107 protein-coding genes, 5 tRNA genes, 2 other RNA genes, 1 pseudogene and 1 riboswitch (1 of these 116 only partly in view) are annotated in these 115,099 nt (G+C 57.1%); of the genes and pseudogenes, 43 read left to right on the top strand and 72 right to left on the bottom strand.

The window, feature by feature from the left end:
• Positions 1–256 precede the first annotated feature (256 nt).
• Entirely contained in the window at positions 257–517 is a 261-nt protein-coding gene (ybiJ, locus tag ACMYSN_RS07165) for a DUF1471 family protein YbiJ (protein WP_123756062.1), read from the top strand.
• 122 nt (positions 518–639) lie between these two features.
• On the opposite strand, the gene ybiB is transcribed toward ybiJ, so the two are convergent.
• The 3 genes from ybiB to rhlE form a co-directional block, all read right to left on the bottom strand.
• Positions 640–1,608, bottom strand: a complete 969-nt coding sequence (gene ybiB / locus ACMYSN_RS07170) for a DNA-binding protein YbiB (protein ID WP_462497528.1) — start codon at positions 1,606–1,608, stop codon at positions 640–642.
• Between the two features lie 42 nt (positions 1,609–1,650).
• The gene (gene dinG, locus ACMYSN_RS07175; RefSeq protein WP_462497529.1) at positions 1,651–3,795 is read right to left on the bottom strand and encodes an ATP-dependent DNA helicase DinG; all 2,145 of its coding nucleotides are present in this window, start codon (positions 3,793–3,795) and stop codon (positions 1,651–1,653) included.
• Between the two features lie 225 nt (positions 3,796–4,020).
• On the bottom strand, positions 4,021–5,421 hold the full coding sequence (rhlE, locus tag ACMYSN_RS07180) for an ATP-dependent RNA helicase RhlE (protein WP_462497530.1): 1,401 nt from the start codon (positions 5,419–5,421) through the stop codon (positions 4,021–4,023).
• A 285-nt stretch (positions 5,422–5,706) separates the two neighbouring features.
• On the opposite strand from rhlE, the gene cecR reads away from it, so the two are divergent.
• Genes cecR through ACMYSN_RS07205 form a run of 5 tightly spaced genes read left to right on the top strand, consistent with a single transcriptional unit; the run spans position 5,707 to position 11,386 of the window.
• Positions 5,707–6,384: a transcriptional regulator CecR gene (gene cecR, locus ACMYSN_RS07185; RefSeq protein WP_123756058.1), complete on the top strand. Its 678-nt coding sequence runs from the start codon at positions 5,707–5,709 to the stop codon at positions 6,382–6,384.
• Positions 6,381–7,376, top strand: coding sequence for an HlyD family secretion protein (gene hlyD, locus ACMYSN_RS07190; RefSeq protein WP_462497531.1), 996 nt, complete (start codon positions 6,381–6,383; stop codon positions 7,374–7,376). Before cecR ends, hlyD begins: the two co-directional genes overlap by 4 nt.
• Positions 7,369–9,108 (top strand): ATP-binding cassette domain-containing protein, encoded by a 1,740-nt coding sequence (locus tag ACMYSN_RS07195; RefSeq protein ID WP_462497532.1) that lies wholly within the window; start codon positions 7,369–7,371, stop codon positions 9,106–9,108. Before hlyD ends, ACMYSN_RS07195 begins: the two co-directional genes overlap by 8 nt.
• Positions 9,098–10,231 carry an ABC transporter permease gene (locus ACMYSN_RS07200; protein WP_462497533.1) on the top strand — a complete coding sequence of 378 codons (1,134 nt, stop codon included), beginning with the start codon at positions 9,098–9,100 and terminating at the stop codon, positions 10,229–10,231. Before ACMYSN_RS07195 ends, ACMYSN_RS07200 begins: the two co-directional genes overlap by 11 nt.
• A gap of 48 nt (positions 10,232–10,279) precedes the next feature.
• Positions 10,280–11,386, top strand: a complete 1,107-nt coding sequence (locus ACMYSN_RS07205; protein WP_462497534.1) for an ABC transporter permease — start codon at positions 10,280–10,282, stop codon at positions 11,384–11,386.
• A gap of 49 nt (positions 11,387–11,435) precedes the next feature.
• On the opposite strand, the gene ACMYSN_RS07210 is transcribed toward ACMYSN_RS07205, so the two are convergent.
• Positions 11,436–11,873: a YbhQ family protein gene (locus ACMYSN_RS07210; RefSeq protein ID WP_123756053.1), complete on the bottom strand. Its 438-nt coding sequence runs from the start codon at positions 11,871–11,873 to the stop codon at positions 11,436–11,438.
• Between the two features lie 131 nt (positions 11,874–12,004).
• Between ACMYSN_RS07210 and ACMYSN_RS07215 the strand changes: the two genes are divergently transcribed.
• The gene (locus ACMYSN_RS07215) at positions 12,005–12,766 is read left to right on the top strand and encodes an endonuclease/exonuclease/phosphatase family protein (protein ID WP_462497535.1); all 762 of its coding nucleotides are present in this window, start codon (positions 12,005–12,007) and stop codon (positions 12,764–12,766) included.
• Entirely contained in the window at positions 12,763–14,001 is a 1,239-nt protein-coding gene (gene clsB / locus ACMYSN_RS07220; RefSeq protein ID WP_462497536.1) for a cardiolipin synthase B, read from the top strand. Before ACMYSN_RS07215 ends, clsB begins: the two co-directional genes overlap by 4 nt.
• A 77-nt stretch (positions 14,002–14,078) precedes the next feature.
• On the opposite strand, the gene ACMYSN_RS07225 is transcribed toward clsB, so the two are convergent.
• The 6 genes from ACMYSN_RS07225 to moaA all read right to left on the bottom strand — a co-directional run bounded on the left by ACMYSN_RS07225 (position 14,079) and on the right by moaA (position 17,540).
• Positions 14,079–14,783, bottom strand: coding sequence for a Bax inhibitor-1/YccA family protein (locus tag ACMYSN_RS07225; RefSeq protein WP_123756050.1), 705 nt, complete (start codon positions 14,781–14,783; stop codon positions 14,079–14,081).
• Positions 14,784–14,828: 45 nt separating this feature from the next.
• Complete coding sequence (gene moaE, locus ACMYSN_RS07230; RefSeq protein ID WP_123756049.1) at positions 14,829–15,281, bottom strand: molybdopterin synthase catalytic subunit MoaE; 453 nt, start codon at positions 15,279–15,281, stop codon at positions 14,829–14,831.
• A gap of 1 nt (position 15,282) precedes the next feature.
• Positions 15,283–15,531 carry a ubiquitin family protein gene (moaD, locus tag ACMYSN_RS07235; protein ID WP_462497537.1) on the bottom strand — a complete coding sequence of 83 codons (249 nt, stop codon included), beginning with the start codon at positions 15,529–15,531 and terminating at the stop codon, positions 15,283–15,285.
• Positions 15,524–16,012: a cyclic pyranopterin monophosphate synthase MoaC gene (gene moaC, locus ACMYSN_RS07240; RefSeq protein WP_123756047.1), complete on the bottom strand. Its 489-nt coding sequence runs from the start codon at positions 16,010–16,012 to the stop codon at positions 15,524–15,526. Before moaC ends, moaD begins: the two co-directional genes overlap by 8 nt.
• 3 nt (positions 16,013–16,015) lie before the next feature.
• Positions 16,016–16,528 (bottom strand): molybdenum cofactor biosynthesis protein B, encoded by a 513-nt coding sequence (gene moaB / locus ACMYSN_RS07245; RefSeq protein WP_462497538.1) that lies wholly within the window; start codon positions 16,526–16,528, stop codon positions 16,016–16,018.
• Positions 16,529–16,550: 22 nt separating this feature from the next.
• On the bottom strand, positions 16,551–17,540 hold the full coding sequence (moaA, locus tag ACMYSN_RS07250; protein WP_462497539.1) for a GTP 3',8-cyclase MoaA: 990 nt from the start codon (positions 17,538–17,540) through the stop codon (positions 16,551–16,553).
• Positions 17,528–17,666, bottom strand: a riboswitch (molybdenum cofactor riboswitch). It overlaps the preceding gene by 13 nt.
• Before the next feature lie 210 nt (positions 17,667–17,876).
• On the opposite strand from moaA, the gene yvcK reads away from it, so the two are divergent.
• The 4 genes from yvcK (at position 17,877) to pmrB (ending at position 22,324) form a co-directional block, all read left to right on the top strand.
• On the top strand, positions 17,877–18,782 hold the full coding sequence (yvcK, locus tag ACMYSN_RS07255; RefSeq protein WP_462497540.1) for a CofD/YvcK family protein: 906 nt from the start codon (positions 17,877–17,879) through the stop codon (positions 18,780–18,782).
• Positions 18,783–18,895: 113 nt separating this feature from the next.
• On the top strand, positions 18,896–20,539 hold the full coding sequence (gene eptA, locus ACMYSN_RS07260; protein ID WP_462497541.1) for a lipid A phosphoethanolamine transferase: 1,644 nt from the start codon (positions 18,896–18,898) through the stop codon (positions 20,537–20,539).
• Entirely contained in the window at positions 20,539–21,210 is a 672-nt protein-coding gene (gene pmrA, locus ACMYSN_RS07265; RefSeq protein WP_174508433.1) for a two-component system response regulator PmrA, read from the top strand. The genes eptA and pmrA overlap by 1 nt, the downstream gene beginning before the upstream one ends.
• 4 nt (positions 21,211–21,214) lie before the next feature.
• Positions 21,215–22,324, top strand: coding sequence for a sensor histidine kinase (gene pmrB, locus ACMYSN_RS07270; RefSeq protein WP_462497542.1), 1,110 nt, complete (start codon positions 21,215–21,217; stop codon positions 22,322–22,324).
• A gap of 219 nt (positions 22,325–22,543) precedes the next feature.
• On the opposite strand, the gene uvrB is transcribed toward pmrB, so the two are convergent.
• On the bottom strand, positions 22,544–24,565 hold the full coding sequence (uvrB, locus tag ACMYSN_RS07275) for an excinuclease ABC subunit UvrB (RefSeq protein WP_123756040.1): 2,022 nt from the start codon (positions 24,563–24,565) through the stop codon (positions 22,544–22,546).
• 736 nt (positions 24,566–25,301) lie between these two features.
• On the opposite strand from uvrB, the gene ACMYSN_RS07280 reads away from it, so the two are divergent.
• Positions 25,302–26,024, top strand: coding sequence for an ABC transporter ATP-binding protein (locus ACMYSN_RS07280; RefSeq protein ID WP_123756039.1), 723 nt, complete (start codon positions 25,302–25,304; stop codon positions 26,022–26,024).
• Here the strand turns inward: ACMYSN_RS07280 and bioD are convergent.
• The 4 genes from bioD to bioB are packed head-to-tail and all read right to left on the bottom strand — an operon-like array spanning position 25,966 to position 29,614.
• On the bottom strand, positions 25,966–26,688 hold the full coding sequence (gene bioD / locus ACMYSN_RS07285) for an ATP-dependent dethiobiotin synthetase BioD (RefSeq protein WP_462497543.1): 723 nt from the start codon (positions 26,686–26,688) through the stop codon (positions 25,966–25,968). The genes ACMYSN_RS07280 and bioD overlap by 59 nt on opposite strands.
• Complete coding sequence (gene bioC, locus ACMYSN_RS07290) at positions 26,681–27,436, bottom strand: SAM-dependent methyltransferase (protein ID WP_462497544.1); 756 nt, start codon at positions 27,434–27,436, stop codon at positions 26,681–26,683. The genes bioD and bioC overlap by 8 nt, the downstream gene beginning before the upstream one ends.
• Positions 27,420–28,577 (bottom strand): 8-amino-7-oxononanoate synthase, encoded by a 1,158-nt coding sequence (bioF, locus tag ACMYSN_RS07295; protein WP_462497545.1) that lies wholly within the window; start codon positions 28,575–28,577, stop codon positions 27,420–27,422. The genes bioC and bioF overlap by 17 nt, the downstream gene beginning before the upstream one ends.
• Positions 28,574–29,614 carry a biotin synthase BioB gene (gene bioB, locus ACMYSN_RS07300; protein ID WP_123756035.1) on the bottom strand — a complete coding sequence of 347 codons (1,041 nt, stop codon included), beginning with the start codon at positions 29,612–29,614 and terminating at the stop codon, positions 28,574–28,576. The genes bioF and bioB overlap by 4 nt, the downstream gene beginning before the upstream one ends.
• Positions 29,615–29,699: 85 nt before the next feature.
• Here bioB and bioA point away from each other — a divergent pair, with 85 nt between their 5' ends.
• On the top strand, positions 29,700–30,989 hold the full coding sequence (gene bioA / locus ACMYSN_RS07305) for an adenosylmethionine--8-amino-7-oxononanoate transaminase (protein ID WP_462497546.1): 1,290 nt from the start codon (positions 29,700–29,702) through the stop codon (positions 30,987–30,989).
• Positions 30,990–31,059: 70 nt separating this feature from the next.
• The gene (locus ACMYSN_RS07310) at positions 31,060–31,536 is read left to right on the top strand and encodes a YbhB/YbcL family Raf kinase inhibitor-like protein (protein ID WP_462497547.1); all 477 of its coding nucleotides are present in this window, start codon (positions 31,060–31,062) and stop codon (positions 31,534–31,536) included.
• A 57-nt stretch (positions 31,537–31,593) separates the two neighbouring features.
• Here the strand turns inward: ACMYSN_RS07310 and ACMYSN_RS07315 are convergent, their stop codons facing one another.
• The 6 genes from ACMYSN_RS07315 to hutI form a co-directional block, all read right to left on the bottom strand.
• Positions 31,594–33,003: an amino acid permease gene (locus tag ACMYSN_RS07315; protein ID WP_462497548.1), complete on the bottom strand. Its 1,410-nt coding sequence runs from the start codon at positions 33,001–33,003 to the stop codon at positions 31,594–31,596.
• 98 nt (positions 33,004–33,101) lie between these two features.
• Positions 33,102–34,634: a histidine ammonia-lyase gene (gene hutH / locus ACMYSN_RS07320; protein ID WP_123756032.1), complete on the bottom strand. Its 1,533-nt coding sequence runs from the start codon at positions 34,632–34,634 to the stop codon at positions 33,102–33,104.
• A gap of 1 nt (position 34,635) precedes the next feature.
• Positions 34,636–36,321, bottom strand: coding sequence for a urocanate hydratase (gene hutU, locus ACMYSN_RS07325; RefSeq protein WP_462497549.1), 1,686 nt, complete (start codon positions 36,319–36,321; stop codon positions 34,636–34,638).
• Positions 36,322–36,463: 142 nt separating this feature from the next.
• Positions 36,464–37,189, bottom strand: coding sequence for a histidine utilization repressor (locus tag ACMYSN_RS07330; RefSeq protein ID WP_462497550.1), 726 nt, complete (start codon positions 37,187–37,189; stop codon positions 36,464–36,466).
• Positions 37,190–37,245: 56 nt separating this feature from the next.
• On the bottom strand, positions 37,246–38,202 hold the full coding sequence (gene hutG / locus ACMYSN_RS07335) for a formimidoylglutamase (RefSeq protein ID WP_462497551.1): 957 nt from the start codon (positions 38,200–38,202) through the stop codon (positions 37,246–37,248).
• Positions 38,199–39,458 (bottom strand): imidazolonepropionase, encoded by a 1,260-nt coding sequence (gene hutI / locus ACMYSN_RS07340; protein WP_462497552.1) that lies wholly within the window; start codon positions 39,456–39,458, stop codon positions 38,199–38,201. Before hutI ends, hutG begins: the two co-directional genes overlap by 4 nt.
• A gap of 344 nt (positions 39,459–39,802) precedes the next feature.
• On the opposite strand from hutI, the gene ACMYSN_RS07345 reads away from it, so the two are divergent.
• The 5 genes from ACMYSN_RS07345 to ACMYSN_RS07365 all read left to right on the top strand — a co-directional run bounded on the left by ACMYSN_RS07345 (position 39,803) and on the right by ACMYSN_RS07365 (position 44,282).
• The gene (locus tag ACMYSN_RS07345) at positions 39,803–41,086 is read left to right on the top strand and encodes a pectinesterase family protein (RefSeq protein WP_462497553.1); all 1,284 of its coding nucleotides are present in this window, start codon (positions 39,803–39,805) and stop codon (positions 41,084–41,086) included.
• 185 nt (positions 41,087–41,271) lie between these two features.
• Positions 41,272–41,844, top strand: a complete 573-nt coding sequence (locus ACMYSN_RS07350) for a peroxiredoxin (protein ID WP_462497554.1) — start codon at positions 41,272–41,274, stop codon at positions 41,842–41,844.
• Between the two features lie 15 nt (positions 41,845–41,859).
• Positions 41,860–43,092, top strand: a complete 1,233-nt coding sequence (locus tag ACMYSN_RS07355) for a protein-disulfide reductase DsbD family protein (RefSeq protein ID WP_462497555.1) — start codon at positions 41,860–41,862, stop codon at positions 43,090–43,092.
• Between the two features lie 16 nt (positions 43,093–43,108).
• On the top strand, positions 43,109–43,666 hold the full coding sequence (locus ACMYSN_RS07360) for a sigma-70 family RNA polymerase sigma factor (protein ID WP_462497556.1): 558 nt from the start codon (positions 43,109–43,111) through the stop codon (positions 43,664–43,666).
• The gene (locus tag ACMYSN_RS07365) at positions 43,653–44,282 is read left to right on the top strand and encodes an NrsF family protein (RefSeq protein ID WP_462497557.1); all 630 of its coding nucleotides are present in this window, start codon (positions 43,653–43,655) and stop codon (positions 44,280–44,282) included. Before ACMYSN_RS07360 ends, ACMYSN_RS07365 begins: the two co-directional genes overlap by 14 nt.
• 220 nt (positions 44,283–44,502) lie before the next feature.
• On the opposite strand, the gene pgl is transcribed toward ACMYSN_RS07365, so the two are convergent.
• Positions 44,503–45,498, bottom strand: coding sequence for a 6-phosphogluconolactonase (gene pgl / locus ACMYSN_RS07370; protein WP_462497558.1), 996 nt, complete (start codon positions 45,496–45,498; stop codon positions 44,503–44,505).
• 184 nt (positions 45,499–45,682) lie between these two features.
• Here pgl and ACMYSN_RS07375 point away from each other — a divergent pair, with 184 nt between their 5' ends.
• Complete coding sequence (locus tag ACMYSN_RS07375) at positions 45,683–46,501, top strand: HAD family hydrolase (protein ID WP_462497559.1); 819 nt, start codon at positions 45,683–45,685, stop codon at positions 46,499–46,501.
• On the opposite strand, the gene modC is transcribed toward ACMYSN_RS07375, so the two are convergent.
• From modC to ACMYSN_RS07395, 4 genes are all read right to left on the bottom strand, one after another.
• Positions 46,502–47,560: a molybdenum ABC transporter ATP-binding protein gene (gene modC, locus ACMYSN_RS07380; protein ID WP_462497560.1), complete on the bottom strand. Its 1,059-nt coding sequence runs from the start codon at positions 47,558–47,560 to the stop codon at positions 46,502–46,504.
• Positions 47,561–47,562: 2 nt separating this feature from the next.
• Entirely contained in the window at positions 47,563–48,252 is a 690-nt protein-coding gene (gene modB / locus ACMYSN_RS07385) for a molybdate ABC transporter permease subunit (protein ID WP_123756021.1), read from the bottom strand.
• Entirely contained in the window at positions 48,252–49,025 is a 774-nt protein-coding gene (gene modA / locus ACMYSN_RS07390; RefSeq protein WP_174508417.1) for a molybdate ABC transporter substrate-binding protein, read from the bottom strand. The genes modB and modA overlap by 1 nt, the downstream gene beginning before the upstream one ends.
• Positions 49,026–49,169: 144 nt before the next feature.
• Complete coding sequence (locus ACMYSN_RS07395) at positions 49,170–49,319, bottom strand: AcrZ family multidrug efflux pump-associated protein (protein WP_123756019.1); 150 nt, start codon at positions 49,317–49,319, stop codon at positions 49,170–49,172.
• Between the two features lie 153 nt (positions 49,320–49,472).
• Here ACMYSN_RS07395 and modE point away from each other — a divergent pair, with 153 nt between their 5' ends.
• The 7 genes from modE (at position 49,473) to gpmA (ending at position 57,281) form a co-directional block, all read left to right on the top strand.
• On the top strand, positions 49,473–50,261 hold the full coding sequence (gene modE, locus ACMYSN_RS07400; RefSeq protein ID WP_462497561.1) for a molybdenum-dependent transcriptional regulator: 789 nt from the start codon (positions 49,473–49,475) through the stop codon (positions 50,259–50,261).
• 67 nt (positions 50,262–50,328) lie between these two features.
• Positions 50,329–51,804: a molybdate ABC transporter ATP-binding protein ModF gene (gene modF, locus ACMYSN_RS07405; protein ID WP_462497562.1), complete on the top strand. Its 1,476-nt coding sequence runs from the start codon at positions 50,329–50,331 to the stop codon at positions 51,802–51,804.
• 206 nt (positions 51,805–52,010) lie between these two features.
• Positions 52,011–53,027, top strand: a complete 1,017-nt coding sequence (gene galE, locus ACMYSN_RS07410) for a UDP-glucose 4-epimerase (RefSeq protein WP_462497563.1) — start codon at positions 52,011–52,013, stop codon at positions 53,025–53,027.
• 9 nt (positions 53,028–53,036) lie between these two features.
• Positions 53,037–54,083 carry a galactose-1-phosphate uridylyltransferase gene (gene galT, locus ACMYSN_RS07415; RefSeq protein WP_123756015.1) on the top strand — a complete coding sequence of 349 codons (1,047 nt, stop codon included), beginning with the start codon at positions 53,037–53,039 and terminating at the stop codon, positions 54,081–54,083.
• Positions 54,084–54,085: 2 nt separating this feature from the next.
• Positions 54,086–55,234: a galactokinase gene (gene galK, locus ACMYSN_RS07420; protein ID WP_462497564.1), complete on the top strand. Its 1,149-nt coding sequence runs from the start codon at positions 54,086–54,088 to the stop codon at positions 55,232–55,234.
• Positions 55,228–56,271, top strand: a complete 1,044-nt coding sequence (gene galM / locus ACMYSN_RS07425; RefSeq protein WP_462497565.1) for a galactose mutarotase — start codon at positions 55,228–55,230, stop codon at positions 56,269–56,271. Before galK ends, galM begins: the two co-directional genes overlap by 7 nt.
• 257 nt (positions 56,272–56,528) lie before the next feature.
• Positions 56,529–57,281, top strand: coding sequence for a 2,3-diphosphoglycerate-dependent phosphoglycerate mutase (gpmA, locus tag ACMYSN_RS07430; protein ID WP_123756012.1), 753 nt, complete (start codon positions 56,529–56,531; stop codon positions 57,279–57,281).
• A gap of 88 nt (positions 57,282–57,369) precedes the next feature.
• On the opposite strand, the gene aroG is transcribed toward gpmA, so the two are convergent.
• Positions 57,370–58,422, bottom strand: coding sequence for a 3-deoxy-7-phosphoheptulonate synthase (gene aroG, locus ACMYSN_RS07435; RefSeq protein ID WP_462497566.1), 1,053 nt, complete (start codon positions 58,420–58,422; stop codon positions 57,370–57,372).
• A 437-nt stretch (positions 58,423–58,859) separates the two neighbouring features.
• On the opposite strand from aroG, the gene zitB reads away from it, so the two are divergent.
• The gene (gene zitB, locus ACMYSN_RS07440; protein WP_462497567.1) at positions 58,860–59,798 is read left to right on the top strand and encodes a zinc transporter ZitB; all 939 of its coding nucleotides are present in this window, start codon (positions 58,860–58,862) and stop codon (positions 59,796–59,798) included.
• Here zitB and pnuC read toward each other — a convergent pair.
• The 28 genes from pnuC to sdhC all read right to left on the bottom strand — a co-directional run bounded on the left by pnuC (position 59,795) and on the right by sdhC (position 82,765).
• Positions 59,795–60,514 (bottom strand): nicotinamide riboside transporter PnuC, encoded by a 720-nt coding sequence (gene pnuC, locus ACMYSN_RS07445; RefSeq protein WP_462497568.1) that lies wholly within the window; start codon positions 60,512–60,514, stop codon positions 59,795–59,797. The two genes, zitB and pnuC, sit on opposite strands and share 4 nt — an antisense overlap.
• A gap of 36 nt (positions 60,515–60,550) precedes the next feature.
• The gene (nadA, locus tag ACMYSN_RS07450; RefSeq protein WP_462497569.1) at positions 60,551–61,594 is read right to left on the bottom strand and encodes a quinolinate synthase; all 1,044 of its coding nucleotides are present in this window, start codon (positions 61,592–61,594) and stop codon (positions 60,551–60,553) included.
• Positions 61,595–61,815: 221 nt separating this feature from the next.
• Positions 61,816–61,950: non-coding RNA, RtT sRNA (locus tag ACMYSN_RS07455), on the bottom strand.
• A gap of 22 nt (positions 61,951–61,972) precedes the next feature.
• A non-coding RNA gene (locus ACMYSN_RS07460) (RtT sRNA) lies at positions 61,973–62,107 on the bottom strand.
• Positions 62,108–62,129: 22 nt separating this feature from the next.
• Positions 62,130–62,205 (bottom strand) — tRNA-Lys (locus ACMYSN_RS07465).
• Between the two features lie 129 nt (positions 62,206–62,334).
• A tRNA-Lys gene (locus ACMYSN_RS07470) sits at positions 62,335–62,410 on the bottom strand.
• A 144-nt stretch (positions 62,411–62,554) separates the two neighbouring features.
• Positions 62,555–62,630: transfer RNA gene (locus ACMYSN_RS07475), tRNA-Lys, on the bottom strand.
• A 3-nt stretch (positions 62,631–62,633) separates the two neighbouring features.
• Positions 62,634–62,709 (bottom strand) — tRNA-Val (locus tag ACMYSN_RS07480).
• Between the two features lie 127 nt (positions 62,710–62,836).
• Positions 62,837–62,912, bottom strand: a tRNA-Lys gene (locus ACMYSN_RS07485).
• Positions 62,913–63,074: 162 nt separating this feature from the next.
• Positions 63,075–63,866, bottom strand: coding sequence for a tetratricopeptide repeat protein (gene cpoB / locus ACMYSN_RS07490; protein ID WP_462497570.1), 792 nt, complete (start codon positions 63,864–63,866; stop codon positions 63,075–63,077).
• 9 nt (positions 63,867–63,875) lie between these two features.
• Positions 63,876–64,400 (bottom strand): peptidoglycan-associated lipoprotein Pal, encoded by a 525-nt coding sequence (gene pal / locus ACMYSN_RS07495; RefSeq protein ID WP_004859700.1) that lies wholly within the window; start codon positions 64,398–64,400, stop codon positions 63,876–63,878.
• A gap of 34 nt (positions 64,401–64,434) precedes the next feature.
• A complete protein-coding gene (gene tolB / locus ACMYSN_RS07500; RefSeq protein ID WP_123756006.1) occupies positions 64,435–65,727 on the bottom strand; it encodes a Tol-Pal system beta propeller repeat protein TolB in 1,293 nt (430 codons plus the stop codon).
• A 129-nt stretch (positions 65,728–65,856) separates the two neighbouring features.
• On the bottom strand, positions 65,857–67,176 hold the full coding sequence (tolA, locus tag ACMYSN_RS07505) for a cell envelope integrity protein TolA (protein WP_462497571.1): 1,320 nt from the start codon (positions 67,174–67,176) through the stop codon (positions 65,857–65,859).
• 103 nt (positions 67,177–67,279) lie between these two features.
• Positions 67,280–67,708 carry a colicin uptake protein TolR gene (gene tolR, locus ACMYSN_RS07510; protein WP_123756004.1) on the bottom strand — a complete coding sequence of 143 codons (429 nt, stop codon included), beginning with the start codon at positions 67,706–67,708 and terminating at the stop codon, positions 67,280–67,282.
• A 3-nt stretch (positions 67,709–67,711) separates the two neighbouring features.
• A complete protein-coding gene (gene tolQ, locus ACMYSN_RS07515) occupies positions 67,712–68,404 on the bottom strand; it encodes a Tol-Pal system protein TolQ (RefSeq protein WP_123756003.1) in 693 nt (230 codons plus the stop codon).
• On the bottom strand, positions 68,401–68,805 hold the full coding sequence (gene ybgC / locus ACMYSN_RS07520) for a tol-pal system-associated acyl-CoA thioesterase (RefSeq protein ID WP_004859689.1): 405 nt from the start codon (positions 68,803–68,805) through the stop codon (positions 68,401–68,403). The genes tolQ and ybgC overlap by 4 nt, the downstream gene beginning before the upstream one ends.
• A gap of 160 nt (positions 68,806–68,965) precedes the next feature.
• Positions 68,966–69,259 (bottom strand): cyd operon protein YbgE, encoded by a 294-nt coding sequence (gene ybgE, locus ACMYSN_RS07525; protein ID WP_462497572.1) that lies wholly within the window; start codon positions 69,257–69,259, stop codon positions 68,966–68,968.
• Positions 69,259–69,372 (bottom strand): cytochrome bd-I oxidase subunit CydX, encoded by a 114-nt coding sequence (cydX, locus tag ACMYSN_RS07530; RefSeq protein ID WP_004100325.1) that lies wholly within the window; start codon positions 69,370–69,372, stop codon positions 69,259–69,261. The genes ybgE and cydX overlap by 1 nt, the downstream gene beginning before the upstream one ends.
• 15 nt (positions 69,373–69,387) lie before the next feature.
• Positions 69,388–70,527, bottom strand: a complete 1,140-nt coding sequence (gene cydB, locus ACMYSN_RS07535; protein ID WP_462497573.1) for a cytochrome d ubiquinol oxidase subunit II — start codon at positions 70,525–70,527, stop codon at positions 69,388–69,390.
• Between the two features lie 15 nt (positions 70,528–70,542).
• A complete protein-coding gene (cydA, locus tag ACMYSN_RS07540) occupies positions 70,543–72,111 on the bottom strand; it encodes a cytochrome bd-I ubiquinol oxidase subunit I (protein ID WP_462498219.1) in 1,569 nt (522 codons plus the stop codon).
• Positions 72,112–72,949: 838 nt separating this feature from the next.
• On the bottom strand, positions 72,950–73,819 hold the full coding sequence (gene sucD, locus ACMYSN_RS07545) for a succinate--CoA ligase subunit alpha (protein WP_123755999.1): 870 nt from the start codon (positions 73,817–73,819) through the stop codon (positions 72,950–72,952).
• On the bottom strand, positions 73,819–74,985 hold the full coding sequence (sucC, locus tag ACMYSN_RS07550) for an ADP-forming succinate--CoA ligase subunit beta (RefSeq protein ID WP_123755998.1): 1,167 nt from the start codon (positions 74,983–74,985) through the stop codon (positions 73,819–73,821). The genes sucD and sucC overlap by 1 nt, the downstream gene beginning before the upstream one ends.
• A gap of 116 nt (positions 74,986–75,101) precedes the next feature.
• The gene (gene odhB, locus ACMYSN_RS07555) at positions 75,102–76,325 is read right to left on the bottom strand and encodes a 2-oxoglutarate dehydrogenase complex dihydrolipoyllysine-residue succinyltransferase (protein ID WP_123755997.1); all 1,224 of its coding nucleotides are present in this window, start codon (positions 76,323–76,325) and stop codon (positions 75,102–75,104) included.
• Between the two features lie 14 nt (positions 76,326–76,339).
• Positions 76,340–79,147, bottom strand: coding sequence for a 2-oxoglutarate dehydrogenase family protein (gene sucA / locus ACMYSN_RS07560; RefSeq protein ID WP_462497574.1), 2,808 nt, complete (start codon positions 79,145–79,147; stop codon positions 76,340–76,342).
• A 374-nt stretch (positions 79,148–79,521) separates the two neighbouring features.
• Positions 79,522–80,238, bottom strand: coding sequence for a succinate dehydrogenase iron-sulfur subunit SdhB (gene sdhB, locus ACMYSN_RS07565; protein WP_123755995.1), 717 nt, complete (start codon positions 80,236–80,238; stop codon positions 79,522–79,524).
• A 15-nt stretch (positions 80,239–80,253) separates the two neighbouring features.
• Positions 80,254–82,020 carry a succinate dehydrogenase flavoprotein subunit gene (sdhA, locus tag ACMYSN_RS07570; protein ID WP_462497575.1) on the bottom strand — a complete coding sequence of 589 codons (1,767 nt, stop codon included), beginning with the start codon at positions 82,018–82,020 and terminating at the stop codon, positions 80,254–80,256.
• Positions 82,020–82,367 (bottom strand): succinate dehydrogenase membrane anchor subunit, encoded by a 348-nt coding sequence (gene sdhD, locus ACMYSN_RS07575; protein ID WP_123755993.1) that lies wholly within the window; start codon positions 82,365–82,367, stop codon positions 82,020–82,022. The genes sdhA and sdhD overlap by 1 nt, the downstream gene beginning before the upstream one ends.
• A complete protein-coding gene (gene sdhC, locus ACMYSN_RS07580; protein WP_165905667.1) occupies positions 82,361–82,765 on the bottom strand; it encodes a succinate dehydrogenase cytochrome b556 subunit in 405 nt (134 codons plus the stop codon). Before sdhC ends, sdhD begins: the two co-directional genes overlap by 7 nt.
• A gap of 324 nt (positions 82,766–83,089) precedes the next feature.
• On the opposite strand from sdhC, the gene ACMYSN_RS07585 reads away from it, so the two are divergent.
• Both ACMYSN_RS07585 and ACMYSN_RS07590 read left to right on the top strand, forming a co-directional pair.
• On the top strand, positions 83,090–83,221 hold the full coding sequence (locus ACMYSN_RS07585) for a hypothetical protein (protein WP_419144718.1): 132 nt from the start codon (positions 83,090–83,092) through the stop codon (positions 83,219–83,221).
• A gap of 181 nt (positions 83,222–83,402) precedes the next feature.
• Positions 83,403–84,689 carry a type II citrate synthase gene (locus ACMYSN_RS07590; RefSeq protein WP_462497576.1) on the top strand — a complete coding sequence of 429 codons (1,287 nt, stop codon included), beginning with the start codon at positions 83,403–83,405 and terminating at the stop codon, positions 84,687–84,689.
• A 59-nt stretch (positions 84,690–84,748) separates the two neighbouring features.
• Here the strand turns inward: ACMYSN_RS07590 and nei are convergent, their stop codons facing one another.
• From nei to ACMYSN_RS07630, 8 genes are read right to left on the bottom strand one after another with little or no spacing between them, the layout of a single operon-like run.
• Positions 84,749–85,540 (bottom strand): endonuclease VIII, encoded by a 792-nt coding sequence (gene nei / locus ACMYSN_RS07595; protein ID WP_462498220.1) that lies wholly within the window; start codon positions 85,538–85,540, stop codon positions 84,749–84,751.
• A gap of 24 nt (positions 85,541–85,564) precedes the next feature.
• Positions 85,565–86,209, bottom strand: a complete 645-nt coding sequence (gene pcp / locus ACMYSN_RS07600; RefSeq protein WP_462497577.1) for a pyroglutamyl-peptidase I — start codon at positions 86,207–86,209, stop codon at positions 85,565–85,567.
• Between the two features lie 9 nt (positions 86,210–86,218).
• On the bottom strand, positions 86,219–87,214 hold the full coding sequence (locus ACMYSN_RS07605; protein WP_462497578.1) for a DUF979 domain-containing protein: 996 nt from the start codon (positions 87,212–87,214) through the stop codon (positions 86,219–86,221).
• The gene (locus ACMYSN_RS07610) at positions 87,211–87,936 is read right to left on the bottom strand and encodes a DUF969 domain-containing protein (protein ID WP_123755985.1); all 726 of its coding nucleotides are present in this window, start codon (positions 87,934–87,936) and stop codon (positions 87,211–87,213) included. Before ACMYSN_RS07610 ends, ACMYSN_RS07605 begins: the two co-directional genes overlap by 4 nt.
• A gap of 59 nt (positions 87,937–87,995) precedes the next feature.
• Positions 87,996–88,742, bottom strand: coding sequence for a 5-oxoprolinase subunit PxpA (pxpA, locus tag ACMYSN_RS07615; RefSeq protein WP_462497579.1), 747 nt, complete (start codon positions 88,740–88,742; stop codon positions 87,996–87,998).
• Positions 88,732–89,664, bottom strand: a complete 933-nt coding sequence (gene pxpC / locus ACMYSN_RS07620; RefSeq protein ID WP_462497580.1) for a 5-oxoprolinase subunit C family protein — start codon at positions 89,662–89,664, stop codon at positions 88,732–88,734. Before pxpC ends, pxpA begins: the two co-directional genes overlap by 11 nt.
• Positions 89,658–90,314: a 5-oxoprolinase subunit B family protein gene (gene pxpB / locus ACMYSN_RS07625; RefSeq protein ID WP_462498221.1), complete on the bottom strand. Its 657-nt coding sequence runs from the start codon at positions 90,312–90,314 to the stop codon at positions 89,658–89,660. The genes pxpC and pxpB overlap by 7 nt, the downstream gene beginning before the upstream one ends.
• 14 nt (positions 90,315–90,328) lie before the next feature.
• On the bottom strand, positions 90,329–91,072 hold the full coding sequence (locus tag ACMYSN_RS07630; protein WP_123755982.1) for a type 2 GTP cyclohydrolase I: 744 nt from the start codon (positions 91,070–91,072) through the stop codon (positions 90,329–90,331).
• Positions 91,073–91,343: 271 nt separating this feature from the next.
• On the opposite strand from ACMYSN_RS07630, the gene dtpD reads away from it, so the two are divergent.
• Positions 91,344–92,822 (top strand): MFS transporter, encoded by a 1,479-nt coding sequence (gene dtpD / locus ACMYSN_RS07635; RefSeq protein ID WP_462497581.1) that lies wholly within the window; start codon positions 91,344–91,346, stop codon positions 92,820–92,822.
• Here the strand turns inward: dtpD and phrB are convergent.
• The 3 genes and pseudogenes from phrB to ACMYSN_RS07650 form a co-directional block, all read right to left on the bottom strand.
• Positions 92,794–94,236 (bottom strand): deoxyribodipyrimidine photo-lyase, encoded by a 1,443-nt coding sequence (phrB, locus tag ACMYSN_RS07640; protein WP_462497582.1) that lies wholly within the window; start codon positions 94,234–94,236, stop codon positions 92,794–92,796. The genes dtpD and phrB overlap by 29 nt on opposite strands.
• A gap of 27 nt (positions 94,237–94,263) precedes the next feature.
• A pseudogene (locus tag ACMYSN_RS07645) lies at positions 94,264–94,716 on the bottom strand (DUF1722 domain-containing protein); the annotation flags it as partial.
• Between the two features lie 130 nt (positions 94,717–94,846).
• Entirely contained in the window at positions 94,847–95,053 is a 207-nt protein-coding gene (locus ACMYSN_RS07650) for a DUF2517 family protein (RefSeq protein WP_123755978.1), read from the bottom strand.
• A 309-nt stretch (positions 95,054–95,362) separates the two neighbouring features.
• Between ACMYSN_RS07650 and kdpF the strand changes: the two genes are divergently transcribed.
• The 6 genes from kdpF to kdpE all read left to right on the top strand — a co-directional run bounded on the left by kdpF (position 95,363) and on the right by kdpE (position 103,245).
• Positions 95,363–95,452, top strand: a complete 90-nt coding sequence (kdpF, locus tag ACMYSN_RS07655) for a K(+)-transporting ATPase subunit F (RefSeq protein ID WP_123755977.1) — start codon at positions 95,363–95,365, stop codon at positions 95,450–95,452.
• Positions 95,452–97,131: a potassium-transporting ATPase subunit KdpA gene (gene kdpA / locus ACMYSN_RS07660; protein ID WP_462497583.1), complete on the top strand. Its 1,680-nt coding sequence runs from the start codon at positions 95,452–95,454 to the stop codon at positions 97,129–97,131. The genes kdpF and kdpA overlap by 1 nt, the downstream gene beginning before the upstream one ends.
• A gap of 20 nt (positions 97,132–97,151) precedes the next feature.
• Complete coding sequence (gene kdpB / locus ACMYSN_RS07665) at positions 97,152–99,200, top strand: potassium-transporting ATPase subunit KdpB (protein WP_123755975.1); 2,049 nt, start codon at positions 97,152–97,154, stop codon at positions 99,198–99,200.
• Positions 99,201–99,210: 10 nt separating this feature from the next.
• On the top strand, positions 99,211–99,786 hold the full coding sequence (kdpC, locus tag ACMYSN_RS07670) for a potassium-transporting ATPase subunit C (RefSeq protein ID WP_462497584.1): 576 nt from the start codon (positions 99,211–99,213) through the stop codon (positions 99,784–99,786).
• A gap of 1 nt (position 99,787) precedes the next feature.
• The gene (gene kdpD, locus ACMYSN_RS07675) at positions 99,788–102,475 is read left to right on the top strand and encodes a sensor histidine kinase (RefSeq protein ID WP_462497585.1); all 2,688 of its coding nucleotides are present in this window, start codon (positions 99,788–99,790) and stop codon (positions 102,473–102,475) included.
• Between the two features lie 92 nt (positions 102,476–102,567).
• Positions 102,568–103,245, top strand: coding sequence for a response regulator transcription factor KdpE (gene kdpE, locus ACMYSN_RS07680; protein ID WP_462497586.1), 678 nt, complete (start codon positions 102,568–102,570; stop codon positions 103,243–103,245).
• A gap of 90 nt (positions 103,246–103,335) precedes the next feature.
• Here the strand turns inward: kdpE and pgm are convergent, their stop codons facing one another.
• Positions 103,336–104,976, bottom strand: a complete 1,641-nt coding sequence (gene pgm / locus ACMYSN_RS07685; RefSeq protein WP_434585899.1) for a phosphoglucomutase (alpha-D-glucose-1,6-bisphosphate-dependent) — start codon at positions 104,974–104,976, stop codon at positions 103,336–103,338.
• Between the two features lie 32 nt (positions 104,977–105,008).
• Positions 105,009–105,557, bottom strand: a complete 549-nt coding sequence (gene seqA, locus ACMYSN_RS07690) for a replication initiation negative regulator SeqA (protein WP_123755971.1) — start codon at positions 105,555–105,557, stop codon at positions 105,009–105,011.
• Between the two features lie 183 nt (positions 105,558–105,740).
• Here seqA and ybfF point away from each other — a divergent pair, with 183 nt between their 5' ends.
• The 4 genes from ybfF (at position 105,741) to fur (ending at position 108,366) form a co-directional block, all read left to right on the top strand.
• Complete coding sequence (ybfF, locus tag ACMYSN_RS07695; protein WP_462497587.1) at positions 105,741–106,514, top strand: esterase; 774 nt, start codon at positions 105,741–105,743, stop codon at positions 106,512–106,514.
• Positions 106,515–106,647: 133 nt separating this feature from the next.
• The gene (gene ybfE / locus ACMYSN_RS07700) at positions 106,648–106,941 is read left to right on the top strand and encodes a LexA regulated protein (protein ID WP_174508396.1); all 294 of its coding nucleotides are present in this window, start codon (positions 106,648–106,650) and stop codon (positions 106,939–106,941) included.
• Positions 106,942–107,090: 149 nt separating this feature from the next.
• Positions 107,091–107,621 carry a flavodoxin gene (gene fldA, locus ACMYSN_RS07705; protein WP_462497588.1) on the top strand — a complete coding sequence of 177 codons (531 nt, stop codon included), beginning with the start codon at positions 107,091–107,093 and terminating at the stop codon, positions 107,619–107,621.
• Between the two features lie 292 nt (positions 107,622–107,913).
• Positions 107,914–108,366 (top strand): ferric iron uptake transcriptional regulator, encoded by a 453-nt coding sequence (fur, locus tag ACMYSN_RS07710; RefSeq protein ID WP_123755968.1) that lies wholly within the window; start codon positions 107,914–107,916, stop codon positions 108,364–108,366.
• A 73-nt stretch (positions 108,367–108,439) separates the two neighbouring features.
• Here fur and ACMYSN_RS07715 read toward each other — a convergent pair whose 3' ends face one another.
• Positions 108,440–108,772: a ChiQ/YbfN family lipoprotein gene (locus ACMYSN_RS07715; protein ID WP_123755967.1), complete on the bottom strand. Its 333-nt coding sequence runs from the start codon at positions 108,770–108,772 to the stop codon at positions 108,440–108,442.
• A gap of 47 nt (positions 108,773–108,819) precedes the next feature.
• The gene (chiP, locus tag ACMYSN_RS07720; protein ID WP_462497589.1) at positions 108,820–110,223 is read right to left on the bottom strand and encodes a chitoporin ChiP; all 1,404 of its coding nucleotides are present in this window, start codon (positions 110,221–110,223) and stop codon (positions 108,820–108,822) included.
• Between the two features lie 477 nt (positions 110,224–110,700).
• On the opposite strand from chiP, the gene ACMYSN_RS07725 reads away from it, so the two are divergent.
• A complete protein-coding gene (locus tag ACMYSN_RS07725) occupies positions 110,701–111,360 on the top strand; it encodes a DUF1345 domain-containing protein (protein WP_462497590.1) in 660 nt (219 codons plus the stop codon).
• Positions 111,361–111,489: 129 nt separating this feature from the next.
• Here the strand turns inward: ACMYSN_RS07725 and glnS are convergent, their stop codons facing one another.
• On the bottom strand, positions 111,490–113,157 hold the full coding sequence (glnS, locus tag ACMYSN_RS07730; RefSeq protein ID WP_462497591.1) for a glutamine--tRNA ligase: 1,668 nt from the start codon (positions 113,155–113,157) through the stop codon (positions 111,490–111,492).
• 178 nt (positions 113,158–113,335) lie between these two features.
• A protein-coding gene (nagE, locus tag ACMYSN_RS07735; RefSeq protein ID WP_462497592.1) for an N-acetylglucosamine-specific PTS transporter subunit IIBC crosses the window boundary here: on the bottom strand, positions 113,336–115,099 show its 3' portion. It continues 258 nt past the right edge of the window; 1,764 of the gene's 2,022 nt are visible here — the last part of the coding sequence; its start codon lies off the right edge, out of view; it ends in the stop codon at positions 113,336–113,338.

Here is a 115,099-nt window from a genome sequence, read left to right on the forward strand (position 1 = left end):
GCGTTATCTTTTCGCGCACGTTTTTTGGCGAATAAAGTAGCAATCTGTGCCCTTCAAACTTTCTCCACGCCGCTATCGCCCTTGCGGTGACTTCGGCGACAAATAATTTATTAATATTCAATAAATTAATAATGATTCAAAAAAATTGATGGAGACTGTTAATTTCCTTCGATTTTATATCTCGCAAAAAAACGTGATACTTATCACATCGACGGAACATCGTCCCCTTAACAAAATAACCTGCGAGAGATTGACTATGAAAACCATTAAATATGCTGCCGCTGCTATTGCCCTGTCTGCCCTGTCCTTTGGTGCTTTTGCCGCTCAGCCGGTAACGTCGGCTCAGGCTGAAAGCATGAACAAAATTGGTGTGGTTTCTGCGGAAGGCGCAACGACGCTGGACGGTCTGGAAGCAAAACTGGCTGAGAAAGCAAGTGCTGCTGGCGCAACCGGCTACAGCATCACTTCTGCGAACACCAACAACAAATTGAGCGGTACCGCGGTTATCTATAAATAAGCGCGAGCCACTGTATTACCCCCTGAAAAAACCCTTGAAATACCCTTGTTTGCCCGTCCGCGCCACCGGACGGGCTTTTTTTTTGCGTGCTAGCCACAAGCGACCAACAAGCGACCCGCGAGCTACCAGTGCTCTGCGACCTTCGCCAGTCCCTGCTCAAACGTGGCCGCTTCGCCAGTCGCAACCAGGCAACATGCCAGTTGAATACGCAGCGACGACGGCAGCGGTTCGCTCCCCGTCATACAGCGCTCAATCCAGCGAGCGGTCACCTGCGGATCTTTTGATTCCGGGAGGACCACAGGCGCCTCCGCAACCTCGGTTTGCCGTTCATACAAGACCTGCGCTTGCGCCCCCGCGATCAGGCTAATCTGCGGACAACGCTGCGGGTTGGCATACACCTCACCCTCCGTGCCGTGCATCAATAACGCCCGGCCGCCGGTCTCGGCAAAAAAGGCGGCTACCCGGCCGACATACTCCGGATGCGAGACGCTCGACAGACGCAGCGCCGCATCTTCGGCAAACGGCGTCGCCAGTTTCGCCAGAGTATGCGCACTGTTACGTACCCCCATCCGCCAGCGCAGGGCCAGCTGCTTCTCCAGCGGTGGGCAGAATGCGCCGACCGGAATATAGACCGGCTCGTGACTGTCCAGCCGGGCCTGCGCCTGGCCGGCATGTATCGTTGCCGGAATGCCCATCAGCTCAAAAATCGTCTCGCTCAGTACCCGGGTTGGATCGTGGCTGACGCCATGGACCACCACCGGGAAGCCGAGCTTATGCATCAGCACCGCCAGCAGCGGCGTCAGGTTGGCCTGTTTACGCGCGCCGTTGTAGCTGGGGATCACGATCGGCATCGGCCTGGCGACGGGCGGCGTCAGACGCAAGGTCTTCTGCTGCATGGCTTCGTAGAAGCCTTTCATTTCCGCTTCGCCTTCGCCTTTAATGCGCAAGGCGATTAAAATTCCGCCCAGCTCCAGTTCGGCCACGTCGCCGTCGAGCATTCGCGAGTAAAGCGTACGGGCAGTATCCACATCCAGGTCACGCGCGTGATTTTTCCCGCGCCCGACTTCTTTAATGATCTTGCTGTAGTCCATCGAAGACTCCTGTTAGCTGCTCACATCGCCGACATCGCATTATTATCGCCGTTTACGGCGGGTCTGTTTGGCTTTCGTTTTGACGGTAACCTCAGGGACGGCAGGCTGTTCTATTGGAAAAACGGGCAATGCGTTCAGTAGACGCTTACCATAATTTTTGGTCAACAAACGCTTGTCATAAATCACCACTTCGCCCCAACAGCTATGGCTGCGGATAAGGCGCCCGACCTGCTGAATCAGATTGAAAGAGGCGCTGGGCAAGCTTTGCACCTCGAACGGGTAGCGATTCAGGCTCTTGAGCCATTCCCCTTCGGTAATCACCACCGGGCTGTCGATCGGCGGAAAAGCGATTTTATGAATATGCACCTGGCTGAGCAACTCACCTTTGAGATCAAGTCCTTCGGCAAAGGACTGAAGCCCCACCAGCACACTGCGCTCGCCACCTTCAACCCGCTTGCGGTGCAGTTCCACCAGCCGGTAACGCGGTTTGTCACCCTGTACCAACAGTAGCAAACGCAGGTCGGTGACGTGTTCCAGAAAACGTTGCATCGCCCGGCCGCTGGCAAACAGCACCAGCATCCCGAGGTGTTTTTTACTCTCGACCTGCTCGCGGAAATAGGCCGCCATTTCGGCGATATGCTGCTCTTCGGTATCGATCAGCGGCTCGTAGTGCATCTGCGGGATAATGATTTTGCCCTGCTCGACGTGGTTAAAGGGGGAGTCCAGCGCCACAAAGCGGTCGCCCGCTTTCTCCTTCAGCCCGCTCATCTCCTGCAGACGTGAAAAACTGTTCAACGAGCGCAGCGTCGCGGAGGTGACGACAATATGCGGCACGCTGCGCCACAGCAATCTTTCGAGCTGGTCGCTGACGCGAATGCCAACGCAGTGGAACCAGATATGCGCCTGCCCGTCACGCATATCGCGCGTGACCCATTTAGTCACCGGCGCGCCGGAAGACTGGGCCAGCGACGCCAGTCGCCACAGCTTGCTCTGGCTTTCAAACATCCCCAGCGCGCGGTTCATCTGCAACAGTACCCGGTGCAGACGGACCACATCGTGGCTGCCGGTTTTCTCGCCGAGATCGTTGAGGAACAGCTCCGCCAGCCCGCGCAGCATTTCGGTGAGTTTTGCCAGCCGCTGGCAAATGTCCATCACTTCCTGCGGCAGTTCGCCCATCGGGAAGCGATGCTCGGCTTCCTGACCGGCGGGCAGATACAGCGAAAGAATGTTGTTCAGCGAGGCGATCAGCTCATACAGCTCTTCGCAGTGGCTGGTCAGACGCTCAGGGTTCGCCAGCGGCGGCGTGGTTTTAGGGCGGAACTGCTCCATGCAGGTTGCCACCAGCTTGCTGAACAGGTCCAGCTGCAGCCGGTACCACGGGGCGGTCATCTCGGCGCTCATCTCCAGCGCATCGCGGGCGACGTCCGGGAGATGATGGCCTTCATCGAGCACCAGCAGCAGGTTTTTCGGCTCCGGCAGTACCGCTTCGCTCTCCATCGCCGCCATGACCAGCGCATGGTTCGCCACCACCACTTCCGCTTCCTGGATTTCACGCCGGGCGACGAAAAACGGACATTCACGATAGTAGTGACAGTTGCGGTTCAGGCAACTGGCCTTATCGGTGCTCAGACGGCTCCACAGCGCATCGTCGACGGGTTTATCGGTATGATCACGCAGGCCGTCCCAACGGTAGTTATCGAGATCGCTTTTCAGCGTTGCGCACAGCACCTGCTCAGCCTGATTCTTCGGCGTCAGGTCGTCATCCAGAAATGCCAGCAGGTCCTGCTGGGTGGGTTCGGTGCTGGCCAGCGCCGTCAGGTTTCGCGGACACACGTAACGCCCGCGCCCAAAGGCGGCGGTAAAACGCAGGTCGGGGATGATTTTGCGCAGTAGCGGCAGATCTTTGCTGTAGATCTGATCCTGCAGCGCCACGTTGGCGGTACTGACCACCAGCGTTTTCTGCTCCTCACGGGCGATAGCAATCCCGGGGATCAGATAGGACAGGGTTTTCCCGACGCCGGTGGGGGCTTCAATTGCCAGGTGTCGTCCTTCTTCCCCGGTGAGCGTTTTCGCCACATCAGCAATCATCTGCCGCTGCGGTGGACGGGGAATAAAGTCCGGAATCTGTTCCTGAAGCGCCTTATACCAGGCGGCGATTTGCGTTTTTAGCGCAGTGGTCAAAGCCATGAGAAAACCTGAATACTGTATAAACAGCCACTATTGTGACACTTTTTGCCGGTCGGGAGGAATTTCTTTCTGCGTAATGTGGAATGAGGCTCGGGATTTGATAACGCCCGGGCGCGAACCGCAGGGCAAGCAAGAAAACGCCCCGAATGACGGCGTGATTGCCACCATCCGGGGGAAGTTATATCACCAGACTACAACCCGGTGACATAACTGCGGGAAATAGCGTTATTCAGCCGCCGCGGGTTTACGCGGACGACGACGACGCTGCTGCTCGCCGGTCGGCTTGGCATCACCGATACGACGAGAAGGCCTGGCTCCGGCTTTCGGCGCATCGCCTTCCTGACGACGTGGATCAGACTGCAGGCTGCGGCCCTGACCCTGAGCGCTACGCCCCTGACCCTGACCACCGCGCCCCTGGCTCTGACCACGACCACCGCCGCCGCCACGTTGCTGGCGACCGTTTTGAATCGGCTCAGCTTTGATCGACGGATCCGGCGCATAACCTGCAACCGCGATACGTGGGATCTCTTTTTTCAGCAGACGTTCGATGTCGTGCAGCAGTTTATGCTCGTCGACGCAGACCAGCGACAGCGCTACGCCGGTGGCGGCAGCACGACCGGTACGACCGATGCGGTGAACATAATCTTCCGGTACGTTCGGCAGCTCGTAGTTCACTACGTGCGGCAGCTCTTCGATATCCAGACCGCGCGCGGCGATATCGGTGGCCACCAGCACGCGAATGCTGCCGGATTTAAAGTCGGCTAAGGCACGAGTACGGGCGCCCTGGCTTTTATTACCATGAATTGCCGCGCTGCGAATGCCGTCTTTGTTCAGCTGCTCTGCCAGATGGTTGGCGCCGTGCTTGGTACGGGTAAAGACCAGTACCTGCTGCCAGTTACCTTCGCCGATCATCTGTGACAGCAGTTCCCGTTTGCGCTTCTTATCAACGAAATGCACGTGCTGCGTCACCTGCTCGGAAGCGGTGTTGCGGCGAGCGACTTCGATCTCCAGCGGGTTATGCAGCAGCTTTTCCGCCAGGGCTTTAATGTCGTCAGAGAAGGTCGCGGAGAACAGCAGGTTCTGTCGTTTAGCCGGCAGCTTCGCCAGCACGCGACGGATATCGTGGATAAAGCCCATGTCCAGCATGCGGTCTGCTTCGTCCAGTACCAGCACCTCAACCTTATCAAGGCTGACAGCATTCTGGTGCTCAAGATCCAGCAGGCGCCCAGGGGTCGCCACCAGTACATCCACGCCGCTGCGCAGTTTCATCATCTGCGGGTTAATGCTCACGCCGCCGAAGACCACCAGCGAACGGATATTCAGGTACTTGCTGTAATCGCGAACGTTTTCGCCGATCTGGGCAGCCAGCTCACGGGTTGGCGTGAGGATCAGTGCACGCACCGGGCGACGACCTTTGGCATGCGGCTCTTTCTGGATCAGATGCTGCAGCAGCGGCAGCGTAAAGCCCGCCGTTTTGCCGGTGCCGGTCTGGGCGCTGGCCATCAGATCGCGACCCTGCAACACCGCAGGGATCGCCTGCTGCTGAATTGGGGTTGGCTCAAGGTAACCTTGTTCAGCGACAGCGCGCAGGATATCAGGGTTCAGGCCAAGGGAATCAAAAGACATAACAACTCCAAACCGCCCCGGCCCATGACAGGCGTAGTTTTCGGGGAGATTATTGCAATAAGAGATGGCAAAAACCACAATGCCATGAAGGGGCGCAGTCTAGCAGGTTTTGTGACGTAGCGCATAAAATATCCCTTCGGGGTTTTTCCGCCGGATAATCCTCGTTCCCCCTGCCCGGCAACGTCGGATATCACAGAACGTCACAGAGAGTATTCACCATTCTGGACAGTTCTGCGAACCGGATATATTCTTAATCAATCGATTGATTAATTCTTTGACGCCGCGATGAATACGACACCTGCAACCACCAAAGGCGAACAAGCCAAAAGCCAGTTGATTGCCGCCGCGATTGCCCAGTTTGGTGAATACGGCCAGCATGCAACCACCCGCGATATTGCCGCGCAGGCCGGGCAAAATATCGCCGCGATCCCCTACTATTTCGGCTCGAAAGATGACCTGTATCTCGCCTGCGCGCAGTGGATTGCCGATTTCATCAGCCATAATTTTCACCCTCATGCCGACGCGGCAGAAGCGCTGCTGAATACCCCGTCACCGGATAAGGCCGCCATTCGCGGGCTGATCCTGCGCGCCTGCCAGAACATGATTTTACTGCTGACCCAGGACGACACGGTGAATCTCAGCAAATTCATCTCTCGCGAGCAGCTCTCGCCGACCCCGGCCTATCAGTTGATCCACAGCCAGGTGATCGCCCCGCTTCACCGCTACCTGACCCGTTTAATCGCCGCGTTTACCGGTCTGGACGCCGATGACACCCAAATGATTCTGCACACCCACGCGCTGCTGGGGGAGATTCTCGCGTTCCGTCTCGGGCGGGAAACCATTTTGCTGCGCACCGGATGGGCGCAGTTCGACGAAGAAAAAACTGAGCAAATTTACCAGGTTGTCGCCTGCCACATTGATTTTGTTCTGCAAGGGTTATCGCAAAGGAGTCTGGGATCATGAAAAAACCCGTCGTTATCGTGTTGTTAGTTTTACTGCTGATCGCCGCATGCGGCGGCGGCTGGTGGTGGTATCAAAGCAGTCAGCATCGGGAGCTGACCCTGTATGGCAACGTCGATATTCGGACCGTCAACATGAGCTTCCGCGTCGGCGGACGGCTGGCGTCGCTGGACGTTGATGAGGGCGATAAGATTCAGGCCGGGCAGACGCTGGGCCAGCTGGATCGCGCCCCCTATGAAAACGCCTTGCAGCAGGCGCAGGCCAATGTCTCCACCGCCCAGGCGCAATATGACTTGATGATGGCGGGCTACCGGGCGGAAGAGATTGCCCAGGCCGCCGCCGCCGTTAAACAGGCGCAGGCCGCCTATGACTACGCGCAGAACTTCTATCAGCGCCAGCTGGGGTTGCGCCAGAGCAGCGCTATCTCGGTGAACGATCTTGAAAACGCCCGCTCCTCCCGCGACCAGGCGCAGGCGACGCTGAAGTCCGCTCAGGACAAACTGCGTCAGTATCGCGCCGGTAACCGCCCGCAGGAAATTGCCCAGGCCAAAGCCAGCCTTGAGCAGGCGCAGGCGGCCTTGGCGCAGGCGAAGCTCGATCTGCACGATACAACGCTAGTCGCCCCGTCCGATGGCATGCTGATGACCCGCGCCGTCGAGCCGGGCAGCATGCTCAGCGCCGGCGGGACGGTCATGACGCTGTCGTTAACCCATCCGGTGTGGGTTCGCGCCTACATCGATGAAAAAAATCTCGGCCAGGCGACGCCCGGACGTGAAGTGCTGCTGTACACCGATAGCCGTCCGAACCAGCCCTGGCACGGCAAAATTGGCTTCGTCTCACCGACGGCTGAATTTACGCCGAAGACCGTAGAGACGCCGGATTTACGTACCGATCTCGTCTATCGTCTGCGTATTATCGTGACCGATGCCGATAATTCGCTGCGCCAGGGGATGCCGGTCACCATCACCTTCAGCAACGGGAACGGACATGAATGAGGATGTTATCACCCTCAGCGGGCTGACCCGTCGCTTTGCCGGCATGGACCGCCCCGCCGTGGCGCCGCTTAACTGCACCATTCACGCCGGCTACGTGACCGGGCTGGTAGGCCCTGACGGTGCGGGGAAAACCACCCTGATGCGCATGCTGGCTGGCCTGCTGAAGGCCGACGACGGCAGCGCCAGGGTGCTCGGTTTCGATCCGATTGCCGACGACAGCGCACTGCACGCGATACTCGGCTACATGCCGCAGAAATTCGGCCTGTATGAAGACCTGACGGTGATGGAAAACCTCACGCTGTATGCCGATCTGCGCAGCGTCACCGGCGAGGCGCGTAAACAGACCTTCGCCCGGCTGCTGGAGTTTACCTCCCTCGGCCCCTTTACCGACCGGCTGGCGGGGAAACTGTCCGGCGGCATGAAGCAGAAACTGGGCCTCGCCTGTACCCTGGTGGGCGAGCCGAAGGTGCTGCTGCTCGATGAACCCGGCGTCGGCGTTGACCCGATCTCTCGCCGCGAGCTGTGGCAAATGGTGCACGAACTGGCGGGGGACGGGATGCTGATCCTCTGGAGCACCTCCTACCTTGATGAAGCGGAGCAGTGTCGCGACGTGCTGCTGATGAACGAAGGCCAGTTACTGTACCAGGGCGAGCCGAAAGCCTTGACCCAGACCATGGCCGGACGCAGCTTCCTGGTCTCCAGTCGCGAAGAGAACAACCGTCGCCTGCTGCAGCGCGCGCTGAAGCTGCCGCAGATCAGCGATGGCGTTATTCAGGGGAAATCGGTACGGCTGATCCTCAAAAAAGAGGCCACCATTGACGAAGTGCAGCACAACAGCCAGATGCCTGCGCTGGAAATAACCGAAACTATCCCGCGCTTTGAAGATGCCTTTATCGATCTGCTGGGCGGCGCCGCCACCGCCGAATCGCCGCTGGGGGAGATAATCCACCGCGTCGAGGGCAACCATGATGAGACGGTCATCGAAGCCCAAAGCCTGACCAAAAAATTTGGCGACTTTGCCGCCACCGACCACGTCGATTTCAGCGTCAAGCGCGGGGAAATTTTTGGCCTGCTCGGCCCCAACGGCGCCGGAAAATCAACCACCTTCAAGATGATGTGCGGCCTGCTGGTTCCGACCTCCGGCAAGGCGCTGGTGCTGGGTATGGATCTGAAAGTCGGGTCCGGCAAGGCGCGCCAGCACCTGGGCTATATGGCGCAGAAGTTTTCGCTGTACGGCAACCTGACCGTGGAGCAAAACCTGCGTTTCTTCTCCGGCGTGTACGGCCTGCGAGGCCGGGCGCAGAACGAGAAAATCGCCCGCATGAGCGACGCCTTTGGGCTGCAAAGCATCGCCAGCCATGCCGCCGATGAGCTGCCGCTCGGTTATAAGCAGCGTCTGGCGCTGGCCTGCTCGCTGATGCATGAGCCGGATATTCTGTTTCTCGATGAGCCGACATCCGGCGTTGACCCTATCACCCGCCGTGAATTCTGGCTGCATATTAATAGCATGGTGGATAAGGGGGTCACGGTGATGGTCACCACCCACTTTATGGACGAGGCCGAGTATTGCGATCGCATTGGCCTGGTGTACCACGGCAAACTGATCGCCAGCGGCACGCCGGATGCCCTGAAAGCGCTGGCGGCGAACGATGAACAGCCCGATCCCACGATGGAACAGGCGTTTATCACCCTGATTCACGACTGGGATAAGGAGCATGCCCGTGAGCGCTAAGATCCTGTCATGGCGACGCGTCCGCGCCCTGTGTGTCAAAGAGACGCGACAGATTATTCGCGACCCCAGCAGTTGGCTCATTGCGGTGGTCATCCCCCTGCTGCTGCTGTTTATTTTTGGCTACGGTATTAACCTCGACTCCAGCAAGCTGAAAGTCGGCGTTCTGCTGGAGCAGCGCAGCGAAGAGGCGCTGGATTTCGTGCATACCATGACCGGCTCGCCCTATATTGACGCCACGGTCAGCGACAATCGTCAGCAGCTCATTCAGCTGATGCAGGCGGGGAAAATTCGCGGCCTGGTGGTTATCCCGGTCGATTTCGACCAGAAGATGGCGCGCCCCGGCGACGATGCTCCGATTCAGCTGATTACCGACGGCAGCGAGCCCAATACCGCCAACTTTGCCCAGGGCTACATCGAGGGCATCTGGCAAATCTGGCAGCAGCAGCGGGCAGAGGATCGCGGTGAAACCTTCGAACCGCTGATTGATGTCCAGATGCGCTACTGGTTCAACCCGGCCGCCATCAGCCAGCACTTTATTATTCCCGGGGCGATTACCATCATTATGACGGTGGTCGGCGCGATTCTGACCTCGCTGGTGGTGGCTCGCGAATGGGAGCGCGGCACCATGGAGGCGCTGCTGTCGACCGAGATCACCCGCGCCGAACTGCTGTTATGTAAGCTGATCCCCTACTATTTCCTTGGCATGCTGGCGATGCTGCTGTGCATGCTGGTGGCGGTCTTTATTCTCGGCGTGCCGTTTCGCGGTTCGCTGCTGCTCCTGTTTTTGATAACCAGCCTGTTTTTACTCAGCACGTTGGGAATGGGGCTGTTGATTTCGACCATCACCCGCAACCAGTTTAACGCCGCGCAAGTAGCGCTCAACGCCGCCTTTCTGCCGTCGATTATGCTCTCCGGGTTTATTTTCCAGATCGACAGTATGCCGGCGGTGATCCGCGCGGTGACCTACGTGATCCCGGCGCGCTATTTTGTCAGCACCCTGCAGAGCCTGTTTCTGGCGGGCAATATTCCGGTGGTGCTGCTGGTGAACACGCTGTTTTTAATTGCTTCGGCGGTAATGTTTATCGGCCTGACGTGGCTGAAGACCAAACGACGCCTGGATTAACATGACGCGCCAACCTGAAATAACAGGTCGTTTACAGGGAGACTGACTATGTTCCATCGCCTATGGACATTAATCCGCAAAGAACTGCAGTCGCTACTGCGCGAACCGCAGACGCGGGCGATTTTGATTATGCCGGTCCTGATTCAGGTGCTGCTGTTTCCCTTCGCCGCCACCCTGGAAGTCACCAACGCCACCATTGCCATATACAACGAAGACAATGGTCGTCATGCGGTGGAGCTGACCCAGCGCTTCGCCCGGGCCAAGGCATTCACCCACGTGTTGCTGCTGAAAAGCCCGCAGGAAATCCGCCCGACCATCGAGGAGCAAAAAGCGTTATTACTGATCCGCTTCCCGGCAGATTTCTCACGCGACCTCGACACCAACCAGACCGCACCGCTCCAGCTGCTGCTCGACGGGCGCAACTCGAACAGCGCGCAGATCGCCGCTAACTATCTGCAGCAGATCGTCAAAAACTATCAGCAGGAGTTGCTGGAAGGGAAAGCGAAACCAAACAACAGCGAGCTGATCGTCCGCAACTGGTACAACCCGAACCTTGACTACAAGTGGTTCGTGGTGCCGTCGCTGATCGCCATGATCACCACCATCGGGGTGATGATCGTCACGTCGCTGTCGGTCGCCCGCGAACGCGAGCAAGGCACCCTCGATCAGTTGCTGGTGTCACCGCTGGCCACCTGGCAAATTTTCGTCGGCAAAGCAGTGCCGGCGCTGATCGTCGCCACGCTGCAGGCCACCATCGTGCTGGCGATCGGCATCTGGGCCTATCAAATCCCCTTCGCCGGATCGCTGATGCTGTTCTACTTTACGATGGTGGTTTACGGGCTGTCGCTGGTGGGCTTCGGGCTGCTGATTTCATCCCTGTGCTCAACGCAGCAGCAGGCCTTTATCGGCGTCTTCGTCTTTATGATGCCGGCGATTTTGCTCTCCGGTTACGTTTCGCCGGTGGAGAATATGCCGCAGTGGCTGCAGGATGTGACCTGGATAAACCCGATTCGTCACTTTACCGATATTACCAAGCAGATTTATTTGAAGGATGCGAGTCTGGATATTGTGTGGGGAAGTTTGTGGCCGTTGCTGGTGATTGCCGCCACCACCGGATCGGCGGCGTATGCGATGTTTCGTCGGAAGATAGCCTGAACGCTTGAGGGGCTCCCCCCGCCATCGTTCAGGCTGTCTCAGTCACAGGTTATCTGTGTTTATGCGGATTCACGGCGTTGCTACCCTGATGCAGTCCGAAGGCTTTAGGGTAACGGCTTTTATCTTTCGCCAGCAGGGATACCACCGCCGGACCTGCCAGAATCGCCAGGCCAGCTACGGCCAGCAGCAGATTGTTATGCAGCACACGGGACAGCAGCCACAGCACGATCACCGCCACGCCAAAGTACCAGGTGGTGGTGAGCTCCTCAAGGAAGTCACCGACGTCACGCCAGCGTGAATCATGGTGACGCTGTAAAAACAGCATCGACAGTAACGTGACGCCATACAGCACGCACAGCCCTAATCCGACGTGCACCAGCACGCCACTCATCCAACCCATCACCAGTACTGCCACGACCAGTAGATGCAACATAATCTGCCAGCAACTGAGTCCAGTTGCGACGCGTACACGTTGTTGCCACTTCATGGCTTCTCTCCTGAAGGATCTTTATCTATAGCTCAGAGTACCGCACTTTACGGAAAATTCCGTAACACCGCATCTTTTTGTGACACCTACTACACTATTTCATTCAGGAAAGTGACATTGGCTGGAGAAATATGGTCGAGAAATCGCACGGATGGTCGTTCAATGTACTGACCCTTAACATTCATAAAGGGTTCACGACGTTTAACCGACGCTTCATGCTGCCGGAGCTGCGTGACGCCGTCAGAAGCGTCAGCGCCGACATCGTGTGTCTGCAGGAAGTTACCGGGGAGCATACCGTTCACCCGCAGAATGTCGATAACTGGCCGGACGATCCCCATTATGAATTCCTGGCCGATTCGCTGTGGAGCGACTACGCCTACGGGCGCAATGCGGTCTACCCGCAAGGGCACCACGGCAACGCCGTCCTCTCCCGCTTTCCCATCGAATATCATGAAAATATCGATATTTCTGTGGGCGACAGCGAAAAGCGCGGCCTGCTGTACTGTCGGATCGTGGTACCGGAAAGCACCGTGGCGCTGCACCTGCTGTGCGTGCACCTGGGCCTGAGCGCCCGGCAGCGCCGCGCCCAGCTGGCGATGCTCGCCGGGCGGGTTAATCGCCTGCCCGCCGCAGAACCGGTCGTGGTTGCCGGGGATTTTAACGACTGGCGCCAGCAGGCTAACCACCCGCTGAAGGCCCAGGCCGGCCTGGAGGAGATCTTTACTCGCGCCCGCGGTCGCCCGGCGAGAACCTTCCCGGCCGGTTTTCCGCTGCTGCGCCTGGATCGGATCTACGTGAAAAATACCCGCGCCAGCCACCCTACCGCCCTGGCGCGTCATCCCTGGCGTCGCCTGTCGGATCATGCTCCGCTGAGCGTGGAGATTCAGCTATGAAATGCCGTTGGCAGGAAGGAAACCGCATCCGTTTACTGGAGAATGGCGACAACTACTATCCGGCCCTGTTCGCCGCCATTGCCCGCGCGCAGCGCAAAGTGATCCTCGAAACCTTTATCTGGTTTGAAGATGATGTCGGCTGGCAGCTCCACGCGGCGCTGCTGCAGGCCGCCCGGCGCGGGATCCAGGTGGAAGTGCTGCTCGACGGCTACGGCTCGCCCGACCTTAGCGCCAGTTTCGTCGATGAACTGAGCGCCGCCGGTGTGATATTCCGCTACTACGATCCGCGCCCGCGGCTGCTCGGCATGCGCACCAATCTGTTTCGCCGCATGCATCGCAAAATCGTGGTGATTGATGAAACGACGGCCTTTATCGGGGGTATTAACTATTCCGCCGAACACATGACCGATTATGGCCCGGAAGCAAAACAGGATTACGCCGTGCAGGTTGAAGGGCCGGTGGTTCTGGATATTCTGCAGTTTGAGCTGGAAAACCTGCCTGACAACGCCTCAACCCGCCGCCGCTGGCTGCGTCGTCGACACCCACCGGAAGTTAACCGCAGCCCCGGGGAGGCCCAGGCGCTGTTTGTCTGGCGGGATAATCATGAACATCGTGATGATATTGAACGACATTATCTGAAGATGCTGACCAGCGCCCGCCGGGAAGTGATCATCGCCAATGCCTACTTTTTCCCCGGCTACCGGCTGCTGCATGCGATGCGCAATGCCGCCCGCCGCGGCGTGCGGGTGAAGCTGATTGTGCAGGGCGAGCCGGATATTCCCATTGTCAAAGTCGGCGCCCGCCTGTTGTATCGCTATCTGGTCAAAGGGGGCGTGCAGATATTTGAGTACCGCCGCCGCCCGCTGCACGGTAAAGTGGCCCTCGCGGACGATCACTGGGCCACCGTCGGCTCCAGCAATCTCGACCCGCTGAGCCTGTCGTTAAATCTCGAAGCGAACCTGATTATCCACGATCGCGAGTTCAATCAGACCCTGCGCGACAACCTTAACGGACTTATCGCCCTGGACTGCAAGCAGGTGGATAAATCGATGCTGCCCACCCGCAGCTGGTGGAATCTGGGTCAGAGCGTGATTGCCTTCCACTTTTTACGTCACTTCCCGGCCTGGGTCGGCTGGCTGCCAGCCCATACGCCGCAGCTGGCGCGGGCCAACCCGCCGGTTCAGCCGGAAATTGAAACTCAGGATCGGCTGGACACACAAAACCAGGAAGTGTGATAGCAGGCAACGGCATGCAGGAGATATCGCCCCGGTAACGCGATGCGTCCCGGGGCTGATAACGGTGATGGGGTTGCTTAACGGCGGTTGCCGAAAATACGCAGCAGCATCAGGAACAGGTTGATAAAGTCCAGATACAGCGTCAGGGCGCCGAGTATGGCGTATTTGCGCAGCGTTGAACCGTCGCGGGTATCGATCTGCTCGCCGATGTTTTTCAGCTTCTGGGTGTCATAGGCGGTCAGGCCGACAAAGACAATCACCCCGATATAGGTAATCACCCACATCAAGGCTTCACTCTTCAGCCAGAAGTTAACCAGCGACGCCAGAACAATACCAATCAAGCCCATAAACAGCATGTTGCCGAAGCCGCTGAGATCGCGTTTGGTGGTATAGCCGTACAGGCTCATGATGCCAAACATCCCGCCGCTGATCACAAAGGTGCTGGCAATCGACGAGTAGGTGTAGACCAGAAAAATGCTGGATAGCGTCAGCCCGGTCAACGCCGAATAGAGCATAAACAGCGTGGTCATCACCCCTGCACTCAGCCGCTGTACCATCCCGGAGAGCACGAAGACCAGCGCCAACTGGGCAATAACCAACCCGATAATGACCAGTTGGCTGGAGAAAATAAACATTCTCACCGCCGGGGTATTGGCGGCAAACCAGGCAATAAAGGCGGTCAGCAGCAGGCCGACCGTCATCCAGCCGTAAACCTGAGCCATATAGGTTTGCAGGCCGCTTCGCACCTGAACGATGGAATCTGAACGTGGGAATCTGTCCATGACTATCTCCTGATTAACACGGTATCTCTGATTAAGCGTATCACACTACCAGCGCTCTGCCGCCTGACGATCGCTATCGCGGGCATCCACCCAACGTTCGCCTTCCGGCGTCGCTTCACGCTTCCAGAACGGCGCCCGGGTTTTCAGGTAGTCCATAATGAACTCCCCGGCCTCAAAGGCGCTGCTGCGGTGCGCGCTGGTCACGCCGACAAACACAATTTCTTCGCCCGGCCACATTTCGCCGATGCGGTGAATCACCGTCACCCGGCCCAGCGACCAGCGCTCCCGCGCCAGTTCGACGATTTCCGCCAGCGACTTTTCCGTCATCCCCGGATAGTGCTCGAGGGTCAGCGCCTTCACGCTATCGCCAAGATTGTGGTTACGCACTTTGCCGGTAAAGGTCACCACCGCGCCGTCTTCATCGCGCTCGGCCAGCCACGGGTATTCGTCGCCCACGCAAAAACGTGCAGGGCTGACGACAATTCGGGTCTGCGTCATCTTAACCCCCCGTGACCGGTGGGAAAAATGCCACTTCGTCACCGGGAGCCACCGGATGGTCAAAGCTGGTCAGCGTTTGATTGACCGCCGCCAGCAGCTTGCCCGCTTCCAGCGCCAGCGCCCAGCGATCGCCACGGCTGACGAGCTGTTGGCGAATAGCCTCCACCGTCAGCGGCGCGTCCGCCTCAAGCGTCAGCGCATCGGTACCGACCAGTTCGCGCACCTGAGCAAAAAACAGAACCTTAATCATGGGTCTCGTCCGCCTTGAAATCACCGGATTTGCCGCCGCTTTTCGCCAGCAGGCGTACCGGGCCAATGACCATATCTTTTTGCACCGCTTTGCACATATCGTAAATCGTCAGCGCCGCAACGGAGGCCGCGGTCAGCGCCTCCATCTCAACCCCGGTTTTCCCGGTCAGGCGGCACAGCGTCTCGATGCGCACCCGGTTCTGTTCCGGCAGCGCCTGCAGGTTGACTTCAACCTTGCTCAACATCAGCGGATGGCACAGCGGGATCAGCTCCCAGGTCCGTTTGGCGGCCTGAATGCCGGCAATACGGGCGGTGGCGAAAACATCGCCTTTGTGGTGGCTGCCGTCGATAATCATCGCCAGCGTCGCCGGCTGCATTTCGACCCAGGCTTCGGCCCGGGCTTCACGTACGGTTTCCGCTTTGGCGGAGACGTCCACCATGTGCGCTTCGCCAGCGGCGTTAATATGCGTCAGTTGTGACATAGCTTATTTCTTAAGATGAGAGATAAAGTTGCACGGGCGCGTACGCGCATCCAGCTGCGGGGCAATGATGTTGTCCCACGCGGTACGACAGGCTTTGGTTGAACCCGGCATAGCAAAAATCAGGGTCCGGTTCGCCACCCCGGCAATGGCCCGGGATTGCAGGGTCGAGGTGCCAATCTCCTCAAAGGAGAGCATGCGGAATACTTCGCCAAACCCTTCGACTTCGCGATCGAACAGCGGCCGGAGCGCTTCCGGCGCCTGATCGCCATCGGTAAAACCGGTCCCGCCGTTAATCAGCACCACCTGGACGTCATCGCTGGCGATCCACGCCGACACCTGGGCGCGAATGGCGTAGCGGTTCTCTTTCACGATGGCCTTATCGGCGATGTGATGGCCCGCCTCCTGCGCCGCGTCACGCAGCCAGTGGCCAGAGGTGTCGTCCTCTTCGCCACGGCGGCTGGATACGGTGAGAATAGCAATGCGGGTCGGGGTAAACTCAGCGCTGGCCTGACTCATCTGTTCGCTCCTTTAGAATCAATTATCCGCCAATATACGACAGGTTTTGCGTAATACCGGTGTTGCCCTGATGCAGGAAATGGGTTTGTTTTTTATGGGTTAAGGCTTCAGAAATGCGTGCTTCCAGCGCCGACTGCTGCTGGTCTTCGGCAAGCAGATCGCGTAAATCCACGCCACCGTCGCCAAACAGACACAGATGCAGTTTACCCACCGAAGAGACGCGAAGCCGGTTGCAGGTGGCGCAGAAATCTTTCTCGTACGGCATGATAAGGCCAATTTCACCGGCGTAGTCCGGGTGGCAAAAGACCTGCGCCGGGCCGTCGCTGCGCTGGCTAATCTGGTGGATCCAGCCGCGGCGCAGCAGCTCATCGCGCAGGACCATGCCGGAGATATGGTGACGGCGAAACAGGTCGCTGCCCTCGCCAGTCTCCATCAGTTCAATAAAGCGCAGCTGGATGCGGCGCGGTTGGATCCACGCCAGGAAGGTGTCGAGCTGATGATGGTTCACATCGCGCATCAGCACGGTATTGACCTTCACTTTTTCGAAACCGGCGGCGAAGGCGGCGTCGATACCATCCATCACCTGCTGAAATTTATCCTGCCCGGTAATGGCGTGAAACTGACGCGCATCGAGGCTATCGACGCTGACGTTAATCGCCGTCAGCCCGGCATCACGCCACTGCTGCACGTCACGGGCCAGGCGGTAGCCGTTGGTGGTGACCGCAATCTGGCGAATGGCGCTGTTTTCTCGCACAGCGGCAATAATGTCGGCGAAATCACGACGTAACGACGGTTCGCCGCCGGTCAGGCGCACCTTCTCGGTGCCGAGAGCCGAAAAGGCACGCGTCACGCGACGCACTTCGTCTACGCTGAGAAAGCCTTTGTTAGTGACCGCGCCGGGCTTGTAGCCATCCGGCAGGCAGTAGGTGCAACGAAAGTTACACACATCGGTAATTGACAGGCGCAAGTAATAAAACTTACGCGCAAACGCGTCGGTAAGCTGAGAAGCCATATACACCTTTCCAAATACGGGAGACGCGGTCATTTCTTTCCACGCCCTGGTGACAGGCGGAGCCGTCACGGCCAAAGCACCATATCTTGCGACACAGGTACAAGGGCTAGAGTGTTAACAGGTTAATGCCGATAGTAGCGCGGATACGACGGTTTCGCCATTTTCCATTTCGTTATATAATTATGTATATATCGATACGATCGTGCATTTTCGTTACAGAATAGCCAAAAACCAGGCTTTTGCATTGATATCGGTCAGTTTGTCAGGATCCGCCCATCGTCTTTTAGGGGTAGATCGGTTACTGTGAGCCCGTTTAATCGCTATTAAGGAATCTCTATGCGTACTCGTACGTTCGCCGATCTCGATCGCGTGGTGGCACTGGGCGGCGGGCACGGTCTGGGCCGGGTGATGTCGTCGCTCTCCTCGCTCGGTTCACGCCTGACCGGTATTGTCACGACCACCGATAACGGCGGTTCGACGGGTCGTATTCGTCGCTCCGAGGGCGGTATTGCCTGGGGGGATATGCGCAACTGCATTAACCAGTTGATCGCCGAACCCAGCATCGCGTCGGCGATGTTTGAGTATCGTTTTGCCGGTAATGGTGAACTTTCTGGTCATAACCTCGGAAATCTGATGTTAAAGGCGCTCGACCACCTGAGCGTGCGGCCTTTAGAGGCCATCAACTTGATCAGAAATCTGCTGAAAGTGGACGCCTTTTTGATCCCGATGTCGGAACAACCGGTGGATTTGATGGCCATTGACCATGAAGGGCATGAAGTTTACGGCGAGGTCAATATTGACCAGTTGCCCTGCGTCCCGCGAGAGCTGATGCTCTCCCCGCCGGTGCCCGCCACTCGTGAAGCGGTGCAGGCCATTGCGCAAGCCGATTTAATCCTGATTGGGCCGGGCAGTTTCTACACCAGCCTGCTGCCTATTCTTCTGCTGGATGAGATGGCCCAGGCCCTGCGCCGCACCCCCGCGGCGATGGTGTTTATCGACAATCTTGGCAAAGAGCACAGTCCGGCCGCCAGTTTGACCCTGGCGGACCGCGTCGGGATTATGGAGCACTATATCGGCAAGCAGGTGATTGATGCGCTGATCGTCGGGCAGAACACCGATATCAGCGGTCTTGAAAACCGCACCATCGTGCAGACGCGACTGGACGCGGTTGATGTCCCCTATCGCCATGACCGGGCGCGCCTGCGCAGCGCACTGGAGGAGGCCATTCAGGCCATCGGCTAAGGCATGACGAAGTAACGGTGACGGCAGAACCGCCGCCGTTATCTTAAAATCTTAAGGTTGTCTTAAATTAACGCTGTCACCATGGCCACTATCTTAGTCCCAGGATTGTTGCCATGTCGCTACTCCCGTTACGTCGGCCGGTCATGAGCCGTACGCTTTATCTGATTCTCTTTGCGCTGTATATCGGACTGCTGCTGAACCTCGCGTTCTATCGTCAGGTCTTCACGCTGCTGCCGGTCAACAGCCTGCATAACTGGCTGGTGTTCCTCAGCATGCCGGTGGTCGCGTTCAGCGTGATGAATATCCTCACCACGCTGGCCTCTTTCCTTAAGCTCGACCGCCTGGTTATCAGCCTGTTCATTCTGCTCAGCGCCTCGGCACAGTATTTTATCTGGACCTTTGGGGTGATTATCGATCGCGCCATGATCACCAACATTCTGGATACCACCCCGGCGGAAAGCTTTGCCTTGATGTCCGGCAGGATGGTCCTGACGCTGGGGCTCTCCGGCGTACTGATGGTCGCGCTGGCCTGGTGGGTAAAAGTGGCGAAGCCGAAGACGGTATGGCGCGGCATCCTGATGCGCCTGCTAAACATCGTTGTCTCTGCGTTGCTGATTCTGGTGGTCGCGGCACTGTTTTATAAAGATTACGCCTCGGTCTTTCGCAACAATAAAGAGCTGGTGAAGTCACTGAGCCCGTCGAACAGCATCGTGGCGATTAACTCGTGGTATTTCCACAACAAAATGGATAATTTGCCGCTGGTGAAAATCGGCGAAGATGCCACCCAGAAAGCGGAAATGCGTCACGGACCGCGCAAGAATTTAACCATTCTGGTGCTCGGCGAAACCTCCCGGGCGCAGAACTTCTCCCTCGGCGGCTACGATCGCGAAACCAACCCACGCCTGAAACAAGATGATGTGGCCTACTTCGCCAATACCACCTCATGCGGAACCGCCACCGCGGTGTCGGTGCCCTGCATGTTCTCCAATATGCCGCGCGCCCATTATGATGAAGAACTGGCGCACCATCAGGAAGGTGTACTCGATATCCTGCAACGCGCCGGCGTTCAGGTGCTGTGGAACGACAATGACGGCGGCTGTAAGGGTGCCTGCGACCGCGTACCGCATCAGAATGTTACCGACCTGAACCTGACCGGTCAGTGCATCAATGGCGAATGTTACGATGAGGTGCTGTTCCATAATCTGGAAAGCTACATCGATAATTTGCAACAGGATGGCATTATCGTGCTGCACACTATCGGCAGCCATGGCCCGACGTACTACAATCGCTATCCTGCTGAATTCAAGAAATTTACCCCAACCTGCGAAACCAACGAAATCCAAAGTTGTACCCAGCAGCAGTTGACCAATACTTACGACAACACCATCTTGTATGTCGATTATGTGGTGGATAAAGCCATCAAATTATTGCAGTCAAAGCAGGATAAATTCACCACCAGCCTGGTGTATCTCTCCGATCACGGTGAGTCACTCGGCGAAGATGGGGTCTATTTACACGGACTGCCGTGGTCCATCGCGCCGGAGACGCAAAAACATGTGCCGATGCTGATCTGGCTGTCCCCGGATTACCAGCAGCGCTATGGCGTCTCCGGCCAGTGTCTGCAACAGAGAGCTAAAACAGACTCTTATTCTCAGGATAATCTGTTCTCCACCCTGCTCGGGCTGCTGGGGGTCAACACCCACGAGTACCGGGCAACTGACGATATTTTAACGCCATGCAGAAGCGAGGCCGGTTGATGAAAATCTTAGTCATTGAAGACGACGCACTCCTGTTACAAGGGTTGATTCTGGCGATGCAAAGCGAGGGGTACGTCTGCGATGGCGTCGCCACCGCCCATGAGGCCGCGCTGTCTCTTGCCAGCAACCACTACAGCCTGATCGTGCTGGATTTGGGTCTGCCGGATGAAGACGGCCTGCACTTCCTGGCGCGCATGCGCCGGGAAAAATTCACCCAGCCGGTACTGATCCTTACCGCCCGCGACACCGTCGACGATCGGATTAGCGGTCTCGATACCGGGGCAGATGACTACCTGGTGAAACCGTTCGCCCTGGAGGAGCTGAATGCCCGCATCCGCGCCTTGCTCCGCCGCCATAATAACCAGGGCGACAATGAGATGTCCGTCGGCGATCTGCGGCTGAACATCACCCGTCGCCAGGTCTGGCTGGGGGATAATGCGCTGGATCTGACGCCGAAAGAGTATGCCCTGCTCTCACGCCTGATGATGAAAGCGGGTAGCCCGGTGCACCGCGAAATTCTCTACAACGATATCTACAGCTGGGACAACGAGCCGGCCACCAACACGCTGGAGGTGCATATCCATAACCTGCGCGATAAAGTCGGCAAGGCCCGTATTCGTACGGTCCGGGGATTTGGCTATATGCTGGTGAAGCAATCAGAGACGGAATAACGCCATGGCACTGTTCAATAGTGAAAACTGGACGATGCGTCATCGTCTGCTGCTGACCATTGGCGCCATTCTGGTGGTCTGCCAGCTGATCAGCGTCTTCTGGCTGTGGCATGAAAGCAAAGAGCAGATCCAGCTGCTGGTGGCGAGCGCCATTGAAGGGCATAACAACCAGAAGCACGTCGAGCACGAAGTGCGCGAAGCGGTTGCCAGCTTACTGATCCCCAGCCTGCTGATCGTCGGCCTGGCGCTGTACATCAGCATGCTGGCGGTGAGAAAGATCACCCGTCCGCTGTCGACGCTGCAGTGTGAACTCGAAAGCCGCACCCCGGACAACCTGCAGCCCATCACCTTGACGGAGTCGGTGCCGGAAGTGACGGCAGTGACGACGGCCATCAATCAGCTGGTGTCCCGATTGAACCTGACGCTCGACCGTGAACGGCTGTTCACCGCCGATGTTGCCCATGAGCTGCGCACGCCGTTAGCCGGTCTGCGCCTGCACCTGGAGCTGATGGCCAGGGCACACAACGTCGAGGTGACGCCGCTGATCCAACGTCTGGACCTGATGACCAACAGCATTTCGCAGCTGTTGCAGCTGGCCCGTGTTGGTCAGTCGTTTTCCGCCGGTAGCTACCAGCGTGTTGCGCTGCGCGAAGATGTGATTGAACCGGTTCGTGACGAGCTGGAGACCATGCTCGAACAACGCCAGCAAAGGCTGGAAGTCGTCTGCCTGTCTGAGAGTGGCTGTGAGGACGTGATTGTCTCCGGCGACGCGACGTTGCTGCGGGTGGCGCTGCGTAATCTGGTGGAAAATGCCCATCGCTACAGCCCGACAGAGTCGGTGGTCAGAATCTCAATTCAGGCGGGCGCCACGCCGGTTATTGCGGTGGAAGATCAGGGGCCGGGGATTGATGAAGCGAAAAGCGGTGAGCTGAGCAAAGCGTTTGTCCGCATGGACAGCCGCTTTGGCGGGATTGGCCTGGGGTTAAGTATTGTGACGCGCATCGTCCAGTTGCACGATGCCCAGTTCTTTTTACATAACCGCCAGCCAGGCCCTGGCGTACGGGGCTGGATCCAGTTTCCCGCGCTGTCGCGTCAGAAGGTCAAAACCCACTGATGGAAAAAGGCGACCACCACGATAAACGCGCAGGTCACGGCCAGGTATTCACGGAAGTTTGATTTTTGCATGACACTATCCTCATCAGAATGGGGATAGTGTCGCCTGGCAAGATTAAGCTGACATTAAGCCAGCCAGTAAATGCAGCACGAAAGGTAAAAAATCAGCGCGACGTCACGCTGTACTGCCGGTCCGGCGCGGTGATTTCCGCAATCCAGGTTACGAAGCGGCAATAAACAGCTCGCGCAGCTGATGCAGCTGGTCGCGAATCTGCGCCGCCTCTTCGAACTCGAGGTTCTGCGCGTGCTGCATCATCAGCCCTTCCAGCTCGTGAATTTTCTGCTGGAGCGCTTTCGGCGTCAGCACCACTTCCGGGGTATCTGCCTCCACCGGCGAACGTGATTTGCCGCGCCCTTTGGCTTTGGTCTTAGCGATGTTGCTGCCTAGCGCCAGAATATCGACCACTTTTTTATTCAGCCCCTGCGGGGTAATACCATGCTCTTCGTTATAGCGCTGCTGTTTCTCACGACGACGCTCCGTTTCGCTGATGGCTTTCGCCATCGAGGCGGTGATCTTGTCGCCATACAGAATCGCTTTACCGTTGATATTACGCGCCGCACGGCCAATGGTCTGAATCAGCGAGCGCTCGGAACGCAGGAAACCTTCTTTGTCGGCATCGAGGATCGCCACCAGTGAGACTTCCGGCATATCCAGCCCTTCACGCAGCAGGTTGATCCCCACCAGTACGTCAAACTCGCCCAGTCGCAGGTCGCGGATGATTTCCATGCGCTCCACGGTGTCGATATCCGAGTGCAGGTAGCGCACGCGCTCGCCGTGCTCTTCGAGATACTCCGTCAGGTCTTCCGCCATGCGTTTGGTCAGGGTGGTCACCAGCACACGTTCGTTGATGACCACCCGGGTACGAATTTCTGACAGCAGGTCATCGACCTGAGTGGCCACCGGACGCACTTCAATGATGGGATCCAGCAACCCGGTCGGACGTACCACCTGATCGACCACTTCATCACCGGATTTTTCCAGCTCGTATGGCCCAGGCGTTGCCGACACATAGATAGTCTGCGGCGCCAGCGCCTCAAACTCTTCAAATTTCATCGGGCGGTTATCCAGCGCGGAAGGCAGTCGGAAGCCGTACTCCACGAGGGTCTCTTTACGCGCCCGGTCCCCACGATACATACCGCCAATTTGCGGGATGGTGACGTGGGATTCGTCGATAACCAGCAACCCGTCCGCCGGCAGGTAATCGAACAACGTTGGCGGTGGCTCACCCGGGCCACGTCCGGAGAGATAGCGCGAGTAGTTTTCGATACCGGAGCAGTACCCCAGCTCGTTCATCATCTCGAGGTCAAACTGCGTGCGCTGCGACAGCCGCTGCTCTTCCAGCAGCTTATTGTTGTCCAGCAGCACTTTGCGCCTTTCCGCCAGCTCGACTTTGATCTCTTCCATCGCCTGTACAATGCGCTCACGCGGCGTAACGTAGTGCGTTTTTGGGTAGATGGTAAAGCGCGGGATGGTGGATTCAACCTGGCCGGTGAGCGGGTCGAACAGCGACAGCCGCTCGACCTCTTCGTCAAACAGTTCGATCCGCAACGCAACGTCGTCTGATTCCGCCGGGAAAACGTCAATCACTTCGCCGCGCACCCGGAAGGTGCCGCGCTGGAAGGCCTGATCGTTGCGGGTGTACTGCAGCTCTGCCAGGCGACGCAAAATCGCCCGCTGGTCGATGAGCATCCCGGTGGTCAGGTGCAGCATCATCTTCAGGTAGAGATCCGGATCGCCCAGGCCGTAAATGGCCGATACCGACGCCACCACCACGACATCGCGCCGCTCAAGCAGCGCCTTGGTCGCCGAGAGACGCATCTGTTCGATGTGTTCGTTCACCGACGCGTCTTTCTCAATGAAGGTGTCAGAGCTCGGCACGTAGGCTTCTGGCTGATAATAATCGTAGTAGGAGACGAAATACTCCACCGCGTTTTCCGGGAAGAACTCTTTCATTTCACCATACAGCTGCGCTGCCAGCGTTTTGTTCGGCGCCAGCACCATGGTTGGGCGCTGGAGATCGGCAATAACGTTAGCGATGGTGAAGGTCTTACCCGACCCGGTTACCCCCAGCAGGGTTTGATGCGCCAGGCCATCTTCCAGCCCCTCTTCCAGACGCCGGATGGCTTCCGGCTGGTCACCAGAGGGACGGAATGGGGAATGCAGCGTGAACGTTTTACTCATATGTCTGGCCCTGAAGAAGGATGGTACGCCTGGTGGTATGCGGCAGGTGTTTAATTCTACCCTTCACACCAGCTTTTGCCAATAAATAATACTGTACATAAAAACAGTACCACATTATTGTTTATGCTCACCGCGGTGGGAAGATGACTCATTTTGGGGTGAAAGCTGACCATCTTGCAGAATAATCCGCCAGACAGTAGGGTTATCCCCAGAAAAATTTATCATTTAACATTTGTCAAGCAAGGTAATGAATCTTTTATGGCAGCAGGTGACACTTTCCTTACAGCCATTGCTTTTATTCAACCAATTGATTTTTAATGATATTAAACAAAAGATGGGTTTCGCGCCAATTCAGCCGCAGGCCGCGTAATCTCTAGCTTACCGCAAGTTCTCTAACTCTAATACACAAGGTTATCCACAGGAATAGTGGATAAGTGTCTGCAGGCCTTGACCACTGCCACCCCGCCGAAATCGACCGACCGTCAAAAACCAGCGCCTAAAAAAAATTATCGAATTATTTTTGATATTTATCAGCTAAAGAGGCCTGCCTTTTTGTTGCTTTCTGCACCATTTTTCATGCGCTTTAGCACCGGGAAAGTGCAACCGTCTCGTTGCCCCGCCGCCGTCATGGCCTGTGATACCTGTTCTGACAGAAAAAACCGGAACATCTTTTTCCTGGCAAGAGATTTGCAGAATCTTCATGTCGCTCACTATCCCCGAAAAGGAGAAAACGTCTATGTTGAGTCTACGCGCAGTCAATCAGTACTACGGAAGCCAGCACACACTATGGAATGTCGACCTTGAACTACGGTCCGGCGAGTGCACCTGTGTGATGGGACTTCAGGGAATGGGGAAAACCACGCTCATTAACTGTATTACCGGCCATCTCCCGGTCGCCAGCGGCAGTATGACCTGGCAAGAGATCGGTTCGCCGCCCTGCGATATCACGCCGCTCTCCGCGCAATCCCGGGCGATTATCGGTATCGGCTATGTGCCACAGGACAAGCGAATTTTTTCGCAGCTCAGCGTGGAAGATAATCTGCATATTGCGCTGGCTGCCGGCGGCAATCCCGGTGCGGTGGTGAAGGGTGAGATTTACGATTTGTTTCCCGACCTGTACGGCCAGCGCCAGCATAAAGGCGCGATGCTGACAGAGGATGACCAGTACCAGCTGGCGCTGGCCAGAGCGCTGATTGTCCAGCCGCGCCTGCTGATTCTCGATGAACCATCACGCGGCAGCGGCCAGCACTTCATGCATAAACTGGGGGATTTACTGGTGCGTCTGAACCGCGATATCGGCTTAACGGTGCTGCTCGCGGAGCAGCACCTGCCGTTTATTCGCCGGGTGGCGGATCGCTTTTGCCTGCTACACCGTGGGCGTAACGTGGCGCAAGGCAGCGTTATTCAGCTGGATGAACCGCTGCTGGCGCAATGGATGACGCCCGATCCAGCGCGTTAAGGTCAATATACTGCCCGAGGTCGTCGCGCTGCGCGGCGTCCGTAAGCCACGGGATCTCTCCCAAAAACGGCGTCGGCAGCAGGCGTTTCAGGGTCGCCAGATATTCGACATGGCGCCTGCCCGGCGGCTGGATATCGTTGGCGATCCAGCCGACCAGCGGCAGCCCTGCCTGGCGTACCGCCTGGGCGGTGAGCAGCGCATGGTTGATGCACCCCAGTTTGATGCCGACCACCAGAATGACTGGCAGTTGCTCATCGCGCACCCAGTCGGCAAAGCTCAACGTGGGGGAAAGCGGTGTGAACCAGCCGCCAGCGCCTTCCACCAGCACCCATTCGGCTAGATTTTCCAGCTCGCGCAATCCGGCAGACAGCGCCCCGGCCGTAATCGGTCGCCCCTCTTCCGCGCTCACGATATGCGGTGACGTCGGTTCCTCAAAGGTCAGCGGGTTCACCTGAGCGTAGCTCAGCGCCACGGCGCTGTTGCGCTGCAACGCCAGGGCATCTTCATTGCGCAGCCCCTGCGCCGTCAGCTCGCTTCCGGACGCCACCGGCTTATAGCCCGCGCTTTTCAGACCCGACAGATTCGCCGCCTGCAACAAGGCGCAGCTGGATATGGTTTTCCCGACTTCAGTGTCGGTTCCAGTGACGAAAAAACGTTTAGTCACGTTCAATGACTCCTGTAAAAAGATGGTACGTCAGCGGGCACTGGCCCTGCTGTTGTGGCCAGGCCAGTTGCAGCTGACGCAGTTTTCCCCGGCTCAGCGGTGCTGCATGGCGTCCCTGATGCAAATGCGTGGCGCCGATCCCTTTCAGCGAGCGCATCGCGCTCAGGGCATCGGCAAACGGCAGGCCGACCTCGTGGACCTGCCCGACGGCCCGCCGCCCGGCCAGCGCCTCGCGCACCGCCTGTTCGCTGAGAAAGCGATTGGCATGCGGGTGGCTATCGATGGCGCGCCAGGCCTGATTCAGTTCCGGCAGCGAACCGGACAGCAACGTGGTAAACGCCACCTTGCCGCCAGGGCGCACCACCCGACACAGCTCGTCAATGGCGTCGGCCAGGCTGTCGCACCACTGCACCGCCAGGTTGCTCCACGCCAGATCGACGCAGGCATCGGGCAGCGGCAGCGACTCGATATCGCCCTCCACGTAACGATCGGCGCACTGGTCACGCCGCGCCTGGGCCAGCATCTCAGCGGAGAGATCCAGCGCGGTAACTTCGCTTCCGGCCTCGCGCCAGTAGCGGCTCATGCTGCCAGGACCGCAGCCGGCATCCAGCACCGTGGCAAAGGCCCGCTCGTTGAGCTGGTGCAGCAGGCGCGCGGCGCTGATCCGCTGGAGCGCGTCGTGTTGCGAATAATGGCTGGCCGCCCGGCCAAAGGCCGCGGCAACCGCATGTTTATTGACTCTCGCCATGCAGCACCTCCAGCAGACGGCTGATGTCAGTGGCGTCGTGGGCGGCGGTCAGCGTCAGGCGCAGACGAGCGCTCCCCGCCGGTACCGTCGGCGGACGAATGGCCGTTGCCCAACAGCCCTGCTTGCGCAAACGTGCCGCCAGCCGTAATGCCCGGCCGTTATCGCCGACGATCAGCGGTTGAATCGCGCTACCTGATGCGCTCAGCGTCCCTGGGAATGTGGCCATGCCGTCGCGGAACTGCGCCACATGACGCGCCAGTTTTTCCCGTCGCTGCTGACCGTCATCGCTACGGATCACCGCCAGCGCGGCGCTCAGCGCCACCGCCTGAGCCGGCGGCATCGCGGTGCTGTAAATCAGGTGACGGGCAAACTGCAGCAGATAGTCTGCCAGCGCGTCATCGCACAGCACCGCTGCACCGCTGACGCCAAAGGCTTTACCGAAGGTCACCACCAGCAGTTCAGGGCGAACGTTGTGCGCATGGCAGCTGCCGCGCCCCTCCTCGCCCACCACGCCAATGCCGTGGGCATCATCCACCAGCAGCCAGCCGTCGGCGGCCCGGGTTGCCTCGGCAATGGCGGCGAGCGGAGCGCTGTCGCCATCCATGCTGAATACCCCTTCCGTCACCACCAGTTGCTGTCCCGCCAGCGGCTTGCCCAGCAGTTCGCTTAGCTGCTGCACATCGTTGTGCGCAAAACGCCGCAGCGCCGCCGGACTGAGGCTCGCGGCCTCCAGCAGGGAAGCATGGCTCAGCCGGTCCGCCACCGTGCGGTCGTCCTTGCCGAGCAGCGCGGCAATCAGCGCCTGATTGGCGGCAAACCCCGAGATAAACAGTAGCGCACGCGGATAGCCCAGCCACTCCGCCAGCGATGTTTCCAGCTGGCGATGCGCCTCGCTGTAGCCGCTGACGTGACCGGAGCCGCCGCTGCCGACACCGTAGCGCGTCGCCCCCTGCTGCCAGGCGGCGATAATTTCCGGGTGTTGACTCAGCCCGAGGTAATCATTGCTGGAGAAATTGAGCCAGCGCTGGCCGTCGCGGGTCAGCCAGCGTCCGGCCCCCTGCTCCACCGGCTGACGGCGGCGAAAGGCATCCGCCTCCCGTCGCTCGCTCAGCGCCTGGCCAATGCGTTGCTGCCAGCTCATAGCGCCGCCGCGTTGTAATATTCCTCAGTGTCCGGGGTACGTAATACCTGCTCGAGGCGCTGCTGCTGTTCGTTATCACCTTCCAGCACCGCCGTCTGCTGCGGGTTAAGCCCGAGTTTACGGAACAGCTGCAGGTCTTTGTCCTCTTCCGGGTTCGGCGTGGTCAGCAGCTTGCAGCCGTAGAAAATCGAGTTGGCGCCGGCCATAAAGCACATCGCCTGGGTCTGCTCGCTCATCTGCTCACGGCCAGCGGACAGTCGCACATAGGAGGATGGCATCATGATCCGCGCCACCGCGATGGTGCGGATAAAATCAAAGGCATCGACGTCGTCGTTATCGGCCAGCGGCGTGCCCTTGACCTTAACCAGCATGTTGATAGGCACGCTTTCCGGCGCCGTCGGCAGGTTTGCCAGCTGCAACAGCAGCCCGGCGCGGTCTTTCTCGGTTTCGCCAAGGCCGACGATCCCGCCTGAACAGACCTTAATCCCGGCATCGCGCACTTTGTCGAGGGTATCCAGACGCTCCTGGTAGGTACGGGTGGTGATGATGTTGCCGTAGAATTCCGGCGAGGTATCCAGGTTGTGGTTGTAGTAGTCCAGACCGGCTCCCGCCAGACGCTGCGCCTGGTTATCCGTCAGGGTGCCGAGGGTCATGCAGGACTCCAGCCCCATCGCCTTGACCCCTTTAACCATCTGCTCGAGATACGGCATATCGCGCTCGTGCGGGTTTTTCCAGGCGGCCCCCATGCAAAAACGGGTTGAACCGGCGTTTTTCGCCTGACGCGCCGATTCCAGCACCTGCTCCACTTCCATCAGGCGCTCAGATTCCAGCCCGGTTTTGTAGCGCGCGCTCTGCGGGCAATATTTACAGTCTTCCGGGCAGGCGCCGGTTTTAATCGACAGCAACGTGCTGACCTGAACCTGACGCGGGTCGAAGTTCTGGCGGTGGATCTGCTGCGCTTCAAACAGCAGGTCCAGCAATGGTTTATTAAATAACTCAGTAACTTGCGACATTGTCCAGCGTGCGTGGTGAGCCATTGGCCTCTCCAAAGGGTTTTGTTAATTGTCGGTTCGGTTTATACTCGTAAACCTAAATGTTTTCAGAATGGTTTACAAGTCGCTTATGACAACGGACGATCTCGCCTTCGATCGGCGCCACATTTGGCACCCCTACACCTCCATGACCTCCCCTTTACCGGTTTACCCGGTGGTGGCTGCCCACGGCTGCGAGCTGTCCCTCGCCAGCGGTGAGCAGCTGGTTGACGGCATGTCGTCATGGTGGGCGGCGATCCACGGCTACAATCACCCACGCCTGAACGCGGCGATGAAAGCGCAGATTGACCAGATGTCACACGTGATGTTTGGCGGTATCACTCACCCTTCAGCGGTCGCACTGTGCCGCCAGTTGGTGGCGATGACCCCGGCATCGCTGGAGTGCGTGTTCCTCGCCGACTCCGGCTCGGTGGCGGTGGAAGTTGCGATGAAAATGGCCCTTCAGTACTGGCAGGCGAAAGGCCAGCCGCGCCAGCGTTTTCTGACGTTCCGCAACGGCTACCACGGTGATACCTTCGGCGCGATGTCGGTCTGCGATCCGGACAACTCCATGCACAGCCTGTGGCAGGGTTATCTGCCGGATAATCTGTTCGCCCCGGCGCCGCAGAGCCGCTTTGACGGAGAGTGGGATGAGCGGGATATGGTGGCGTTTGCCCGGCTGATGGCGGCCCATCGCGAAGAGATTGCGGCGGTGATCCTCGAACCGATCGTCCAGGGCGCGGGCGGGATGCGGATGTATCACCCGCAGTGGCTGAAGCGCATTCGTCAGATGTGCGACCGTGAAGGCATCCTGCTGATTGCCGATGAGATCGCCACCGGATTTGGCCGCACCGGTAAGCTGTTTTCCTGCGAACATGCGGGAATCGCGGCGGATATTCTGTGTCTCGGCAAAGCGCTGACCGGCGGGACCATGACGCTGTCGGCTACACTGACCACCCGGGACGTCGCGGAGACCATCAGCAATGGTGAAGCGGGTTGCTTTATGCACGGCCCGACGTTTATGGGCAACCCGCTGGCCTGCGCGGTGGCGACTGAAAGCCTGAGCATCCTTCAGACCGGCGAGTGGCAGCAGCAGGTGGCGGCCATTGAAACACAGCTCAACGCCGAGCTGGCCCCGGCGCGGGAATCACCGCTGGTGGCCGATGTCCGGGTGCTGGGTGCCATCGGGGTGGTGGAGACCCGCCGCCCGGTCAACATGGCGGCGCTGCAGCGGTTTTTCGTCGAGCAAGGGGTGTGGATCCGCCCGTTCGGCCGCCTGATTTACCTGATGCCGCCGTACCCGATCGCCCCGCAGCAGCTAACGCGTCTGACCCAGGCGGTGAACGCCGCAGTGCGGGAAGAAACATTTTTTAGCGAATAAGCAGCGGAAACTGGCCGTCAACAAGACTACACTTCGTTGTTAATCAGTAGATTATCCCGGAGGAGACGGTATGAAATTAATCAGTCACGATCTGCAAGATGGCGGCAAACTGCCTCAGCGCCATGTGTTTAACGGCATGGGTTACGAGGGGGACAACCTGTCGCCGCATCTGGCGTGGGACGAGGTTCCCGCGGGTACCAAGAGTTTTGTGGTGACCTGCTTTGACCCGGACGCGCCAACCGGCTCCGGCTGGTGGCACTGGGTGGTGGTGAATCTGCCCGCCGGGACGCGCGAGCTGGCGCAGGGTGCCGGTTCCGCCCAGCCGTCCCTGCCCGCTGGTGCGCTCCAGACCCGCACCGATTTCGGCCTGCCGGGCTACGGCGGCGCAGCGCCGCCGAAGGGAGAGAGCCATCGCTATATCTTTACCGTACATGCACTGGACGTCGACACGCTGGATGTCGATGAAGGCGCCAGCGGCGCGATGGTTGGCTTTAACGTCCATTTCCATACATTGGGCAGCGCATCCCTCACCGCCCTGTTTATCTGAACACCGATATTCAGTCCCCGGCTGGCGCGACGCTTAGCTGCGCTACCGGGGAGTCACTCAGATTGAGGATGACTGCTCTGGCTCTGGCGCAGGCAGCGCCGCGCGATTTTTGACTTTCGCATACCAGATAATCGTCAGCAGCCCCAGCCACACCAGGCCGGCGATCAGCGCAATCCGCGTCTCCTCCACCATTCCCAGTACCGCGATCACCATCCCCATAAACAGCAGCGTCAGCAGCGGCGCCACCGGCCAGAACGGCACCGGGAACTCAATCTGCTGACGCTCTTGCGCCGACAAACCGCGACGCATAGCGAAGTGCGACAGCAGGATCATCAACCACACCCACACCGTGGCAAATGCCGCGAGGGAGGCAATCAGCACGAACACCTGCTCCGGCATCAGGTAGTTCAGCACCACCGCCGCCAGCAGCGCCACGCCCATCACCACCACCGTCATCCACGGCACGCCGTTGCTGGCAATGCGCAGGAAGCTTTTCGGCGCCATCCCCTCTTTGGCCATGCCGTACATCATCCGACCGGCACCAAAGATATCGCTGTTAATCGCCGAAATACTGGCGCTGATGACGATGATATTCAGGATGGTCGCCGCCGCAGGGATCCCCAGGCCGCTAAAAATCAGTACGAAAGGACTGCCCTGCTCACCGAAGCTGTTCCACGGGAAAATCGCCATCAGGATCGCCAGCGTACAGACATAGAACAACACGATACGCAGCGGGATGGTATTGATGGCCTGCGGGATCACCTTCTTCGGGTTCTGCGCTTCGGCGGCGGTGACGCCGATAATCTCAACGCCACCAAAGGCGAACATCACGATCCCGAGCGAGGCGATTATCCCCTGCCAGCCGTTCGGGGCAAAACCGCCGTGGCTCCACAGGTTTTCCAGCCCGGTCGCCGGGAAGCTGTTGCCAAAACCAAAGAAGATGATGCTGCCGCCCGCGACGATCATCGCGATAATCGCCACCACTTTCACCAGCGACAGCCAAAACTCCATTTCGCCGAAAATGCGCACGTGGCACAGGTTCATCGCGCCGATGAAGAAGATAATGCTCAGCACCCAAATCCAGCGCGGCACATCGGGGTACCAGAGCCCCATGTAGATACCAAACGCGGTGACGTCCGCCAGGGCGACGATCACCATCTCGAAAGTGTAGGTCCAGCCGGTAATAAACCCGGCCAGCGGCCCGAGATACTGTCGGGCATAGCTACCGAAGGAGCCGGAAACCGGCTGGCGTACCGCCATTTCCCCCAGCGCACGCATGACGATAAATACTGCCAGGCCGCCGATCAGATAGGCCAGCAGTACCGCCGGTCCCGCGGCTTTGATCGCGGCCGAAGAACCATAAAACAGCCCGGTCCCGATAGCGGAACCCAGCGCGATAAAACGAATATGTCGGGCATTCAGCCCGCGCAGCAGGTGTGGCTTTTGTGGCGATGGTTGTTGTTGCATATGCGAGTGTCCTGATAATTTTTGTATGACGACAAATATGCGTGTAGGACGGTCGGGGGGACGTTATCCCCCCGACACGGGTACAGAAATACGAAGGGTCAGATCTGACCAGGCAAGATGGCAGGAAGCAGTCGGGTCAGGTGGCGTGCCGCCAGCAGGGCGATAGCCTGTTCAATATCCGGCGCGAAGAAACGATCCTGGGTGTAATGCGAGACCCGTTCACGCAGCAGATGGCGGGCCTCTTCCAGCAGCGGACTGCTGGCCAGTCCTTCGCGCATATCCAGCCCCTGCACCGCGGCCAGCCACTCGACGGCCAGCACGCCGCGGGTGTTTTCAGCCATCGCCCACAGACGACGCCCGGCAGCCGGAGCCATTGAGACGTGATCTTCCTGGTTTGCCGAGGTCGGCAGGCTGTCAACACTGTGCGGATGCGACAGCGCTTTGTTCTCGCTGGCCAGCGCCGCGGCGGTAACCTGGGCAATCATAAAGCCGGAGTTCACGCCGCCATTTTTGACGAGGAACGGTGGCAGTTGTGACATATGGCTGTCCATCATCAGTGCTATACGACGCTCTGACAGCGACCCGATTTCAGCGATCGCCAGTGCGAGATTGTCCGCGGCCATCGCCACCGGCTCGGCATGGAAGTTGCCGCCAGAGATAACCTCGTTTTCACTGGCAAAGACCAGCGGGTTATCGGAGACCGCGTTGGCTTCAACCAGCAGAACCTCAGCGGCCTGGCGAATCTGGGTCAGGCAGGCGCCCATCACCTGTGGCTGACAGCGCAGAGAGTACGGGTCCTGAACTTTCGTACAGTTATGGTGCGAGCGGGAAATTTCGCTGTCTTCGGTCAGTACATGGCGATACAGCGCCGCCGCATCAATCTGCCCGCGTTGGCCGCGTGCATCGTGGATACGCGGATCAAACGGACGACGGGAGCCCAGCGCGGCTTCAGTGGTTAACGCACCGCACACCACCGCCCCGGCAAACAGGTCTTCCGCTTCAAACAGGCCACGCAGCGCAAACGCCGTTGACGCCTGAGTGCCGTTGAGCAGTGCCAGCCCCTCTTTTGCCGCGAGAGTAATCGGCGCCAGGCCGACTTTTTCCAGCGCCTGACGAGCGGGCATCCACTCGCCGTCAACCCGCGCTTTGCCTTCGCCTAACAGGGTCAGCGACATGTGAGCCAGCGGCGCCAGGTCACCGGAAGCGCCGACCGAGCCTTTCGCCGGGATCCACGGCGTAACGCCTTTGTTCACCAGCTGAATCAAGGCCTGAATTACGCTCAGACGAATACCGGAGAAGCCGCGGGAGAGGCTGTTGATCTTCAGCACCATAATCAGGCGCGCCATCTCATCATCCAGCGGCTCGCCAATCCCCGCTGCGTGGGACAACACCAGCGAGCGCTGCAGGTTTTCCAGGTCGTCAGTCGAAATTCGCGTTTGCGCCAGCAGGCCAAAACCGGTGTTAATGCCGTAGGCCGTGCGCCCTTCGGCCAGAATCGCGTTGACGCAGGCCACGCTTTCATCGATCGCGGCAAACGCGCGTTCATCCAGGGTCAGCGTCAGCGGCTGGAGATACACCTCGCGCAGCTGCGCCAGACTCAGTTGACCAGGAATCAGTGTTAAGTTTTTCATTTCAGCGTTGCCCCTGCGTTGCTGCCACCATAGGAAGATTCAGTCCTTGCTCTGCTGCGCACTCGATAGCGATGTCGTAACCGGCATCGGCATGGCGCATCACCCCGGTCGCCGGGTCGTTATGCAGCACGCGGGCGATGCGCGCGGCGGCGTCATCGGTACCGTCACAGACAATAACCATCCCGGAGTGCTGGGAGAAGCCCATGCCTACGCCGCCACCGTGGTGCAGTGACACCCAGGTCGCGCCGCTGGCGGTATTCAACAGCGCATTCAGCAGCGGCCAGTCGGACACCGCGTCCGATCCGTCACGCATCGATTCGGTTTCGCGGTTCGGGCTGGCTACCGAGCCGGAATCCAGGTGGTCTCGACCAATGACAATCGGCGCGGAGACTTCACCACTGCGCACCATTTCGTTAAAGGCCAGTCCCAGCTTCTGACGCCACTCCAGTCCCACCCAGCAAATACGCGCCGGCAGCCCCTGGAAACTGATGCGCTCACGCGCCATATCCAGCCAGTGGTGCAGATGCTGATCGTCGCTGATGATCTCTTTCACTTTGGCATCGGTTTTATAGATATCCTGCGGATCGCCGGAGAGCGCCACCCAACGGAACGGGCCGATGCCGCGGCAGAACAGCGGACGAATATAGGCCGGAACGAAACCTGGGAAATCGAAGGCGTTTGCCACGCCCATCTCCTGGGCCATCTGGCGAATGTTGTTACCGTAGTCGAAGGTCGGGACGCCCATTTCATGGAAGGCCAGCATCGCCTGAACATGGTCAGCCATCGCGCGCTTGGCCGCCTCAATGGTGCCCTGCGGATCGGAGACCGCTTTTTCCTGATACTCTTCCCAGCTCCAGCCTTTCGGCAGATAACCGTGCAGCGGGTCGTGGGCGCTGGTCTGGTCGGTGACCATATCCGGGCGCACGCCGCGTTTCACCATCTCCGGCACGATTTCGGCGGCGTTGCCGCACAGCGCGATAGAGATAGCCCGGCCTTCTGCGGTGTATTTCTTGATACGCGCCAGCGCATCATCCAGCGAGGTCGCCTGCTCGTCGACGTAGCGGGTACGCAGACGGAAATCGATGCGGCTCTGCTGGCATTCGATGTTCAGGGAGCAAGCGCCGGCGAGGGTCGCCGCCAGCGGCTGCGCGCCGCCCATGCCGCCCAGACCGGCGGTCAGTACCCAGCGCCCTTTGAGGCTGCCCTGATAATGTTGGCGGCCCGCTTCGACGAAGGTTTCATAGGTGCCCTGCACGATGCCCTGGCTGCCGATATAGATCCAGCTGCCGGCGGTCATCTGGCCGTACATCGCCAGACCTTTCGCGTCCAGCTCGTTGAAATGTTCCCAGGTCGCCCAGTGCGGTACCAGGTTGGAGTTGGCAATCAGCACGCGCGGTGAGTTTTCATGGGTTTTAAAAACGCCAACCGGCTTGCCGGACTGCACCAGCAGTGTCTCATCGTTCTCCAGGTTTTTCAGCACCTTCACGATAGCGTCATAGCATTCCCAGTTGCGCGCCGCGCGACCAATGCCGCCGTAGACCACCAGCTCATGCGGGTTCTCGGCAACATCGGGATCAAGGTTATTCATTAACATGCGCAGCGGGGCTTCGGTCAACCAGCTCCGGGCATTCAACGTTGTGCCTCGCGGTGCACGTACGTCTTGCTGGCGATATTTGCTTTGCGACATCGGGGATTCTCCTGACAATGAACGTTGTTGATGTAGATACATATACTTGTCTATACAAGCATGCGCAAGCCAGGATTTAACAGAAATGATACAATTTTGCTATATTGCGTCAGCAATCACGTTTTACTGACGCCGGGTATTATCAGGAGCCAAAATGACCCTGCAGCCGGTAACGACTGCCTGGGAACAGGAGACGGGCGTGGGAGACGATGTGGGTGGTAGACCAGGTGCGACGACGGATCAACAGGCAGGGATCGTGGGCATGGATATGCAGTAGCTCGCACTCTCGTGCGCTGGCCTGCACCGCTTCGACGATGTGCTCGCCTTCGGTTAGCGGCGCAATCAGCGACAGGTAATCATGCGGGGTGGTCAGGGTATAGTCCTGATGGAGATACGCAGGGACCACCGCCGCATTCACGCAGCGGTCCTCAATCTGCACCGGAATATCATTTTCGAAATGGACCATTAGCGAATGGAAAATCCGCGTCCCCTCGGCGACGTTCAGCGCCGCCGACTGAACCAGATCCGCCTCGGTCTCCTCCAGCAGCAGCACCTCGCAGCGGTGCTGATGGTGACGCGCGGCGATTTCGTCGGCGATGCTGCGGACTTCAAACAGTGCAGACTGCCCCTTCGGCTCCGCTACAAAAGTGCCCACCCCCTGCAACCGGACCAGTAAACCTTCATCCGTGAGCTCACGCAGCGCCCGATTGATGGTCATGCGGCTAAAGCCAAACTGCGCCACCAGCTCCGCCTCGGAGGGAATCCGGTCATGAGGGCACCAGACGCCACGCTGAATCTTTTCGCTGATCGCCTGCTTAACCTTTTCATAGAACGGGGCAGGCGCGGTTCGGGGTTGTGATGAAAACATAGCCTGGCTTTCCTTATTCGCAATGGGCGGCAAAACGATCACAATATACTGAATCGTCAGCGCCACCAATGGGCGATTTGCCATGCCAGCCTGGCCGCCGCGCGGGCGCCCTGGCTATCAATGTCAAACTGCGGATTAAATTCCACCAGATCCACCGCCTGTAGCTTGCCGCTGCGACACAGCGGTTCGACGATCCGCAGCAGCGTCGCCAGCGGCACGCCCAGCGCGGCAGGCGCCGACACCGCCGGCATCTCGCGCGCCGGGAGCACGTCCAGGTCGATGGTCAGATAGAGCCTGTCGTAGTGCGCAATATTGCGCGCGATTTCCGGCATCACGCGTGATTCAAAGGCCTCCAGCACCTCGAGGTCTTCAATCACCTGCACCTGACGGCGCGCGGCTTCATCCCACAGCGCCTGGGTATTCGCCGCCCGGCTGACGCCAATGCAGGTATAGTGAAAACCACGCTGCTGCGCCTCGCAGGTCAGCGCCAGCTGGCGGAACGGCGTTCCCGAACTGGCCTGCTCGCTCACGCGTAAATCCAGGTGCGCATCGAGGTTGATAATCCCGACTTTTTCGCCCGGAAAAGCATCCAGCACCCCGGCCCCGTGAGCGAAGGCGGTTTCATGCCCGCCCCCCAGCACCAGCGTGCGCTTGCCGGCTTGCTGGCAGGCCGTTACCGCTTCGCGCAAGGCCTGCTGGGCCGCCTCCAGCGCGTCGCCCGCGACGCTGATGGTGCCCATATCCACGCAGCGCTCGTGACCGCGATGGCTGGCCATATTCGCCAGCGCCCGCCGTAAAGCCTCCGGCCCTTTTTCCGCGCCGGTCCGCCCGCGGTTGCGTCGCACCCCAGCATCGCAGGCGAATCCCAACAGGGCGATATCCCCTGCCAGCGCGGCGGGTGTAAAGGCTTCGGCGCGCACGATGGTCTGAAACAGCCGCAGCGCATTAGCGGCTTCCGCGCTGTCGTCCCGCCCTTGCCAGATATCCGCGGCAGTAGGTTGCCATAACGTCATTGTATTTCTCCTCGTACGACGCGATGCCACAGCGGGCTGCGTCCGGGTTCATACACCATCTCCACCGGATGTTCGGCGTCCCAGATGGCAAAGTTGGCGACAAACCCCTCCGCCAGCTGGCCGTGGCTGTGGTGACGCCCCAGCGCCTGCGCAGCGTGCCGGGTGACTCCCGCCCACGCCTCTTCCGGCGTCAGGCCAAACTTCACGCAGGCCATATTCATCGCCAGATGCAGGCTGGCGAACGGGCTGGTGCCCGGATTGTAGTCGGTCGCCACCGCCATCGGTACCCGATACTGCCGCAGCAGCTCGACCGGCGGTTTGCGGGTTTCATTGAGGAAATAGAACGCGCCGGGCAGCAGTACCGCCACCGTCGCGCTGCGGCTCATCGCCGCGACGCCCTCTTCCGTCAGATACTCGATATGGTCGGCAGAGAGGCCACGATAGCGGCTCACCAGCTGCGCTCCGCCAAGGGAGGAGAGCTGCTCCACGTGCCCGCGAACCGGAATGCCGCGCGCCTGGGCGGCCTGGAAGACGCGTTCGGTTTGCTGCGGACTGAAGCCAACGTTTTCACAGAACACGTCCACGCTTTCAAACAGCCCCTCTTCCCACAGCGTCGGCAGCAGGGTTTCACACACCAGCGTAATGTAGTCGTCCGGGCGATCTTTATATTCCGGCGGCGTGGCGTGAGCGGACAGCAGCGTCGGCGACAGCTCCAGCCCATTGTTTTCGCCGAGTCGGCGCGCGACCCGCAGCATTTTGCGTTCGTTTTCCAGATCCAGCCCGTAGCCGGACTTAATCTCCAGCGTGGTAACCCCTTCGCGCAGCAGGCGGTCCAGCCGCTGCTGGGCCAGCGCCAGCAGCTGTTCTTCGCTGCTTTCTCGGGTGGCGCGCACCGTGGAGTTAATGCCGCCGCCGTTGGCGCTGATCGTCTGGTAGGAGACGCCGTTCAGCCGCTGCTCCCACTCCTGTGCCCGGCTGCCGCCGAACACCAGATGGGTATGGCAGTCAATCAGCCCCGGCGTCAGCAATCTGCCGCCCAGATCGATGCTCCGCCCTGCCGGGGCGTCATGTTCAGGCACAATGGCTTCAATCCGGCCATCGCGCACCAGCAGCACGTGGTGGTCCCGCAAGCCGTAAGCTTGCGAGTCGTGAGGATTCAGGGTGGCGAGGCGAGCATTTCGCCAGATAACGCGTTCGGAAGTGGCTTCAGTCATACCGGTCAACTTGTCATGGGTTGTATAGACATTTATTTTCATTCCGCAGGGAATGTCAATCAACGCTGGGGTAATTGTTATTTTTTTGTGACCAAACACGAGGGAAGCCCGGAGAATCTCAACGATTTACGCTAACTTTTTCACGCTGCGTCTTCCCGTTTTGCTTAACTTAGTATAAAAAGCAGGTTTTAAAGGCGGTTATACCCGTCATTTATGGCTTGCCGACTGACGCGCCTGAATGATTTTTGTATAATAGCGCCCCCATAATTCGGGTTGCTTCGAGGCGAAACATCAACACGCGCCAACAGCGAGGCAGCCTGGAGTGATAACAGGTCTAAGAGTCTAATGAGATAGGCTCTTAATCATTGATTCTTGCCCGGAGCAAAATGAACACATTCTCAGTATCTCGCCTGACGCTGGCACTGGCCTTCGGCGTGACGTTGTCCGCCTGTAGTTCTACCCCTGCCGACCAACAGCCTTCGACGCAGGCTGCGCCGGGTACCGTCTCTCGCCCGGTATTAACCGCCGATGAAGCGAAGAACTTCACCCAGGCCAGCTATTTCCAGTCTCTGGATCCGAATGCCGCGGCGTGGGCCCCATCGGCTATCAGCACACCGGCACAGCCTGACTTCGTGGTCGGCCCGGCTGGCGGCCAGGGCGTAACCCATACCACTATCCAGGCCGCGGTAGATGCCGCTATCGCACGCCACTCCGATCGTCGTCAGTATATTGCGATCCTGCCAGGTGATTACGCAGGCACCGTGTATGTTCCGGCCGCCCCTGGCGCGCTGACCCTGTACGGTACCGGCGAAAAACCGATGGACGTGAAAATCAGCCAGGCCATTGATTCCGAGATGGACCTGAACACCTGGCGCCATCTGGTCAACCCGGCCGGTAAATATATGCCAGGCAAACCGGCGTGGTATATGTTTGACAGCTGCCAGAGCAAACGCGCGGCCACCGTCGGCGTGATGTGCTCGGCGGTATTCTGGTCGCAAAACAACGGCCTGCAGTTGCAGAATCTGACCATCGCCAACAACCTGGGCGACAGCGTCGATGCCGGTACTCACCAGGCGGTTGCCCTGCGCAGCGACGGTGACCAGGTGCAGATTAACAAGGTCAACATCCTCGGTCGTCAGAACACCTTCTTCGTCACCAACAGCGGCGTGCAGAACCGTCTGCAGAACGATCGTCAGACCCGCACGCTGGTGAGCAATAGCTACATTGAAGGCGATGTCGATATCGTCGCCGGCCGTGGTGCCGTGGTGTTTGATAACACCGAGTTCCGCGTCGTCAATTCCCGCACGCAGAAAGAAGCCTACGTCTTTGCGCCGGCAACCCTGAAGAGCGTGACCTATGGCTTCCTCGCCGTAAACAGCCGCTTTACCGCTTCCGGTGACGGCGTGGCGCAGCTGGGCCGCTCTCTGGACGTCGACGGTAACACCAATGGTCAGGTTGTTATCCGCGACAGCGCGATCAACGAAGGCTTCAACGTCGCCAGACCGTGGGCCGATGCAACGGTATCGAACCGTGCATTTAGCGGCAACACCGGTGCGGCAGACGAGAAAGGCGCTGTGCAGCGCAATCTCAACGACAACAACTTCAACCGCATGTGGGAATACAACAACCGCGGCGTGGGTAGCGTGATCGTTGCCGAGCCGAAGCAGTAAGCGTTAACGGGGGGAGCTTATCCCCCCTTTTTGCCCTCCCCACTCTTCCCCTGTCTACATCGCACCGCCTGGCGGTTGCTCCGCGCAAAATTTTTTTTACATCCCGCGAAACTTTCGGTGCTGCTGTGGCGAACTGACTATCAGAGTCACCTGACCATAACGCCCTGACATCGCTGGAGCTGATAATGAAAATGTCCAAAAACCTTGCCCGAACCCTGACCCTGACCGCCGCGCTGGGCCTCTCCGCCACCGCGTTTAACGCAAGCGCGGCGCTGCCCGTCGGCGCCAAAGCCCCGGTCTTTGAACTGCAAGGGGCGCTGGCCGGCAAGCCGATGACCTTCTCCCTGCAGCAGGCCCTGCAAAAAGGCCCGGTGGTGCTCTATTTCTTCCCGGCGGCATTTACTGCAGGCTGCACCATTGAGGCCCACGATTTTGCCGAAGCCACCGATAAATTCAAAAAGATGGGTGCTACCGTCATCGGTGTCACCGCCGGGAATACTGACCAGGTGAGCGATTTCTCTAAACTGGAGTGCCGTGATAAGTTCGCCGTCGCCGCCGATCCGGGCGCCAAAGTGGCGGCGCAGTATCAGACGCTGATGGAGATGAAGGGCAAGACAGTCTCCGACCGGACATCGTTCGTCATTGCACCAGATAGCACGATTCTGCTCAGCTTTACCGACAGAAACCCGGACAGCCATATCGAGAAAACCCTGGCGGCGGTCAAACAGTACGACACCGCGCATCCGCAAACTCACTAAGCCCAGAGGCCAGCCATGCTCACCGCCATGCTGGCCGCCTTTATTGGCGGCATCATACTCAACTTTATGCCCTGCGTTTTTCCGGTGATCTCCCTGAAAGCGCTCGGTCTTCTGCGTCATTCGGACAATGCCGCCAGCGCGCGGCATGAAGGGCTGGCGTTTTTACTCGGCGTGATCGTCACCATGATGCTGCTGGCCGGTATTCTGCTGGCCGCCCGCGCGGGTGGTGCGGCCGTCGGCTGGGGGTTCCAGCTGCAGTCGCCGTTGGTGATTGCCCTGCTGTCGCTGGTGATCCTCAGCGCGGCGCTCAACCTGCTGGGAGTGTTCGAGGTTGGACTGTCGGCGCAGCGGGTCGGCGCGCTGGATATCGGTCGCGGCGCGTTTTTCCGCTCGGCGATGACCGGCGCGCTGGCTATCGTGGTAGCAACCCCCTGCGCTGCGCCGTTTATGGCCAGCGCGATTGGCTATGCGCTGGTGCAGCCTCCGGCCACGGCGCTGGTGGTTTTCTTCGCCCTTGCGCTGGGGTTTTCCGCACCCTTCACCCTGGTCTCGCTGTTTCCGGCGCTGGCGTCGCGGCTGCCGCGGCCGGGGGCGTGGATGGATACCCTCAAACGCGCGCTGGCGTTTCCGATGTTTGGCGCCTACGCCTGGCTGGTCTGGGTCCTTGCGCAGCAGGCCGGTAGCGGTGCGCTGGCGACATTGCTGGCGGTGTCCGTGGTGCTGAGCTTCGGCGCCTGGCTGTACGGCATCGCCCAGCGGCGGCACTTCCAGGGCAAAGGGCATAGAGCGCTGTTTGCCGTGACCGCGCTGCTTGCTATCGCCGTGGTTGCCCCGCTGGCGGGCCTGATGCATCCCGGTGCGGTTTCGCCCGCGGCCGTCGCTGACGCTGACGTTGCGGCACAAAAATGGACGCCGCAGGCCGTGGCAACACAGCGCGGGCATGGTAAGGCTATCTTTGTGAACTTCACCGCCTCCTGGTGCATCACCTGTCAGGTGAATGAAAAAACCTCGCTCTCGACCCAGGCGGTCAAAGCGGCGCTGGCACAAACCGGGACGCTGTATATGGTGGCAGATTCGACTAAATTTAATCCGGATGTTGATGACGCGCTGAACCAGTTTGGTCAGGGTGGCCTGCCGCTGTACGTGGTCTATCCTGCCGACGGCGGACCGCCGAAGGTGCTGCCGCAGGTCCTGACGCCGGGCATTGTCGTCAACGCGTTACAGCAGGCCACCGGCAAAAAAGCCTAAACGCACAGGGCGGATTATGGAAACAAACGATAGCGCGCGCGACAGCTGGCCCGCGCTAATGGAGCAGGCCCAGGCGGGCGACCGGCTCGCCTATACCCGACTGTTAAAAGCGCTGGTGCCGGTGATTCGCTCGCAGGTTCGCAAGCGCATCGCCGATAAAGCGTTGGTCGAGGATGTCATTCAGGATGTGCTGTTGACGGTACATCGGGTGCGCCATACCTACGATCCGGCGTTTCCGTTTTTACCGTGGTTGATGGCGATTATTTCGGCTCGGGCCGTGGATGCCCTGCGCCGCCGGGGTCGCTACCAGCAATGGGAGATCTCCGAAGAGAGTCTGCCGGAGCCATCGGCCGCCCCGGATGGCCAGCGGCGAGAGCGTCGGGAAGAGCTGGCCGGCTATTTACGCCAGCTTCCTTCGCGTCAGAGAGCCATCGTGGAGCATGTCCATCTGCGCGAAATGAGCCTGACGGAGGCCGCTGCGCATAACAATCTGAGTGTCGCCGCGGTGAAGTCGCTGCTGCACCGGGCGCTGAAAAATCTGCGCCGTTTTGGAGCTCATCATGACCGATCATGACCTGTTAATTGAAAAACTGGGTCGCGAGATGCGGCCGGTTAAACGACTGCGTTCGACCGGATGGCGCTTGCTGCGCTGGCTGGCGGCGGCGCTGCCGTGCGCGGTTGCCGCCAGTTTTCTGGTGCAGCGTAGCCCGACCGACTGGTCGCATCCCGGTTCCCTGATGGCGCTATTTCAGCTGCTGTTGGCTTTTCTGCTCGGTACGCTGGCCATCCGCAGCGCCTTTACCCTCAGCATCGCCGGTCGCCGCGCGCTAAGCTGGAAAGCGCTGATGCCGATTGGGCTGCTGTGGCTGGGGTTGAGTCTTAGCAGCATCCCGCATCCGTCACAGCCGGTGGCGGAGAGCGACAGCGTCACCTGTTTTACCTTTTTGCTGGTGGTCAGCGTGCCGATGATGGTGCTGATGATTGCCAGCCTGCGCCGTAGCCGCTCGCTGCATCCGGTACGTAGCCTGGCGACCGCTGGGCTGGGGATCGCCTGCATGGCGGTCAGCCTGCTGGCGTTTTGTCACCCGGTGCATCTGCACGCGATGGATTTTGTGATGCACCTGGCAGCGATAGTGACGATAGTGGCGCTGACGGTGCTCGTGGGAAAACGCTGGGTCTCACTGACATAGCGCAATGGGTATGGGGATGTTTTTGATGGAATATTCGGTGGGCGTTTGCGTTCACGAGAGATCCGGCATCTCTTCCCAACGCTGTTGTGGGTGAACGGGCAGGACTCGACGGCCGTCGAGTCCTGGATGTACACCTGCGTTCTCGCCAGTTTTCTTTATGTGCCCAACCCCTCGCTGCAGACCGTGGTCAACAGAACGTATCGCAGCGGTGTTGGACCAGTTAATACGCGTTAACCACTACCCACATTGGGCCCTGACCGACGGCGTAACGCCCTTTCTCTGTCAGCAGCCCCTGCTCACCGGCGATCTCATAGACCGCGATATGGTGTGATTTCTGCCCCGCGGCGATCAGATATTTACCGCTGTGATCAAGGTTGAAACCGCGCGGTTGCGCTTCGGTTGGCTGGTAGCCCTCAATGGACAATACGCTGCCATCTTCGGACACGCTGAAGACGGTAATAATGCTGGCGGTACGGTCACAGGCATACAGATGACGGCCATCCGGGGTCAGATGAATGTCCGCCGCCCAGCGCACGTCGCTAAAGCCAGCAGGCATCATATCCAGCGTCTGGACGCACTCAATCTTGCCGTACGGATCTTTCAGCTCCCACACATCGACGGAGCTGTTCAGCTCATTCACGCAGTAGCCGTACTGTTGATTCGGGTGGAACACCATATGGCGCGGGCCGGCCCCTTCAACGGTAGTCACTTCCGCCGGATCCTGCGCGGCCAGGAATCCATCATCGCTGAGGGTAAACAGGCAGATACGATCCTGTTTCAACGCCGGAACCCACAGGGTGCGGTTATCCGGAGAAATATTGGCAGAGTGGCACCCTTCCAGACCTTCCACCACTGCGACCGTCTCACCCGGCAGGCCGTCAATCAGCGGCGTCACGCTCACGCAGCCGGCGTTGTAGGAGGCGCTGAAGATAAAACGCCCCTGATGATCGGTCGAAATATGCGTCGGACTGCCCGGCAGAGCCGCTTCACCTGCGAAAGTCAGCGCACCGTTATCAGGCGCAATGCGGTAAGCCAGAACGCGAAACTCCGGACGCACGCCAACATAGAGATACTCTTTATTCGGGCTTACCACCATCGGCTGAACCTGGCCTGGGGCATCCACCACCTGCACAAGCTTCAGGTTACCCTCGTGATCCAGACTCCAGACATGAATCTGCTGGCTTTCCGGGCTGGCGGTATAAACGGTTTGTTTCATGACTGCTCCTTTCCTCACTGCACATGGAAAACGTATACATTTTGTTCATCAGCGCATTTATCTGTCTGCTGAATTGATGCAATGTATAACTCATTTAACGGTCGATGCTGAAAAATTTGCCCCTGAAGCAGAGCGGTGTACCATCATGGCCTGCTTACTTCTCACCATTAACCGGAAACCACACATGACTTCACGCGTGATTGCACTGGATTTAGACGGCACCCTACTCACCTCTCACAAAACTATCCTGCCCGCCTCACTGGAAGCGCTGGCGCGCGCCAGAGCCGCGGGGTACCAGGTGATCGTCGTCACAGGTCGACATCACGTTGCGATTCATCCTTTTTATCAGGCACTGGCTCTGGATACACCTGCAATTTGTTGTAATGGCACTTATTTGTATGATTATCATGCAAAAAAGGTTTTGCAGTCCGATCCGATGCCGGTAGATAAAGCCCTGAGCCTGACCGAGATGCTGGCGACTCACGATATTCATGGCCTGATGTACGTTGACGACGCCATGCTGTATGAACGCCCGACCGGACACGTGATCCGCACCACCAACTGGGCGCAGTCTCTGCCCGTCGAGCAGCGCCCGGTCTTCACTCAAGTCGATTCCCTGGCCCAGGCCGCGCGCGACGTACAGGCCGTGTGGAAGTTTGCCCTGACCGACGAAGATATTGCGAAACTGCAGCAGTTCGCGCTGGAGGTCGGTAACACCCTGGGGCTGGAGTGCGAATGGTCGTGGCACGATCAGGTGGATATCGCCCGCGCCGGCAACAGCAAAGGCAAGCGTCTGGCGCAATGGGTCGCTGCCCAGGGGCTGTCGATGCAGGACGTCGTGGCCTTTGGCGACAACTATAATGACCTGAGCATGCTGGAAGCCGTCGGCACCGGGGTGGCGATGGGCAATGCGGTCGAAGAGGTCAAAACGCGCGCCAATGTGGTCATTGGCGACAACGAAAGCAGCAGCATTGCCGACTACATCAACCGCCACCTGCTGTAATCAGGCGGCAATCGACACGCTTTTAATTTGCGCATACAGCGATTGACCTGGCGTCACGCCCAGGTCATCCCTGGCCCACGGGCTGATGCGAGCCCACAGCGTGCGGCCGCTGACATCGAGCTGCACTTCAATCTGCCCGTGGGCATCGATGCACTGCACCACCCGCGCCAGCAGAATGTTGCGTATGCTGGTCAGCTGCGGCTGTGTCAGCACCAGCGACACATCTGACGCCTGAATACGGATGCGCGTCGCTTCTCCGAGAGGCCGGTCAAGGTAGTTCACCCATATCTGCTGCTCGCCGAGGGCCAGCGCGGTCATCGCATAGTGCGGATGCTGGGCGACCACCGCCACGTTGAGGATCGTGCTCTGCTGATCCGTCGGCAGCCAGGGGTGCATCACGCTGCTGCTCCACACCGTTTCCAGATCGCCAAACGCTTTTACGCTCCCCGCTTCCAGCACCAGCACGTTATCCGCCAGATGTTGAATCTCATCCAGCGAGTGGCTGACGTACAGCATCGGGATATGAATTTCACGGGCCAGCCGCTGGAGATACGGCAGCAGCTCGCGTTTACGTGGAATATCCAGCGACGCCAGCGGCTCATCCAACAGCAGCAGTTCCGGGGCGGTCAGTAACGCCCGGCCAATGGCCACCCGCTGCTTTTCTCCACCGGAAAGGCTGCCCGGCAGGCGATCCAGCAGCGCTTCTATACCGAGCAGCGCCACCAGTTTATCAAACTGACCGGCCATGCTTTTCGCCATGCCGTACTTCAGATTGCCGCGCACCTTGTAGTGAGGAAACAGCCGCGCATCCTGGAAGACATAGCCGATGCGCCTTTTTTCCGGCGCCAGACAGATCCGTTTTTCGGCATCATTCAGCACCCTGCCGTTCAGTACGATCCGTCCTTTCTGTGGCCGGGTCAGGCCGCTGATGGCGTTTATCAGCGAGGTTTTCCCCGCACCGGAAACACCAAAAATAGCGGTGATCCCGCTGGCGGGCAGCGTTTCATTGATGCTCAGGCAGTGGGTCCCCAGCGTCTGGGTAAAGTTAAGTTCCAGCATGGTTATTTCCCCGTCCGCGCCCGGCTGAGACGCGCCAGCCATTCAGAGACTAACAGCGAGATCAGCGCCAGGACGATGGAGATCAGACACAGGCGCGCCGCGGCACCTTCGCCGCCCGGCGTTTGAATTAAAGTGTACATCGCGGAAGGGATGGTTCGCGTCTCGCCGGGAATGTTGGAGACAAAAGTGATGGTGGCGCCAAACTCCCCCAGCGAACGGGCAAAGGCCAGCACCGTGCCAACAATAATGCCCGGCAGCGTCAGCGGTAGCGTAATGGTGAAAAAGACCCGCCAGCGTCCGGCGCCGAGGGTACGCGCCGCCTGTTCCAGCTTAACGTCCACGCCTTCCAGCGCCAGACGAATGGCCCGCACCATCAGCGGAAACGACATCACCGCCGCTGCCAGCACTGCCCCTCGCCAGCTAAAGGCAAAGGTCAGGCCGAACCAGTCATACAGCCAGCTGCCGATAAAACCACGTCGTCCCATGGCAATCAACAGCAGGTAGCCCACCACCACCGGCGGTAGCACCAGCGGCAGGTGGATAATGCTGTCGAGCAGCGCTTTTCCGGGGAAATTACGCCGCACCAGCAGCCAGGAGATAAAGATGCCAAAAGGCAGGCTTAACACCACCGCCAGGGATGAGACTTTCAGGCTCAGCAGTACCGCCTGCCATTCGGGATCGCTTAAGAACATTAGCGGGTGGTGAAGCCGTATTGTTTAAAGATAGCAGCCGCTTGCGGCCCTTTCAGATAGTCGTAAAAGCCGGTGACGGTTGCGTTTTTATGCCCGTCAACGATCGCCAGCGGATATTCAACTTTCTTGTGGGAATCTTCCGGGAACGTCCCGACCACTTTCACCCCTTTGCTCGCGACCGCATCGGAACCGTACACAATCCCCAGCGGGGCTTCGTTACGTTCCACCAGCGCCAGCGCGCCGCGTACGTCTTCAGCCGGCGCCAGTTTCGGGGACAGCGTCTCCCAGGCACCCAGTTTCTGCAGCGCCTCTTTGGCGTAGATACCTGCCGGGACGTGCTCCGGATCGCCGACCGCCAGACGACCGCCTTTCAGCAGGCTGGTCCAGTCGGTGCTGCTGTTGATGGTGATATCACCCTGCGCGCTGGCTTTTGGTGCGACCACCACCAGGCTGTTGCCCAGCAGCGTTTCGCGGGTGGCGGTATCTATCGCTTTTTTCTCAACCGCGTAATCCATCCATTTCTGGTCCGCAGAAATAAACAGGTCCGCAGGCGCGCCCGCTTCGATTTGTCGTGCCAGCGTCGAGGAAGAGGCAAACGAGGAAACGACCTCAACGTTTTTCTCTTTCTTATAGGCTTTCGCAATGTCCTGCATCGCATTGGTTAACGACGCGGCAGCAAACACCGTGATTTTTCCTTCATCCGCCAGCGCGTGACCCGCTACAGAGAGCGTTAATGTCGCTCCAGCAAAAAGACGTAACCATTGACCTGCCATCTGCAATTCCTCTGAGTTCGTTATGTAGAAAGTAATATAACGATAAGATCAGGGTTTTCCCAGCGGCAATTGGCGGTAAAAACAGGAGGAGGATCAAAGGAGAGGAAGAAAAGAAAAACGCCCGGAGAACCGGGCGTTGGGAAATCAGTGATTTTGCTGGCCGCGATCTTTGTGACCGACGCCGGAGAAGATGTTGAACACTTCGCCCAGGCCGTAAATCAGGCCCAGAATGATGGCCATCACCACCGGGACCATCACAACGGCAAATACCAGACTTTTCAATAGCTCTAACATGGTTGGCTCCAGAAAGTACGAATGTCTAATTGTAACCGTTTCAGCGGGAAAAACACGACCCATTTGTGCGGTGGCAGGCCGGTAACGGTGACAGATGTATCTTGCAAGATGACCGCTATCGGTCACAATACTCTTTTTTGCCAGGATACTATTATGCAGGCCGAAATTCTTCTGACCCTCAAATTACAGCAACGCCTGTTCGCCGATCCCCGCCGTATCGCCCTGTTAAAACAAATCGATATCACCGGATCTATCAGCCAGGGGGCCAAAAATGCCGGCATCAGCTATAAAAGCGCCTGGGATGCCATCAATGAGATGAATCAGCTCAGCGAACAGAGCCTGGTCGACAGAGCCACCGGCGGCAAAGGCGGCGGCGGCGCGGTGCTGACGCGCTACGGCCAACGGCTGATTCAACTGTATGACCTGCTGGCGCAGATTCAGCAGAAAGCCTTCGACGTGCTGAGCGACGATGACGCCCTGCCCCTCGACAGCCTGCTGGCCGCTATTTCACGCTTCTCGTTGCAGACCAGCGCCCGTAATCAGTGGTTCGGCACCATTACCGGCCGCGACCACCAGCAGGTGCAGCAGCACGTCGAGGTACTGCTTGCCGACCGCCAGACCCGCCTGAAAGTCGCCATCACCGCCCAAAGCGCTGAACGTCTCGGGCTGGACGAGGGTCAGGAGGTGCTGGTGCTGCTGAAAGCCCCGTGGGTGGGCATCACCCGGGATCCGGCGCTCGCCGGTGCGGCCGACAACCAGCTCGCCGGGCGCATTGGCCACATCGAGTATGGCCCGGAACAGTGCGAAGTGCTGATGACGCTGCCTGACGGCCAGAGTTTGTGCGCAACCTTACCGCGAGATCAAACCGAAGAGCTGGAAGAAGGTGCTGAAGCGATAGCATATTTCAATGCCGATCGTATCATTCTCGCCACGTTATGCTGACGGCATTGACATCAGACCCGTGACGTCGTATCCCTGTGGCAATTCGCTGCAAAAAATGGGATACACAATGTCATCATTGCAAATTTCGCAAGGCATATTTCGCCTGAGCGATACTAAAACGCTCGCTATCGAACACCTCAGCGTCAAGGCTGGTGAAAGCTGGGCTTTCGTCGGCAGCAACGGCAGCGGGAAATCCGCGCTGGCCCGGGCGCTCTCCGGCGAGCTCACCCTGCTCTCCGGCCAGCGTGAAAGCCACTTTTCCCGCATCACCCGCCTGTCGTTTGAGCAGCTGCAGAAACTGGTCAGTGACGAATGGCAGCGCAACAATACCGATTTGCTCAGCCCTGGCGAAGAAGACACCGGCCGCACGACCCAGGAGATCATCCAGGAAGAGGTTAAAGATGCCGGACGTTGCGCGCACCTTGCCGGGCTGTTTGGCATCTCCGGCCTGCTCCAGCGCCGCTTTAAATACCTTTCCACCGGGGAAACGCGTAAAACGCTGCTGTGTCAGGCCCTGATGGTGCAGCCCGATCTGCTGATCCTCGATGAACCCTTTGATGGTCTGGACGTCGCCTCCCGCCAGCAACTGGCCGGGCTGCTGGAGACGCTGAATGGCGAAGGAATCACCCTGGTGCTGGTGCTCAATCGCTTCGATGAAATTCCGTCGTTTATCCAGTTTGCCGGCGTGCTGGCAGACTGCACCCTGACCGAAACCGGCGAAAAGCAGCGCCTGCTGCAACAGGCGTTGATTGCCCAGCTGGCACACAGTGAAAAACTGGATGGCATGACCCTGCCTGAACCTGATGCCCCGGCCGCCCGTCACGCCCTGGATGCCAACGCGCCGCTTATCGTGCTGAAAGATGGCGTGGTGTCGTATAACGATCGCCCGATCATCGACCATTTGAGCTGGACGGTTAACCCCGGCGAACACTGGCAGATCGTTGGCCCTAACGGCGCTGGCAAATCGACCCTGCTGAGCCTGGTCACCGGCGATCACCCGCAGGGCTACAGTAACGATCTCTCCCTGTTTGGTCGCCGCCGCGGCAGCGGTGAAACCATCTGGGATATTAAAAAGCATATCGGCTATGTCAGCAGCAGCCTGCATCTTGAGTACCGCGTCAGTACCACGGTGCGTAATGTAATTCTGTCTGGCTATTTTGACTCTATCGGCATTTACCAGGCGGTTTCAGATAAGCAGCACAAGCTGGTGCAGAACTGGCTGGATATTCTGGGTATCGATAAGCGCACCGCCGATGCACCGTTCCATAGCCTCTCCTGGGGGCAGCAGCGGCTGGCGCTGATCGTCCGGGCGCTGGTGAAACACCCGACGGTGCTGATTCTTGACGAGCCGCTGCAGGGGCTGGATCCGCTCAACCGCCAGCTGGTGCGTCGTTTTGTTGATGTGCTGATTAGCGAAGGCACCACCCAGCTGCTGTTTGTCTCCCACCACGCCGAAGATGCGCCGGACTGCATTACCCATCGTCTGGCGTTTGTTAGTAGTGGAGACGGTTACACTTACCAGGTCGGTCCACTCACGGATTAAGGCAATACCGGGGTCCACCGGCCCCGGTTAATTTTCAGAAAAACATCTAAAAATCCTCTCATCACTCTGTTTTTAAACAACAAAAAATCAAATATTAGTATTGTGTATTTTAGTGTAAACGATTCCACCAATTTGGCCTGTGTCACACTTTTGACTTCTTTGGTATGCTATCTTCATCTCACACGATAAGCCTATTGGAGCGAATCATGAAAGTACTGGTTACAGGTGGTAGCGGTTACATTGGAAGTCATACCTGCGTTCAGCTGCTACTGCAGGGACACGATGTGGTTATTCTCGATAATCTCTGCAACAGCAAGCGCAGCGTCCTGCCGGTCATTGAACGTCTTGGCGGGAAAACGGCCACCTTTGTCGAAGGCGATATTCGTAATGAAGCGCTGATGACGGAAATTCTGCACGATCACGCGATTGAAGCAGTGATCCACTTCGCGGGGCTGAAAGCCGTCGGCGAATCCGTCGCGAAGCCGCTGGAATACTACGACAATAATGTCACCGGTACACTCAAATTAGTTTCCGCCATGCGCGCCGCTGGCGTGAAGAACTTTATTTTCAGCTCCTCTGCCACCGTCTACGGCGACCAGCCAAAGATCCCGTATGTCGAAAGCTTCCCGACCGGTACACCGCAAAGCCCGTACGGCAAAAGCAAACTGATGGTCGAGCAAATCCTGACCGACCTGCAAAAAGCCCAGCCGGAGTGGAGCATTGCGCTGCTGCGTTATTTCAACCCGGTCGGTGCGCATCCGTCAGGCGACATGGGCGAAGATCCGCAGGGTATCCCGAACAACCTGATGCCGTACATCGCCCAGGTGGCGGTCGGTCGTCGCGACTCGCTGGCGGTCTTCGGTAATGATTATCCGACGCCAGATGGTACCGGCGTGCGTGACTATATCCACGTCATGGATCTGGCCGACGGCCACGTTGCCGCTATGGAAAAACTGGCGGACCGTGCAGGCGTACACATTTATAACCTCGGCGCAGGCGTCGGCAGCAGCGTCCTGGACGTGATCAATGCCTTCAGCAAAGCCTGCGGCAAATCTGTTAATTACCACTTCGCGCCGCGCCGCGATGGCGACCTCCCGGCCTACTGGGCGGATGCCGAAAAGGCCGACCGCGAGCTTAACTGGCGCGTTACGCGCAACCTTGACGAGATGGCGCAGGACACCTGGCACTGGCAGTCCCGTCATCCTCAGGGTTACCCAGACTAAGGAACCGTCATGAGCGTATTTAACCCCGTCGACCATCCGCATCGTCGTTATAACCCGTTAACCGGGCAGTGGATTCTGGTATCACCGCATCGCGCCAAGCGCCCCTGGCAAGGGGCGCAGGAAACCCCGGCAAAGCTGACCTTGCCGGCGCACGATCCGGATTGTTTCCTGTGCCCGGGGAATACCCGCGTCACCGGCGACACCAACCCGAATTACACCGGTACCTACGTGTTTACCAATGACTTTGCGGCATTGATGACCGATACCCCCGATGCACCTGAAAGCGACGATCCGCTGATGCGTTGCCAGAGTGCTCGTGGCACCAGTCGGGTCATCTGCTTCTCGCCAGATCACAGCAAAACGCTGCCTGAGCTGAGCGTAGAGGCGCTGGAAGGCGTGGTTAAAACGTGGCAGGAACAGACCGCCGAGCTGGGTGAACGCTACCCGTGGGTGCAGGTGTTTGAAAATAAAGGCGCGGCGATGGGCTGCTCCAACCCGCACCCGCACGGCCAGGTCTGGGCCAACAGCTTCCTGCCAAATGAGGCCGAACGCGAAGATCGTCTGCAAAAAGCATACTTTGCTGAACAAGGTTCACCGATGCTGGTGGATTACGTGCAGCGTGAATTAGCCGACGGCAGCCGGACGGTGGTGGAAACAGAACACTGGCTGGCGGTGGTGCCTTACTGGGCCGCGTGGCCATTTGAGACGCTGCTGCTGCCAAAAGCGCACGTGTTGCGTCTGACCGATTTAACCCCAGCGCAGCGCAGCGATCTGGCGCTGGCGCTGAAAAAACTGACCAGCCGCTACGACAACCTGTTCCAGTGCTCATTCCCCTATTCCATGGGCTGGCACGGCGCGCCGTTTACGGGCGAAGACAATCATCACTGGCAGCTGCACGCTCACTTTTATCCGCCGCTGTTGCGCTCTGCGACAGTGCGCAAATTTATGGTCGGCTACGAAATGCTGGCCGAAACCCAGCGTGACCTGACGGCAGAACAAGCCGCCGGGAGCCTGCGGGCAGTCAGCGACGTCCATTTTCGCGAATCCGGAGAATAACAATGAGTCTGAAAGAAACCACCCAAGCCCTGTTTGCTGAAAAATTTGGCTACCCTGCCACCCACGTAATTCAGGCGCCGGGGCGCGTCAACCTGATCGGCGAACACACTGACTACAACGACGGCTTCGTGCTGCCCTGCGCCATTGATTACCAGACGGTGATCAGCTGTGCGACGCGTACGGACCGTATCGTGCGGGTGATTGCCGCCGATTACGATAATCAGACCGACGAATTCTCCCTGGATAAGCCAATCGTCAGCCACGACAGCCAGCAGTGGTCAAACTACGTCCGCGGCGTCGTGAAACATCTGCAACAACGTAACAATCAGTTCAACGGTGCGGATCTGGTCATCAGTGGCAACGTCCCACAAGGGGCAGGCTTAAGCTCCTCCGCATCGCTGGAAGTGGCGGTCGGGACCGTGTTCCAGCAGCTGTACCATCTGCCGCTGGACGGCGCGCAAATCGCCCTCAACGGCCAGGAAGCAGAGAACCAGTTCGTGGGCTGCAACTGCGGCATCATGGACCAGCTGATTTCCGCGCTGGGTAAGAAAGATCACGCCCTGCTGCTCGACTGCCGTACGTTAGGCACCAAAGCCGTCTCCATGCCGAAAGGCGTCGCGGTGGTGATCATCAACAGTAATTTTAAACGCACCCTCGTGGGTAGTGAATACAACACCCGCCGCGAGCAGTGTGAAACCGGCGCGCGTTTCTTCCAGCAGCCAGCGTTACGTGACGTCACCCTTGCCGAATTTAATGCCGTCGCCAGTGAACTGGACCCGGTGGTGGCAAAACGCGTCCGCCACGTGCTGACCGAAAACGCCCGCACGCTCGAAGCCGCTACCGCGCTGGAAAAAGGCGATCTGCAGCGCATGGGCGAGCTGATGGCCGAATCGCATGCCTCAATGCGCGATGACTTTGAAATTACCGTGCCGCAAATTGACACCCTGGTTGACATCGTCAAAGCCACCATCGGTGATAAAGGCGGCGTACGCATGACCGGCGGCGGATTTGGCGGCTGCATCGTGGCGCTGGTGCCGGAAGATCTGGTGGCTACCGTTCAGCAGGCCGTGGCGCAGCAGTATGAAGCCAAAACCGGTATTAAAGAGACCTTCTACGTGTGCAAACCATCTCAGGGGGCCGGCCAGTGCTAAACCAGACAACAGACCGGGCGCCCGACGGGCAGCCGTGGAATCTGATCGTCCTGCGTAATACTGGCGGGATGGTCGTTACCCTGATGGACTGGGGCGCTACGTTGCTCTCCGCGCAGGTACCATTGGCCGATGGCGAAGTCCGTGAAGCGCTGCTCGGTTGCGCTGCGCCGGAAGATTACACCCGTCAGGCGGCCTATCTTGGCGCCTCCGTGGGCCGCTATGCCAACCGTATCGCCAACAGCCGCTTTAGCCTCGATGGCCAGGCCGTCAATCTGATCCCCTCTAACGAGGCCGGTCATCAACTGCACGGCGGGCCTGACGGCTTTGACAAACGTCGCTGGCAAATCGTCAGCGCCGATGAGCATCAGGTGCAGTTTGCCATAACGTCCGATGACGGCGACCAGGGATTCCCGGGCAACCTGACGGCTACGGCGCACTATCGTCTTACAGAAGATAACCGCATTTCCATCGAGTATCGTGCTACGGTTGACAGGCCCTGCCCGGTTAACCTGACTAACCACGTCTACTTCAACCTCGACGGCGGGCAAACGGACGTGCGCAACCACCAGCTGCAAATTTTTGCCGACAGCTATCTGCCGGTTGAGAGCGACGGCATTCCCGGCGGCACGCTGCGGAATGTGACCCTGACCAGCTTTGATTTCCGCACGCCGAAAGCGGTGGCGGACGATTTCCTGCGTGATGAAGATCAGCGCAAGGTGAAGGGCTACGATCACGCCTTCCTGCTGCAGGCGAAAGGCGATGCGCGTAAGGCGGCAGCCCATGTCTGGTCACAGGATCAAAAGCTGCAGATGACGGTGTATACCTCCGCCCCGGCGCTGCAGTTTTATTCAGGCAACTACCTGGGCGGCACCCCGTCGCGGACGGAGCAACCGTACGCTGACTGGCAAGGCCTGGCGCTGGAAAGTGAATTTCTGCCGGACTCACCGAACCATCCGGAATGGCCGCAACCCGACTGCGTTTTACGTCCGGGCGAGGAGTACGTCAGCCTGACGGAATATCAGTTTATCGCCGGATAATCCCCCGCCCTCCTGTTGGAGGGCTTTTTTTTGGCCTTTTCGTTGAAAAATACGCCACTTACAGACAAAAACATAACCGTCGATTTACAAGGATCTTACACTGAGCCACTATTTTCGCTATGGTTAGGGATAAGCGTTGCCGTGATGCAAATGACGGCAATATAATGAGAATAGTTATCAATCAATAAACATATGCACTACCGTATTCGGGTCGCATCAGGCGGCGCGGAAGATGGCGTGTATTGAGGAGTAAGTGTATGGCTGTAACTAAGCTGGTACTGGTCCGTCACGGCGAGAGCCAATGGAACAACGAAAACCGTTTCACCGGTTGGTACGATGTTGATCTGTCTGAGAAAGGCGTTGGTGAAGCAAAAGCCGCTGGTAAACTGCTGAAAGACGAAGGCTTCAGCTTCGATTTTGCTTATACCTCCGTGCTGAAACGTGCCATCCACACCCTGTGGAACGTGCTGGATGAACTGGATCAGGCCTGGCTGCCGGTTGAGAAGTCCTGGAAGCTGAACGAACGTCACTACGGTGCGCTGCAGGGTCTGAACAAAGCAGAAACCGCAGAAAAATACGGTGACGAGCAGGTTAAACAGTGGCGTCGTGGCTTTGCCATTACTCCGCCAGAGCTCACCAAAGACGATGAGCGTTTCCCGGGCCACGATCCGCGTTACGCGAAACTGACCGATAAAGAGCTGCCGGTCACTGAGAGCCTGGCGCTGACCATCGAGCGCGTCGTACCGTACTGGAACGAAACCATTCTGCCGCGTCTGAAAAGCGGTGAGCGCGTGATTATCGCCGCTCACGGTAACTCCCTGCGTGCCCTGGTTAAATACCTGGACAACATGGGCGAAGACGAAATCCTCGAACTGAACATCCCGACCGGTGTACCGCTGGTTTATGAGTTCGACGAAAACTTCAAACCGATCAAACACTACTATCTGGGCAACGCGGATGAAATCGCCGCTAAAGCCGCTGCGGTAGCCAACCAAGGTAAAGCGAAGTAATCGTCGCTTACCTGCATAAAAAAGCGTGGATTCGTCCACGCTTTTTTATTTGCCCGCCGTCATTGCCGCCGGGCGATGATAAGACACATTAACCGCGACGGGCTTTTACCGCTTCCGCCAGCTGGCGCAAGATGGTATCGGTATCTTCCCAGCCAATACAGGCATCGGTGACGCTCTTGCCATAGATTAGCGGCTCACCGCTTTCCAGGCTCTGGCTGCCTTCCACCAGGTGGCTTTCAATCATCACACCCATAATCGCCTGTTCGCCGTTGGCAATCTGCTGGCAAACGTCCGCGCCCACTTCCATCTGCTTTTTAAACTGCTTGCTGGAGTTCGCGTGGCTGAAATCGATCATGATCTGCGATGGCAGACCGGCTTTTGCCAGCCCGACTTTCACTTCAGCCACATGCTTCGCGCTGTAGTTCGGCTCTTTACCGCCGCGCAGGATGATATGGCAATCGCTATTCCCGCTGGTGTTCACAATCGCCGAGTGACCCCATTTGGTCACCGACAGGAAACAATGCGGCGCGCCGGCGGCGTTAATCGCGTCGATAGCGACCTTAATCGTGCCGTCCGTACCGTTTTTAAAACCAACCGGGCAGGAGAGGCCTGAAGAGAGTTCACGATGCACCTGAGATTCGGTGGTGCGCGCGCCGATGGCGCCCCAGCTCATCAGGTCGGCAACGTACTGCGGGGTGATCATATCGAGGAACTCACCCGCCGCAGGCAGGCCGCTGTCGTTAATCTCCAGCAGCAGCTTACGGGCAATACGCAGGCCGTCGTTGATGCGGAAGCTGTTATCCATATGCGGATCGTTAATCAGCCCTTTCCAGCCCACCGTGGTACGCGGCTTTTCAAAGTAGACGCGCATCACGACTTCCAGTTCGCCTTTCAGCTCTTCCCGAAGCGCCAGCAGGCGCTCCGCATACTCTTTCGCCGCGGTGGGATCGTGAATTGAGCATGGGCCAATCACCACCAGCAAACGATCGTCAGTACCTTTCAGGATCTGATGGATCGCTTTACGTGCGTGTGCCACGGTGTTAGCAGCATTTTCGGTAGCGGGGAATTTTTCCAGGAGCGCAACGGGAGGTAATAATTCGTTGATCTCTTTGATACGTAAATCGTCGTTCTGATAATTCATTTTATTTCCAGCGTTGCCATACTTAATCAATTGAGTGCAATGCTTTCAATCTAACTCGCCGCCATAAAAGTGTAAACTGGATTTTACAGTCGGCACATTAATTCACTGATTAAATAGAAAAAAACAATACAAACAGTAGGAATTAGCGAAAAACAAAGCGCATAATTAGTAATAAACACTACAAATAACGCGTGAATAAATATTATATATCGCCTATTTTACGTCATCATACAATCATGCTTCCGGGTGCTCTGTTTTCACTATTTTATCGCGCCAGACTGTTCTGAAAGCCCGCGCGCATCACCGATATACCCAAAATAATTCGAGTTGCTTGTAGGATGAAGGGGATAATACTGGCTGATGGAATCGATGCTTAATTACCGCTAATCTGTCAGCAGGTCGGATACTCACTGATAACATAATGACAGGATGCTTCGATGGCCCACGCTCATACCCCTTCGCAGACCACGGATAAAGGTAACGAAAAACGTCTGCTTCAGGCTTTCATCGTCACCGCCGGCTTTATGATTATTGAAGCCATCGGCGGCGTCGTCTCTGGTTCTCTGGCGCTGCTGGCCGATGCCGGTCATATGCTGACCGACTCAGCCGCCCTATTGTTCGCGCTGCTGGCAGTCCGTTTCGCCAGTCGCCCACCTAACACCCGCCATACCTTCGGCTGGCTGCGCCTGACCACTCTGGCGGCTTTCGTTAACGCCATTGCGCTGGTCGTAATCACCATCCTGATCGTCTGGGAAGCGATTCAGCGTTTCAATCATCCGCAGCCGGTGGCGGGCACCGCCATGATGGTGATCGCCGTGGCCGGCTTGCTGGCAAATATCCTGGCATTCTGGATCCTCCATCGCGGTAGCGAGGAGCGAAATCTCAACGTGCGCGCCGCCGCATTACACGTCCTGGGCGACCTGCTGGGGTCGGTCGGAGCCATCGTCGCTGCCATCGTGATTATCACCACCGGCTGGACGCCGATTGACCCGATACTGTCCGTGCTGGTGTCGTGTCTGGTGCTGCGCAGCGCCTGGCGGCTGTTGCAGGAAAGTATGAACGAACTACTGGAAGGGGCGCCACGCTCGCTGGATGTTGAGGGGCTGAAGCGGGATTTACGCCGCTCCGTTGCTGAAGTCCGCGACGTTCATCATGTTCACGTCTGGCTGGTTGGCGAAAAAACGGTGATGACGCTGCATGTTCAGGTGGTTCCCCCGCACGATCACGACGCCTTGCTGAGCCGCATTCAGGAATTTTTACATCACAAATATGCGATTGAGCACGTGACCGTGCAGATGGAATATCAGCCCTGCAGCGGCCCGGAATGCCGTCTTAACATGACGCACGCCGGGCATGAGCATCACCATCATCATTAACGAGAAAACGCGTGAGAACCTCGCTCACGCGCGCTGTTCATCCACATCCGGCTACCGTTGAGGGCAATGAAGGTCAGCAGCAGGTATTCCAGCGACATCGCGTAGACGCCCTGAAGCGCAAAGATCACCACGCTGATGATGTTGATGATCACCCACAGTAGCCAGTTCTCGACATATTTGCGGGTCATTAAAATCATTGCCGCAATCGACAGCACCATCATGCAGGAGTCCCAGAACGGGAAAGCGTCCGGCTGTAGCTCCGGCATCGTGACCTGCAGCCCCAGCCCGTGCATCAGCGTGACCGCAATCCGCGTCAGGAACGCGAAGACCGGGTTAATAAATACCGTCATCAAGCCAATGGCCACAACGCAGGCCGCCAGCCAGCCCAGCGCCTTCGGCAAAGGCAGCCAGCGAATCTGCAGCTCGGCTTCATGATTGCTGGTCTGACGAGACCAGGCGTACCAGCCGTACACGTTGGCCGCGAAGAAAAACACCTGCAGCAGCAGGCTGGCATACAGCTGAATCTGAAAGAAAATAATGGCAAACAGGGTGACGTTGATTAGCCCGAAAGCATAGTTGCTGATCTTTTCCAGGCTCGCCAGCCAGATACACAGCAGCCCGGCAACCGTACCGACCGCTTCAATCCATGATAAGTCGTATCCCCCGGCACCGATGGGTATATGCACCAGGATGTTCTGTGTACTAAAAAAGTCCATATTTTCCCCGAACCGTATTGATGATGTGTTAAACCCCTATCCCCGTAGTGTAGCGGCAAAATCCAACATTCTGTTAAGCGGAATTAATGCACCGGTGCGCAATGTTTCATCCACATGGATTTCATGCTCCTTGCCCCCGCGCTCCAGCCCTTCAGCAATGGCTTTCAGGCCGTTCATTGCCATCCACGGACAGTGGGCGCAGCTGCGACAGGTTGCCCCCTCGCCCGCCGTTGGCGCTTCCAGCAGCTCTTTATCCGGGACGGCCTGCTGCATTTTGTAGAAGATCCCACGGTCGGTCGCCACAATGAGCTGGCGCTGCGGCAGGGTTTGCGCGGCGCTAATCAGCTGGCTGGTTGAGCCTACCGCATCCGCCATATCCACGATCGACTGCGGTGACTCAGGGTGCACCAGAATAGCGGCATCGGGATACAGCGCTTTCATCCGCGTCAGCGCCTGGGTTTTAAACTCATCATGCACAATACAGGCGCCCTGCCAGCACAGTACGTCGGCACCGGTCTGTTTTTGCACGTAATTACCCAGATGGCGGTCCGGCGCCCAGATAATTTTTTCGCCCAAACTATCAAGATGCTCAATCAGTTCCACCGCAATGCTTGAGGTTACCACCCAATCGGCGCGTGCTTTGACCGCCGCTGAGGTATTGGCGTAGACCACGACGGTGCGGTCCGGGTGCGCATCGCAAAACGCGGAAAACTCCTCAATCGGACAGCCGAGATCGAGTGAACACTCGGCATGTAAGGTTGGCATCAGGATCGTTTTTTCCGGGCTGAGGATTTTTGCCGTCTCTCCCATAAAGCGAACTCCGGCGACCAACAGCGTTGATGCCTGGTGACGGGCGCCGAACCGGGCCATCTCCAGAGAATCAGAGATGCACCCGCCGGTCTCCTCTGCCAGTTGCTGAATTTCCGGGTCGGTATAATAGTGGGCAACCATGACCGCATCACGTTCACGCAGCAGACGTTTAATCTTTTCACGATAAAAGTGCTTTTCGTCACGGCTGAGTGGCAACGGTTTGGGCGGAAAAGGATAAATCGCCGTTTCAGGGTCAAACATTACGCTCATCTTGCAATCTCGTTTTACTGGCTTAACGAAAAAACCGTTAATATGCCAGAAGACGGCATAGCGACGGCTGTGGTGTTTTATATGCTAAACAAGATAACGGATTGTACAGAAAATGTCGTGTGGAATTTACTGTCAGACAGAGGCTACAGAAGGAGGATAAGCATGTGACGGGAAGAAAATGGCGCATAGCAAAAAGGCGCCTTTAGGGCGCCTTTTTGCATTGGAGGGTCGTGCAGGATGACTCGCTGTCGCTCGCCCTTCGGGCCGTCGCCGTAAACGGCTCCGTTGTCTCGCTTCGCTTGACCCGAACCTGCGGCAGGTTCGAATCTTCAAATTCTACTCATAGCAAAAAGGCGCCTTTAGGGCGCCTTTTTACATTGGTGGGTCGTGCAGGATGACTCGCTGTCGCTCGCCCTTCGGGCCGTCGCCGTAAACGGCTCCGTTGTCTCGCTGCGCTTGACCCGAACCTGCGGCAGGTTCGAATCTTCAAATTCTGCACATAGCAAAAAGGCGCCTTTAGGGCGCCTTTTTACATTGGTGGGTCGTGCAGGATTCGAACCTGCGACCAATTGATTAAAAGTCAACTGCTCTACCAACTGAGCTAACGACCCCTTTCGGGATTTGCTGCTTTAATTATTCAGGATAGTGGGTTGTGCAGGATGACTCGCTTTCGCTCGCCCTACGGGCCGTTGCTGTGCAACGTTATCCTTCACATTTAACATCAACATTTGATGTTAAATTGGTGGGTCGTGCAGGATTCGAACCTGCGACCAATTGATTAAAAGTCAACTGCTCTACCAACTGAGCTAACGACCCGCTCGGGTACAACCTGAATTATTCTTCACTCATCACCAATCAAAAATTGGTGGGTCGTGCAGGATTACTCGCTTTCGCTCGCCCTACGGGCCGTTGCTGTGCAACGTTATCCTTCACGTTCAACATCTGAGTTCGATGTTAAATTGGTGGGTCGTGCAGGATTCGAACCTGCGACCAATTGATTAAAAGTCAACTGCTCTACCAACTGAGCTAACGACCCGAGTGGTGGGTGATGACGGGATCGAACCGCCGACCCCCTCCTTGTAAGGGAGGTGCTCTCCCAGCTGAGCTAATCACCCGATACTACGCTGGATACTGCTAATTAGTGGTTGGTCGTGCAGGATGACTCGGCTTCGCCTCGCCCTACGGGCCGTTGCTCTCGCAACGTTATCCTTCACGTTTTACTACCGCATTCCACTTTTTAATTGGTGGGTCGTGCAGGATTCGAACCTGCGACCAATTGATTAAAAGTCAACTGCTCTACCAACTGAGCTAACGACCCACTTTTTTTGCCGCTTCAGGCTTGTTCGATATCCCTTGGCAACGGCGGCATATATTACTGATTTAAGAATTCAGCGCAACAAGTATTTCGATAAAAAACATCTGACTGCTTAGGATTCACACGACAAGACCAGAAATAATGCGATTTCTGGTCATGCCATAATCATCCCAGCGTGTTAAGACGTTTCTGAGCTTGTTTTGCACCATCGGTGCCGGGAAATTTACTCACGACCTGCTGGTAGACGGCTTTTGCCTTCGCCGTATCCCCTTTGTCCTGCATGATCACGCCAACCTTAAACATCGCATCTGGCGCTTTAGGGGATTTCGGGTAATTTTTCACCACGGAAGCAAAATAGTACGCGGCATCGTCTTTTTTCCCCTTATTGTAATTCAACTGACCGAGCCAGTAGTTGGCGTTCGGCTGATATGTTGAATCCGGGTACTGTTTAACGAAAGTCTGAAATGCCGCCATCGCGTCATCCTGGCGCGAAGGATCCTTCACCAGAGCAATCGCCGCGTTGTAATCAGTATTTGCATCACCGCTCGACGCCGGAGCGCCTGAGGAGGCTGCTGGCGCCGCTGTAGCTGCTGCTGCGCCCTGATCACCCGCAGACGATGAGGTCTGGGAACCTGCTGCTGCACCGCCGCTACCAAGAGCGTCGATTTGTAGCAGGATTTGTTTCTGGCGTTCAACAACCTGATTCAACTGATACTGGCTTTCCTGAATCTGACCGCGCAGGGAATCAATATCATTTTGGTTATCGGAGAGCTGTTGTTGAAGTTGGGTTAAAAGCTGGCTGTGAGCGTTAGAAATACGCTCGAGCTGAGTGACGCGGTCTTCGACCGAGCCAGAGCCGACACTACTGATTGGCGCCTGAGCAAAAGCGGCCCAAGGGGCCGCTATGCCAACCAGTAACGACAGACTCAACAGATGATGTCTGAAGTTACTGCTCATGCAATTCTCTTAGTAAACCAGTACGGCGCGACGGTTTTTAGCGTAAGCCGCTTCGTCGTGACCCAGTACTGCAGGTTTTTCTTTACCGTAAGAAACGATGGAGATCTGGTCGGCGGAAACACCTTTGCCCTGCAGATACATCTTAACGGCGTTAGCACGACGCTCACCCAGAGCGATGTTGTATTCCGGAGTACCGCGCTCATCCGCGTGACCTTCAACGGTCACTTTGTAGGATGGGTTGCTACGCAGGAAGTTAGCGTGCGCATCCAGCATTGCAGCGAAGTCAGAACGGATATCGTACTTGTCCAGATCGAAGTAAACGATGTTGTTCTGCTGCAGCTGCTGCATTTGCAGACGAGCTTGCTCTTCGGAAGACATGTTGCCACCGTTAGCGTTAGCATCCATACCAGTGCCGGCACCCAACATGCCTTCACCGCTCTGGTCGTTGCTGGCATTCTTGTTAGAAGAACACGCCGCGATTGCCATAACCGGCAGAGCGATCATCAGCCCTTTCAGCACTTTGTTCAGTTGCATTTCTTTGATTCCTTTAATAATCAATTATTTATTATCACAGATACGGAGACCAGGCAGGGAATTTGACCTGTCCATCAGTCGCCGGAAGACGCGCTTTGAAACGCCCATCTGTAGAAACCAGATTCAGCACGGATCCCATCCCCTGAGAAGAGCTGTAGATTACCATAGTGCCGTTAGGTGCCAGACTTGGCGTTTCATCCAGGAACGTTGACGACAAAACTTGTACGCCACCCGCTACCAGATCTTGTTTGGCAATGTGCTGCTGACCGCTGGCCGAGCTCACCATTACCATAAATTTACCGTCGCTGCTGACATCCGCATCCTGGTTCTGAGAACCTTCCCAGGAGATACGCTGCGGAGTACCGCCGCCGATGCTGACTTTGTACACCTGCGGACGACCGGCCTGGTCAGACGTAAAGGCCAGGTTTTGGCTGTCCGGGAACCAGGTTGGTTCGGTGTTGTTGCTGCGACCGGTAGTTATCTGACGAATCTGACCAGAGCCCAGTTCCATCACATACAGCTGCAGGCTACCGGTTTTTGACAGCGCAAATGCCAGTTTAGAGCCGTCCGGCGAGAAGGCCGGTGCCCCGTTATGCTGCGGGAAAGAGGCAATCTGACGCACCGCGCCGTTAGCCAGCGTCTGCACGACCAGCGCTGAACGACCGCTTTCGAAGGTAACGTAAGCCAGTTTAGAACCGTCCGGAGACCATGCCGGAGACATCAGCGGCTGTGGTGAGCGGTGAACGGTGAACTGGTTGTAGCCATCGTAGTCAGAGACGCGCAGTTCGTACGGGAACTGGCCGCCGTTAGTCTGCACCACGTACGCAATACGAGTACGGAACGCACCCTTAATAGAAGTCAGCTTCTCAAATACCGCGTCGCTGGCGGTGTGAGCCGCATAGCGCAGGTACTGTTTAGTGACCTTATAAGAGTTTTGCGCCAGAATCGTCCCCGGAGCACCGCCGGTATCGACCAGCTGGTATGCTACGTTGTACGAGCCATCCGGGTTACCAGTGACCTGACCAACCACGACCGCATCGATACCCAGCGCAGACCATGCCGCCGGCTGCACTTCTTGTGCAGTACCCGGTTGCTGAGGCAGACGCGAGCGATCCAGTGGGTTGAACTTACCGCTGTTACGCAGGTCAGCCGCCACGACACCGCCAATATCTTCAGGTGCAGCACCCGGCCCAGCCCACTGGAACGGCACAACGCCGATCGGGCGCGCCGAGTCCACCCCTTGGGTGATCTCGATACGTACTTCTGCGTGCAGCACTGCCGCCCACAGCATTAAAAAACCAAATGCTACTCGTAATGCCTGCTTCATCATATCTCCCTTATCCGGGCGGAAAGCCCACGATAATTTAGCAGAATGTTAACAAACTCAAATATACAAAACTACCAAAACCCAGTGACTACCATAGATTGTTTTGCCCCGCTTGCACGGGGAAAAACATCACTGCGGCTTAAAGTCCAGCGGCGCGTTTTTGAATGTTTCATAAACAGCCTGTGAAGGCGGTTTAGGGAATTTGCTCATTCGGCTCGTCGCTGCCAGCATCTGCTGACAAAACGCCGGATCGCCGCCTTCAGATTTCACATTCAACAACGTTCCATCCTGAGCAAGATTCACACGTAACGTACACATTTTGCCTTTGTATGAATCCCAGTCATAGAGATGCCCCTTAATCGCTGCCTGCACCTGCGAAATATAATTGGCAATCTCGGCCTGTGACGCACCACCTTGTCCAGGTTTACTTCCTTTAGCAGGAGATGAGCCACCATTGCTACCACTGGTGCTTCCTTTCGGCGCATTCTTACCTGAACTCAGGTCACCCAGCAGGTCGTCGACGCCATCAGCATCTTTCGCGGCAGCCGCTTTTTTCGCTGCTGCTGCTTTCGCTGCGGCGGCCTTAGCTGCTTTATCAGCGGCAGCTTTTTCCGCTGCTGCGGCTTTGGCAGCTGCGGCTTTTTCTGCTTTTTCCGCTGCGGCTTTCTCTGCGGCGGCGGCTTTATCTGCGGCCGCTTTCTCAGAGGCTGCCTTCTGGGCGGCGGCTTTTTCAGCCGCGGCTTTCTCGGCTGCTGCCTGCTTAGCAGCTTCCTGCTTAGCTTGCTTCTCAGCCTGCTGCTGCGCTTTTTTCGCGGCGTCCGCGGCGGCTTTCGCTGCTACGGCTTCCGCTTTCTTCTGAGCATCTGCAGCGGCTTTCGCCGCTTCGGCTTCAGCCTGTTTCTTCGCATCAGCGGCGGCTTTGGCTGCCGCAGCTTCCGCTACTTTCGCCTGAGCATCGGCTTTCGCCTTCGCATCAGCGGCAGCTTTTGCTGCGGCTTCCTGCGCTTCTTTGGCCTGAGAATCTGCTTTGGCTTTCGCGGCAGCAGCCGCTTTCTCCGCGGCTTCTTCAGCCTGCTTCTGCTGTTCTTTCGCTTCTTTAGCGGCTTCCTGCGCCTGCAGACGATCCTGCTCAAGCTGCTTCAGGCGCTCTTGCTCTGCGGCCTGCTTTTCACGCAGTTCTTCCGCCTGCTGCTGAGCCTGCTTTTCGCGCTGCTCAGCGGCACGACGCGAACTGGCCTGCTGCTGCTGCTGACGGTTGTAGTTATTCACGACCGCCCCAGGATCGACCATCACCGCATCAATGGAAGAACCCCCACCGCCACCGGCTGAGGTATCCAGATGCTCATCAAACGAACTCCAGATCAGCAGCGCGATCAGAATGATGTGCAGCGCGACTGAAACTATGATCGCTCGTTTAAGCTTGTCGTTTTGTTCGGTTGCCTTTGACACTATCGGTTCCCAAAAACTGTTCGCCTGTTCCCGCAGTTCTTGCCGGCAGCGAGCCAGTAACTCTCGCCGCCAACGGCCTCACGGGCGCACATATCTGAAGCGATTAAATAGGCTTGGTCATTAAGCCAACCGATTTAACCCCTGCGCTATGCAACAGGTTAAGCGCTTTAATAATTTCATCGTAAGGGACGTCTTTCGCACCGCCGATCAGGAACACCGTTTTCTCGTTCGCGTCGAGTCGGCGTTTCGCTTCAGCAATAACCTGCTCTGGCGGCAGTTGCGACAGCGTTTCCGGGCCCACTTTTACGCTGTACTGCCCGATGCCGGAAACCTCAACGATCACCGGCGGCTCATCATTGCTTTTAACCGCTTGTGATTCCGTCGCATCCGGCAGGTCGACCTCTACGCTCTGCGTAATGATCGGTGCGGTCGCCATAAAAATCAGCAACAGCACCAACAGGACATCCAGCAGCGGAACGATGTTGATCTCGGACTTCAGTTCGCGACGTCCGCGTCCACGTGCTCTGGCCATGGCTTACCCCTTATTGCTTTCGCTGCTGGTAAACGCCTGACGGTGCAGAATCGCGGTGAACTCTTCCATAAAGTTGTCGTAGTTCAGTTCAAGTTTGTTCACGCGCTGGTTCAAACGGTTATAGGCCATGACCGCCGGGATTGCCGCAAACAGGCCAATTGCGGTGGCGATAAGCGCTTCCGCAATACCTGGCGCAACCATCTGCAGTGTCGCCTGTTTTACCGCACCGAGTGCAATAAAGGCGTGCATGATCCCCCAGACGGTACCGAACAGACCGATATACGGACTGATGGAGCCGACGGTTCCGAGGAACGGAATATGCGTTTCCAGGGTTTCCAGCTCGCGGTTCATGGAGATACGCATCGCACGCGACGCCCCCTCCACCACGGCTTCAGGCGCATGGCTGTTTGCGCGATGCAAACGGGCGAACTCCTTGAAACCGCTGTAAAAAATTTGTTCAGACCCCACCAGGTTATCGCGACGCCCCTGGCTTTCCTGATACAGGCGAGACAGCTCAATACCCGACCAGAATTTGTCTTCAAAAGCTTCCGCTTCGCGGCTTGCCGTATTGAGGATACGCGTTCTCTGAATAATGATAGCCCAGGAAGCGATAGAAAAACCAATCAAAATCAACATGATAAGTTTAACCAGAAGGCTCGCCTTCAGGAACAAATCAAGGATATTCATGTCAGTCACTGCTTAAACTCCGCGACAATAGACTTGGGAAGCGCACGAGGCTTCATTAAGAGTGGATCAACGCACACAATGAGAACTTCAGCTTCATTCAAAACTGTATTCTCTGCGTTGACGATTCGCTGCGTGAAAACCAAAGAGGTGCCTCGCATTGAGGTGATTTCTGTCTGGATTTCGAGCATATCGTCGAGTCTGGCGGGCGCAAAATATTCCAGCGTCATTTTGCGAACCACGAAGGCAACTCGTTCAGCCAGCAGAACCTGCTGACTGAAGTGATGGTGGCGCAGCATCTCTGTGCGTGCTCTTTCATAAAAAGCGACGTAGCTGGCGTGGTAAACCACACCACCGGCATCGGTGTCTTCATAGTAGACACGTACCGGCCATCGAAACAGCGTTGTATTCACTTTACATCCCGGTAATGCAAAAAAAGAGTAGTGCTTTCAAACTTCGCTACTATACGCGCGGGGAACGTGGTTGGGAATGGGAGAAAGTAAACAGCGAGTAAATTTTTATGGGCTTATGCAAGCCCATGAGGATAACAGAGTTCTCTTATTCTCTTCTCTTTCAAAAGAAGAAAAAAAACAGCCCTGTAATGAGGACAATATCAGCGATAAGTGGACAAAAAATCCCTTTCCAGTGGACGGCTCGCGGGCTGAAACCCACACCGTGGATAACCCCGGCGCACACGGCCCACATCAGCAGGAACCCGTGCCAGATCTCCAGTGAACTGGTTTTCGCCGCGAAGCGCGACGGATCCCACATGATGCACCCTGCCAACAGCAGAGCCATCAATAAGGAAAGCGCCCTCAATGGGCGCTTGTCCATTATCGCATACATCATTGCGATAATTTTACTCATCAATGTTCTTCTTTACCTGCTTTGGTCGCTTCAACGTGCTCAAGCGCTAACGCAGTAATCACGCCAAAAGCACAGGCAAGAAGCGTTCCCAAAATCCATGCGAAATACCACATTTATAGCTCCTTACCTTAGTACAGCGAGTGGGTGTTCTTTTCGATGTCTTCGCGAGTGATGCGGCCAAACATTTTCCAGTAACACCAGGTGGTGTACGCCAGAATAATCGGCACGAAGACAATCGCCGCGTAGGTCATCACGTTCAACGTCAGCTGGCTGGAGGTTGCATCCCACATGGTCAGGCTAACGTTCATCATGGTGCTGGACGGCATGATGAACGGGAACATCGCAATCCCAGAGGTCAGGATGATGCACGCCAGGGTCACGGAAGAGAAAACAAACGCCAGCGCGCCTTTTTCCAGACGTGAAGTCACAATGGTCAGCAGCGGCAGCACTACGCCCAGCGCCGGGATAATCCACAGTGCCGGCATGTTCTGGAAGTTAACCAGCCATGCACCAGCCTGACGCGCAACTTCTTTGGTCAGCGGGTTAGACGGCGCAGAGTGATCGATAGCGGTGGTTACTACGTAACCGTCGATACCGTAAACCACCCACACCCCTGCCAGCAGGAAGCACACCAGAGTAACCAGCGCCGCAACCTGAGAAGTGACGCGGGCACGCAGGTGCAACTCACCCACGGTACGCATCTGCAGATAGGTCGCGCCCTGGGTCAGGATCATCGCCACGCTAACAATACCGGCCAGCAGACCAAACGGGTTCAGCAGCTGGAAGAAGTTACCGGTGTAGTACAGGCGCATATACTCGTCCATATGGAACGGTACGCCCTGCAGCAGGTTACCGAATGCGACACCAATCACCAGCGGCGGTACAAAGCTACCGATGAAAATGCCCCAGTCCCACATGTTACGCCAGCGAGTGTCTTCAATCTTCGAACGATAGTCAAAACCTACCGGACGGAAGAACAAGGAAGCCAGCACCAGGATCATCGCCACATAGAAGCCGGAGAACGCCGCAGCGTACACCGTCGGCCAGGCGGCAAACAGCGCGCCGCCCGCGGTGATCAGCCACACCTGGTTTCCGTCCCAGTGCGGGGCGATGGAGTTAATCATGATTCGACGCTCGGTGTCATTGCGACCGAGGAAGCGGGTGAGCATGCCCACCCCCATGTCGAAACCATCGGTGACGGCAAAACCAATCAACAGTACGCCGATCAGCAGCCACCAGATTAAACGTAATACTTCATAATCGATCATTTCACGACTCCTGTCTTAGCGTGCCGGCTGAGTAGTCGTGGAAGACTGCTCAAAGTGGTAGCGACCAGTTTTCAGGCTGCTTGGTCCACGGCGTGCGAATTTGAACATCAGGTACAATTCAGCCACCAGGAACAGGGTGTACAGACCACAAATCAGCAGCATCGAGAAGAGCAGATCGCCCACGCTCAGCGACGAGTTTGCCACCGCAGTCGGCAACACTTCACCTATCGCCCACGGCTGACGGCCGTACTCCGCCACGAACCAACCAGATTCGATGGCAATCCATGGCAGCGGCATCGCGTACAGCGCGATGCGCAGCAGCCATTTCTTCTCGCCAATCTGATTACGAAGCACCGTCCAGAAGGAAGCAGCAATGATCCCCAGCATCAGGATGCCGCAGGCAACCATAATACGGAATGCGAAGTACAGCGGCGCAACGCGCGGAATAGAGTCTTTGGTTGCCTGCTGGATTTGTGCTTCCGTCGCGTCTGCAACGTTCGGGGTATAGCGTTTCAGCAGCAGACCGTAGCCCAGATCCTTTTTCACGTTGTTGAACCGATCGCGAACCGCCGGATCGGTGGAGCCAGCACGCAGCTCTTCCAGCAGACTGTAAGCTTTCATCCCGTTACGGATACGCTCTTCGTGCTGTGCCATCAGGTCCTTCAGACCGATAACCGGCTTATCAACCGAACGGGTGGCAATAATGCCCAGCGCGTAAGGGATCTGAATTGCGAAGTGGTTAGTCTGTGCATCCTGGTCAGGAATACCAAACAGGGTAAAGGCCGCCGGAGCCGGCTGCGTTTCCCATTCGGCTTCGATAGCCGCCAGTTTGGTTTTTTGCACGTCACCCATTTCGTAACCGGATTCATCGCCGAGGACAATAACGGAGAGAATAGCGGCCATACCGAAGCTGGCTGCGATAGCAAAGGAGCGTTTAGCAAAGGCGAAGTCACGACCGCGCAGCATGTAGTAGGAGCTGATGCCCAGAATGAACATCGCGCCGCAGACATAACCGGAGGCTACCGTGTGAACAAACTTCACCTGGGCAACAGGGTTCAGGACCAGCTCGGAGAAGCTGACCATTTCCATGCGCATGGTTTCGAAGTTGAAGTCTGATGCGATCGGGTTTTGCATCCACCCGTTAGCGACGAGGATCCACAATGCTGACATGTTGGAGCCCAGCGCGACCAGCCAGGTTACCGCCATGTGCTGCACTTTACCCAGACGATCCCAGCCGAAGAAGAACAGGCCGACAAAGGTAGATTCCAGGAAGAAGGCCATCAGACCTTCAATCGCCAGCGGCGCACCGAAGATATCGCCCACGTAGTGAGAGTAATACGACCAGTTTGTCCCGAACTGGAACTCCATGGTCAAACCTGTTGCCACACCCAGCGCAAAGTTGATACCAAACAACTTGCCCCAGAACTTGGTCATATCTTTATAAATTTGTTTGCCGGAAAGGACGTAAACCGTTTCCATGATGGCCAGCAGGAACGCCATACCGAGCGTCAGTGGCACAAAAAGGAAGTGGTACATCGCGGTCAAGGCAAACTGTAAGCGCGACAGTTCGACTATATCTAACATCATGACTCCTTGCTCATCGCATGAAGACTCCGAGAATGAACCCACCGCAGTAAGCTCATACGCATGCCCCAATACAAAATAACTTGCTTCCCGCTTCGTTACCGTTTCGTCACCAGATGAAACAGCTCCTCGCAAAGGTTACAAATACGTTAACGAAAAACCCAATTGATTCCCCAATATATTACGCCGCAATAACCTTACAATAAACAGGATTTTATTGAATCTGTTTTACATTTACGACAGTGATCAATATATAGCGAATTTGCCCGGTTTAGGCCAATTTGATTGGCGACAATTTAACGATTTTTTGGGATTTTTTCCAAGCTTTAAGTATTGATATAAATCAATTTTTCCCACGCATGTTAATTATGTATCCCAACAAAGAATAATGGTGAATCTAATGTTAAATACATGTTTAAAACATGCCAACAATAGTTACCAAAAAGAGAGATATGAGAATTGCAGGTAATATGTTTTAACGTTAAGGCGAATTTCGTAAAAAAAACGCCGATCTGAATAATGTTAGACGCCTCACAGTAATTTGCCTAATAGACAGCATCAATTAAGTCATCATTTTTATCTTTTACTTTTTCCAGCAAAAATAGTCGCGAGAACCCTGCCCTCCCCTGGCTGGAAATAATCACACGACAATCATAAAAATAAGGTGATAAATCAATACAATAGCGAGGGTTTCTCGGGCTAAAACGATAAAACCATCAGGTGAATGCCCCTGTCACGATGGCTGATGCGGGGAAATGCAGGCATAAAAAAGGCCACCTGACGGTGGCCAACCATGTCGAAATCGGACATTTAACTGCTCACAACGAGCAGAGAGGGTTTACTTGATGATGGCTTTCAGCGCTTCGCCGATATCAGCCAGGCTGCGTACGGTTTTCACACCCGCTGCTTCCAGCGCTGCGAATTTCTCATCCGCCGTACCTTTACCGCCAGCGATGATGGCGCCTGCGTGGCCCATACGCTTGCCTTTCGGCGCGGTAACGCCCGCGATGTAGCCAACAACCGGCTTAGTCACGTGATCTTTAATGTAAGCTGCAGCTTCTTCTTCAGCGCTGCCGCCGATTTCACCGATCATTACGATCGCTTCAGTCTGCGGGTCTTCCTGGAACATCTTCAGGATGTCGATGAAGTTAGAGCCTGGGATCGGGTCACCGCCGATACCGACGCAGGTAGACTGGCCGAAGCCATAGTCGGTGGTCTGCTTAACCGCTTCATAGGTCAGCGTACCGGAACGGGAAACGATACCCACTTTACCCGGCTTGTGAATGTGACCCGGCATGATGCCGATTTTGCACTCGCCTGGGGTGATAACACCTGGGCAGTTCGGACCGATCATCCGCACGCCAGCTTCATCCAGCTTCACTTTCACCGTCAGCATATCCAGAGTCGGGATACCTTCGGTGATGGTGATGATCAGCTTAATGCCCGCGTCGATCGCTTCCAGAATGGAGTCTTTACAGAACGGAGCCGGAACGTAGATAACGGTCGCCGTCGCGCCGGTCGCTTCAACGGCTTCGCGCACGGTGTTGAACACCGGCAGGCCCAGATGCGTGGTGCCGCCTTTGCCTGGCGTAACGCCGCCAACCATCTGAGTACCGTAAGCAATCGCTTGTTCAGAGTGGAATGAACCCTGGCTACCGGTGAAGCCCTGGCAGATAACCTTGGTATCTTTATTAATTAAAACTGACATTATTTCCCCTCCACTGCGGCAACAACCTGCTGTGCTGCGTCCGTCAGACTTTTCGCTGCAATAATATTCAGGCCGCTGTCAGCCAGTTTTCTCGCGCCCAGTTCGGCGTTGTTACCTTCCAGACGTACGACAACCGGTACGTTAACGCCCACTTCTTCGACCGCGCCGATGATGCCATCAGCAATCAGGTCACAGCGAACGATACCGCCGAAGATGTTAACCAGAACCGCTTTAACGTTGTCGTCAGAGAGGATGATTTTGAACGCTTCGGTTACGCGCTCTTTGGTTGCGCCGCCGCCAACGTCGAGGAAGTTAGCCGGTTCGCCGCCGTGCAGCTTAACGATGTCCATGGTACCCATCGCCAGGCCAGCGCCGTTAACCATGCAACCGATGTTGCCGTCGAGCGCAACGTAGTTCAGTTCCCACTGTGCAGCCTGAGCTTCACGCGGATCTTCCTGAGACTGGTCGCGCATTTCACGCAGATCCGGCTGGCGGAACAGTGCGTTGCCATCAGCGCCCAGTTTGCCATCGAGGCAAATCAGGTCGCCCTGCTTGGTGATGACCAGCGGGTTAATTTCGATCAGCGCCAGGTCGCGCTCCAGGAAAATGTTCGCCAGACCCATGAAGATTTTGGTGAACTGCTGAACCTGTTTACCTTCCAGACCCAGTTTGAACGCCAGCTCACGACCCTGGTACGGCATTGGGCCGGCCAGCGGATCGATGGCAATTTTGTGGATCAGGTGCGGCGTTTCTTCTGCTACTTTTTCGATTTCCACGCCACCTTCGGTGGAGGCCATGAACACCACGCGACGGGAGCTACGGTCAACAACAGCACCGAGATACAGCTCTTTCGCGATATCAGTCGCTGCTTCAACCAGGATCTGGTTAACAGGCTGACCGTTAGCATCTGTCTGGTAGGTCACCAGACGTTTACCCAGCCAATGCTCGGCAAAGGCGCGAATGTCTTCTTTACTGTTAACTACTTTCACACCGCCCGCTTTACCGCGGCCACCAGCGTGAACCTGACATTTCACTACCCACGGACCCGCACCGATTTTTGATGCAGCTTCTTCTGCTTCACGCGGAGTAGTACAGGCATAACCCACCGGCGCCGGTAAGCCATAGCGGGCAAACAGTTGTTTTGCCTGATATTCATGTAAGTTCATGTGTTCAGTCCATCCTTCAGGTAATCGTTATCATGTAGTCTGTAAAGCCCGCAGGCCCACAGCGCTGATGATGTTTTTATTGGCCCGGTGAGCTGAACGCTTCCGGGCCATTATCACTACACGTCCAGCAGCAGACGAGTCGGGTCTTCCAGCAGTTCTTTAATAGCAACCAGGAAGCCTACCGATTCACGTCCGTCAATCAGACGGTGGTCGTAGGAGAGTGCCAGGTACATCATCGGCAGAATTTCCACCTTGCCATTGACCGCCATCGGGCGATCTTTGATGGCATGCATACCCAGAATGGCGCTCTGCGGTGGGTTGATGATTGGCGTGGACATCAGAGAACCGAAGACGCCGCCGTTGGTAATGGTGAAATTACCGCCGATCAGGTCATCTACAGTCAGCTTGCCGTCACGGCCTTTCACTGCCAGCTCTTTAATATTCTTTTCGATGTCCGCCATGCCCAGCAGGTCAACATCACGCAGAACCGGTGTTACCAGACCGCGCGGCGTGGAAACGGCCATACTGACGTCGAAGTAGTTGTGGTAAACCACGTCATCGCCATCGATGGACGCGTTCACTTCCGGGTAGCGTTTCAGCGCTTCAACCACGGCTTTCACGTAGAAGGACATAAAGCCCAGACGGATACCGTGACGTTTCTCGAAGGCATCGCCGTACTGCTTACGCAGATCCATAATCGGCTTCATGTTGACTTCGTTAAAGGTCGTCAGCATGGCGGTAGAGTTTTTCGCTTCCAGCAGACGCTCGGCAACGCGTTTGCGCAGACGGGTCATCGGAACACGTTTTTCTGAACGGTGGCCCAGTTGTGCAACAGGAGCGGCTGCGGCGGCTGCCGGTGCTTTCGCTTCAGCTTTCGCCGGTGCAGCTGCCAGATGTTTCTCAACATCTTCACGGGTCAGACGACCGCCAACACCGGTGCCTTTGATAGCGTTAGCATCGAGGCTGTGCTCAGCCAGCAGGCGACGGATCGCCGGGCTGAGGGCATCGTTGCTCTGCTCTTCCAAAGACGCCTGTTGACGCTGAGCCGGGGTGGACTCTTTCGCATCGGCTTTCGCGGCGGACTCTTTGCCCGCACTGTTGCCTTCACGAAGGCGACCAAGGATCTGGCGAGAAAGCACGGTTGCACCTTCATCTTCCAGTACTGCATCCAGAATGCCATCCGCTGAAGCCGGTACTTCCAGTACCACTTTGTCAGTTTCGATTTCTACCAGCACTTCATCACGCTGGACGCTATCGCCCGGTTTTTTATGCCAGGTCGCAACGGTCGCATCAGCGACGGACTCAGGCAGATCGGGAACCAGAATATCTACGCTACTCATTATGTATCCTTTAATTAATCGACGTTCAGCGCGTCATTGACCAGATCTTGTTGCTGTTTCTGGTGAACGGACATATACCCTACTGCCGGAGAGGCAGAGGCCGGGCGGCCTGCGTAACGCAGAGAGGCCCCAAATGGAATCACTTCACGGAAGTGATGCTGGCTGCAGTACCACGCGCCCTGGTTGAGCGGTTCTTCCTGGCACCAGACAAAGTCATGGACGTGAGCATAAGGCTTCAGCGCTTCCTGTACCGCCTGATGCGGGAACGGATAGAGCTGCTCTACGCGCACGATAGCGACATCTTTTTGGTCGTTCTTACGCCGTTGTTCCAGCAGGTCGTAGTAAACCTTACCAGAGCACAGCACAACACGCTTCACGCCTTTCGGATCGAGATCGTCGATCTCGCCGATAGCCGGCTGGAAGGTGCCGTTCGCCAGTTCTTCGAGGCTGGAAACCGCCAGCGGGTGACGCAGCAGAGATTTCGGCGACATCACCACCAACGGACGGCGCATACCGCGCAGCGCCTGACGACGCAGCATGTGGTAAACCTGAGCTGGCGTTGACGGGACGCAGACCTGCATGTTTTGTTCAGCACACAGTTGCAGATAACGTTCCAGACGCGCGGAGGAGTGCTCCGGGCCCTGACCTTCGTAGCCGTGCGGCAGCAGCATTACCAGACCGCACATACGGCCCCACTTCTGCTCACCGGAGCTGATGAACTGGTCGATAACCACCTGAGCGCCGTTGGCAAAGTCACCGAACTGCGCTTCCCAGATGGTCAGCGTGCGTGGTTCTGCAGTAGCGTAGCCGTATTCGAAGGCCAGGACCGCTTCTTCAGACAGCACGGAGTCCCAGACTTTGAAATGTTCCTGGCTGTTATGCACATGCTGCAGCGGGGTGTAGGTTGAACCGTTCACCTGGTTATGAATGACCGAGTGGCGGTGGAAGAAGGTACCGCGACCGGAGTCTTCACCGGAAAGACGGATAGGGATCCCTTCATCAACCAGCGTGGCGTAAGCCAGGTTTTCCGCAGCGCCCCAGTCGAACAGCTTCTCACCGGCAGCCATTGACTGACGATCGCCATAAATCTTCGCTACGCGAGACTGCATTTCGATGCTGTCCGGCACGGTGCTGATGCGTTTGGCCAGCTCCTGCAGACGTTTCATCTCCACGGTGCTCGGGTAGTTCTCATCCCATTCGTGGTTGAGGTACGGCGACCAGGTGAAGGAGTGCAGGTTCATCGGGCGCCACTCCTCGACCACGCATTCGCCGGCATCCAGCGCATCACGGTAGAGGTTAACCTGTTCGGTGGCATCTTCCAGCGTCGACACTTTATCCTGCTCAAGTTTGTCGGCGTAGATTTTGCGCGGCGTCGGATGTTTTTTGATTTTCTGATACATCAGCGGCTGGGTTGCACTCGGCTCATCGGCTTCGTTATGGCCGTGACGGCGGTAGCACACCAGGTCGATGAAGACATCGCGTTTGAAGGTATTGCGGAAATCCAGCGCCAGACGGGTAACGAAAGCGACCGCTTCCGGGTCATCCGCGTTGACGTGGAAGATCGGTGCCTGAACCATTTTACCGATGTCGGTGCAGTATGGCGTAGAGCGCGCATCCAGCGGGTTCGAGGTAGTAAAGCCCACCTGGTTGTTGATAACGATACGCACGGTACCGCCAACTTCATAACCACGAGCCTTGGACATGTTCAGGGTTTCCTGAACCACACCCTGGCCGGTCACTGCGGCATCACCGTGGATAGTAATCGGCAGTACTTTATTGCTGCTTGGCTCGTCGAGGCGATCCAGACGAGCGCGGACGGAACCGATAACCACCGGGCTGACAATTTCGAGGTGTGACGGGTTAAACGCCAGTGCAAGGTGCACCAGGCCACCTTCGGTCTCCATGTCGGAAGAGAAGCCCATATGGTACTTCACGTCACCGGTGCCGAGGTGTTCTTTATGTTTACCCGCGAATTCGTCAAACAGCTCCTGCGGGCGTTTGCCCAGCACGTTGACCAGCACGTTCAGACGACCACGGTGCGCCATACCCAGAACCACTTCACGGGTACCGCTCTTGCCAGCGTGGCGAATCATCTCTTTGAGCATCGGGATCAGCGCATCACCGCCTTCCAGCGAGAAGCGTTTAGCACCCGGGAATTTCGCGCCGAGATAACGTTCCAGCCCTTCCGCAGCGGTCAGCTCGGTCAGGAAGCGTTTTTTCTCGTCAGCGGTAAAGCTGGCTTTCCCTGCTACTGATTCGATGCGCTGCTGGATCCAGCGTTTTTCTTCAGTAGAGGTGATATGCATGTATTCTGCGCCGATTGCGCCGCAGTAGGTTTGCTTAAGCGCGGCGATCAGATCGCCCAGCTTCATCGTGTCTTTACCGATGGCAAAAGAACCTACGTTATAGCTTTCCTGGAAATCGGCCTCAGTCAGATCGTGGTAGGCAGGATCGAGATCCGCTACTCTGTCTTGTTTCCACAGTCCCAGCGGATCGAGATTCGCATGCTGGTGACCACGGAAGCGATATGCGTTGATGAGCTGCAGGACTTTAACCTGCTTCACATTGGTATCAGGGTCGGAAATCGAAGAAGTGTAACGTGAGGCATCCTTCGCCAGTCGACGGAAATAATCACGCGTTTTCGAATGAAATTGATCCGGTTTGACTCCGGTGCCAGGTAACTGCTGGAACATAGAACGCCAGTTGGCGTCAACAGAGTCAGGATCGGTTAAGAAGTCTTCATAGAGCTGTTCTATCCAGCTCTGGTTCGAACCAGAGAGGTAAGAAGAGTCCAGCCAGGCTTTCATTGCGCCGTTCTGCATCGTGATCCCTTAAGCATTTATATGCTTATTTCGCCGTAGAAACTACCACGCACAATAATTGTACGTGCCGGGGTTCACTTGTCGCGGACGAGTTGTGGTTTCTTCCGCTAAGGAACCTTTAAAAACTGCCATTAATCTTCTGCGTTCAGGCTGCGGTTGCGTTGGCTGCCTTCGCTTACCCCGGTCACATAGTTCATCACTATGCTCCCTGGGATGCGCTCAGTTGCCGTCTTACCTCGCTCTGAACGCCTTGATTACTGGTACATATTTGGCGGTTTTTAAAGATTTCCTGCTACCTGTCCCCTCTCCTCATTGGGAGAGGGTTAGTGGTAGCCCGGATAAGCGATAGCGCCATCCGGGACAAACCTTGTTACTTACGCACTACGCTGCAGCAGCATCGACTTAATGTGGCCGATGGCGCGCGTCGGGTTTAACCCCTTTGGACATACACTGACGCAGTTCATAATGCTGTGACAGCGGAATACGCTGAAAGCATCGCTCAACCCTTCCAGGCGGCTGTCGGTTTCGGTATCGCGACTGTCGATCAGGAAACGATACGCTGCCAGCAGACCGGCCGGGCCGATAAACTTGTCCGGGTTCCACCAGAACGACGGGCAAGACGTTGAACAACATGCGCACAGAATACACTCGTACAGGCCATCGAGTTTTTCACGCTGCTCTGGCTTCTGCAGGTGCTCGCGGGCCGGAGGATTTTGCCCATTATTCAACAAGTAAGGCTTAATCTTCTCATATTGTGCATAGAATTGCCCCATGTCCACAACCAAATCGCGGATTACCGGTAAACCGGGCAGCGGACGGATGACAATCTTCTTACCCGGCTGATTCAGCGCGGAGATCGGCGTGATACACGCCAGACCGTTTTTGCCGTTCATGTTCAGACCGTCGGAGCCACAAACCCCTTCACGGCAGGAACGACGGAAAGAGAGCGACGGGTCTTTTTCTTTCAGCTGCATCAGAGCATCGAGCAGCATCATGTCACGACCTTCTTCCGCTTCCAGGGTGTAATCCTGCATATGCGGAGCATCGTCTACGTCCGGGTTATAACGATAAACTGAAAACTCGAGTTTCATATTCCTGTCTCCGCATTAATAAGTACGAATCTTCGGCGGGAATGCCGGACGCAGTTTCGGTTCCATGTTGACGCTACGACGCGTCATGGATTCCGACTCTGGCAGATACAGGGAATGGCACAGCCAGTTTTCGTCATCGCGTTCCGGGAAGTCGAAGCGGCTATGCGCGCCACGGCTCTCGGTACGGAAGTTTGCCGACACCGCAGTGGCGTAAGCGGTTTCCATCAGGTTATCCAGCTCCAGACACTCAACACGCTGGGTATTGAACTCGCTGGATGTGTCATCCAGACGGGCATTTTTCAGGCGCTCGCGGATTGCTTTCAGCTGCTCAAGGCCCTTCGCCATCGCATCCCCTTCACGGAATACCGAGAAGTTGTGCTGCATACATTCCTGCAGCGCTTTACGGATTTCGACCGGGTCTTCGCCGTTACGGTTACCGTTCCAGCGGTTCAGACGTTCCAGAGATGCATCGATCTCTTCTTCCGTCGCGTCACGCAGATCGCCCTGCTCGGCGATAGATTCCTGCAGATGCAGACCCACCGCACGACCAAACACCACCAGGTCAAGCAGCGAGTTGCCGCCCAGACGGTTCGCACCGTGGACCGATACGCAGGCGATTTCACCGACCGCGAACAGACCCGGAATCACCACATCTTCACCCTGCTCGTTGACGGTCAATGCCTGGCCGCTCACTTTGGTCGGAATACCGCCCATCATGTAGTGGCAGGTTGGGATAACCGGAATCGGCTCTTTCACCGGGTCAACGTGGGCGAAGGTACGGGAGAGCTCAAGGATACCCGGCAGACGGGATTCCAGAACTTCTTTACCCAGATGGTCAAGTTTCAGTTTCGCATGCGGGCCCCACGGACCATCGCAGCCACGGCCTTCACGGATTTCGATCATGATGGAACGCGCCACCACGTCACGACCCGCCAGGTCTTTAGCATTCGGCGCATAACGCTCCATGAAGCGCTCGCCGTGTTTATTCAGCAGATAGCCGCCTTCACCACGGCAGCCTTCGGTGACCAGAACCCCGGCGCCGGCGATACCGGTCGGGTGGAACTGCCACATTTCCATATCCTGTACCGGAACACCGGCACGGATAGCCATCCCGACGCCGTCACCGGTATTGATGTGGGCGTTGGTGGTGGATTGATAGATACGGCCTGCGCCGCCGGTCGCCAGGACCGTTGCACGGGCTTTGAAGTAAACCACTTCGCCGGTTTCAATGCACAGCGCGGTACAACCCACCACGGCACCATCGGCGTTCTTCACCAGGTCCAGGGCATACCACTCGGAGAAAATCGTGGTGTGGTTTTTCAGGTTCTGCTGGTACAGCGTGTGCAGCAGTGCGTGGCCGGTACGGTCAGCCGCCGCCGCAGTACGTGCCGCCTGCTCGCCGCCGAAGTTCTTCGACTGACCGCCAAACGGACGCTGATAAATGGTACCGTCATCAAGACGTGAGAACGGCAGGCCCATATGGTCCAGTTCAAGAATCGCTTCCGGACCGGTTTTGCACATATACTCGATGGCATCCTGGTCGCCAATATAGTCCGACCCTTTGACGGTGTCGTACATGTGCCATTCCCAGTTATCTTCATGGGTATTACCGAGCGCGACGGTGATGCCACCCTGCGCGGAAACGGTATGGGAACGAGTCGGGAACACTTTGGAGAGCAGCGCACAGGTCTGGCCGCTCTGGGAAATCTGCAGTGCCGCGCGCATACCTGCGCCACCAGCACCAATCACAACTGCATCAAACTCTCTGACTGGCAATTTCATCACACACCCCACACCACAACAAATCCATAAAGAACGTAAGCCACCAGCGCAGCAACGATAACCAGTTGCAGAACTAAGCGCACAGCCAGTGGTTTAACGTAGTCCGTCAATACCTGCCACATCCCAATCCACGCGTGAATCAAAATGGAGATCAGAGCCAGCAGGGTGAAGACTTTAGTGAACGCGGAGGAGAAAAAGCCCGTCCAGACTTCCCATGTAATGTCACCTGAGATGGCAAAAAAACCGACCATATAGATGATGTAAAGGGTCAGAACGATGGCGGTAGCACGGACCAGAATGAAGTCATGTACGCCGTTACGTCCCAGTGCAGAGGCGTTGCTTACCATACGAGGACTCCTGCGAGAAGTGAAAGCACGACAGTAATAACAAAAGAAATCTTAGCGGAGCGTGTCCCTACTTCGAGGGTTTCTTCCAGATAACCAAAATCCATCATCAGGTGGCGAATGCCCACAACGGCGTGGTATGCCAGCGCGGTCAGAATGCCCCACATGATAAACTTCACGAAGAAGCTATCCATGATGGATGACGCCACGAGGAAACCTTCGGGAGAGGAAAGACTGGTGCCCAGCAACCAAAGCAGAATTCCGACCGCCACGAAGGTGATCACACCGGAAACGCGATGGAGAATGGACGCTATCGCAGTGATTGGGAACCGGATCGTTTGCAGATCCAGATTGACAGGTCTTTGTTTTTTCACATTTCTTACCATGAATAACGCCCACATGCTGTTCTTATTGTTTCCTTCCTCCGGTCTGCTTGCGGGTCAGACAGCGTCCTTTCTATAACCTGTGGTCATGATTAAACCCTTAATTAAGAGCTAAAACGTGACCAGACAACGCTGGGTGGCTCGGGATTGCAGGGTGTTCCGGAGACCTGGCCGCAGTATAGGACGTTCACAAAATCATTACAATTAACCTACATATAGTTTGTCGGGTTTTGTCCCGAACAGTGATCAAGGTCACGATAACAACATTATTTTAAAATTTAATCACCTGATTTGACAAATATTAAACATTCTTGTTACAACCATTACCAGATAAATGCAATAATGCTCAAAAGTTATGGGGTCACTCTTTCACCTGAGAATAAGTTATGCAACAGTGTGTTGGTATTGACCGATGTAATCAGGACAGTTATTAGTGGTATACAGATTTTCAAATTCGGACTGCTAAAACGCTGATTTGCTGCTATTTCGTCGTAGACTGAAGACGTACCATCAAGCGCCTTTGCTCTGTACCCTGCCCATTTCGCTGACGCAGAGCTGTGTGCAACATAACAAACTGGTAACGTAAGCAGACGCGGGCCGAAGGCAAATCCACCCCAGGCAGTCTTAAGCAATAAAGGCGCTAAGGAGACCATAAATGTCTGATACTAAAGCAAAAATCACCCTAGGTGGTGATACTGCTATCGAACTAGATGTGCTAAAGGGCACGCTCGGTCAGGATGTAATTGATATTCGTAGTCTTGGTTCAAAAGGGGTTTTCACCTTTGACCCTGGTTTCACTTCAACCGCATCTTGTGAATCTAAAATCACTTTTATCGACGGTGATGAAGGTATCCTGCTCCACCGTGGTTTCCCGATCGATCAGTTAGCGACCGAGTCCAACTACCTCGAAGTGTGTTACATCCTGCTGAACGGTGAAAAACCGAACCAGCAACAGTACGAAGAATTCAAGACTATCGTTACCCGCCACACCATGATTCACGAGCAGATCACCCGTCTGTTCCACGCGTTCCGTCGCGACTCTCACCCGATGGCGGTGATGTGCGGTATTACCGGTGCGCTGGCCGCGTTCTATCACGACTCCCTGGATGTCAATAATCCACGTCACCGTGATATCGCCGCGTTCCGTCTGCTGTCTAAAATGCCGACAATGGCAGCCATGTGTTACAAATATTCAATCGGCCAGCCTTTCGTCTATCCGCGCAACGACCTCTCCTACGCGGGCAACTTCCTGAATATGATGTTCTCCACACCGTGTGAAACCTATGAGGTTAACCCGGTACTGGAACGTGCTATGGACCGTATTCTGATCCTGCACGCTGACCACGAACAGAACGCATCGACCTCTACCGTCCGTACTGCAGGCTCATCTGGCGCGAACCCGTTCGCCTGTATCGCTGCGGGTATCGCCTCCCTGTGGGGACCGGCGCACGGTGGCGCGAACGAAGCTGCACTGAAGATGCTGGAAGAGATCAGTTCCGTTGAGCACATTCCGGAATTTGTCCGCCGCGCGAAAGACAAGAACGACTCTTTCCGCCTGATGGGCTTTGGCCACCGCGTGTACAAAAACTACGACCCGCGCGCCACCGTTATGCGTGAAACCTGCCATGAAGTACTGAAAGAACTGGGCACCAAAGACGATCTGCTGGAAGTGGCCATGGAGCTTGAGCACATTGCGCTCAACGACCCGTACTTCATCGAGAAGAAACTCTACCCGAACGTCGATTTCTACTCCGGTATCATCCTGAAAGCGATGGGCATTCCGTCCTCCATGTTTACCGTTATCTTCGCGATGGCGCGTACCGTGGGCTGGATTGCACACTGGAACGAAATGCACAGCGACGGTATGAAAATCGCGCGTCCGCGTCAGCTGTATACCGGCTACGAAAAACGCGATTTCAAATCCGACGTGGCCAAAGGCTAAGTCCGGATCGACCGACAAAAAACGCGCCTCCGGGCGCGTTTTTTATTGGCAAAAAGTGCTTAATGCTGACAGCCTGGGCACCAGTAAAATGGCCGCGACGACAGCATCGTCTTCTCTATGATGCCGCCGCATCGCTCGCAGGCTTCACCTTCCCGATGGAAAACCCGGAAGCGGAACAGCGCGCCATGATGCTTTTGCTCATCCACCACGCCGCGGGTGTGATACGACAAACGGGGAATATCCAGCAACGCGTGAGCCAGCTCGTCGAGCTGCCGCTGGTCCAGTTCAGCGGCATGATGCCGCCCGGTCAGGCCAACCTGCCAGAGGATCTCGACCCGCAGGTAATTTCCCAGCCCGGCCAGAAACGCCTGATCCAGAAATAACCCGGCAAACTGTCGGCGGCGAAAGGCGGTCGACAGTAAACGCGCTTTGACGGCGTCCGCCGTTAAGCGCATATCCAGCACGTCAGGCCCTACCCGCAGCAAAAACGGATGCACCGCAAGCTGCTCGGGCGTCAGCAGAGCGATATCTGACGCGCTGTAGAGCAATATCGCCTTCTCTGCGGTCTGCAACCTGACCCGCAGCACCCGCTGAGTCACCGGCTGTTCTCCGGCCTCCACCACGCGCCAGACGCCGTACAGCTGATTGTGGCTGTACAGCGTCAACCCGCCGGAAAAGTACGTCAGCAGGGCTTTCCCCCGGGTTTCTATGTGCGTCACCCGCTGGCCCACCAGCTGCGACTGATATTCCTGTAACGCGGCAAAGGCAAACCACACCTCGGTCAGAGTTTTGCCTTTGATCGCCCTCTCCAGGCTATCCGCCGCCCGGCGGATCTCCGGACCTTCCGGCATCATCTTGTCCTTCTGTTCTGCCGGTTAATGGGTTGCCCCACCGACCGCTTTCACATCACCATCCTGCTGGAGCGAGACGGCGACTGCCGTCTCCAGCGCTGCCCGTACCGTGCCGACCGCCATGCTCGCCTCACCGGGGTGGGCTGCCGCCTGTTCCGGCAGATACGGAATATGGATAAAGCCACCTTTGGTTCCGGCTTTGCCCTGGAGCGCGTCCAGCAGGCCATACATCACATGGTTGCAGACGAAGGTCCCCGCCGTTTGCGACACCGACGCCGGGATCCCCTGCTCGCGCAACGCCGCGACAATGGCTTTTACCGGCAGGCTGCTGAACCACGCCGCCGGACCGCCAGCGACGATTGGCTCATCGATGGGCTGCTGGCCTTTATTGTCCGGGATGCGTGCATCATCGACGTTGATCGCCACGCGTTCGACGGTAATGTCGACACGTCCTCCCGCCTGCCCCACGGCGATCGTCAGCCGCGGTTGCTGGGCCGCTAACGCGGCGTTAAGCACCGTCAGCGCCTCGCCAAAGACGCAGGGCAGCTGCAGCGCCACCACGCGCTCGCCGGCAATGGTGGCACCATCCAGCTGGCGAACCACCTCCCACGAAGGGTTAACGGCCTCGCCGCCAAACGGTTCAAATCCGGTAATTAATACGCCCGCCATCTCCCCTCCTTACAGGAACATCAGGAAATAAAGTAAGAATACGTTAACGATCAGCAGCAGTATGCCGGTTGGGATCTGCGCCTTAATGACCGCGTTTTTATCCGGCAGCTCCAGCAGGGCCGCCGGCACGATATTAAAGTTGGCCGCCATCGGCGTCATCAGGGTGCCGCAGTAACCAGAGAACATCCCGATAGCCGCCATCACCGCCGGGTTACCGCCGTGCTGGAGCACCAGAATCGGAATACCGATACCCGCCGTTACAATCGGGAACGCCGCGAAAGCATTGCCCATCACCATCGTCAGCAGCGCCATGCCGAGGGTGTAGACCACCACCGCGATAAAGCGGCTATCCACCGCCAGGTAGTGCTCGGTCAGCCAGGCAATGCTGCTGCCCACTCCGGCCGAGGTGAACAGCAATCCCAGCACCGCGAGGATCTGCGGCAGGATAAAGGCCCAGCCGACCGAATCGAGCAGACGACGCGCCTCCTGCAGCGGCTGAGTCACTCGCTCATGGGTCATGCGTATCGCCATAATCAGGCCAATCAGCGTGCCGGCAGTCATCGAGAACAGCGTAATCAGCGTAGCATGGTTGCCAGGGCCAAACACCCAATGCTGCCACGATGGGATATTGCTAAACAGCAGCACGCCGACCACGGTGACCACCGGGATGGCCAGCGCCGGATAAAACAAGCGGTTGCCCAGACGGACCGCGCTGGCGCTGCGCTCTTCCTGAGTGCGCTGGTGATAGCTGCCCAGCCGCACGCCGCCAAAGCCGGCAATCAGCGCCAGCACCACCACCGCCACGCCGACGGCGATATGAATGGTGCGCTTATCGCCCACCAGCTGCCAGGTCCAGTCGCCCAGCAGGAACAGCACGCCATACAGCCCCCAGAACAGGCCGGTGGTCAGGCGACGAGGGTTGCTTTTGTCGCGCCATGACATCACCGCGACCGCCAGCAGCACCAGTCCTGCCAGCCAGTAAAGCCAGGTTTGTTGGAAATTCATACCGCACCGCCTTTCGCCTGTCCGGCGTTAACCTTATCCAGTTCACGCTGAAGATGACGATCGAGGCGCCACAGACGGGCGGCATGGATCAGGAAGGCACAAATAGCGGTAGGGATCCCCCACAGCGCAATGTGCAGCGGTTCAGTCTGGATGCCGCCGGACTCCAGCATAAAATTGTGCATGAAGATGATCGCCCCGAAGGCGACAAAAATATCCTCACCGAAGAACAGGCCAACGTTGTCGGTCGCCGCCGACATCGCCCGCAGGCGGTAGCGCACGCTACCGGGCAGCGGACCAAAGGTTTTTTCCGCCGCCCCTTCCGCCATCGGCGCCAGCAGCGGACGCACCATCTGCGGATGGCCCCCCAGGCTGGTTAAGCCCAGCGCGGCGGTCGCTTCGCGGACAAACAGATAAACGATCAGCAGGCGTCCGGCGGTGGCGCTATGGATCTTCGCGATCCAAGCCTGGGCGCGTTCTTTCAGACCGTGCCGTTCCAGCAGGCCGATAACCGCCAGTGGTAACAGCAGAATAAACGGCAGGTTACGGGTGTTGAGAAACCCCTCCCCCAGCTTTTCCAGAATGGTAGCGAGCGGCATATGCGCCGCCACACCAGTGACGATCCCGGCGACAATGACCACGAGCACCGGATTAAAACGTAGAATAAACCCGACCACAATCACGGCAATGCCGATCAGTGGCCAGAGAGATATTGCGTCTCCCATAATAACGTCCTGTTGGTTGTTGTGTTGGTTGTGTTGTTAACGACTTAATAATTATTGTTTTATGCTGTTGTTTCCGCGCTGACCTGAATGTTGCGTCCGGCAAACACTGCCCGTAGACGACGGGCAAAATCCAGCGCGTGTACGCCATCGCCATGCAGACAGACGGTTTGTGCGATCACCGGTGCCCATTCCCCGGTGATGCTACGTACCCGGTTGTGCTGGACCATTTCCAGGGTCTGCGCCAGCGCCTGCTCTTCGCTGTCGATCAGCGCGCCGGGTAGCGAACGCGGCACCAGACTGCCATCGGCCTGATATCCGCGATCGGCAAACACCTCCTGCCGCGTGGTCAGCTGGTAGTGCTGGCCCGCGCGAATCAGCTCGCTGCCCGCCAGCCCCACCAGGATCAGCGAGGGGTCAAAATCGCACACGGCTCGGGCTATCGCCTCGGCCAGCGGCACCTCTTTCGCCGCCTGGTTGTAGAGCATGCCGTGCGGCTTAACGTGTTTCAGCTCGCCGCCTTCAGCGCGAACGATCGCCGCCAGCGCGCCAATCTGATACAGCGTCTGGGCATAAACCGTCTCGGGTGGCAGCTGCATCGCCGTGCGGCCAAAGTTTTCCCGGTCGGGAAAACTGGGGTGGGCGCCGACGGCGACGCCGTTTTTCAACGCTTCACGGACACACTGATGCATCAGCAGCGCATCGCCGGCGTGGAAGCCGCAGGCGATGTTCGCCGAGGAGACCAGCTGTAACAACGCGCTGTCGTTCGCGCAACCCTCTCCCAGATCGGCATTTAAATCAATGATCATCGCTCAGTCTCCACGCCAGTTGTTCCAGATAACGCTGCTGGTCAGCACGCGCTTTCAGTGCCTCTTCCAGAGTGCAGGGGACAAAATGAATCGGCTGGCCCAGCGGAATTTGCGCCAGCTGGTACATATCGGCGTCGATAATGCAGGCAATACGCGGATAGCCCCCGGTGGTCTGCGCATCGTTCATCAGCACGATCGGCTGACCGTTGTGCGGAACCTGCACCACGCCCGGCAGCAGGCCGTGCGAGAGCATCTCGCGATCGGTGGTGCGTTTCAGCGGCTGGCCCTGAAGACGGTAGCCCATCCGGTTGCTCTGGGGGCTCAGTTGCCAGGGTGAACGCCAGAACGAACTCTGAGACGCCGTATCAAACTCCTGGTATTCTGGCCCCGGTAACGCGCGGATACGGTTACTCAGCGGCAGCTGTTTAACGCCGCGCGCCGCCTTGAACTGGCGGGACGCTTTACCCAGCTTCAGCCGGTCGCCATCCTGCAGGCGTCGACCTTCGAAGCCACCAATGCCCACTTTCAGATCGGTACTGCGTGACCCCAGCACCACCGGCACATCGATGCCGCCGGCCACCGCCAGGTAGCTACGGATACCGTACTGCGGAGTTTTCAATACCAGATGCTGGCCGGCCTTCGCCGCCATTCGCCAGCCCACCCACACCGGTTTATCGTCGAGCAGTGCTTCACAGGCGGCACCGGTCAACGCAAACCAGCAGTCGCGTTCGAACTGGATATCCACCTGACCGAGCGTGATCTCCAGCGCAGCCATGTTGGGGTCATTACCCACCAGCAGGTTGGCGGTCACTAGTGAGGGGGTATCCAGAGCGCCGCAGAGGCTGATCCCCGACTGTCGTTGTCCTTCGCGCCCGCCGTCCTGTATTGACGAATACATGCCGGCGCGGATCATCTTCAACATATCCCCTCCTTTTGCGGTACAAAGCGAACTTTATCGCCGAAACGTAGCAGCACCGGCTCTTGTCGCCTGGGGTCAAACAGCGCCAACGGCGTGCGGCCCAGCAGCTGCCAGCCGCCAGGGGTGGCCAGAGGATAAACCCCGGTTTGCACGCCACCGATACCCACAGATCCTGCCGGAACCAGCAGCCGCGGCTCCGCCCGACGCGGCGTCGCCAGCTGTTCAGGCAGTCCGCCCAAATAGGGGAATCCCGGCTGGAAACCGAGGAACCACACCACGTATTCGACGGAAGAGTGCAGTTCAACCACCTGTTTCTCACTCAGTCCGCAGTGACGCGCCACTTCTGCTAAATCTGGCCCGTCTTCGCCACCGTAGATCACCGGGATCGTCATCTCCCGGGACTCCGGCTCCAGCGCTTCGCTCTCTTCCCACCAGCGTTGCAGCTGCTCAATCGCATCCCACGCCATCTTCTGCGGATGACGCAGAACGACGGTAATATTGTTCATCCCCGGAATCGCATCTAGTGCCTCTTCATGATCCGCCAGTCGCTGGGCCAGGCGCCAGATGCGCTTTTGGCTCTCCAGCGTCACCGGAGGTTCAAGTTCGAGGACGACGGCGGTTTCACCTAACATATAACAACGCGCTCGCTGCACTTTTTTCTCTCTCATCAGGCCGGGTTAGGGATATCAATAAAGGTCACATCCAGATCGCTGTTTTCCGACAGCCACTCGCTTAAGGCGCGAATACCGCCGCGTTCGGTGGCATGGTGCCCGGCGGCATAAAAATGCAGGGACTGCTCGCGGGCGGAGTGAATGGTTTGTTCCGACACTTCACCGGTGATAAAGGCATCGACCCCGAAACGGGCTGCGCTATCAATAAAGCCCTGGCCGCCGCCGGTGCACCAGGCAACCCGCGCGACTTTATCCGGCCCGGTATCGCCGCACCACAGCGGTTTACGCCCCAGGCGCGCCTCAATCCACGAGGCCAGCTCCAGCCCGGAAACCGGCATCGACAGTTCGCCCCACGGCACCAGCGGTTCAATTTCGCCCATGATATTGATACCGAGAAGTTGCGCCAACTGGGCGTTATTGCCCAGCTCCGGGTGGGCGTCCAGCGGCAGATGCCAGCTATAGAGGTTGATATCGTTCGCCAGCAGCGTTTTCAGACGCTGGCGTTTCATGCCGCGAACGATCGGCGATTCCCCCTTCCAGAAGTAACCATGATGGACAATCACCGCATCCGCCTGCAGGCGCACGGCTTCATCCAGCAGCGCCTGGCTGGCGGTCACGCCAGTGACAATCTTTTGCACCGTTTCACGCCCCTCGACCTGCAGGCCGTTTGGCCCGTAGTCGCTGAATGTCGCGCTGTTGAGCTTTTCGTTAATCAGTTGTTCCAGTTCGCTATTTTTCATTGTCGCTCCATCAGGTCATCATCGTGTGCACAGGCATAACATAACGGGATCCGCGGAGGTCGTCGATAGCACCTGTGCAACCCGCGCTATGTTGACTTTTAGCGTAAACCCGCAATTTGTCTACCCACCCGATAACGCATTCGTGTATATTTATGCACTATTAAAGCATATTAAATAACCAGAAAGCCTGGTAATCCATGAATATCACTACGAAATCGCTATTCATGCAGAAAGATCGACTTTCTTTTTTTTGGCAGGAATTAAACGTTACATGAACAGACAATCATCGCAGCCGCGGGCAATTTATTACGTTGTCGCGCTGCAAATCTGGGAGTATTTCAGTTTCTATGGCATGCGGGCGCTGCTGATTTTATATCTCACCAATCAGCTTAAGTATGACGATAACCACGCCTACGCCCTGTTCAGCGCCTATTGCTCACTGGTTTACGTCACGCCAATCCTCGGTGGTTTTTTGGCCGATAAGCTGCTCGGCAACCGGATGGCGGTGATGCTCGGCGCCCTGTTGATGGCGATCGGCCATCTGGTGCTGGGTGCCAGCGAAATTGCCCCGACCTTCCTCTATCTGTCGCTGGCGATCATCGTCTGCGGCTACGGCTTGTTTAAATCCAACGTCAGCTGCCTGCTGGGCGAACTGTATGAACCGACCGATCCGCGCCGCGATGGCGGCTTCTCGCTGATGTACGCCGCGGGCAATATCGGTTCGATCGTCGCCCCAATCGCCTGTGGCTATGTGCAGGAAGAGTACAGCTGGGCCATGGGCTTCGCCCTCGCCGCCATCGGGATGATTGCCGGGCTGGTGATTTTCCTCTGCGGCGGTCGCCATTTCCGTCATACCGCCGGCGTCAATCGTGAAGCCCTGCGCGCGCGCCACTTTCTGCTGCCGAACTGGGGCTGGTTGCTGGTGCTGCTGGTCGCCGCGCCGCTGCTGATTACCGTTCTGTTCTGGAAGGAGTGGTCGGTCTATGCGCTGATTGTCGCCACCGTCATTGGTCTGCTGGTGCTGGCCCGTATTTATCGCCGGGCAGAAACGGCGAAACAACGCAGCGACCTGCGGCTGATTATCGTTCTGACCGGCTTCAGCTTGCTGTTCTGGGCCTTCGCGCAGCAGGGTGGCAGCTCTATCAGCCTGTATATCGACCGCTTCGTTAATCGTCATGTCATGAGCTACGAAGTGCCGACGGCGATGTTCCAGTCGGTGAACGCCTTCGCGGTGATGCTCTGTGGAATGGTGCTGGCGTGGCTGGTGAAAGAGACGATTAGCGGGAATCGGACGGTGCGGATCTGGGGCAAGTTTGCGCTCGGTCTCGGCCTGATGAGCGCCGGGTTCTGCATTCTGACCTTAAGCGCCCGCTGGTCAGCGACCTACGGCCAGTCATCGATGCCGTTAATGGTGCTGGGTCTTGCGGTGATGGGCTTTGCCGAACTGTTTATCGACCCGGTGGCGATGGCGCAAATCACCCGCATCGAGATCCCCGGCGTGACCGGCGTGCTGACCGGCATCTATATGCTGCTGTCCGGGGCCATCGCCAACTATCTGGCGGGAGTGATTGCGGACCAGACCGCCCAGGGGTCCTTTGATGAAGCCGGCGCGGCCGGTTACGCCATTGATGCCTACATTCATGTTTTCAGCCAGATAACCTGGGGCGCGTTAGCCTGCGTCGGCCTGGTGCTGGTTATCTGGCTATACTCTGCCCTGCGCGTTAAGACTCGCGCGCTGGCGGTGGAGTAGACCCTTTGCTGGCGGCCTCCCAGGCTGCCAGCGTCTCCAGCCGCGCCTGTTTGTGATCGACCAGCGGGCGCGGGTACGCCAGCGTCACGCCTTGCTTATCGGCCCACAGCCACGGCTGATGCAGCGCTTTCTCCGGCACGTCCGCCAGCTCGGGCAGCCATTGACGAATAAACGCCCCCGTCTTATCAAACTTCTCCCCCTGCGTGGTGGGATTAAAAATTCGAAAATAGGGCGCGGCATCGGTGCCGGTCGACGCGGCCCATTGCCAGCCGCCGTTATTGGCCGCCAGGTCGCCATCAATCAGTTGGTTGATAAAATAGCGCTCGCCCGCGCGCCAGTCGACACGCAGGTCCTTCACCAGAAAACTGGCGACAATCATCCGCAAGCGATTATGCATCCAGCCCGTGGCGTTGAGCTGACGCATGGCGGCATCGACAATCGGGAAACCGGTCTGGCCGTTTTGCCACTCCTGTAGCCCCTGCTCATCGTCCCGCCACGCGACCTTATCGGTCCACGCAATAAACGGTCGGCCTTTGCATAGCCGTGGGTAGAACACCATTAAATGGCGGTAAAACTCACGCCAGATGAGCTCATTCAGCCACACCGCCCCCGCCCCACCGTCGAGTGCGGCGGGCTGTTCCACCAGCAGACGATGCAGGCACTGACGTGGAGAAAGCACGCCAACCGCCAGGCAGGGCGACAGCCGGCTGGTGCCTTCCCGAGCGGGAAAATCACGCTGCTGGTCATAATCGGCGACCTGCTGCTGGCAGAAAGTGCGTAGCCGGGCAATGGCCGTTTTTTCGTCGGCGGCAAACAGCTGTGCATCAAACGCCTGCTGCGGGTAGCGGATCTCCGGCCGCGATGTTGGTTGCAGCGACCCGTCGGGACGGACTTTTGGCGCGGCCACGCATTCCGGTAGCGCCTCGCGCAGCCGGCGCAGGAAGGCATTTTTGAATGGCGTAAAGACCTTGTACATCTCGCGATTGCCGGTCAACACGCTGCCGGGGGGCAGCAGCAGCGCATCGTCAAATCCCTGACATACCAGGCCGCTCAGCCTTTTTTCCACCTGCGCATCGCGCTGCCGCTCATTAATTTCGTACTGGTAGTTATAAAACAGGTGGCTCACCTGCCGCTGCGCGCAGTATTCCGCCAGCCGTTCGCCGCTGGCAGCGAAGTCGTCGGCCTCAATCACCTCGAGCGGAATACCGCGCTCGGCCAGTGCAAGCTGCAGACTGTGCAGGTGCTGAGCGATAAATGCCGCCTGACGCGGCGCCATGCCATGCTGGCGCCATTGTTCCGGCGTGGCGATAAACAGCGCCAGCACCGTCGCGTGGGGATCGCGACAGGCCGCAGCCAGCGCGAGGTTGTCATGGATACGTAAGTCCGCGCGAAACCAGACCAGATGAGTGGCCATAAAACTCCTGCAATCAGTGACGTCGTGTTAGACCGATGCTTCCGGCCAGGGGTTAAAATAACGCTGCCCGGCAAGGTAAGTATCAGGAAATTCAGTCATATAGTGTTGCAGGAGGCGCACCGGCGCAAGCAGAGGCTGTCGGCCCAGGCGATAGTCATCGATCAAGGCGACCAGCTCCTGCTTTTGCGCCGCGCTCAAATGCTCACGGAAATAGCCCTGAACATGCATCAGCACGTTAGTATGATTGCGGCGGGTTGAGGGGTGCGCCAGCAGGCTTACCAGACGTTCGCGGTAAGCGACATAAAAGGCCTCCAGCGACGGCCATTGTGCGATATCCGCAACAAACGGGCCGATTTTGCGGTATTCAGGCTGTGAATGGGCCAGCAGGATAAGTTTATAGCGACTGTGGAAGTCGATCAGCTTGCCGCGGGTCAGGCCCTCACGATGCAGCGTATCCAGTTCATGCAGGGTGTACAAACGGGTTTTATCATCGTCCTCTAACCAACTCTCACTCATTGCGGCTCCTTAGGGTTGCACGCCATAAGTGTAGATCAGAAGCGATAAAAAAAACCGCCGGAAAACCGGCGGTCGTGGTGTCTGACGGAGACGATCAGTAAAAGTCAGCGGCGGCTTTTTCAGCCTGGGCCATCCACACTGGCTGCTCGCTGGTCTTCGCCCAGACGCGGTGCAGCCAGCTGTAATAGCGGGCGCGATCTTTCCAGAACAGCATCAGCGGAAATGCCGCTACGCCAGCCACAACGGCGAAGGCACGACGTAAAAAGATTACGTGAGCAGGATAATTTTTGTACAACGTCATAATTTCTCTCCCCTTTGTCAGGCCGGCAATCGACGCCGGTAAAGTCACAATGTCTTTCTGGCTAAAATAATACCGCTTTGCTTGTAATTTTACTACTCATCCGACCACTAAAAGCTGACTATTTAGCCTTTATTTACATTTATCCGGTAAATGAGTTACGAAACAGTTAAATTAATACTAACCATTGGTTAAATTGTGGTTTTTGCGATTTTTATATTTTTTTTACACCGCCGATTCTGATTTTTGCAAAATCTTTGCACCAAAATTCCTATCCTCCAGGTAAATCGTAAAGACACCCGGAGGTGGATTGTGAGTGCAGGCGTCATTGCTGGCGTTACGCTGGTATTCCTGTTGCTGGCTTATTTGGTCTACGCCTTGATAAATGCGGAGGCATTCTGATGGCCGCACAAGGATTTTTACTTATCGCCAGTTTTCTTTTACTGCTGATGGTGCTGGCACGCCCCACAGGGACGCTGCTGGCCAGGATGATTAACGATACCCCGCCCCCGGGTCTTGCCGGTGTTGAACGTGGAATATGGCGGGTTGCCGGTATCAGTACCGAGGAGATGAACTGGTGCCAGTATCTGCTGGCCATTTTGCTGTTCAATGCGTTCGGGCTGTTGGTGCTGTTCGTCCTGTTGTTGTGTCAGGGGGCGCTGCCGTTCAACCCGCAGCATCTGCCCGGACTCTCCTGGGATCTGGCACTGAACACCGCGGTGAGCTTTATCAGCAACACCAACTGGCAGGCCTACGCCGGGGAAAGCACCATGAGCTACCTCAGCCAGATGGTCGGGCTGACGGTGCAGAATTTCCTCTCAGCGGCGACCGGCATCGCGGTGCTTTTTGCCTTTACTCGCGCCTGGTCTCGTCAGCAGGTCACGACCCTGGGCAACGCCTGGGTCGATCTCACCCGCATCACCCTGTGGCTGCTGCTGCCGATCGCTCTGCTGATTGCCGTGTTCTTTATTCAGCAAGGTGTGCCGCAGAACCTCCTGCCGTATCAGGCTTTCACCTCGATCGAGGGCCTGCATCAGTCGCTGCCCATGGGGCCGGTCGCCTCACAGGAAGCGATCAAAATGCTCGGCACCAACGGCGGCGGTTTCTTTAACGCCAACTCCGCTCACCCGTTTGAGAACCCCACCGCGCTGAGCAACATGGTGCAGATGCTGGCGATCTTCTTGATCCCCGCGGCGCTGTGCTTTGCCTTTGGCGACGTGGTCGGCGATCGCCGCCAGGGACATGCGATTTTATGGGCCATGACCCTGATCTTTATCGCCTGCGTGGCGGTGGTGATGTGGGCGGAAACCAAGGGTAACCCGCACCTGCTGACGCTGGGCGCGGACAGCAGCATCAATATGGAAGGCAAAGAGAGTCGCTTTGGCATATTAACCAGCAGCTTGTTTGCAGTTATCACCACCGCCGCCTCCTGTGGCGCGGTGAACGCTATGCATGACTCGTTTACCGCCCTCGGCGGCATGGTCCCGATGTGGCTGATGCAGATCGGCGAAGTGGTCTTCGGCGGCGTCGGCTCCGGGCTGTACGGCATGCTGCTGTTTGTCATGCTGGCGGTGTTTATTGCCGGGCTGATGATCGGCCGTACGCCGGAATATCTCGGTAAGAAGATCGACGTGCGTGAGATGAAGATGATCGCTCTGGCGATTCTGGTGACCCCAACGCTGGTCCTGCTGGGCACCGCGCTGGCAATGATGACCGATACCGGACGCGCGGGGATGTTCAACCCCGGCCCTCACGGCTTCAGCGAAGTACTGTACGCCGTGACCTCCGCCGCCAACAACAACGGTAGCGCCTTTGCCGGTCTCGGCGCGGCTACGCCGTTCTGGAACCTGCTGCTGGCATTTTGCATGTTGGTCGGTCGGTTTGGCGTCATCGTGCCGGTGATGGTGATCGCCGGGTCATTGGTGAAGAAGAAAATCCAGCCCACCGGCGCCGGTACCCTCGCCACCCACGATGTGCTGTTTGTCGGTCTACTGATTGGCACCGTGCTGTTGGTCGGCGCCCTGACCTTTATTCCCGCACTGGCGCTCGGCCCGTTGGCGGAACACTTTTCCTTACTGTAAGTGATGCGGAGCAATCTGTTATGAGTCGCAAACAATTAGCCCTGCTGGAGCCGACGCTGGTGCGCCAGGCGCTGCTGGACGCGGTGAAAAAACTCAGCCCGATGGTTCAGTGGCGCAATCCGGTGATGTTCATCGTCTGGATCGGCAGCCTGATTACCACCCTGCTGGCGGTGGCGATGGCCAGCGGGCATCTCACCGGCAGCGCCGGGTTTACTGCCGCCGTAAGTATCTGGCTGTGGTTTACCGTGCTGTTCGCCAACTTCGCCGAAGCCATGGCCGAGGGCCGCAGTAAAGCCCAGGCCAATAGCCTCAAAGGGGTTAAAAAGACCTCCTTTGCCCGTAAGCTGCGTGCGCCGCAGCATGACGCCCCCATCGACCATATTCCGGCCGATGATTTACGCAAAGGCGACATCGTGCTGGTGGAAGCCGGCGATATCATCCCTTGTGATGGCGAAGTGATCGAAGGCGGCGCCTCGGTGGACGAAAGCGCCATTACCGGCGAGTCCGCGCCGGTGATCCGCGAATCCGGCGGCGACTTTGCCTCGGTGACCGGCGGGACGCGCATTCTCTCCGACTGGCTGGTGATCCGCTGTAGCGTCAATCCGGGGGAAACTTTCCTCGACCGGATGATCGCTATGGTGGAAGGCGCGCAACGCCGTAAAACTCCCAACGAAATTGCGCTGACGATCCTGTTGATCGCCCTGACGCTGGTGTTCCTGCTCGCCACCGCCACCATCTGGCCGTTCTCAGCCTGGAGCGGAAGCGCGGTCAGCGTCACGGTACTGGTCGCCCTGCTCGTGTGCCTGATCCCCACCACCATCGGCGGTCTGCTCTCCGCCATCGGTGTCGCCGGGATGAGCCGCATGCTGGGTGCCAACGTTATCGCCACCAGCGGGCGGGCGGTGGAAGCCGCGGGCGACGTCGACGTACTGCTGCTGGATAAAACCGGCACCATTACCCTCGGCAACCGCCAGGCCTCGGCCTTCCTGCCGGCTCAGGGAGTAGAAGAAAAAACCCTCGCCGATGCCGCTCAGCTCTCCTCGCTGGCGGATGAGACACCGGAAGGTCGCAGCATCGTGATACTGGCGAAACAGCGCTTTAACCTGCGCGAACGGGATCTGCAGTCGCTGCACGCGACCTTTGTCCCCTTCACTGCCCAGACCCGCATGAGCGGTATTAACATCGATAGCCGCATGATCCGTAAAGGCTCCGTCGATGCCATTCGCCGCCACGTTGAGGCCAATGGCGGGCACTTTCCGGCGGATGTCGATAAGCAGGTGGAGGAAGTTGCCCGTCTGGGGGCGACGCCGCTGGTGGTGGCCGAAGGTGAACGCGTGCTGGGAGTCATTTCGCTGAAAGACATTGTCAAAGGCGGGATTAAAGAGCGCTTCGCTCAACTGCGTAAGATGGGCATCAAAACGGTGATGATCACCGGTGATAACCGCCTGACCGCCGCGGCGATTGCCGCCGAAGCGGGCGTCGATGACTTCCTTGCCGAAGCGACTCCGGAGGCAAAACTGGCGCTGATTCGCCAGTATCAGTCCGAAGGACGACTGGTGGCGATGACCGGCGACGGTACCAATGACGCCCCGGCGCTGGCGCAGGCGGATGTGGCGGTGGCAATGAACTCCGGTACCCAGGCGGCGAAAGAGGCCGGCAACATGGTGGACCTCGACTCGAACCCGACCAAGCTGATTGAAGTGGTCCATATCGGTAAGCAGATGCTGATGACCCGTGGTTCGTTAACCACCTTCAGTATCGCCAACGACGTGGCGAAGTATTTCGCCATTATCCCGGCCGCCTTTGCCGCGGTTTACCCGCAGCTCGCGATGCTGAACGTCATGCACCTGCACTCGCCGGCGTCGGCCATTCTGAGCGCGGTTATCTTTAACGCGCTGATTATCGTCTTCCTGATCCCGCTGGCGCTGAAGGGGGTGAGCTATCGCCCGCTGTCCGCTTCCGCCATGCTGCGACGCAACCTGTGGGTCTATGGCCTCGGCGGGTTGCTGGTGCCGTTTATCGGCATCAAAGCTATCGATCTGTTACTGACCCTGACCGGGCTGCTGTGAGGAAATGACCATGACATTGATTCGACCGGCACTTGTGCTATTTATTCTGTTAATGCTGATCACCGGCGGCGTCTATCCCCTGCTGACCACCGCGCTCGGGCAGTGGTGGTTCCCCCAGCAGGCCAACGGTTCGTTGATCCGCATCGCCGGTGAAGTGCGCGGCTCCAGCCTGATTGGCCAGAACTTTACCGACGCGGGCTATTTCCAGGGACGCCCGTCGGCAACCGCAGAGACGCCGGATAATCCGCTGGCCTCCGGCGGCAGTAACCTCGCTGCCAGCAACCCGGCGATGGATAAGGCTATCAGCGAACGCGTCGCCGCGCTGCGTCAGGCCAATCCGGATGCTGACCCACGCGTTCCGGTAGAGCTGGTCACCGCGTCGGCGAGCGGGCTGGATAGTCATCTTACGCCGCCGGCAGCGCTCTGGCAGGTGCCGCGCATCGCCAAAGCCCGTGGCCTCAGCGCTGAACAGCTGACCCGGATGGTCATTGAGGCAACCGAAAAACCGCTGGTCAGTTTTCTCGGTCAACCTGTGGTAAATATAGTGCAACTGAATATGGCACTGGATGCCCTGAAGGATAAGTAACATGAGTGACGAGCCGCTGCGCCCTGACCCGGACCGCCTGTTGCAACATACCGGCGAGCCGCATCGTGGCAAGCTAAAAGTGTTCTTTGGCGCCTGTGCCGGGGTCGGAAAAACCTGGGCCATGTTAGCCGAAGCGCAGCGGCTCCGCGCTCAGGGGCTCGATATTCTGATCGGCGTGGCGGAAACCCACGGGCGCAAAGAAACCGCGGCGATGCTCGAGGGGCTAAGTACCCTCCCCCAGCGCCGCCTTTCACATCGGGGGCGCTACGTCCACGAGTTCGATCTCGACGCCGCGCTGGCACGCCGCCCGGCGCTGATCCTCGTAGATGAACTGGCGCACAGCAACGCCCCGGGATCGCGCCACCCCAAACGCTGGCAGGATGTCGAAGAGCTGCTTGATGCCGGGATTGACGTCTTTACCACGGTAAATGTCCAGCACCTGGAGAGCCTGAACGATGTCGTCAGCGGCATTACCGGCGTGCAGGTGCGCGAAACCGTCCCCGATCCTTTCTTTGACGCCGCCGACGACGTGGTGTTGGTCGACCTGCCTCCCGACGATCTCCGCCAGCGCCTGAACGAGGGCAAGGTCTATATTGGCGGCCAGGCCGAGCGGGCTATCGAGAACTTTTTCCGCAAAGGGAACCTGATCGCCTTGCGCGAGCTGGCTTTGCGGCGCACCGCCGACCGGGTGGATGAGCAGATGCGCGCCTGGCGCGATCACCAGGGCCAGGAGAAAGTCTGGCATACCCGCGATACCATTTTGCTGTGCATCGGCCACAACACCGGCAGTGAAAAGCTGGTGCGCGCCGCCGCGCGTCTGGCCGCCCGACTCGGCAGCATCTGGCACGCGGTGTACGTCGAAACTCCGTCCCTGCACCGCCTGCCGGAAGCCAAACGCCGGGCGATCCTCGCGGCCCTGCGGCTTGCTCAGGAGCTGGGGGCGGAAACGGCAACCCTCTCCGACCCACACGAAGAAAAGGCGGTGCTGCACTACGCCCGGGAACATAACCTCGGCAAAATCGTCATCGGTCGCCAGGGCAAGCGCCGCTGGTGGAGCCGTACCGGGTTTGCCGACCGCCTTGCGCGCTACGCGCCAGACCTCGATCTGGTGGTCATCGCCCTCGATGAAAAAAGCGCCCCCCTGCCCGCGCGAGCGAACGATACCCGAACCACCATGGAAAAGTGGCGCCTGCAGATCCAGGGCTGCTTTGTGGCACTCGCACTGTGCGCGGTCATTACGTTGGTGGCGATGCAATGGCTGGTTGGTTTCGAAGCCGCCAACCTGGTGATGCTCTATCTACTCGGCGTGGTGATCATCGCCCTGCTGTACGGCCGCTGGCCGTCGGTGCTGGCGACGGTGATTAACGTGGTCAGCTTCGATCTGTTTTTTGTCTCGCCGCGCGGTACGCTTGCGGTCTCCGACGTGCAATACCTGCTGACCTTCGGGGTGATGCTGACCGTCGGCCTGCTGATCGGGAATCTCACCGCCGGCGTCCGCTACCAGGCGCGCGTGGCGCGCTACCGCGAGCAGCGCACCCGTCATCTGTATGAGATGTCAAAAGCGCTGGCGGTCGGGCGCAGCGAGGATGATATTGCCGCCACCAGTGAGCGCTTTATCGCCTCAACCTTTCAGGCCCGCGGCCAGCTACTGTTGCCCGACGGCAGCGGCAAGCTGCATCCGCTGACCCAGCAGCCCGGCCTGACTTCATGGGATGATGCCATCGCCCGCTGGAGCTTCGATAAGGGCCAGCCGGCCGGAGCCGGTACCGACACGCTGCCCGGCGTTCCCTATCAAATTTTACCGCTGAAAAGCGCCACCCGAACCTGGGGGCTGCTGGTGGTTGAACCGGATAACCTGCGTCAGTTGATGATCCCCGAACAGCAGCGCCTGCTGGAGACCTTTACGCTGCTGGTCGCCAGCGCGCTGGAGCGCCTGACGCTGACCGCCAGCGAGGAGCAAGCTCGCCTCAACAGCGAGCGGGAAAGCCTGCGTAACTCGCTGCTGGCAGCCCTCTCCCATGATTTACGTACCCCGCTGACCGTTTTGTTCGGCCAGGCGGAGATCCTGACCCTCGACCTCGCCAGCGAAGGCTCGAAACATGCGCCCCAGGCCAATGAAATTCGCCAGCACGTGCTCAACACTACCCGGCTGGTGAACAATCTGCTGGATATGGCGCGCATCCAGTCCGGCGGTTTTAACCTGCATAAAGAGTGGCTGACCCTCGAAGAGGTGATTGGCAGCGCCTTACGGATGCTGGAGCCGGGCCTTGGCGGGCAACATATTCAGCTGGCGTTACCCGACCCGCTGCTGCTGGTTCACGTCGATGGCCCGCTGTTTGAACGGGTACTGATCAACCTGCTGGAGAATGCCTGGAAATATGCCGGTTCCCAGGCGCAGATCGGCATCAGCGCGCAGGCCGACGAGAACCAGCTGCTATTGAGCGTGTGGGATAACGGCCCAGGGCTCCCACACGGCAAGGAACAGGCTATCTTTGATAAGTTCGCCCGCGGACATAAGGAGTCGGCGATCCCTGGCGTTGGGCTGGGGCTGGCCATCTGCCGGGCAATCGTCGAAGTGCACGGTGGAACCATCAGCGCCTACACGCGACCGGAAGGCGGTGCCTGCTTCCGTGTTACACTGCCGCGAGAAACGCCCCCGGAGCTGGATGAGTGGCATGGCGCTGCCTGACCCGGCAGCGGTGACATTCCCCGGCGCGAGTCCGTGTTTATCCTGGGCGTTTCAGGCGCAGCATCGCTTATCTGTCTGAACGGGAAGAACTGGTGATTAACGTACTCATTATCGAAGATGAACATGCCATCCGTCGCTTTCTGCGCACCGCGCTGGAAGCCGACGGCATGCGCGTATTTGAAGCCGATACCCTGCAACGGGGCCTGATTGAAGCCGCCACCCGCAAACCTGATTTAACGATCCTTGACCTTGGTCTGCCCGATGGCGACGGCAATGAATTTATCCGTGAGGTGCGTCAGTGGAGCCAGATGCCGATTTTGGTGCTGTCGGCCCGCACCGAGGAGCACGATAAAATCGCGGCGCTGGACGCCGGAGCCGATGACTATCTCAGTAAACCTTTTGGTATCGGTGAGCTGCAGGCCCGGTTGCGGGTGGCTTTGCGCCGCCACGCCGGGACACAGGCGGATGAGCCGGTAGTGCGTTTCGCGGATATCCAGGTCGATATTCCGGCTCGTCGAATTGTTCGCGGCGAAGAAGAGATCCACCTGACCCCCATTGAGTTTCGGCTGCTGAGCGCCCTGCTGAGTAATCCCGGTAAAGTGCTCACCCAACGCCACCTGCTCAATCAGGTGTGGGGACCGAATGCGGTGGAGCACAGCCACTATTTACGCATTTATATGGGGCATCTGCGGCAAAAGCTGGAGGTCGATCCGGCGCGTCCGCAGCATCTGCTGACCGAAACCGGCATTGGTTATCGCTTTATGCCATAACCCGGCGCAACAAAAAAGGGCTCCATGAATATCATGGAACCCTTTTATCACGATCTGCCGCTTAACCCATGCGCCAGATTGTCACCTGACTCAGGCGTTTTTCAGCACTTCGCTGACGATCTCAACCGCTTCTTTCTCGATCTGCTTGCGGTGGGCTTCGCCAAGGAAGCTCTCGCAGTAAATCTTATAGGCATCTTCGGTGCCTGACGGACGCGCGGCAAACCAGCCGTTGTCGGTCATCACTTTCAGACCGCCAATCGAGGCGCCGTTGCCCGGTGCCGCAGTCAGGCGGGCGGTGATCGGATCACCTGCCAGCTGGCTGGCGCTGACCATTTCCGGAGACAGTTTCGACAGCGCCGCTTTCTGTGCGGAAGTTGCCGATGCCTGCAGACGGTTGTAGCTCGGCGCGCCGAAGCGGGCAGCCAGTTCGTCATAGTGCTGCTGCGGGTTTTTACCGGTGACCGCGGTGATTTCAGCGGCCAGCAGGCACATGATAATCCCGTCTTTGTCGGTCGACCACGGCGTACCATCAAAGCGCAGGAACGATGCACCGGCGCTCTCTTCGCCGCCGAAGCCGAAGCTGCCGTCGAACAGACCGTCAACAAACCATTTGAAGCCAACCGGCACTTCCACCAGCTTGCGGCCCAGGTCGTTTACCACCCGGTCGATCATCGCGGAAGAGACCAGTGTTTTACCGACGGCCACATCCTGTCCCCACTGCGGACGGTGCTGGAACAGGTAGTTAATCGCCACCGCCAGATAGTGGTTCGGGTTCATCAGACCAGCCGGCGTCACGATACCGTGGCGGTCATAATCCGGATCGTTGGCAAAGGCCAGATCGAACTTATCGCGCAGTGCCAGCAGGCCCGCCATTGCACACTCAGAGGAGCAGTCCATGCGGATCGCGCCGTCTTTATCGAGGTGCATAAAGCGGAAGGTTTGATCGACATGATCGTTAACGATGGTCAGATCAAGCTTGTAGAATTCTGCGATGCGTTTCCAGTATTCGATACCGGAACCACCGAGAGGGTCGACGCCGAGCTTCAGGCCAGCTTTCTGGATTGCCGCCATATCGACGATATCCGCCAGCCCTTCGATAAACGGCTGCACCAGGTCCTGCTCTTTCACATGACCAGATGCCAGCGCCGCGTCGAGAGAGATGCGTTTGACGCCCTGCAGGCCAGCGGCCAGCAGTTCGTTGGCACGGTTCTCAACCACTTTGGTGACGTTGGTATCAGCCGGGCCGCCGTTTGGCGGATTGTATTTGATACCACCATCTTCCGGCGGGTTGTGGGACGGCGTAATCACGATGCCATCCGCCAGCGGGCCACCTTTTTTATTGTGCACCAGAATAGCGTTGGAAATGGCCGGTGTCGGGGTGAAACCGTTGTTTTCCTGCACGATAACATCAACACCGTTCGCCGCCAGCACTTCCAGTACGGAAATGAAAGCAGGCTCAGAGAGCGCGTGGGTGTCTTTACCAACGTAGCATGGACCGGTGATACCGTTCTTCGCGCGATCTTCAGCAATCGCCTGAGCGATCGCCAGAATGTGCTGCTCATTGAAGTTATGGCGAGCCGCACTGCCGCGATGGCCTGAGGTCCCGAACTTCACGGCATGCTCCGCATTGCCCACTTCCGGCTTCAGTACATAGTACTGCGCGGTCAACTGAGCGACGTTAATCAAATCACTCTGTTGTGCAGGTTGCCCCGCACGCTTATCGATTGCCATTGCCTGATCCTTCTGATGCAAGGTGAATAAAACTAGATCGTGCCGCAGACTTTCTCAATTAATTCCGCAGGGAACTGCATCGACTGCATGATGTGTTCAATCATGCTGCACTTGCGGCCGGTATTGGTATTGGTGATGACCCACCACGGCGTACCCGGAACCTGTTTCGGCTTGGTCTGGTTGCCGCTTTTCAGCAGGATCCGCGAATCTTCTGCAAAGTAGACGCGGGTACGTCCGTGCAGAGACTCGGTCGCCTCGGAAAACGCTTTATTGTCCAGAGAATAGAGCGTCGTCAGGATCAACATAAAACGGTTAACCGCACGTTTTTGTTCGGCGTACTCATCTGATAACAGCAGTTCGCGCATGGCACGGACTTTATCTTTCGCCGGGTTCGCGGGTTTAACCTCAACGACAGGAGTCGCTGACGGTGCCGGAGCCGCTTTCGCGATCGGTGCGGTAGTCTGGGAAGCGGCGGAAAATTTCAGCATGCGCCGTAAAATGTCGGATGCACTCTCACCAATATGCTGGGTGTGGCTGGCAATATAGCGATAGAGATCATCATCAACTTCAATTGTTTTCATCTTAATCCAGTGCGATATCTTATTCTGAATACAAGTTGTCAGGATTATAAGGACAAATCCTGACCGCGAATAGCGTCAAACCAGGATGGCGGTAAAACTCAGATAGCTCTGGGTCTTGCAGCCGGATGGCAGAATGTCCAACATAATACCCTAACCCGACGAAGCGAAAAAAAGAACTTTGCCATGAAATTAAATAGCCGCGCGCAATCTGCACAAAATCCGCACAATAATTCTCCTGTCATCCTCGTCCACGGCCTGTTCGGCAGTCTCGACAACCTCGGGATCCTCGCTCGCGATCTGGTCAGCGACCACGATGTTGTGCAGGTTGATATGCGAAATCATGGGCTCTCCCCTCGTTCACCAGAGATGAGCTATGCGGCGATGGCGCAGGATCTGATCGATACGCTGGACGATCGACAGATTGAGAAAGCCACGTTTATCGGTCATTCGATGGGCGGTAAAGCGGTGATGGCGCTCAGCGCCGTGGCCGCCGATCGCATTGATGGCCTGGTCGCTATCGATATTGCCCCTGTGGATTATCACGTGCGTCGCCACGACGAAATTTTTGCCGCTATTAACGCCGTCACCGAAGCCGCCGCGACCTCTCGCCAGCAGGCAGCCGCCGTGATGCGCGAACATCTGCAGGAAGAAGGGGTGATTCAGTTCCTGCTGAAATCCTTCGTCGATGGCCAGTGGCGCTTTAATGTGCCGGTGCTATGGGACCAGTACCCGCATATTGTGGGCTGGGAACCTATTCCGGCGTGGCCGCATCCGGCGCTGTTTATCCCTGGCGGGAATTCACCTTACGTCACCGATGCCTATCGTAACACCCTGCTCGCCCAGTTCCCGCAGGCGCGGGCGCATGTGATTGCCGGGGCCGGCCACTGGGTCCATGCCGAGAAACCGGAGGCCGTTTTGCGCGCAATTCGCCGCTATCTGAGCACACGACAGGCCTAACTGGCTAAAAACTGCCCGACCGCGCAGCAGAATGCCCGCGGTCGTTGGCGCAGCGGTTCGCCTGATGTATTATGGCGCGCTATCTGTGTCGGCTATAGCCCGACAACCTGTTTCCCCGAAGTCACTCAGAATCATGGCAAAAGAACAAACGGACCGTACGACATTAGATTTGTTCGCAACCGAGCGGCGCCCGGGAAGACCAAAGACCAATCCGCTTGCGCGCGATGAACAACTGCGCATCAACAAACGTAATCAGCTCAAACGCGATAAAGTTCGCGGGCTGAAGCGTGTTGAGCTAAAACTCAACGCGGAGGCAGTAGACGCACTCAATGAGCTGGCGGAAGCACGCAATATGAACCGCAGCGATTTGATCGAAGAGATACTCATGACTCAGTTGGCTGCCCTGCATCGCCAGGATAAAGCCTGAAAATCCTCAAAAAAACGCTTTCATGTAGCAGAGTGTGCAGTCGGGCGTGATTGCTGTTTCCGCGCCCGCGCCTGTTCTGCTATGATTGCCGTTATCTGCGGGCATTACGCCACTACCACATTATTAAGTTTCAAGAGGTTATTTTACTCATGGCAATCATCGGCATCTTTTTTGGCAGCGACACGGGCAACACCGAGAATATTGCAAAAATGATTCAGAAGCAGCTTGGTAAAGATGTTGCTGATGTTCACGACATTGCCAAGAGCAGCAAAGAAGATCTGGAAGCCTACGACATTCTGCTGCTCGGCATTCCTACCTGGTACTACGGTGAAGCGCAGTGCGACTGGGACGATTTCTTCCCGACGCTGGAAGAGGTCGACTTCAACGGTAAACTGGCTGCACTGTTTGGCTGCGGCGACCAGGAAGACTATGCAGAATATTTCTGTGATGCATTAGGCACCATTCGCGACATTATCGAGCCGCGCGGCGCCACTATCGTGGGTCACTGGCCGACGGCGGGCTACCATTTTGAAGCCTCTAAAGGCCTGGCGGATGACGACCACTTCGTCGGTCTGGCTATCGATGAAGATCGCCAGCCTGAATTGACCAACGAACGTGTCTCTCAGTGGGTGAAGCAGATTTCTGAAGAGCTGCACCTCGAAGAAATCAAAAACGCATAATGATAAAACGGCGTTACCTTATGGTTTCGCCGCTTTGATAGGTAAAAGCAATAAAACTAATAGCTACAAGTTTTTAACTTTTAACCACATATCTGTACAATGTCCTCTGATTCGATGAGGTCAGGTGACGCAGTTTGTAACTGGCACCTCGTTTTTAACAGCATACAAGGCACGATGCTTGCGGTTTTCATTTCAACATGGCAGTTCTATAATGAGACGCATTACATCGGGTGATTCTCTGTATTACTTCCGCTGATGGAAGTAGATCGATTAGCAACAGGACAGATTCCGCATGACTGACAACAATACCGCATTAAAGAAGGCTGGCCTGAAAGTCACACTTCCACGATTAAAAATCCTGGAAGTTTTACAGGAACCGGATAACCATCACGTCAGTGCGGAAGATTTATACAAACGCCTGATCGACATGGGTGAAGAAATTGGTCTGGCTACCGTATACCGCGTACTGAACCAGTTTGATGATGCTGGCATTGTTACCCGCCATAATTTCGAAGGCGGTAAATCTGTTTTCGAACTGACGCAGCAGCATCATCACGATCACCTTATTTGCCTCGATTGTGGCAAAGTGATCGAGTTCAGTGATGACTCTATTGAAGCGCGCCAGCGTGAAATCGCTACCCGTCACGGCATTCGTCTGACCAACCACAGCCTGTACCTGTACGGCCACTGTGCAGAAGGCGACTGCCGCGAAGATGAGCATGCACACGACGCGGTGGAAAAATAAGTTTCCCGCCGCGCAAACAGCAAAAAGCCAACCTGACGGTTGGCTTTTTTTATGCGCTGATGGCAGAAGGCTATCAGGGCTTGGTATTGTTGCTGCGGATCTCTTTCCAGATCTGGTCGCAACGCGCTTTCACGGCCTGATCGTTGCCGGTGCGGGTCGCCAGAATACACTGCTGGTAATCGAGGACACGCACGCTTTCCTGATTTGCGAACTGCTGATGCTGCTTATCTTCTTTCAGCACATCCAGCACGCTCTGGCAGGCCTGGACCTTGTCCGGGTTGCCTTCCGCGGTATTAATGCAGGCGCTGTAGGCATCTTTCAGTTTTGCATCTTCTTTCGGCGCGGGAGACTGCGTACAGGCTACCAACCCTGATGCCATTATCGCGATGAGCAACAGTTTTTTCATCATTAACCTCTCAGAGTTGCGGCAGGTTCAGGCCTGCCGCGACGGCATCAGAAAATAGTGAACGGGGCAATAACCATGAATTTCACGTCACGCTCATCCTGGAAGATGTTGCCATAACCACCGCTCCAGCTCGGGATATCGGAGTGGTTGTCGTATTGCGTGAAGTGCAGTTTGAACAACGTGCCTTTGGCGCGCCCGTCCTGGACGGTGTACATGGCATCCAGGCTGTAGGCCGACTCTTTCAGACGAGTATCCGCGTTGTAGTAAGCGTCCGGCGTAGACATTCTTCCCGGCTTAGCATCCCAGGCGTAAACGTATGATGCACCAAACGCCCAGCCCGGCATGTTCCAGTTTTTCATGTCATACATCGCGCCGAAGAACACCGCTTTTTCGCCGTTGGCGTTGAAGTCAGAGCGGTTATCCCACCACACATCAAGACGACCGTTGGACGACGCATAGGTCGGGGTCATACGCTGCAGGAAGTAACCCTGCTGGCCATCGGCTTTCACCCAGGTCCCTTCCAGACGCAGGTCGAGCACATCAGCGACCTTGTAACCGAAGGTCAATGCCTGCAGCCAGGCGGTACCGTCGTAAATATCGTTGCTGCCGCCGTTGCTGACTTTGTCACGCGTACCGTAGAACTGGTAGCTGGTGTTTAACGGCGTACCGGCAATATCAAATTTGTAGCTGGCTTTGGCAAAATACTGGTCGATATAACCTTCAGCCTGACCAAACGCCGCTTCCAGCACGAGGTCATTTTTAAAATCGTATTTGGCGCCCAGCGAGTGCAGATAATCGACTTTGGTTTTCTTGTCGTTCTGATAGAACTCATCCATTTCGATGTGCCATGGCGCTTTGTATTCGTTCGTCCACATGTAGGAGAAACTCAGCGCACCGGCGTCGCCGTAATCAAAATTGGCCCCGGCTTCAGCCCCCTGGTAAGTACCCGGCATAAAGCTCCAGTGCGGAGCCAGCAGCGTTTGCCCGGTTGGCTGGATATAACCGGCACGCGCCCATACCGGGCCATATTTAAATTTCGCCGCAGCCTTATACAGGCTGATCCCGCTCTTATCGCCAGAGTAATCTTCGTCATACGCTTTATTTCGTGAAGAGAAGGCAATTTCGTTCGGGTGTCCGCTCTCGCTGCTTTCCGCCATTTCGATGGCGGTAAAGGCCGCCACGTCAAGACCGAACATATCGGCAGCATAACCGGACTGGAAGTCGAGGTTGGCGTTCCAGGTGGAGTGAGAAAGGTTGGTTTTGTACTGATCGCCGTCGGTCACATCTTTACGGTCACGCTCACGCTGCCAGTAATAGATACCGCCGGTTAATGTGGAATCATCAATAAATCCTGCTGCGCTGGCCTGCGGGACAACGATCCAGCTCGACATCGCGGTGACGGCGGCAATAGCCAACGCCAGCGTACTACGTTTGCCACTAAACGTACGCATGTGCATATCCTCTTTGACGTTTTAAAAGCGGTGCCAAGGGCAAACCGCGAAAAAATAAATAAGACTGCTAAAAAGTGGAGCGGTAAAAATCCGCCTGACCACTATTGATAGACTATTTTTCGTGACGCGAATTATCAATCTCTTTCGCCGACCAAAGCTTAAGATTATGACAAAGCGCACATATTCCATTTCTTTTTGTTACAATATTAGGCGTCATACTTTTGTCGCTTAAGTAATTGCAAAATCAGGATAAAATAGAAAATGAAAGCGCTTACAATGGTTTTTCACGCCATAATCGCCGATAGACCAGGCGCGAAATTCAACCAGTTGCAAACAAGATTAATTCGCATCACGAAAATAACCGAACCCGCTTTCTTGAGCGTCGCTTCAGCGGGAATATTTGCCGTCCCCACCTCCCTTCGAAATTCAATGCTCTACAGTTAATCTCATCACTGTCTTATAAAAGTTATTCACACCATGCGTTTTGAGTTAACGACCTATTTTCAGGGGCGATTCTGGCTGCTGCTGGCGGTTTGCGCGGCGCTAATAAGCTATTTCTTACTGCCGCGAGGATTGGGGACGATTCAGCGCGCATTGATTAGCTGGAACGTGCTGGCGTGGCTGTATTTGCTGTTTATGTGGTTGCGAATGCTGTCAACCAAAGTCAGCGACATACCGCGTATCGCCAGACGACAGGACCAGAGCGCGACCCTGGTATTAACCCTGATGATACTCGCCTGTTCGGCCAGCATCATTACCATCCTCAGCGAGCTTTCCACCCTGAAAGCGCTGACCGGTGGCACCCGGGTACTGCACCTGGTGCTGACGGCAACCACCCTGATTGCCTCCTGGACCTTATTACCCAGCTCTTTCGCCATGCATTACGCGCACCGGTATTACCTGACCCTCAGCGATGAGGTCACCCCGATGATTTTTGCAGAAAAGCCCGACGCGCCGGGTTATTGGGATTTTCTCTACTACTCCTTCACTATCGCCGTCGCCTCGCAAACCGCAGATGTGGCTACGGGGACCACCGACATGCGTAAAATAACCCTGCTCCAGTCGGTTATCTCATTCATCTTTAATCTCATTATTCTTGGTCTATCGGTAAATGTCGGGGCCGGATTATTAAGTTAGCGACGGAAATGGCCGGCAGGATGCGCCAGGCAATGCCTGAGCGGCTATTGTCAGCAAAGAGGTCGTGACAGGTGAGATAAAAAAACGCCGCTTAGCGCGGCGTTTTTGATGGCGATATGCGACGCGGATTTATGCGCCGATTTTTGCCCAGGTATCACGTAGGCCCACGGTGCGGTTAAACACCAGATGGGTCGCGGTAGCATAACGGCTATCGAGGCAGAAATAACCTTCACGCTCGAACTGATAGGCTTTGCTGGCCTGTGCTTCCGCCAGGCTCGGCTCCGCGAAGCCGTGCTTAATCACCAGCGATTTCGGGTTCATAACCGTCAGGAAATCGTCTTCTGCGCCTGGGTTCGGCACGCTGAACAGACGATCGTAGAGACGGATTTCAACCGGCAGCGCGTGTGCTGCGCTGACCCAGTGGATCACGCCTTTCACCTTACGGCCATCGGCAGGATCTTTGCTCAGCGTATCGGCGTCGTAGGTACAGAAGATGGTGGTGATAGTCCCTTCGTCATCCTTCTCTACGCGTTCGGCTTTGATCACGTAGGCATTGCGCAGGCGCACTTCTTTGCCCAGCACCAGACGCTTGTACTGCTTGTTGGCTTCTTCACGGAAGTCGGCGCGGTCAATCCAGATCTCAGCGCTGAACGGAACGTCACGGCTGCCCATCTCCGGTTTGTTCGGATGATTCGGCATCGTCACCATTTCGCTGTCGCCCTGCGGGTAGTTTTCGATAACCAGTTTAACCGGATCGATCACCGCCATCGCACGCGGGGCGTTTTCGTTGAGATCTTCACGGATGCAGGATTCCAGCGACGCCATCTCAATGGTGTTGTCTTGCTTGGTCACGCCAATGCGCTTGCAGAACTCGCGGATGGACTCGGCGGTATAGCCACGACGACGCAGACCGGAAATAGTCGGCATACGCGGGTCGTCCCAGCCTTCAACATGTTTCTCGGTCACCAGCTGGTTCAGCTTACGCTTGGACATCACGGTGTATTCGAGATTCAGGCGCGAGAATTCATACTGACGCGGGTGAACCGGGATGCTGATGTTGTCCAGCACCCAGTCATACAGGCGACGGTTGTCCTGGAACTCCAGAGTACACAGCGAATGGGTAATGCCTTCCAGCGCATCGCTGATGCAGTGCGTAAAGTCGTACATCGGGTAGATGCACCACTTGCTGCCGGTCTGGTGGTGATCGGCGAATTTAATCCGGTACAGCACCGGATCGCGCATCACGATAAACGGCGATGCCATATCGATTTTCGCACGCAGGCAGGCTTTGCCCTCTTCAAAACCACCGGCACGCATTTTTTCAAACAGCGCCAGGTTCTCTTCCACACTGCGATCGCGATACGGGCTGTTTTTTCCCGGTGCTTTCAGCGAACCGCGGTATTCGCGAATTTCATCCGCCGACAGTTCGTCAACGTAGGCCAGGCCTTTGTTAATCAGCTCAACGGCATACTGGTGCAGTTGATCAAAATAATCAGACGAGTAGCAAACTTCCCCGGACCAGTGGAAACCTAACCACTGCACGTCGTTTTTAATCGACTCAACGTATTCGATATCTTCTTTCACCGGGTTGGTGTCATCGAAACGCAGATTGCATTGGCCTTGATAATCCTGAGCAATACCGAAGTTCAGGCAAATAGATTTTGCATGGCCAATGTGCAGATAACCGTTCGGTTCCGGTGGGAAACGCGTGTGAACGGTGGTGTGCTTACCAGTAGCCAGATCTTCATCAATGATCTGACGAATAAAGTTAGTCGGGCGGGCTTCTGCCTCACTCATCGTGGGTTCCTCAAAGCGTAAACAACGTATAACGGCACATGATCTTACAAGCAGGACGTAGTGACAACTATTAGTTACGCAAAATCGCTGTCTGAAGATGATTATGGGGTCATTTGCTGTAAAAAAAAGCGGCGGAGGTTTCCCCCCGCCGCTCAGGCATAAACTCTACTCAGGAGCCTTACTTGCCTTTAATCTCATACAGTGGCGTCTGGCCAGCGATAACCTTACCGGTCGCCAGAATCACCAGCGCGCTGTAATCGTCGCTGTTGCTGCAGACTACCGGGCTGATCATTGAGCGTGCATTGGCATTCAGGAAGTCGAGATCCATTTCCAGAATTGGCTGGCCGGCTTTGACTTCCGCACCCTCTTCTACCAGGCGTTTGAAGCCCTTGCCTTCCAGGGCGACGGTATCGATGCCCATATGGACAACAATTTCCGCGCCGTTTTCGGTTTCCAGACAGAACGCGTGGTTGGTATTGAAGATCTTAACCACTGTCCCTGCCGCTGGCGCGACCACGGTTTTATCCGTCGGTTTCACCGCCACACCGTCGCCGACAGCTTTGCTGGCGAAGGCTTCATCAGGTACCTGCTCCAGCGCCACGATATCACCGGTAATTGGCGATACCAGCGCCTCAATGGTTTTGGCATTCGCTACGGCCTGCGGTTTTGCGGCAGCCGTCGCTGCGGGTGCGCTTGCCGTGGCCGCTGCTGCGGCAACCGGACCGGTGGTCTTCATGGCGTTAGCAATTTTTTCGGCGACGAAGCCAACGATGATCTGGACGCTGGTTTTGTTCAGGCGAATCACGCCAGAAGCCCCCAGTTTTTTCGCCAGTGCTTCATTCACTAATGCGGAGTCTTTAACGTTCAGACGCAGACGGGTGATACAGGCGTCGATACCGGTCAGGTTGTCAGAACCGCCGACGGCGGCAATGTACTGACGCGCCAGACCTGCAACATCCTGCTCTTTATCACCGCTCACATTCACATCCTGACCATCTGCTTCGCTGCCGGCAACCGCCAGTTCACGACCTGGGGTCATCAGGTTGAATTTAGTGATGGTGAAGCGGAACACCACGTAGTAAATCACGAAGAACACCAGACCCTGCGGGATCAGCATGTACCAGTGAGTTGCCAGCGGGTTACGAACCCAAAGCATCATATCCACCAGACCGGCGCTGAAGCCAAAGCCTGAGATCCAATGCATGCTCGCTGCAATAAAGACAGAAAGACCAGTCAACACGGCGTGAATGAAATACAGCACCGGCGCCACGAACATGAAGGAGAATTCCAGCGGTTCGGTGATACCGGTAAAGAAGGCAGCAAATGCACCCGCCATCATAATACCCAGCACTTTCGCTTTATTCTCAGGACGCGCGCAGTGATAGATAGCCAGCGCCGCACCCGGCAGACCGAACATCATGATCGGGAAGAAGCCCGCCTGATAACGACCGGTGATACCGATTTCCGCTTTACCCGCCGCGATAGACTGTGCACCACCGAGGAAGTTAGGAATATCGTTGATACCGGCCACGTCAAACCAGAATACGGAGTTCAGCGCGTGGTGCAGACCAACCGGGATCAGCAGACGGTTGAAGAACGCATAGATACCTGCGCCCGCAGAACCGAGTTTCTGGATGTGCTCACCGAAGTTTACCAGACCGCCAAAAATGATCGGCCAGATGTACATCAGGATAAACGCGACGGCGATCATCACAAACGAGGTGAGGATTGGCACCAGACGGCGGCCGCTGAAGAACGACAACGCTTTCGGCAGTTCAACGCCGCTGAAGCGGTTGTACAGTTCGGCGGAGATAATACCGACAAGGATACCGACGAACTGGTTTTCGATTTTACCGAAAGCCGCCGGGACTTGATCCAGAGGAATCTTCTGGATCATCGACACTGCAGCAGGAGAACAAAGCGTGGTCAACACAAGGAAGCC

Origin of the sequence: Klebsiella sp. R445, from assembly GCF_051131755.1 — a bacterium.
Taxonomy (GTDB): Bacteria; Pseudomonadota; Gammaproteobacteria; order Enterobacterales; family Enterobacteriaceae; genus Klebsiella; species Klebsiella lignicola.

Coding starts and splice junctions, on each gene's coding strand:
- ybiJ (WP_123756062.1), top strand. CDS start 257: ATGAAAACCATTAAATATGCTGCCGCTGCTATTGCCCTGTCTGCCCTG.
- ybiB (WP_462497528.1), bottom strand. CDS start 1,608: ATGGACTACAGCAAGATCATTAAAGAAGTCGGGCGCGGGAAAAATCAC.
- dinG (WP_462497529.1), bottom strand. CDS start 3,795: ATGGCTTTGACCACTGCGCTAAAAACGCAAATCGCCGCCTGGTATAAG.
- rhlE (WP_462497530.1), bottom strand. CDS start 5,421: ATGTCTTTTGATTCCCTTGGCCTGAACCCTGATATCCTGCGCGCTGTC.
- cecR (WP_123756058.1), top strand. CDS start 5,707: ATGAATACGACACCTGCAACCACCAAAGGCGAACAAGCCAAAAGCCAG.
- hlyD (WP_462497531.1), top strand. CDS start 6,381: ATGAAAAAACCCGTCGTTATCGTGTTGTTAGTTTTACTGCTGATCGCC.
- ACMYSN_RS07195 (WP_462497532.1), top strand. CDS start 7,369: ATGAATGAGGATGTTATCACCCTCAGCGGGCTGACCCGTCGCTTTGCC.
- ACMYSN_RS07205 (WP_462497534.1), top strand. CDS start 10,280: ATGTTCCATCGCCTATGGACATTAATCCGCAAAGAACTGCAGTCGCTA.
- ACMYSN_RS07210 (WP_123756053.1), bottom strand. CDS start 11,873: ATGAAGTGGCAACAACGTGTACGCGTCGCAACTGGACTCAGTTGCTGG.
- ACMYSN_RS07215 (WP_462497535.1), top strand. CDS start 12,005: ATGGTCGAGAAATCGCACGGATGGTCGTTCAATGTACTGACCCTTAAC.
- clsB (WP_462497536.1), top strand. CDS start 12,763: ATGAAATGCCGTTGGCAGGAAGGAAACCGCATCCGTTTACTGGAGAAT.
- ACMYSN_RS07225 (WP_123756050.1), bottom strand. CDS start 14,783: ATGGACAGATTCCCACGTTCAGATTCCATCGTTCAGGTGCGAAGCGGC.
- moaE (WP_123756049.1), bottom strand. CDS start 15,281: ATGACGCAGACCCGAATTGTCGTCAGCCCTGCACGTTTTTGCGTGGGC.
- moaD (WP_462497537.1), bottom strand. CDS start 15,531: ATGATTAAGGTTCTGTTTTTTGCTCAGGTGCGCGAACTGGTCGGTACC.
- moaC (WP_123756047.1), bottom strand. CDS start 16,012: ATGTCACAACTGACGCATATTAACGCCGCTGGCGAAGCGCACATGGTG.
- moaB (WP_462497538.1), bottom strand. CDS start 16,528: ATGAGTCAGGCCAGCGCTGAGTTTACCCCGACCCGCATTGCTATTCTC.
- moaA (WP_462497539.1), bottom strand. CDS start 17,540: ATGGCTTCTCAGCTTACCGACGCGTTTGCGCGTAAGTTTTATTACTTG.
- yvcK (WP_462497540.1), top strand. CDS start 17,877: ATGCGTACTCGTACGTTCGCCGATCTCGATCGCGTGGTGGCACTGGGC.
- eptA (WP_462497541.1), top strand. CDS start 18,896: ATGTCGCTACTCCCGTTACGTCGGCCGGTCATGAGCCGTACGCTTTAT.
- pmrA (WP_174508433.1), top strand. CDS start 20,539: ATGAAAATCTTAGTCATTGAAGACGACGCACTCCTGTTACAAGGGTTG.
- pmrB (WP_462497542.1), top strand. CDS start 21,215: ATGGCACTGTTCAATAGTGAAAACTGGACGATGCGTCATCGTCTGCTG.
- uvrB (WP_123756040.1), bottom strand. CDS start 24,565: ATGAGTAAAACGTTCACGCTGCATTCCCCATTCCGTCCCTCTGGTGAC.
- ACMYSN_RS07280 (WP_123756039.1), top strand. CDS start 25,302: ATGTTGAGTCTACGCGCAGTCAATCAGTACTACGGAAGCCAGCACACA.
- bioC (WP_462497544.1), bottom strand. CDS start 27,436: ATGGCGAGAGTCAATAAACATGCGGTTGCCGCGGCCTTTGGCCGGGCG.
- bioF (WP_462497545.1), bottom strand. CDS start 28,577: ATGAGCTGGCAGCAACGCATTGGCCAGGCGCTGAGCGAGCGACGGGAG.
- bioB (WP_123756035.1), bottom strand. CDS start 29,614: ATGGCTCACCACGCACGCTGGACAATGTCGCAAGTTACTGAGTTATTT.
- bioA (WP_462497546.1), top strand. CDS start 29,700: ATGACAACGGACGATCTCGCCTTCGATCGGCGCCACATTTGGCACCCC.
- ACMYSN_RS07310 (WP_462497547.1), top strand. CDS start 31,060: ATGAAATTAATCAGTCACGATCTGCAAGATGGCGGCAAACTGCCTCAG.
- ACMYSN_RS07315 (WP_462497548.1), bottom strand. CDS start 33,003: ATGCAACAACAACCATCGCCACAAAAGCCACACCTGCTGCGCGGGCTG.
- hutH (WP_123756032.1), bottom strand. CDS start 34,634: ATGAAAAACTTAACACTGATTCCTGGTCAACTGAGTCTGGCGCAGCTG.
- hutU (WP_462497549.1), bottom strand. CDS start 36,321: ATGTCGCAAAGCAAATATCGCCAGCAAGACGTACGTGCACCGCGAGGC.
- ACMYSN_RS07330 (WP_462497550.1), bottom strand. CDS start 37,189: ATGTTTTCATCACAACCCCGAACCGCGCCTGCCCCGTTCTATGAAAAG.
- hutG (WP_462497551.1), bottom strand. CDS start 38,202: ATGACGTTATGGCAACCTACTGCCGCGGATATCTGGCAAGGGCGGGAC.
- hutI (WP_462497552.1), bottom strand. CDS start 39,458: ATGAAAATAAATGTCTATACAACCCATGACAAGTTGACCGGTATGACT.
- ACMYSN_RS07345 (WP_462497553.1), top strand. CDS start 39,803: ATGAACACATTCTCAGTATCTCGCCTGACGCTGGCACTGGCCTTCGGC.
- ACMYSN_RS07350 (WP_462497554.1), top strand. CDS start 41,272: ATGAAAATGTCCAAAAACCTTGCCCGAACCCTGACCCTGACCGCCGCG.
- ACMYSN_RS07355 (WP_462497555.1), top strand. CDS start 41,860: ATGCTCACCGCCATGCTGGCCGCCTTTATTGGCGGCATCATACTCAAC.
- ACMYSN_RS07360 (WP_462497556.1), top strand. CDS start 43,109: ATGGAAACAAACGATAGCGCGCGCGACAGCTGGCCCGCGCTAATGGAG.
- ACMYSN_RS07365 (WP_462497557.1), top strand. CDS start 43,653: ATGACCGATCATGACCTGTTAATTGAAAAACTGGGTCGCGAGATGCGG.
- pgl (WP_462497558.1), bottom strand. CDS start 45,498: ATGAAACAAACCGTTTATACCGCCAGCCCGGAAAGCCAGCAGATTCAT.
- ACMYSN_RS07375 (WP_462497559.1), top strand. CDS start 45,683: ATGACTTCACGCGTGATTGCACTGGATTTAGACGGCACCCTACTCACC.
- modC (WP_462497560.1), bottom strand. CDS start 47,560: ATGCTGGAACTTAACTTTACCCAGACGCTGGGGACCCACTGCCTGAGC.
- modB (WP_123756021.1), bottom strand. CDS start 48,252: ATGTTCTTAAGCGATCCCGAATGGCAGGCGGTACTGCTGAGCCTGAAA.
- modA (WP_174508417.1), bottom strand. CDS start 49,025: ATGGCAGGTCAATGGTTACGTCTTTTTGCTGGAGCGACATTAACGCTC.
- ACMYSN_RS07395 (WP_123756019.1), bottom strand. CDS start 49,319: ATGTTAGAGCTATTGAAAAGTCTGGTATTTGCCGTTGTGATGGTCCCG.
- modE (WP_462497561.1), top strand. CDS start 49,473: ATGCAGGCCGAAATTCTTCTGACCCTCAAATTACAGCAACGCCTGTTC.
- modF (WP_462497562.1), top strand. CDS start 50,329: ATGTCATCATTGCAAATTTCGCAAGGCATATTTCGCCTGAGCGATACT.
- galE (WP_462497563.1), top strand. CDS start 52,011: ATGAAAGTACTGGTTACAGGTGGTAGCGGTTACATTGGAAGTCATACC.
- galT (WP_123756015.1), top strand. CDS start 53,037: ATGAGCGTATTTAACCCCGTCGACCATCCGCATCGTCGTTATAACCCG.
- galK (WP_462497564.1), top strand. CDS start 54,086: ATGAGTCTGAAAGAAACCACCCAAGCCCTGTTTGCTGAAAAATTTGGC.
- gpmA (WP_123756012.1), top strand. CDS start 56,529: ATGGCTGTAACTAAGCTGGTACTGGTCCGTCACGGCGAGAGCCAATGG.
- aroG (WP_462497566.1), bottom strand. CDS start 58,422: ATGAATTATCAGAACGACGATTTACGTATCAAAGAGATCAACGAATTA.
- zitB (WP_462497567.1), top strand. CDS start 58,860: ATGGCCCACGCTCATACCCCTTCGCAGACCACGGATAAAGGTAACGAA.
- pnuC (WP_462497568.1), bottom strand. CDS start 60,514: ATGGACTTTTTTAGTACACAGAACATCCTGGTGCATATACCCATCGGT.
- nadA (WP_462497569.1), bottom strand. CDS start 61,594: ATGAGCGTAATGTTTGACCCTGAAACGGCGATTTATCCTTTTCCGCCC.
- cpoB (WP_462497570.1), bottom strand. CDS start 63,866: ATGAGCAGTAACTTCAGACATCATCTGTTGAGTCTGTCGTTACTGGTT.
- pal (WP_004859700.1), bottom strand. CDS start 64,400: ATGCAACTGAACAAAGTGCTGAAAGGGCTGATGATCGCTCTGCCGGTT.
- tolB (WP_123756006.1), bottom strand. CDS start 65,727: ATGAAGCAGGCATTACGAGTAGCATTTGGTTTTTTAATGCTGTGGGCG.
- tolR (WP_123756004.1), bottom strand. CDS start 67,708: ATGGCCAGAGCACGTGGACGCGGACGTCGCGAACTGAAGTCCGAGATC.
- ybgE (WP_462497572.1), bottom strand. CDS start 69,259: ATGAGTAAAATTATCGCAATGATGTATGCGATAATGGACAAGCGCCCA.
- cydX (WP_004100325.1), bottom strand. CDS start 69,372: ATGTGGTATTTCGCATGGATTTTGGGAACGCTTCTTGCCTGTGCTTTT.
- cydB (WP_462497573.1), bottom strand. CDS start 70,527: ATGATCGATTATGAAGTATTACGTTTAATCTGGTGGCTGCTGATCGGC.
- cydA (WP_462498219.1), bottom strand. CDS start 72,111: ATGTTAGATATAGTCGAACTGTCGCGCTTACAGTTTGCCTTGACCGCG.
- sucD (WP_123755999.1), bottom strand. CDS start 73,819: ATGTCAGTTTTAATTAATAAAGATACCAAGGTTATCTGCCAGGGCTTC.
- sucC (WP_123755998.1), bottom strand. CDS start 74,985: ATGAACTTACATGAATATCAGGCAAAACAACTGTTTGCCCGCTATGGC.
- odhB (WP_123755997.1), bottom strand. CDS start 76,325: ATGAGTAGCGTAGATATTCTGGTTCCCGATCTGCCTGAGTCCGTCGCT.
- sucA (WP_462497574.1), bottom strand. CDS start 79,147: ATGCAGAACGGCGCAATGAAAGCCTGGCTGGACTCTTCTTACCTCTCT.
- sdhB (WP_123755995.1), bottom strand. CDS start 80,238: ATGAAACTCGAGTTTTCAGTTTATCGTTATAACCCGGACGTAGACGAT.
- sdhA (WP_462497575.1), bottom strand. CDS start 82,020: ATGAAATTGCCAGTCAGAGAGTTTGATGCAGTTGTGATTGGTGCTGGT.
- sdhD (WP_123755993.1), bottom strand. CDS start 82,367: ATGGTAAGCAACGCCTCTGCACTGGGACGTAACGGCGTACATGACTTC.
- sdhC (WP_165905667.1), bottom strand. CDS start 82,765: ATGTGGGCGTTATTCATGGTAAGAAATGTGAAAAAACAAAGACCTGTC.
- ACMYSN_RS07585 (WP_419144718.1), top strand. CDS start 83,090: ATGCTCAAAAGTTATGGGGTCACTCTTTCACCTGAGAATAAGTTATGC.
- ACMYSN_RS07590 (WP_462497576.1), top strand. CDS start 83,403: ATGTCTGATACTAAAGCAAAAATCACCCTAGGTGGTGATACTGCTATC.
- nei (WP_462498220.1), bottom strand. CDS start 85,540: ATGCCGGAAGGTCCGGAGATCCGCCGGGCGGCGGATAGCCTGGAGAGG.
- pcp (WP_462497577.1), bottom strand. CDS start 86,209: ATGGCGGGCGTATTAATTACCGGATTTGAACCGTTTGGCGGCGAGGCC.
- ACMYSN_RS07605 (WP_462497578.1), bottom strand. CDS start 87,214: ATGAATTTCCAACAAACCTGGCTTTACTGGCTGGCAGGACTGGTGCTG.
- ACMYSN_RS07610 (WP_123755985.1), bottom strand. CDS start 87,936: ATGGGAGACGCAATATCTCTCTGGCCACTGATCGGCATTGCCGTGATT.
- pxpA (WP_462497579.1), bottom strand. CDS start 88,742: ATGATCATTGATTTAAATGCCGATCTGGGAGAGGGTTGCGCGAACGAC.
- pxpC (WP_462497580.1), bottom strand. CDS start 89,664: ATGTTGAAGATGATCCGCGCCGGCATGTATTCGTCAATACAGGACGGC.
- ACMYSN_RS07630 (WP_123755982.1), bottom strand. CDS start 91,072: ATGAAAAATAGCGAACTGGAACAACTGATTAACGAAAAGCTCAACAGC.
- dtpD (WP_462497581.1), top strand. CDS start 91,344: ATGAACAGACAATCATCGCAGCCGCGGGCAATTTATTACGTTGTCGCG.
- phrB (WP_462497582.1), bottom strand. CDS start 94,236: ATGGCCACTCATCTGGTCTGGTTTCGCGCGGACTTACGTATCCATGAC.
- ACMYSN_RS07650 (WP_123755978.1), bottom strand. CDS start 95,053: ATGACGTTGTACAAAAATTATCCTGCTCACGTAATCTTTTTACGTCGT.
- kdpA (WP_462497583.1), top strand. CDS start 95,452: ATGGCCGCACAAGGATTTTTACTTATCGCCAGTTTTCTTTTACTGCTG.
- kdpB (WP_123755975.1), top strand. CDS start 97,152: ATGAGTCGCAAACAATTAGCCCTGCTGGAGCCGACGCTGGTGCGCCAG.
- kdpC (WP_462497584.1), top strand. CDS start 99,211: ATGACATTGATTCGACCGGCACTTGTGCTATTTATTCTGTTAATGCTG.
- kdpD (WP_462497585.1), top strand. CDS start 99,788: ATGAGTGACGAGCCGCTGCGCCCTGACCCGGACCGCCTGTTGCAACAT.
- pgm (WP_434585899.1), bottom strand. CDS start 104,976: ATGGCAATCGATAAGCGTGCGGGGCAACCTGCACAACAGAGTGATTTG.
- seqA (WP_123755971.1), bottom strand. CDS start 105,557: ATGAAAACAATTGAAGTTGATGATGATCTCTATCGCTATATTGCCAGC.
- ybfF (WP_462497587.1), top strand. CDS start 105,741: ATGAAATTAAATAGCCGCGCGCAATCTGCACAAAATCCGCACAATAAT.
- ybfE (WP_174508396.1), top strand. CDS start 106,648: ATGGCAAAAGAACAAACGGACCGTACGACATTAGATTTGTTCGCAACC.
- fldA (WP_462497588.1), top strand. CDS start 107,091: ATGGCAATCATCGGCATCTTTTTTGGCAGCGACACGGGCAACACCGAG.
- fur (WP_123755968.1), top strand. CDS start 107,914: ATGACTGACAACAATACCGCATTAAAGAAGGCTGGCCTGAAAGTCACA.
- ACMYSN_RS07715 (WP_123755967.1), bottom strand. CDS start 108,772: ATGAAAAAACTGTTGCTCATCGCGATAATGGCATCAGGGTTGGTAGCC.
- chiP (WP_462497589.1), bottom strand. CDS start 110,223: ATGCGTACGTTTAGTGGCAAACGTAGTACGCTGGCGTTGGCTATTGCC.
- ACMYSN_RS07725 (WP_462497590.1), top strand. CDS start 110,701: ATGCGTTTTGAGTTAACGACCTATTTTCAGGGGCGATTCTGGCTGCTG.
- glnS (WP_462497591.1), bottom strand. CDS start 113,157: ATGAGTGAGGCAGAAGCCCGCCCGACTAACTTTATTCGTCAGATCATT.